Annotated in this window: 91 protein-coding genes and 4 pseudogenes (2 of these 95 cut by a window edge); 70 read left to right on the forward strand and 25 right to left on the reverse strand. The window is 63.9% G+C overall.

The features are described 5' to 3' along the window. Positions 1–66: 66 nt before the first annotated feature. The 6 genes from ACRHIG_RS03655 to ACRHIG_RS03680 all read right to left on the reverse strand — a co-directional run bounded on the left by ACRHIG_RS03655 (position 67) and on the right by ACRHIG_RS03680 (position 6,735). Positions 67–1,194, reverse strand: coding sequence for an acyl-CoA dehydrogenase family protein (locus ACRHIG_RS03655; protein ID WP_489629396.1), 1,128 nt, complete (start codon positions 1,192–1,194; stop codon positions 67–69). 40 nt (positions 1,195–1,234) lie between these two features. After that, positions 1,235–1,903, reverse strand: coding sequence for an SDR family oxidoreductase (locus tag ACRHIG_RS03660; RefSeq protein ID WP_070221733.1), 669 nt, complete (start codon positions 1,901–1,903; stop codon positions 1,235–1,237). A 73-nt stretch (positions 1,904–1,976) separates the two neighbouring features. Then, positions 1,977–3,173 (reverse strand): acetyl-CoA C-acyltransferase, encoded by a 1,197-nt coding sequence (locus ACRHIG_RS03665; protein WP_489629397.1) that lies wholly within the window; start codon positions 3,171–3,173, stop codon positions 1,977–1,979. Then, positions 3,170–4,969, reverse strand: a complete 1,800-nt coding sequence (gene aceK / locus ACRHIG_RS03670) for a bifunctional isocitrate dehydrogenase kinase/phosphatase (RefSeq protein WP_489629398.1) — start codon at positions 4,967–4,969, stop codon at positions 3,170–3,172. Before aceK ends, ACRHIG_RS03665 begins: the two co-directional genes overlap by 4 nt. Before the next feature lie 53 nt (positions 4,970–5,022). Further along, positions 5,023–6,207 carry an isovaleryl-CoA dehydrogenase gene (locus ACRHIG_RS03675; RefSeq protein ID WP_489629399.1) on the reverse strand — a complete coding sequence of 395 codons (1,185 nt, stop codon included), beginning with the start codon at positions 6,205–6,207 and terminating at the stop codon, positions 5,023–5,025. Between the two features lie 123 nt (positions 6,208–6,330). Continuing rightward, complete coding sequence (locus ACRHIG_RS03680) at positions 6,331–6,735, reverse strand: MerR family transcriptional regulator (protein ID WP_489630736.1); 405 nt, start codon at positions 6,733–6,735, stop codon at positions 6,331–6,333. A 712-nt stretch (positions 6,736–7,447) separates the two neighbouring features. Between ACRHIG_RS03680 and ACRHIG_RS03685 the strand changes: the two genes are divergently transcribed. After that, positions 7,448–7,855: a hypothetical protein gene (locus tag ACRHIG_RS03685; protein WP_034753756.1), complete on the forward strand. Its 408-nt coding sequence runs from the start codon at positions 7,448–7,450 to the stop codon at positions 7,853–7,855. A 61-nt stretch (positions 7,856–7,916) separates the two neighbouring features. Here the strand turns inward: ACRHIG_RS03685 and ACRHIG_RS03690 are convergent, their stop codons facing one another. The 6 genes and pseudogenes from ACRHIG_RS03690 to ACRHIG_RS03715 form a co-directional block, all read right to left on the reverse strand. Then, on the reverse strand, positions 7,917–8,252 hold the full coding sequence (locus ACRHIG_RS03690; protein WP_162995524.1) for a hypothetical protein: 336 nt from the start codon (positions 8,250–8,252) through the stop codon (positions 7,917–7,919). A gap of 150 nt (positions 8,253–8,402) precedes the next feature. Beyond that, on the reverse strand, positions 8,403–9,023 hold the full coding sequence (locus ACRHIG_RS03695) for a UbiX family flavin prenyltransferase (protein ID WP_475416722.1): 621 nt from the start codon (positions 9,021–9,023) through the stop codon (positions 8,403–8,405). Next, a complete protein-coding gene (gene grxD, locus ACRHIG_RS03700) occupies positions 9,016–9,327 on the reverse strand; it encodes a Grx4 family monothiol glutaredoxin (RefSeq protein ID WP_034753766.1) in 312 nt (103 codons plus the stop codon). The genes ACRHIG_RS03695 and grxD overlap by 8 nt, the downstream gene beginning before the upstream one ends. A 105-nt stretch (positions 9,328–9,432) precedes the next feature. Beyond that, a complete protein-coding gene (locus tag ACRHIG_RS03705; RefSeq protein ID WP_489629400.1) occupies positions 9,433–9,903 on the reverse strand; it encodes a GNAT family N-acetyltransferase in 471 nt (156 codons plus the stop codon). 4 nt (positions 9,904–9,907) lie between these two features. Beyond that, positions 9,908–12,255: pseudogene (locus ACRHIG_RS03710) on the reverse strand (Tex family protein). A 94-nt stretch (positions 12,256–12,349) separates the two neighbouring features. Next, on the reverse strand, positions 12,350–12,715 hold the full coding sequence (locus ACRHIG_RS03715; RefSeq protein WP_475416720.1) for a hypothetical protein: 366 nt from the start codon (positions 12,713–12,715) through the stop codon (positions 12,350–12,352). Positions 12,716–12,970: 255 nt separating this feature from the next. Here ACRHIG_RS03715 and ACRHIG_RS03720 point away from each other — a divergent pair, with 255 nt between their 5' ends. From ACRHIG_RS03720 to tatC, 41 genes and pseudogenes are all read left to right on the forward strand, one after another. Then, positions 12,971–13,633 (forward strand): secretin and TonB N-terminal domain-containing protein, encoded by a 663-nt coding sequence (locus ACRHIG_RS03720; RefSeq protein ID WP_489629401.1) that lies wholly within the window; start codon positions 12,971–12,973, stop codon positions 13,631–13,633. A gap of 2 nt (positions 13,634–13,635) precedes the next feature. Further along, a complete protein-coding gene (locus tag ACRHIG_RS03725) occupies positions 13,636–14,193 on the forward strand; it encodes an RNA polymerase sigma factor (RefSeq protein WP_070260704.1) in 558 nt (185 codons plus the stop codon). Next, on the forward strand, positions 14,186–15,133 hold the full coding sequence (locus tag ACRHIG_RS03730; RefSeq protein WP_489629402.1) for a FecR family protein: 948 nt from the start codon (positions 14,186–14,188) through the stop codon (positions 15,131–15,133). The genes ACRHIG_RS03725 and ACRHIG_RS03730 overlap by 8 nt, the downstream gene beginning before the upstream one ends. 195 nt (positions 15,134–15,328) lie before the next feature. Continuing rightward, entirely contained in the window at positions 15,329–28,975 is a 13,647-nt protein-coding gene (locus tag ACRHIG_RS03735) for a filamentous hemagglutinin family protein (protein ID WP_489629403.1), read from the forward strand. 141 nt (positions 28,976–29,116) lie between these two features. Beyond that, positions 29,117–30,754 carry a ShlB/FhaC/HecB family hemolysin secretion/activation protein gene (locus tag ACRHIG_RS03740; protein ID WP_489629404.1) on the forward strand — a complete coding sequence of 546 codons (1,638 nt, stop codon included), beginning with the start codon at positions 29,117–29,119 and terminating at the stop codon, positions 30,752–30,754. Between the two features lie 56 nt (positions 30,755–30,810). Further along, a complete protein-coding gene (locus ACRHIG_RS03745) occupies positions 30,811–32,580 on the forward strand; it encodes a DUF2341 domain-containing protein (RefSeq protein ID WP_489629405.1) in 1,770 nt (589 codons plus the stop codon). A gap of 81 nt (positions 32,581–32,661) precedes the next feature. Continuing rightward, positions 32,662–33,003: an ExbD/TolR family protein gene (locus ACRHIG_RS03750; RefSeq protein WP_489629406.1), complete on the forward strand. Its 342-nt coding sequence runs from the start codon at positions 32,662–32,664 to the stop codon at positions 33,001–33,003. 10 nt (positions 33,004–33,013) lie between these two features. After that, positions 33,014–33,727 (forward strand): energy transducer TonB family protein, encoded by a 714-nt coding sequence (locus tag ACRHIG_RS03755; RefSeq protein WP_489629407.1) that lies wholly within the window; start codon positions 33,014–33,016, stop codon positions 33,725–33,727. A gap of 36 nt (positions 33,728–33,763) precedes the next feature. Then, positions 33,764–35,494, forward strand: coding sequence for a putative porin (locus tag ACRHIG_RS03760; RefSeq protein WP_489629408.1), 1,731 nt, complete (start codon positions 33,764–33,766; stop codon positions 35,492–35,494). Positions 35,495–35,503: 9 nt separating this feature from the next. Further along, on the forward strand, positions 35,504–36,196 hold the full coding sequence (locus tag ACRHIG_RS03765; RefSeq protein ID WP_489629409.1) for a hypothetical protein: 693 nt from the start codon (positions 35,504–35,506) through the stop codon (positions 36,194–36,196). A gap of 28 nt (positions 36,197–36,224) precedes the next feature. After that, on the forward strand, positions 36,225–36,713 hold the full coding sequence (locus tag ACRHIG_RS03770) for a YbjN domain-containing protein (protein WP_489629410.1): 489 nt from the start codon (positions 36,225–36,227) through the stop codon (positions 36,711–36,713). A gap of 208 nt (positions 36,714–36,921) precedes the next feature. Beyond that, positions 36,922–40,025 (forward strand): annotated as a pseudogene (locus ACRHIG_RS03775) (DEAD/DEAH box helicase). 49 nt (positions 40,026–40,074) lie between these two features. After that, a complete protein-coding gene (locus tag ACRHIG_RS03780; RefSeq protein WP_489629411.1) occupies positions 40,075–41,250 on the forward strand; it encodes a PAS domain-containing sensor histidine kinase in 1,176 nt (391 codons plus the stop codon). 88 nt (positions 41,251–41,338) lie between these two features. Then, a complete protein-coding gene (locus ACRHIG_RS03785; protein WP_034753797.1) occupies positions 41,339–42,019 on the forward strand; it encodes a response regulator transcription factor in 681 nt (226 codons plus the stop codon). A 153-nt stretch (positions 42,020–42,172) separates the two neighbouring features. Next, positions 42,173–42,880 (forward strand): transposase, encoded by a 708-nt coding sequence (locus ACRHIG_RS03790; RefSeq protein WP_489629412.1) that lies wholly within the window; start codon positions 42,173–42,175, stop codon positions 42,878–42,880. 194 nt (positions 42,881–43,074) lie between these two features. Next, positions 43,075–47,775, forward strand: coding sequence for a glutamate synthase-related protein (locus tag ACRHIG_RS03795; RefSeq protein WP_475416707.1), 4,701 nt, complete (start codon positions 43,075–43,077; stop codon positions 47,773–47,775). An 80-nt stretch (positions 47,776–47,855) separates the two neighbouring features. Then, a complete protein-coding gene (locus tag ACRHIG_RS03800; RefSeq protein WP_475416706.1) occupies positions 47,856–49,319 on the forward strand; it encodes a glutamate synthase subunit beta in 1,464 nt (487 codons plus the stop codon). A 259-nt stretch (positions 49,320–49,578) separates the two neighbouring features. Continuing rightward, a complete protein-coding gene (locus tag ACRHIG_RS03805; RefSeq protein ID WP_152252789.1) occupies positions 49,579–50,388 on the forward strand; it encodes an ABC transporter ATP-binding protein in 810 nt (269 codons plus the stop codon). Continuing rightward, positions 50,385–51,167, forward strand: a complete 783-nt coding sequence (gene mlaE, locus ACRHIG_RS03810; RefSeq protein WP_034780952.1) for a lipid asymmetry maintenance ABC transporter permease subunit MlaE — start codon at positions 50,385–50,387, stop codon at positions 51,165–51,167. The genes ACRHIG_RS03805 and mlaE overlap by 4 nt, the downstream gene beginning before the upstream one ends. A 78-nt stretch (positions 51,168–51,245) precedes the next feature. Next, on the forward strand, positions 51,246–51,716 hold the full coding sequence (gene mlaD, locus ACRHIG_RS03815; RefSeq protein ID WP_070219660.1) for an outer membrane lipid asymmetry maintenance protein MlaD: 471 nt from the start codon (positions 51,246–51,248) through the stop codon (positions 51,714–51,716). After that, positions 51,713–52,594 carry an MlaA family lipoprotein gene (locus ACRHIG_RS03820; RefSeq protein ID WP_489629413.1) on the forward strand — a complete coding sequence of 294 codons (882 nt, stop codon included), beginning with the start codon at positions 51,713–51,715 and terminating at the stop codon, positions 52,592–52,594. The genes mlaD and ACRHIG_RS03820 overlap by 4 nt, the downstream gene beginning before the upstream one ends. Before the next feature lie 72 nt (positions 52,595–52,666). After that, positions 52,667–53,302: an MlaC/ttg2D family ABC transporter substrate-binding protein gene (locus tag ACRHIG_RS03825; RefSeq protein ID WP_475416704.1), complete on the forward strand. Its 636-nt coding sequence runs from the start codon at positions 52,667–52,669 to the stop codon at positions 53,300–53,302. 52 nt (positions 53,303–53,354) lie between these two features. Continuing rightward, positions 53,355–53,702 carry an STAS domain-containing protein gene (locus ACRHIG_RS03830; RefSeq protein ID WP_475416703.1) on the forward strand — a complete coding sequence of 116 codons (348 nt, stop codon included), beginning with the start codon at positions 53,355–53,357 and terminating at the stop codon, positions 53,700–53,702. A 211-nt stretch (positions 53,703–53,913) separates the two neighbouring features. Beyond that, positions 53,914–54,831, forward strand: coding sequence for an ABC transporter ATP-binding protein (locus tag ACRHIG_RS03835; RefSeq protein WP_475416702.1), 918 nt, complete (start codon positions 53,914–53,916; stop codon positions 54,829–54,831). Continuing rightward, the gene (locus tag ACRHIG_RS03840) at positions 54,828–55,589 is read left to right on the forward strand and encodes an ABC transporter permease (RefSeq protein ID WP_034753822.1); all 762 of its coding nucleotides are present in this window, start codon (positions 54,828–54,830) and stop codon (positions 55,587–55,589) included. The genes ACRHIG_RS03835 and ACRHIG_RS03840 overlap by 4 nt, the downstream gene beginning before the upstream one ends. A gap of 46 nt (positions 55,590–55,635) precedes the next feature. After that, entirely contained in the window at positions 55,636–55,872 is a 237-nt protein-coding gene (locus tag ACRHIG_RS03845) for a BolA family protein (RefSeq protein WP_034753824.1), read from the forward strand. A 4-nt stretch (positions 55,873–55,876) separates the two neighbouring features. Beyond that, positions 55,877–57,126: pseudogene (gene murA / locus ACRHIG_RS03850) on the forward strand (UDP-N-acetylglucosamine 1-carboxyvinyltransferase). A 146-nt stretch (positions 57,127–57,272) separates the two neighbouring features. Then, positions 57,273–57,941 (forward strand): ATP phosphoribosyltransferase, encoded by a 669-nt coding sequence (hisG, locus tag ACRHIG_RS03855; RefSeq protein ID WP_070219646.1) that lies wholly within the window; start codon positions 57,273–57,275, stop codon positions 57,939–57,941. A gap of 26 nt (positions 57,942–57,967) precedes the next feature. Beyond that, the gene (gene hisD / locus ACRHIG_RS03860) at positions 57,968–59,293 is read left to right on the forward strand and encodes a histidinol dehydrogenase (RefSeq protein ID WP_489629414.1); all 1,326 of its coding nucleotides are present in this window, start codon (positions 57,968–57,970) and stop codon (positions 59,291–59,293) included. Continuing rightward, positions 59,290–60,219, forward strand: a complete 930-nt coding sequence (locus tag ACRHIG_RS03865; protein WP_489629415.1) for a DNA-methyltransferase — start codon at positions 59,290–59,292, stop codon at positions 60,217–60,219. Before hisD ends, ACRHIG_RS03865 begins: the two co-directional genes overlap by 4 nt. A 33-nt stretch (positions 60,220–60,252) precedes the next feature. Next, on the forward strand, positions 60,253–61,347 hold the full coding sequence (gene hisC, locus ACRHIG_RS03870; RefSeq protein WP_489629416.1) for a histidinol-phosphate transaminase: 1,095 nt from the start codon (positions 60,253–60,255) through the stop codon (positions 61,345–61,347). A 19-nt stretch (positions 61,348–61,366) separates the two neighbouring features. Next, on the forward strand, positions 61,367–61,957 hold the full coding sequence (gene hisB, locus ACRHIG_RS03875) for an imidazoleglycerol-phosphate dehydratase HisB (protein WP_010402123.1): 591 nt from the start codon (positions 61,367–61,369) through the stop codon (positions 61,955–61,957). Between the two features lie 38 nt (positions 61,958–61,995). Beyond that, complete coding sequence (hisH, locus tag ACRHIG_RS03880) at positions 61,996–62,634, forward strand: imidazole glycerol phosphate synthase subunit HisH (protein WP_489629417.1); 639 nt, start codon at positions 61,996–61,998, stop codon at positions 62,632–62,634. A 54-nt stretch (positions 62,635–62,688) separates the two neighbouring features. Continuing rightward, entirely contained in the window at positions 62,689–63,462 is a 774-nt protein-coding gene (gene hisA, locus ACRHIG_RS03885) for a 1-(5-phosphoribosyl)-5-[(5-phosphoribosylamino)methylideneamino]imidazole-4-carboxamide isomerase (RefSeq protein ID WP_475416697.1), read from the forward strand. A 60-nt stretch (positions 63,463–63,522) separates the two neighbouring features. Continuing rightward, positions 63,523–64,284, forward strand: a complete 762-nt coding sequence (gene hisF, locus ACRHIG_RS03890) for an imidazole glycerol phosphate synthase subunit HisF (protein ID WP_034753845.1) — start codon at positions 63,523–63,525, stop codon at positions 64,282–64,284. 34 nt (positions 64,285–64,318) lie between these two features. Then, the gene (hisI, locus tag ACRHIG_RS03895) at positions 64,319–64,756 is read left to right on the forward strand and encodes a phosphoribosyl-AMP cyclohydrolase (protein ID WP_070219635.1); all 438 of its coding nucleotides are present in this window, start codon (positions 64,319–64,321) and stop codon (positions 64,754–64,756) included. Further along, positions 64,753–65,123, forward strand: a pseudogene (locus ACRHIG_RS03900) (phosphoribosyl-ATP diphosphatase). The gene hisI and the pseudogene ACRHIG_RS03900 overlap by 4 nt, the downstream one beginning before the upstream one ends. A gap of 15 nt (positions 65,124–65,138) precedes the next feature. Continuing rightward, positions 65,139–65,510 (forward strand): histidine triad nucleotide-binding protein, encoded by a 372-nt coding sequence (locus tag ACRHIG_RS03905; protein ID WP_475416696.1) that lies wholly within the window; start codon positions 65,139–65,141, stop codon positions 65,508–65,510. A 78-nt stretch (positions 65,511–65,588) separates the two neighbouring features. Beyond that, on the forward strand, positions 65,589–65,825 hold the full coding sequence (gene tatA / locus ACRHIG_RS03910; protein WP_046683197.1) for a Sec-independent protein translocase subunit TatA: 237 nt from the start codon (positions 65,589–65,591) through the stop codon (positions 65,823–65,825). A 48-nt stretch (positions 65,826–65,873) separates the two neighbouring features. After that, positions 65,874–66,407: a Sec-independent protein translocase protein TatB gene (tatB, locus tag ACRHIG_RS03915; protein ID WP_489629418.1), complete on the forward strand. Its 534-nt coding sequence runs from the start codon at positions 65,874–65,876 to the stop codon at positions 66,405–66,407. Then, positions 66,404–67,159, forward strand: a complete 756-nt coding sequence (gene tatC, locus ACRHIG_RS03920; RefSeq protein ID WP_035823092.1) for a twin-arginine translocase subunit TatC — start codon at positions 66,404–66,406, stop codon at positions 67,157–67,159. The genes tatB and tatC overlap by 4 nt, the downstream gene beginning before the upstream one ends. Positions 67,160–67,242: 83 nt before the next feature. Here tatC and ACRHIG_RS03925 read toward each other — a convergent pair whose 3' ends face one another. Together ACRHIG_RS03925 and ACRHIG_RS03930 are read right to left on the reverse strand one after the other, a co-directional pair. Beyond that, complete coding sequence (locus ACRHIG_RS03925) at positions 67,243–67,644, reverse strand: hypothetical protein (RefSeq protein WP_475416694.1); 402 nt, start codon at positions 67,642–67,644, stop codon at positions 67,243–67,245. Positions 67,645–67,816: 172 nt separating this feature from the next. After that, positions 67,817–69,469, reverse strand: coding sequence for a DUF885 domain-containing protein (locus ACRHIG_RS03930; protein ID WP_489629419.1), 1,653 nt, complete (start codon positions 69,467–69,469; stop codon positions 67,817–67,819). Positions 69,470–69,562: 93 nt separating this feature from the next. Between ACRHIG_RS03930 and ACRHIG_RS03935 the strand changes: the two genes are divergently transcribed. After that, positions 69,563–69,724: a hypothetical protein gene (locus ACRHIG_RS03935; RefSeq protein ID WP_489629420.1), complete on the forward strand. Its 162-nt coding sequence runs from the start codon at positions 69,563–69,565 to the stop codon at positions 69,722–69,724. 121 nt (positions 69,725–69,845) lie between these two features. On the opposite strand, the gene ACRHIG_RS03940 is transcribed toward ACRHIG_RS03935, so the two are convergent. The 3 genes from ACRHIG_RS03940 to ACRHIG_RS03950 form a co-directional block, all read right to left on the reverse strand. Then, complete coding sequence (locus ACRHIG_RS03940) at positions 69,846–70,334, reverse strand: hypothetical protein (RefSeq protein ID WP_489629421.1); 489 nt, start codon at positions 70,332–70,334, stop codon at positions 69,846–69,848. 69 nt (positions 70,335–70,403) lie between these two features. Continuing rightward, on the reverse strand, positions 70,404–74,585 hold the full coding sequence (locus tag ACRHIG_RS03945) for a DEAD/DEAH box helicase (protein ID WP_489629422.1): 4,182 nt from the start codon (positions 74,583–74,585) through the stop codon (positions 70,404–70,406). Next, complete coding sequence (locus ACRHIG_RS03950; RefSeq protein WP_489629423.1) at positions 74,582–76,525, reverse strand: dipeptidyl-peptidase 5; 1,944 nt, start codon at positions 76,523–76,525, stop codon at positions 74,582–74,584. The genes ACRHIG_RS03945 and ACRHIG_RS03950 overlap by 4 nt, the downstream gene beginning before the upstream one ends. Positions 76,526–76,724: 199 nt before the next feature. Between ACRHIG_RS03950 and hemE the strand changes: the two genes are divergently transcribed. Together hemE and ACRHIG_RS03960 are read left to right on the forward strand one after the other, a co-directional pair. After that, entirely contained in the window at positions 76,725–77,810 is a 1,086-nt protein-coding gene (hemE, locus tag ACRHIG_RS03955; RefSeq protein ID WP_489629424.1) for a uroporphyrinogen decarboxylase, read from the forward strand. Positions 77,811–78,651: 841 nt separating this feature from the next. Then, positions 78,652–80,709: a primosomal protein N' gene (locus tag ACRHIG_RS03960; protein ID WP_475416690.1), complete on the forward strand. Its 2,058-nt coding sequence runs from the start codon at positions 78,652–78,654 to the stop codon at positions 80,707–80,709. Here ACRHIG_RS03960 and ACRHIG_RS03965 read toward each other — a convergent pair. Continuing rightward, positions 80,706–81,596, reverse strand: a complete 891-nt coding sequence (locus tag ACRHIG_RS03965; protein ID WP_489629425.1) for an ArgP/LysG family DNA-binding transcriptional regulator — start codon at positions 81,594–81,596, stop codon at positions 80,706–80,708. The two genes, ACRHIG_RS03960 and ACRHIG_RS03965, sit on opposite strands and share 4 nt — an antisense overlap. Before the next feature lie 129 nt (positions 81,597–81,725). Between ACRHIG_RS03965 and ACRHIG_RS03970 the strand changes: the two genes are divergently transcribed. Both ACRHIG_RS03970 and ACRHIG_RS03975 read left to right on the forward strand, forming a co-directional pair. Next, positions 81,726–83,174, forward strand: coding sequence for a dihydrolipoyl dehydrogenase (locus tag ACRHIG_RS03970; protein ID WP_489629426.1), 1,449 nt, complete (start codon positions 81,726–81,728; stop codon positions 83,172–83,174). A gap of 165 nt (positions 83,175–83,339) precedes the next feature. Next, the gene (locus tag ACRHIG_RS03975) at positions 83,340–84,461 is read left to right on the forward strand and encodes an HD-GYP domain-containing protein (protein ID WP_489629427.1); all 1,122 of its coding nucleotides are present in this window, start codon (positions 83,340–83,342) and stop codon (positions 84,459–84,461) included. A gap of 9 nt (positions 84,462–84,470) precedes the next feature. On the opposite strand, the gene ACRHIG_RS03980 is transcribed toward ACRHIG_RS03975, so the two are convergent. After that, a complete protein-coding gene (locus tag ACRHIG_RS03980) occupies positions 84,471–84,956 on the reverse strand; it encodes an SRPBCC family protein (protein WP_475416686.1) in 486 nt (161 codons plus the stop codon). A 209-nt stretch (positions 84,957–85,165) separates the two neighbouring features. Here ACRHIG_RS03980 and ACRHIG_RS03985 point away from each other — a divergent pair, with 209 nt between their 5' ends. After that, a complete protein-coding gene (locus ACRHIG_RS03985; RefSeq protein ID WP_071326079.1) occupies positions 85,166–87,226 on the forward strand; it encodes a UvrD-helicase domain-containing protein in 2,061 nt (686 codons plus the stop codon). A gap of 11 nt (positions 87,227–87,237) precedes the next feature. Here ACRHIG_RS03985 and ACRHIG_RS03990 read toward each other — a convergent pair whose 3' ends face one another. Continuing rightward, a complete protein-coding gene (locus ACRHIG_RS03990) occupies positions 87,238–87,594 on the reverse strand; it encodes an addiction module antidote protein (protein ID WP_489629428.1) in 357 nt (118 codons plus the stop codon). After that, a complete protein-coding gene (locus ACRHIG_RS03995; protein ID WP_489629429.1) occupies positions 87,572–87,973 on the reverse strand; it encodes a type II toxin-antitoxin system RelE/ParE family toxin in 402 nt (133 codons plus the stop codon). Before ACRHIG_RS03995 ends, ACRHIG_RS03990 begins: the two co-directional genes overlap by 23 nt. A 160-nt stretch (positions 87,974–88,133) precedes the next feature. Here ACRHIG_RS03995 and ACRHIG_RS04000 point away from each other — a divergent pair, with 160 nt between their 5' ends. The 22 genes from ACRHIG_RS04000 to ahpF all read left to right on the forward strand — a co-directional run bounded on the left by ACRHIG_RS04000 (position 88,134) and on the right by ahpF (position 113,707). Then, a complete protein-coding gene (locus ACRHIG_RS04000) occupies positions 88,134–88,352 on the forward strand; it encodes a SlyX family protein (protein ID WP_070290273.1) in 219 nt (72 codons plus the stop codon). Between the two features lie 154 nt (positions 88,353–88,506). Next, complete coding sequence (locus ACRHIG_RS04005) at positions 88,507–90,663, forward strand: M3 family metallopeptidase (protein ID WP_489629430.1); 2,157 nt, start codon at positions 88,507–88,509, stop codon at positions 90,661–90,663. A 227-nt stretch (positions 90,664–90,890) separates the two neighbouring features. Continuing rightward, the gene (locus ACRHIG_RS04010; protein ID WP_475416682.1) at positions 90,891–93,041 is read left to right on the forward strand and encodes a M3 family metallopeptidase; all 2,151 of its coding nucleotides are present in this window, start codon (positions 90,891–90,893) and stop codon (positions 93,039–93,041) included. 109 nt (positions 93,042–93,150) lie between these two features. After that, positions 93,151–93,363 (forward strand): VF530 family protein, encoded by a 213-nt coding sequence (locus tag ACRHIG_RS04015; RefSeq protein WP_071326083.1) that lies wholly within the window; start codon positions 93,151–93,153, stop codon positions 93,361–93,363. A gap of 11 nt (positions 93,364–93,374) precedes the next feature. Beyond that, positions 93,375–93,653 (forward strand): DUF4404 family protein, encoded by a 279-nt coding sequence (locus tag ACRHIG_RS04020; RefSeq protein WP_034753883.1) that lies wholly within the window; start codon positions 93,375–93,377, stop codon positions 93,651–93,653. A gap of 248 nt (positions 93,654–93,901) precedes the next feature. Continuing rightward, entirely contained in the window at positions 93,902–96,163 is a 2,262-nt protein-coding gene (locus ACRHIG_RS04025; protein ID WP_489630737.1) for a YgiQ family radical SAM protein, read from the forward strand. A gap of 280 nt (positions 96,164–96,443) precedes the next feature. Next, complete coding sequence (locus ACRHIG_RS04030; RefSeq protein ID WP_489629431.1) at positions 96,444–97,472, forward strand: zinc ribbon domain-containing protein; 1,029 nt, start codon at positions 96,444–96,446, stop codon at positions 97,470–97,472. A gap of 49 nt (positions 97,473–97,521) precedes the next feature. After that, entirely contained in the window at positions 97,522–98,247 is a 726-nt protein-coding gene (locus tag ACRHIG_RS04035) for a hypothetical protein (RefSeq protein ID WP_489629432.1), read from the forward strand. A 65-nt stretch (positions 98,248–98,312) separates the two neighbouring features. After that, the gene (locus ACRHIG_RS04040) at positions 98,313–99,452 is read left to right on the forward strand and encodes a hypothetical protein (protein ID WP_489629433.1); all 1,140 of its coding nucleotides are present in this window, start codon (positions 98,313–98,315) and stop codon (positions 99,450–99,452) included. Continuing rightward, positions 99,436–100,419 carry a zinc-ribbon domain-containing protein gene (locus ACRHIG_RS04045; RefSeq protein WP_489629434.1) on the forward strand — a complete coding sequence of 328 codons (984 nt, stop codon included), beginning with the start codon at positions 99,436–99,438 and terminating at the stop codon, positions 100,417–100,419. The genes ACRHIG_RS04040 and ACRHIG_RS04045 overlap by 17 nt, the downstream gene beginning before the upstream one ends. Before the next feature lie 235 nt (positions 100,420–100,654). After that, entirely contained in the window at positions 100,655–101,536 is an 882-nt protein-coding gene (locus tag ACRHIG_RS04050; RefSeq protein ID WP_489629435.1) for an EamA family transporter, read from the forward strand. A gap of 208 nt (positions 101,537–101,744) precedes the next feature. Next, positions 101,745–102,704: a sugar ABC transporter substrate-binding protein gene (locus ACRHIG_RS04055; RefSeq protein ID WP_489629436.1), complete on the forward strand. Its 960-nt coding sequence runs from the start codon at positions 101,745–101,747 to the stop codon at positions 102,702–102,704. Between the two features lie 86 nt (positions 102,705–102,790). Next, on the forward strand, positions 102,791–104,344 hold the full coding sequence (locus ACRHIG_RS04060) for a sugar ABC transporter ATP-binding protein (protein WP_489629437.1): 1,554 nt from the start codon (positions 102,791–102,793) through the stop codon (positions 104,342–104,344). 17 nt (positions 104,345–104,361) lie between these two features. Further along, complete coding sequence (locus ACRHIG_RS04065) at positions 104,362–105,333, forward strand: ABC transporter permease (protein WP_070303783.1); 972 nt, start codon at positions 104,362–104,364, stop codon at positions 105,331–105,333. Positions 105,334–105,342: 9 nt separating this feature from the next. Then, the gene (locus tag ACRHIG_RS04070) at positions 105,343–106,401 is read left to right on the forward strand and encodes a LacI family DNA-binding transcriptional regulator (RefSeq protein ID WP_489629438.1); all 1,059 of its coding nucleotides are present in this window, start codon (positions 105,343–105,345) and stop codon (positions 106,399–106,401) included. Continuing rightward, positions 106,398–107,306 (forward strand): ribokinase, encoded by a 909-nt coding sequence (rbsK, locus tag ACRHIG_RS04075; protein WP_489629439.1) that lies wholly within the window; start codon positions 106,398–106,400, stop codon positions 107,304–107,306. Before ACRHIG_RS04070 ends, rbsK begins: the two co-directional genes overlap by 4 nt. Before the next feature lie 13 nt (positions 107,307–107,319). Continuing rightward, on the forward strand, positions 107,320–107,712 hold the full coding sequence (gene rbsD / locus ACRHIG_RS04080) for a D-ribose pyranase (RefSeq protein ID WP_099666108.1): 393 nt from the start codon (positions 107,320–107,322) through the stop codon (positions 107,710–107,712). A gap of 134 nt (positions 107,713–107,846) precedes the next feature. Then, positions 107,847–109,046: an ABC transporter substrate-binding protein gene (locus tag ACRHIG_RS04085; protein WP_489629440.1), complete on the forward strand. Its 1,200-nt coding sequence runs from the start codon at positions 107,847–107,849 to the stop codon at positions 109,044–109,046. Then, the gene (locus ACRHIG_RS04090; protein WP_489630738.1) at positions 109,031–110,689 is read left to right on the forward strand and encodes a putative bifunctional diguanylate cyclase/phosphodiesterase; all 1,659 of its coding nucleotides are present in this window, start codon (positions 109,031–109,033) and stop codon (positions 110,687–110,689) included. The genes ACRHIG_RS04085 and ACRHIG_RS04090 overlap by 16 nt, the downstream gene beginning before the upstream one ends. 167 nt (positions 110,690–110,856) lie before the next feature. Continuing rightward, complete coding sequence (locus ACRHIG_RS04095; RefSeq protein WP_489629441.1) at positions 110,857–111,255, forward strand: DUF3597 domain-containing protein; 399 nt, start codon at positions 110,857–110,859, stop codon at positions 111,253–111,255. A 194-nt stretch (positions 111,256–111,449) separates the two neighbouring features. Continuing rightward, on the forward strand, positions 111,450–112,013 hold the full coding sequence (ahpC, locus tag ACRHIG_RS04100) for an alkyl hydroperoxide reductase subunit C (RefSeq protein WP_070219447.1): 564 nt from the start codon (positions 111,450–111,452) through the stop codon (positions 112,011–112,013). Between the two features lie 98 nt (positions 112,014–112,111). Beyond that, positions 112,112–113,707 carry an alkyl hydroperoxide reductase subunit F gene (gene ahpF / locus ACRHIG_RS04105; protein ID WP_489629442.1) on the forward strand — a complete coding sequence of 532 codons (1,596 nt, stop codon included), beginning with the start codon at positions 112,112–112,114 and terminating at the stop codon, positions 113,705–113,707. A gap of 66 nt (positions 113,708–113,773) precedes the next feature. On the opposite strand, the gene ACRHIG_RS04110 is transcribed toward ahpF, so the two are convergent. Continuing rightward, positions 113,774–114,121 (reverse strand): CzcE family metal-binding protein, encoded by a 348-nt coding sequence (locus ACRHIG_RS04110; protein ID WP_475416668.1) that lies wholly within the window; start codon positions 114,119–114,121, stop codon positions 113,774–113,776. A 135-nt stretch (positions 114,122–114,256) separates the two neighbouring features. Further along, positions 114,257–114,883 carry an ABC transporter ATP-binding protein gene (locus ACRHIG_RS04115; protein WP_489629443.1) on the reverse strand — a complete coding sequence of 209 codons (627 nt, stop codon included), beginning with the start codon at positions 114,881–114,883 and terminating at the stop codon, positions 114,257–114,259. Beyond that, on the reverse strand, positions 114,874–115,343 hold the 3' portion of the coding sequence (locus tag ACRHIG_RS04120; protein ID WP_489629444.1) for a hypothetical protein. Its footprint extends 70 nt past the window's final position; 470 of the gene's 540 nt are visible here — the last part of the coding sequence; its start codon lies beyond the right edge, outside the window; it ends in the stop codon at positions 114,874–114,876. The genes ACRHIG_RS04115 and ACRHIG_RS04120 overlap by 10 nt, the downstream gene beginning before the upstream one ends. Further along, positions 115,340–115,343: the final stretch of a hypothetical protein gene (locus ACRHIG_RS04125; protein WP_489629445.1), read on the reverse strand. Its footprint extends 635 nt past the window's final position; only the last 4 of its 639 coding nucleotides appear in the window; its start codon lies off the right edge, out of view; it ends in the stop codon at positions 115,340–115,342. Before ACRHIG_RS04125 ends, ACRHIG_RS04120 begins: the two co-directional genes overlap by 74 nt.

The following is a 115,343-nucleotide window of genomic DNA, read 5'->3' on the forward strand; positions in this document are numbered from 1 at the left end:
CAATCCGATATCGGGCTTGCTCGCTACGGTTTCTAAAAGCGCCGAGACTGTTACTTCCAAATACTTTTACAAGGCCCTGGCGATCAGGATTTTCTGGATATCGCTGGTGCCCTCGTAAATCTGGCATACGCGCACGTCGCGGTAGATGCGTTCGACGGGGAAGTCGGACACATAACCGTAGCCGCCGTGCACCTGGATGGCGTCCGAACACACTTTTTCCGCCATTTCCGACGCAAACAGCTTGGCCATGGCCGCTTCTTTTAAACACGGCAAGCTCGCATCCTTCATGGCCGCCGCGTGGCGTATCAGCTGGCGCGCCGCTTCGATCTGCGTGGCCATGTCGGCCAGGCGGAATTGCACGGCCTGGTGTTCATAGATGGGCTTGCCGAAACTTTCCCGTTCGCGCGCGTAGCTCAGCGCTGCCTCATACGCGGCGCGCGCCATGCCCACGGCTTGCGAAGCGATGCCGATGCGTCCGCCTTCCAGGCCGGACAGGGCGATCTTGTAGCCTTGTCCCTCTTCGCCGATCAGATTTTCCGCCGGGATGCGGCAATTCTCGAACAGGATCTGCGCCGTGTCCGACGAATGCTGGCCCATCTTCTGTTCCAGTCCCGCCACGATGTAGCCTGGCGTGTTCGTCGGCACCCAGAAGGCGCTGATGCCGCGCTTGCCGGCCGCCTTGTCGGTGACGGCCATGACGATGGCCACGTCCGCATACTTGCCGCTGGTAATGAACTGCTTGGTGCCGTTGATCACGTACGCATTGCCGTCGCGGGTGGCCGTCGTGCGCAGGGCGGACGCGTCGCTGCCCGTGTGCGGTTCCGTCAGGCAAAATGCACCCAGCATGGCGCCTTGCGCCAGCGGACGCAACCATTGTTGCTTTTGCGCATCGTTGGCGTACATCATGGCGATGCTGCACACGGGGCAATTATTTACGGAAATGATGGTCGAGGTGCCGCCATCGCCGGCGGCGATTTCTTCCAGCACCAGGGCCAAGGACACGTAGTCGAGGCCGGCGCCACCGAGCGCTTCCGGCACGGCCACGCCAAAGGCGCCCAGCGCGGCCAGTTCCTGTAGTTCTTCTTTCGGGAAATGATGTTCCTTGTCCCAGCGGGCCGCATTGGGCGCCAGGCGCTCGCGCGAAAAACTGCGCAGCGCTTCCTGGATCATCGATTGTTCTTCATTGAGTATCATGGGACGTCGTCTCGTTTGTTTTTATGGTGGATTCAGTGAATTACCAGGCGATGGGCTTGCCGTCGTAGTTGCGGAACACGGCCTTGTCCGTGGCGGGCAGGCTGGCCAGCGTGGCGCGGATGCCGGCTGCGCTTTCCTCCGGGGAAATATCGGCGCCGGCGCCGCCCATGTCCGTGCGCACCCAGCCCGGGTGGAAGGCCACGCAGCTGACGCCTTGCGGGCCATGCACGAGGCTGGTATCGATCAGCACGGAATTCAAGGCCGCCTTGCTGGCGCGGTACAGCGAGCCGCTGGGGTTGCCCCGCTCGCTCAGGGAGCCCATGTGCGAAGACAGCACGGCCAGTTTGCCCTTGGCATTGGCCACCAGCGGCGCCAGGATCGGCAGCAGGCGCATGGCCGCCAGCACGTTCGTGTGCATGACGAGATCGAAATCGGCTTGCGCAGGGAAACCGTCATGGCGGGGGCCGTACACGCCCGCGTTGAGGATGGCCACGTCGAGCTTTTCATCGTCGAGCTTCCAGCCCAGGCCGGCACAGCCTTCCACGTCCGTCACGTCGAGCTGGTGCGCTTCCGCACCCAGTTGCTTGAGGGCCTCGCAGGCGTCCGGTGTGCGCGCCGTGGCGATCACTCGCCAGCCGTCGTGGCGGTACTGACGGACGATTTCGTGGCCGATGCCGCGCGAGGCGCCGATGATCAATGCGGTTGGCATATGTTTTCTCCCTGAAAATAAAATGAAAGGCGCGCACCGTGAACCGCGGTGCGCGCCCGTGCTCGGGAAGAGCTTATACCAGTTCGATCGCCATCGCCGTCGCTTCGCCGCCGCCGATGCACAGGGCCGCCACGCCGCGCTTGCCGCCGGTTTTCTTCAAGGCGCCCAGCAGGGTGACGATGATGCGCGCGCCCGAGGCGCCGATCGGGTGGCCCAGCGCGCAGGCGCCGCCGTGGATGTTGATCTTGCTGTGCGGAATGTCGAGGTCGTGCATGGCGGCCATCGGCACGGCGGCGAACGCTTCATTGATCTCGAACAAGTCGACATTGCTGCTGCTCCAGCCCGTCTTGGCGTAGAGTTTCTTCACGGCGCCGATGGGGGCCGTGGTGAACTCGTTCGGCGCTTGCGCATGCGTGGCGTGGCCGTGGATTTTCGCGATGACGGTGCAGCCCAGCTTTTTCGCCGTCGATTCGCGCATCAGCACCAGGGCTGCCGCGCCATCGTTGATCGACGAAGACGAGGCGGCCGTGATGGTGCCATCCTTCTTGAACGCTGCCTTCAGGGTCGGGATTTTTTCCAGGCGGGCTTTTTGCGGGCCCTCATCGATGCTGACGATGGTGTCGCCGCCGCGGCCGGAAACGGTGACGGGTACGATTTCCCATGCGAAACTGCCATCCTTGGTGGCCGCTTGCGCGCGCTTCACGGATTCGATGGCAAACGCATCCTGCGCTTCGCGCGTGAACTGGTACTGGCTGGCGCACTCTTCGGCGAACGTGCCCATCGAGCGGGCATTGCCCTTTTCGTCGCGGCTGTAGGCGTCTTCCAGGCCATCCATCATCATGTGGTCATAGATCATGCCGTGGCCGATGCGGTAGCCGCCGCGCGCCTTCGGTACCAGGTAGGGGGCGTTGGTCATCGATTCCATGCCGCCCGCCACCACCACGTCGGCGCTGCCGGCGAGCAAGGTGTCATGCGCGAACATGGTCGTCTGCATGGCCGAGCCGCACATTTTCGACAGGGTCACGGCGCCCGTGGAATCGGGCAAGCCTGCCTTGCGCAAGGCCTGGCGCGCGGGCGCCTGGCCCTGGCCAGCCATCAGGCAATTGCCGAAAAACACGTGCTCGACGGCGTCCGGTGCCACGCCGGCCCGTTCGACGGCGGCGCGGATGGCCACGGCGCCCAGGTCGCTGGCGGTGACGTTGGCAAAATCGCCCTGGAAGGCGCCCATGGGGGTGCGCGCGGCACCGACGATTACGACTGGATCATTCATGTTGGATCTCCGGTTAAGGGTGGGGAGGGTGACTGCATACAAAAACGCAGGTGCTGCGGATACGGGAAGACGTCCTCGATATGGCCGTCTTCGATGCGCTGCTTGCGCGCCTGCCAGTATTGCGCCGTCAGCAGGTCGGCATGGTGCTGCATGAAATATTTACGGATGCGGGGATTACCCAGCAGGAAGGTGCCGAATTGTTCGGGAAACACATCGTGCTTGCCGATGGGATACCACGGTTCGGCCGACATTTCCTCCTCCTCCGTGCGGGCTTGCGGGATGGCGCGAAACTGGCAATCGGTGATGTACTCGATTTCATCGTAATCGTAAAAAACGACACGCTGATGACGTGTCACGCCAAAGTTTTTATACAGCATGTCGCCAGGAAAAATATTCGCCGCCACCAGCTCCTTGATGGCGTTGCCGTATTCGACGATGGCGTGTTCCACCAGGTCGTCGCGGCCTTCCTTCTCGGCATTGCTCAGCCACATGTTCAGCGGGACCATGCGCCGCTCGATGTACAGGTGGCGGATGATGATCTGCCCGTGGTCTTCCTCGATCAGCGAGGGGGCGAACTGTTTCAGTTCGGCCAGCAGTTCCGCGGCAAAGCGGGCGCGGGGAAAGGCCACGTTGGAATACTCGAGCGTGTCGGCCATGCGGCCCACGCGGTCGTGGTGTTTCACCAGCAAATACTTTTGCTGGACTTGCGCGCGCGTGGTTTCCTTGGGAGGAGGAAAGAAATCCTTGATCACCTTGAAGACATACGGAAACGACGGCAGGGCAAACACCAGCATCACCAGGCCGCGAATGCCAGGCGCGCTTTCAAAATGATCCGACGAATGTTTTAAATGCTGCAGGTAGTCGCGGTAAAACAAGGTCTTGCCCTGTTTTTGCAAGCCCAGTATCGTATAAATTTCACTGCGCGGTTTGCGCGGGAGCAAACTTCGGAGAAATTGCACATAGGCGGACGGCACTTCCATATCCACCAGGAAGTAGGCGCGCGTAAATGAAAACAGCACGGCGATCTGCTGCTGCTCGAACAGCACCGTGTCGAGCACCAGCTTGCCGTGCCGGTTGTGCAGGATGGGCACGACGAACGGGTATTCGCGGTTGCCGTTGATGGCCTTGCCGACCAGGTAGGCGCCCTTGTTGCGGTAGAACAAACTGGTCAGGACCTGGAGCTGGTGGTTCGGTTCCAGCCGGTCGCTGCCGAACAGTTGCTGCAGGCGCGCTTCCACCTGGGCCACGTCACGCTCCAGGTTGGCAAATGCACAGTCCAGCTGGAAATTGCTCACCATGCGCGTCAGTGTGTCGCGCAAGCCGTCCTGGCCCGGGTAATACACGCGGTAGGTGGGTGCCGGGTCTTGTGTTTCGATGTACTCCGTGGAAACGACGGGGCGCACGAAAATATAGTCGTTATTGAAATACGTGCGGTGCAGGATGTTACAGCAGACGGAATTGAAGAAGGTTTCCGCCAGTTCCGGCTGCTTGTGTTCCGTCAGCATGCCGATGTAGTGCAGCTTGAGTTCGCGCCATACTTCGTCGCTCAACTCCGACTCTTCGTACTCATCTTCGAGCATCTGCACGCATTCCTGCACGCGCTTGTCATAGAAGTCGATGCGTTCGCGGGCCGCCGTCTGTGCCGCGCTCCAGGCGCCTTGCTCGAAATACCGCTTGGCGTGCTGGCTCGTTGCGCGGAACAGGCGGTAATGCTTGTCGAAGCCGTCGCGGATGGTGCGCGCGATATCGAATGCAATCTGGGAAGAGAGCAATTTGGGGAAGGCAATGTGCGTCATATCTGTGCTCGCATAAATGGCTCATCACCCAGTCGATAGCCGCGCGCGCCTGTTTACTTGGTTTCCGCAAACAGTTCGCGGCCTATCAGCATGCGGCGGATTTCGCTGGTCCCGGCGCCGATTTCGTACAGCTTGGCATCGCGCCACAGGCGGCCGGCCGGATACTCGTTGATGTAGCCGTTGCCGCCCAGGGCCTGGATCGCTTCGCCCGCCATCCAGGTCGCCTTTTCTGCACTATACAGAATGGCGCCGGCCGCATCCTTGCGCAGCTGGCGCACGGCTTCCGGCGTGGTGGCACGGTCGCAAGCCTGGCCCACGGCGTAGACATAGGCCTTGCACGCCATCATGGTCGAATACATATCGGCCAGCTTGCCCTGCATCAACTGGAATTCGCCGATGGGCTGGCCGAATTGCTTGCGGTCATGTACGTAGGGCACGACCAGGTCCATGCAGGCCTGCATGATGCCCAGCGGGCCGCCGGACAGCACGGTGCGCTCGAAATCGAGGCCCGACATCAGCACGTTGACGCCCTTGCCCAGGCCGCCGAGCACGTTTTCGGCCGGTACTTCGCAATCCTGGAACACCAGTTCACCCGTGTGCGAACCGCGCATGCCCAGCTTGTCGAGCTTTTGCGCGATGGAAAAGCCCTTGAAATTCTTTTCGATCAGGAACGCCGTCATGCCGCGCGGACCCGCTTCCAGGTCGTTCTTCGCGTACACCACCAGCACGTCCGCGTCGGGACCGTTGGTGATCCACATCTTGGTGCCGTTCAAGACCCAGCGGTCGCCCTTGAAGTCGGCGCGCAGCTTCATGCTGACGACGTCCGAGCCCGCGTTCGGTTCCGACATGGCCAGGGCGCCGATGTGTTCGCCCGTGATCAGTTTCGGCAGGTATTTCGCCTTTTGCTCGGCCGTGCCGTTGCGCTTGATCTGGTTGACGCACAGGTTAGAGTGGGCGCCGTAGGACAGGCCGATGGAGGCCGAGGCGCGCGAGATCTCTTCCATGGCGACGATGTGCGCCAGATAGCCCATGCCGGCGCCGCCGTATTCTTCGCTGACGGTGATGCCGAGCAAGCCCATGTCGCCCATCTTGCGCCACAGGTCCATGGGGAACTGGTCGGTGCGGTCGATCTCGGCCGCGCGCGGCGCGATTTCGGCGGCGGCAAATTGTTGGATCGCTTCGCGCAGGGAGGCGATGTCGTCGCCGTGGTCAAAGGTCAAGCCTGGAAGATGGAGCATGTCGTCCTCGTCGTTATAAGTGTGGCGGTCATGGGGGCCGGGTCAGTGAAGCTATGATACTCAGTTGTGACGTTTACGTAAACGTAAAGCGATGCGCGCGGCAGGTGTCCGCCGCTTGCCTTGCTAGGTTGTTTGCGCCTTATCAATATTCAAGTCGGCCAGCATGCGCGCGCACGCGTCTTCATGCGCGCTGATTTCCGCCAGCGCCATTTCGATATCGATGCGCTGCTGCTCCAGGGTCTGGCGGTGCTGCGCCAGCACGCCCAGGAAGCGGTCCATCTGCGCGCGCGTGTCCTTCGGCGACTCGTACATGTCGACCAGACTCTTGATCTCCGACAAGGCCAGGCCCAGGCGCTTGCCGCGCAGGGTCAGCTTCAGGCGGGTGCGGTCGCGCGGCGTGTAGACGCGGCTGCGGCCGCCTGCGCCTTCGCGTTTCGGACTGAGCAAGCCCTGGTCTTCATAGAAACGGATGGCGCGCGCCGTGATGTCGAATTCCCGCGCCAGTTCGGTAATGGTATAGGTCGTCAAGGGTGCGGGCGGTGTCGGTTGCATGGGTGGTCGGTCGTCAGATGGGATGCGGCGAGGCAGGTGGTGGCAAAGTGCCGTTTACGTCAACGTCAATACTATTGTAGCGTGCCCTGCCCGTGCTGCAACAAAGAAAAAGGCGGCGTGGGCAGGAGAGTTTGGCGAATAAGGCAACGATTACTGAAAATAAATTGATTCTTCTTGCGCAAACGCGCTTAAGATCGAGAGTTGGTGGCCAAGATGACACCAAAAAGAGCTTTCCTGGCATAACGGCGACATTCTTTTCGCTGCGATGGCAGTAAAATTTTTGGCGCAGATTCTTTCCAATAAGCACGATCAAAAAACAACGTTTTCACTATGAGCACGTTGTATAGGTTGTTTCTATATTGAAAACAAAATGGCCCTTCTGAAAACTTTGTCTACAAGAAATTGTATGACATGGGCATTGCGCGTATCGGTAGAGGAGGGCATTATCCGATACCGTACGTTGTAATGCCAAACCGAGGCTTTGAATCGTGCTGCAGTGCGAAAATCAAGGCTAGCCGCGAATTTGACCCGAAGCCACACAGAATCACAAGAGAAAATTCGGCCCACTTTTTCACCTGAAAAGCCCGGCCGGAGTGTTAATTGTTAATTGATACTCTTTTCAAATGTAACAATCTGTATGGTCATTCAAGAAACTGACTTTCATGTTACAACATGAAATAGTACACCTATGAATTCTTCTAACGAACGCGAAAGCTTCAGCCAGCGACTTCAGTTGGCTCTCAAAAACGCCCATTACTCTCCAGACAGCCCGACCAGACTGGCCCGGGAATTCAACATCCGTTTCGACGGACGCCCGATTACTGTGCATGCAGCTAGGAAATGGTTAGTAGGTGAAGCAATTCCCACGCAAGAAAAATTGCGCATGATTGCCCAATGGTTGGGCGTTCCCGCGGAATGGTTGCGTTTTGGCGGTCCGGAAAGCGCCACGCCGAATGGCGAAGCGGGCAGCGCTTTATCGCGTTTTGAGTCCGCCGATGTGAAATTAATTGCCGATTTGCAAAGATTAGATGAACATCATCGTCAAATCGCGCGAGAATTTATTCGCATGCTGGTGAGAGTCAACTACCAAAAGTAAGCATCCAGGCCCTCCCCGGCCGGCGCCGTCCGCCTTACGCTGGCGGCGCTCCCCTGTCCTTTTATTTGCGCAAGGTCATACTGGAGACATGATTTTGCCGCACAATAAGACCTCGCATGTTGCGCTGCAGCGGAATTATTTGACAATAATCCCGTACGCAGCGGCGCAGCGGCCAATACCAGCGCATAATCACATCAGAAGCAGCCAGTTCATCCACTACGGAGCCGAGCATTTGAGCCGTCTTATGAAAAGTAACTACAGCAATACCGCGCAGCTGAAGGACTTGATGACCGTGCCCCCCATGACTGCCGCGCAACATGCGGAAGTGATGCGCAAACGGATCGCCCACCGCAGGATGGTTGAAGAAGCCAGGGATTTGAAGCAGGCCAGTGCTCATCAGTTCGACAAGAGGTGAGGGATGCCTGACCAAAGCTGCTGCGCGTCGGCATAGGTAGTCTGCGATGCTCACCGTGCTGGAGTACGGTTGCGCTTCTCGACCACCTCTTCCTTCCGCTCGCTACGCTTTTGTCGGGCATCGTGACGCTAACTACAAGATAGGGGTGTCGCCAGACGTTGTGGATTTCAAGCCATTCCACCGCGGTGCCAGGGCGTGCTCGATGCCGAGCAGGTCGATGACCCTCGCCACCGTATGGTCGACCATCTCCGCGATGCTCTGCGGGTGGTGATAAAAGCTCGGTAAGGGCGGGAAGATGATGCCGCCCATTTCGGTCACGGCCGTCATATTGCGCAGGTGCGCCAGGTTGAACGGCGTTTCGCGCACCATCAGGATCAGGCGCCGGCGCTCCTTGAGCACCACATCGGCGGCCCGCGTGATCAGATTATCCGACAAGCCATGCGCCACGGCCGCCAAGGTCTTCATCGAACACGGTGCGACGACCATGCCATCCGATTGAAACGAGCCGCTGGCGATCGAGGCGCCGATGTCGCGCAGCTTGTGCACGACGTGCGCCTGCGCTTCGATGTCCTTGCGTCCCACGCCCGTTTCCTGGTGCAGGGTCAAAACAGCGGCATCCGACAAGACCAGATGCGTCTCGACGCCGGGGATGGCGCCGAGCAATTGCAGCAGCCGCAAGCCATACACGGCGCCCGTGGCGCCCGTGATGGCCACGACGATACGGCGCGGCCGCTGCGTTTGGCTATCAGGCATCCAGCAGGGACTTCAGTTCGCCCGATTCAAACATTTCATTCATGATATCGGAACCACCGATGAACTCGCCTTTCACATACAGCTGCGGAATGGTCGGCCAGTTCGAGTAATCCTTGATGCCCTGGCGAACTTCCGGGTCGTCCAGCACGTTGACGGTGGCGATGTTTTCCACGCCGCACGCTTTCAGGATCTGGATGGCGCGGCCGGAAAAGCCGCACTGCGGGAACTGGGCCGTGCCCTTCATGAACAGCACGACTGGCGTGTTCGTCACGGTTTCTTTGATCCAGGTTTGTACGTCGCTCATAGCTGCCTCTGATGGGTAAATAAATAGATGCCGTCATTTTATAAGAAAACGACGGCACGGGTATGCGCTCAAGTCATAAATCGGGCAAGTCAGCCACGTTGACGCTTATAGGGTCTTGCCCAGACAGGCCGATTGTGCCGCGCCCACGTATTTACCCCAGGCAAGGACCGGCACATAGCCGTGTTTGGCATAAAACGCCACCGCGTGGCCATTCGCCACGCGGGTGGACAAATGCAGGGCCTGGTAACCATGTGCACGCGCCTGCGCCTCCACGTGGGCCAGCAGGGCCGCACCCACGCCTGTGCTGTCGGGGCGCGCATACATGCGCTTGAGTTCGCCTATGGCACTGTCCGGCCCACCCAGCGGGCGCAGGGCGGCGCAACCGAGCAGTTCTCCGGCGCCGTCGCGGGCCAGGTAAAAGCCGCCGCGCGGCGTTGCCGCTTCGACATCGAAGGAAGAGCGGCCGCTGTCGCCATTGATGCGCAGCAGCGCGTCCGACAATGCATCGAGCAGCAATTGCGCATCCGGGCCGGCGGCGTCCACCGCCAGGATGACGAGGTCATGCCCGGCGGCCACGAGCTTAACCGCGCAGCTTGGCGAACGCGGCGGCCATGCTGCCGGCCGGCTCCGGTGCGTTGCGCGACTGCGACTGGTGCTGCGCCATGCTGCGGCGGTCGTTGCGGTCGCCACGCTGCTCGGGCTTGCTGCCCGCCTGCGGCGCGCTGTCCGTCAAACGCATGGTCAGCGCGATGCGCTTGCGCTTCTCGTCGACTTCCAGCACTTTCACGCGCACGACTTGTCCGGCCTTGACCACCGTGTGCGGGTCTTTCACAAACGTGTTCGACAGGGCCGAGATGTGCACCAGGCCATCCTGGTGCACGCCGATATCGACGAAGGCGCCAAAGGCGGCCACGTTGGTGACCACGCCTTCGAGAATCATGTCCGGGCGCAGGTCGCGGATTTCTTCCACGCCTTCCTTGAAGGTGGCGGTGGTAAATTCCGGACGCGGGTCGCGGCCCGGCTTTTCCAGTTCCTTCAGAATATCGCTAATGGTCGGCACGCCGAACGTTTCATCCGCGTACTTTGCCGGGCTGAGGGTTTTCAGCAAGGCCGTTTCGCCGATGACGGCCTTGATATCCTTCTTGATGTCGGCCAGGATCTTTTCCACCAGCGGGTACGATTCCGGGTGGACGGCCGAGGCGTCGAGCGGGTTCTCGCCGCCCATCACGCGCAGGAAGCCGGCCGCCTGCTCGTAGGTCTTGTCGCCCAGGCGCGGCACCGCCTTCAAGGCCGCGCGCGAGGTGAACGCGCCCTTCATGTCGCGGTAGGTGACGATGCTTTGCGCCACGCTGGCCGACAGGCCGGAGACGCGCGCCAGCAGGGAGCGGACGCCGTGTTGACGTCCACGCCCACGGCGTTCACGCAATCTTCCACCACGGCATCGAGCGAGCGGGCCAGCTGGCTTTGGCTCACGTCGTGCTGGTACTGGCCCACGCCGATCGATTTCGGGTCAATCTTGACCAGCTCGGCCAGCGGGTCTTGCAGGCGGCGCGCGATCGACACGGCGCCGCGCAGGGACACATCCATGTCCGGTAATTCCTTCGAGGCGAATTCGGACGCCGAATACACCGACGCGCCCGCTTCCGAGACGACGATCTTCGTCATCTTCGCTTCCGGGTGCTGCTTGATCAAATCCTGCGCCAGTTTATCGGTCTCGCGCGAGGCGGTGCCGTTGCCGATGGAAATCAGCGACACATTGTGCTTGGCGGCAAGACGGCCCAGGGTATGCAGCGAACCGTCCCAGTCGTTCTTCGGCTGGTGCGGGTAGATCACGGCCGTGTCGACGACTTTACCGGTGGCATCGACCACGGCCACCTTGACGCCCGTGCGCAGGCCGGGATCGAGGCCCATGGTGGCGCGCTGGCCGGCCGGCGCGGCCAGCAGCAGCGCTTTCAGATTGGTGGCGAAGACGTTGATCGCGTCGAGTTCCGAGCGTTCGCGCAGCGCGCCCATCAGTTCCGTTTCCAGGTGCATGAAGCTTTTCACGCGCCAGGTCCAGCGCGCCGTGTCCGCCAGCCACTTGTCGGCCGGGCGGCCTTGCTGCTTGATGCCGAAGCGGGCGGCGATGCGGCCCTCGCACGGGTTGTGCGGCGCATCCCATTTCGGTTTTTCCGCTTCCGTGTCCAGGCGCAGGGTGACGTCGAGGATGCCTTCGCGGCGGCCGCGCAGCAGGGCCAGCGCGCGGTGCGATGGCACGGTGGAAATGGTTTCCGAGTAGTCGAAATAATCGGCGAATTTCTCGCCTTCGTCCTGCTTGCCTTCCACCACTTTCGATTCGACGATGCCGTGTTCCTGCACGTATTCGCGCAAGGTTTGCAGCAGGGTCGCGTCTTCGGCGAAGCGCTCCATCAGGATCTGGCGCGCGCCGTCGAGGGCCGCCTTGGTGTCGGCCACGCCCGGGTTGTTGCCGTCGGCACTCGTAAACGCCTCGCGCAGGAACTTGCCCGCTTCCATTTCCGGCGTCAGTTCCGGGTTTTCCAGCAAGCCGTCGGCCAGCGGCATCAGGCCCGCTTCGATGGCGATCTGCGCCTTCGTGCGGCGCTTCTGTTTGTATGGCAGATACAGGTCTTCCAGGCGGGTCTTGTCTTCCGCGTGCATGACGGCGTCGAGCAGCTCGGGCGTCATCTTGTTCTGTTCCGTGATCGACGCCACGATGGCGGCGCGCCGCTCTTCCAGCTCGCGCAGGTAGCGCAGGCGCTCTTCGAGCAGGCGCAGCTGGATATCGTCGAGGCCGCCGGTCGCTTCCTTGCGGTAACGGGCGATGAAGGGCACGGTGGCGCCTTCGTCGAGCAGTTCGATGGCGGCGGCAACCTGCACCGGTTTGGCGGCAAGTTCAAGGGCAAGGCGTTGTTCGATAGTGGGCAGCATGGTTGTTTCCAGAGCGATCAAGCCTGGAATGATACGCAATCGGCGCGATTGCGCAATCTTGACAGCGCAAATGGACTGTGCGTTGACAAGCGGCCTAGCGAGCCGGCAGCAGCGGGCTGGCGGGCGTGGGAGCTGGCGGCCTTTGCGGCGTGACGGACTTGCCGAAGGCATTGCCCATGCGGTGTTCGAGGGCGGCGCGGTTGTACAGGCCCAGCTGGTTCGACGGACGCTGCATGATCGCTTCGGCGCCGGACAGGGCGGGCGGCGGCCCGTTCATGGTGTTGCTATTCGGCAATAATTTTTCATTCAAGCAAGACATCGATGGCGCGCGCCGGCCGTTCGCTTCCACCTCCACGCAGCCCTTTGGCGGCGCGGCGGCCTTCACGACGACGGTGTGCTCGTCCGCCTGTGCGGGCAGGGCGGCGCAGATCAACAGCAACAGCGATAACAGGCGTGCCATGGCGGCTCCCGGAGCGGTGAATAAGCGGCCAGCATAGCAAGGCCATGTGTCGCGGCGATGACACGCCAGCCCGCTAACTAGGTGACCGATGTCATGCAGTTGTCATTTTATGAAGCTACCATCTTGCCATTCTGCTTGAAACATTGCAGTCAAGACACTTCATAAGCAGGCTCTCGTTGATTTCCCTGGAAAATGACACGAACTCACCGCCGCACCGCAACAGGCAACGCCCTGGCCCTGTCCGCTTGTTTGCTGATGACATTGATGACATTCATGCGGCCGGCGGCGGGCGCGGGCGGCAATGATGCGGGCGCGCCCGCCACCGTGCGCTTCGACCTGCCCGCCCAGCCGCTCGACGCGGCCCTGGTGGCGTTCGGCGAAGTGACCGGGTATTCCGTGCTCGTCAGCAGCGAACTGGCGGCGGGCAGAGTGGCGGCGCCCGTGCGCGGTGACTACACGCCGGCCGAGGCGCTGCAGCGCCTGCTGGCCGGCACGCAGCTGGGCGCGCGCTTCAGCGGCAGCAATGCGTTTACCTTGCTGGCGCTGGCCGACGCCCCGGCAGCGCCGGCGCTCGTGCCGGCCCAGGCCGCCCCAGCCGCGCCGCCACTGCAGGGCTATGCGGCCATCCTGCAGCGTTCGCTCACGCGCGCCCTGTGCCGCTTGCATCCGGACGCCTTCGGCCGCTACCGCCTGGCCTTCCAGCTGTGGCTCGACGAGCGGGGCAAGGTGCGCGCCGTGCACGTGCTGGAAGCGAGCGGCGTGGCGCAGCGCGACCGCGCCGTGCTGCAGCGCCTGCGCAGCCTGCTGATGGATGGCGCACCGCCCGCGGGCTTGCCGCAGCCGCTGACGATCTTGCTGACGCCGCGGCCCGACCCGGATGCCGATTGCGCGCCCTACCTGCCGGCCGGAGCGACTTGAGCATGCCGGATTTGCTGAAAGCCACCTTGCGCAAGCTGTTCCTGGAACGTTACGGACAGTTTCGCCGCCACCTGCAGCGCCGCCTGGGCTCGGAAGACCTGGCCAATGACGCGCTGCATGAAACGTATTTGCGCGTGGAGCGGATGAACGCGCCCGAGGCGATCAGCTATCCGTCCGCGTATCTGATGCGCATCGCCATCAACATTGCGGAAGATCAACGCCGCGACAATGCGCGCCTGCTCAGCCTTCCCGATATCGACGATCTGTACGAGATGGCCGACGAGCTGGCCGACCCGGCCCGCACCTTCAGCGCGCGCGCCGAACTGGAAGAACTGGAACGGGCCTTGCAGGAGTTGCCGAAACGCCGGCGCGCCATCGTCATCGCCGCCCGCGTCGACCAGTTGCCGCACCGCGACATCGCCGAGCGCTTCGGCATTTCCGCCCGCACGGTGGAGAAGGAATTGCGCGCCGGCCTGGAACATTGCTGCGAGCGCATGGGACGCGATTTCATCCAGCGCTTCGGTCCCGGGGCGGGAAAAACGTCTAAACATCATGATTGAACAAGCGGAAGACGACATGGGTGTCATCCAGAAGGAAGCGCAGGCGTGGGTCGTGCGCCTGGCCTCGGGCCAGGTCAGCGAGCGCGATGCGCAAGTGTTTCGCCACTGGTGCGCGCGCAGCCGCAGGCATGCGACGGCGTTTGCCGAGGCGCGCGCCGTGTGGGGCGCCATGGCGCCGGCCGCGCGCGCCGTCAAGCGGGCACAGGCGCCGGTGAATACGGCGCGGCGCGCCTGGCTGGGCGGCGCCGTGGCGGCCTCGCTGGGCTTGCTGGCGCTGCGCCCGCCGACGGACCTGTGGCCGGCCGTCGCGGGTCTTGCCGCCGACTATGCCACGGGCACGGGCGAGCAGCGCGAAGTGGCGCTCGATGGCGGTGTGCTGGTGCAGATGAATACGCAGACGCGCCTCGACGCGGCGCCCCTGCAGGACGGCGCCGCGGCGCTGGTGCTGCTGGCGGGCGAGGCGGAATTCCAGGCCGGCTTGCGCGGCGCGGCGCGGGTGCGCGTGCAGGCGGGCGACGGCAGCGTGTCGGCCGGCAGCGCCCGCTTCAATATCCGCCTGTTCGGCCAGGAAGTGTGCGTGACGTGCCTGGCGGGCCGCCTGCGCGTGGCGCAGGCCGGCAACGATGCGGAGCTGGCGGCGGGCCAGCAGCTGCGCTACCGGCCCGAGCATTTCGGCATCGCCCGCGCGGTGGCAAAAAGCGACGTCAGCGCGTGGCGCCACCGGCTGCTGGTGTTCAAACAAAGCACCCTGGCCGAGGTGGTGGACGAGGTGAACCGCTACCGTCCCGGCAAGCTGATCCTCAATGGCGACGCCTTGAAACACACGCGCGTGCAAGCGAGCTTTTCGCTCGACCGTCTCGATGACGTGATCGCCCTGATCCAGGACGCGTATGGCGCGCGCGTGACGCGGCTGCCGGGCGGCATCGTGCTGTTCGGCTAGCGATGTTCGTGCGCGCCGCATCGCTTTGGCGCGCCGTCCCAATTATGACATTTTCATGACCTTTTGCAGTCCCGGACCTTGTTCCCTGTCAATGCTGCTGGAAGCCGCGAATCAGTGCCTGCCGCCCGCCCCGAGCGTGCCGCGCGCCGCCTCGCGATATCGGTCAGCAACGGAACATGAAAAGGGAATGTCGCCATGCAGCGAAGCAAGTCGGTCACGAAACACGCATCCTCCTCCGCCATGGCGGGCAGCCAGACGGGCCGCCCGGTGCGCTTGAAACCGCTGGCGCTGGCCATCGCCATGCTGCTGCAGGCGAGCGGCGCGCAGGCGCAGCAGCCGTTCAGCGGCGCCTGGTTCGCGGGCAAGGGCGCCAACCAGGGCGCGGCCACCGCCACGGGACGCTTGCCGAATGGCCAGCCGGCCACCTCGCTGAACAATCCCCTGCTGCAGCAGCAAAAGGCCGAAGGCAAGCTGCAGCAATCGCTGAATAACCTGTTGCTGGCCGCGCGCGGCATCGCCGCCGAGCAGGCGGTGCAGGCGGCCGCGCGCCAGGCGGCGCTGGCGGCGGGCGGCGCGCCCGATGGCCTGGTCAAGGGCGGCTTGCAGGTCGACACGAACAGCCTGACGGCCGGCTGGCTCAATGCCCAGGGCCCCGTGCAGACCCAGGCCGACGGCAAGACCGTCGTGAAGGTCGTGCAGACGGATGACAAGGCGATACTGAACTGGGAAAGTTTTAACGTCGGCAAGAACACCAGCTTGCAATTCGACCAGAAATCAAACTGGTCCGTATTGAACCGCGTCAATGATCCGCTGGCGCGCCCCAGCCAGATCCAGGGCCAGATCAAGGCCGACGGCACGGTGATGATCGTCAACCGCAACGGCATCGTGTTTACGGGCAGCAGCCAGGTCGATACGCGCAACCTGGCGGCGGCCGCCATGGGCATGAGCGACAGCCAGTTCAAGAGCGGCCTGTACGGCAAGGCGCAGGGCACGGGCGCCGTGCCGACCTTCGCGAATGACTTGCTGCTGGGCCAGAATACCTCCACGCATGGCAAGGCCGAGGCGGACGTCGTCGTCGCCGCCGGCGCGCGCATCGACACGCGCAAGCCGCAGACGGTGACGGAAGGCGGTGGCTACGTGCTGCTGGCCGGCCGCAGCGTCGACAACGCGGGTGCCATCACCACGCCGAATGGCCAGACCACCCTGGCCGCCGGCGACGCCATCGTCGTGCGCCCGGGCCAGGGCACGGACAAGAACCAGTATTCGAGCACGCGCGGCAATGAAGTCGAGATGCTGCGCGCGGCGGACAGCAAGGCGGGCAGCGTTGTCAACAACGGGCTGATCCAGGCGGCCGGCGGCGACATCACGCTGAGCGGCAACACCCTGCGCCAGGACGGCGTGCTGCTGTCGAGCACCAGCGTCAATGGCCGCGGCAGCATCCACCTGGCGGCGGCAGGCGAGAATGCCGGCGTCACCCTGGCGCGCGGCAGCGTCAGCGCCATTGTCATCGACGACAACGGCGCCACGGCGCTCGACGTGCAGCGCGATACCTTGCTGAAGGACACGGGCAAGGGCACGGACACGCCGCAGGACCGGCGCGACCAGTCGCTGGTGCGCGTCGTCTCCGCTGGCAATGTCGAGTTCGAAGGCGACTCGCTGACCCTGGCCACGGGCGGCCAGGTGCTGGTCGACGCGGCCCGCCGCAGCCACGTGGCGCGCGACGCTGCCATCGACGTCTCGGGCGCCGTCGGCGTGAAGGTCGACATGAGCAGCAACAATGTGCTGATCAATGTGCAAGGCAACGAACAGCGCGACGCACCGGGCAGCCGCGACGCGAAATACCTGAACAACAGCGACGTGTGGGTCGACCGCCGCGACCTGGTGCTGGTGCCGGCCGGCACGAATGGCTACGCCACGGACCGCTGGTACACGGCCGGCGGCTTGCTGGAAGTGAGCGGCTACCTGAACACCAGCGGCCACGGCATCGGCGAGTGGGCGGCCCAGGGCGGCACCGTCGGCTTTGGCGGCGGCGAAGTGGTGACGCAGGCCGGTTCGCGCATCAACATCGCCGGCGGTTCGCTCGACGTGCAGACGGGCATGGTCAAGCAGACGTGGCTGAAGGGCGCCGACGGCGCCATGTACAAGCTGAGCACGGCCCCTGGCGACAATCTGTACACGGGCTTGTACCGCGGCTATGAAAGCACGCATGCGCGCTGGGGCGCGAACACGACGGAAACCCATGCAAATGCCCTGATCGGCCCGCGCGAGCGCCTGGAAAACGGCTATACGGTGGGCCGCGACGCGGGCCGCCTGATCGTGTCCACGGGCGCGGCCGTGCTGGAAGGCGATATCGATACGTCCGTGTTCCAGGGCGAGCGCCAGCAGCGCAAGCGCGATGACGGCATGGACAGCTACAAGCAGGCGCAGACGTCGGCGGCGCGCGCCGGTCAATTGATCGTCGGCAAAATGACGCCCGTCTTCGATACCAGGACGGGCCAGCTGCGCGACAGCCCGCAAGCCGTGCTGGAAAAGGTGCAAATCGGCAAGGTGGCGGGCATCGCCGATGGCCAGCTGCTGGGCGAAGCCTTGCCGGCCGCGCGCAGCAAGATCTTGCAGCTCGATGCCGACTGGCTCAACGGGCTGGAGCTGGGCGCGCTGAATCTCTACGCCTACGACAAGCTCGACGTCAATGCCGACGTGCGCGTGGCCGATGGCGGCGACGTCGCCCTGCACGCCACCGACGTGGCCCTGAAGGCGAACGTGAGCGCGCGCGGCGGCAGCATCGCCGCCGGCGACATCGTTTCGCGCTATCTGGCGGGTGCGGGCGACGTATGGGCTGAAGGCAAGCTGGTGCCGGACAACCGTCCCACGGGAACGGCCGGCGTGCGCGTGGCGCCCGGCGTGCGTCTCGATGCGCGCGGCCTGTGGAGCAACCTGGAGCTCGACCCGGGCGCCGTCGCCGGTTTGCCGTATGTGAATGGCGGCAAGGTCACCCTGAAAAGCTCGGGCGGCATCGACCTGACGGGCGGCAGCGTCATCGACGTCTCGTCCGGCGCCGCCCTGATGAGCAATGGCAGCCTGCAGGGCGGGCGCGGCGGCGACATCACCCTGGCGGTCGACCTGCCGACGGAAAAAGCGCCGACGGGCGCCATGCTCAAGCTCGACGGCGAATTGCGCGGCCACGGCGTGAAGGGCGGCGGACGCCTGGTGATCGACAGCGGCGCAGCCGTCAGCATCGGCGGTAAGCTGCTCGAAGGCGACGTGCTGGCGGCGGGGACCGGCGCTGCGCCAGGCCTGCGCCTGGCCGATGAATTCCTGATCGCCCAGGGCGAGAAGATCCCCTTCGATTTTGCGCTCAGCACCAGCCTGATCAAGCCGGGCCAGGTCTTGAGCAAACCCGTGACGGTGGATGTGTCGGTGCAGAAACCGCTGGTGCTGGGTGCCGACCTGCTGTTGCCGCCAGGCGCGCACGTCGTCATCGACAACAAGACGTATGTCTGGGCTGGCTCCACCGTTCCAGCTGGCAGCGTGCTGACGGTCATCAATGGCTTGAATCCCGGTTTCGTGGTGTCGGCGGAGGTCTTTCCGAACGGCTTGCCGATCCAGCCGGTGACGACGCAGTATGCGGCGGGCAGCATCGCCGCCGACGACTTGCGCGCGCCGCGCGGCCTGCTGCTGCCGGCCGGCACGGTGCTGGGGCGCGACGCGACCGTCAAGCCGCTGCTGGCGCTGGACGCCAGCCTGTTCCAGAGCGGTTTTGCCGACTATGCCGTCACGGGCCGCGATGGCGTGGTGGTCGTCAAGAATGCGCAGATCGATGTCACCATGCCCGTGCTGCGTTTCAATCCCGCCACGGGCCGTACGGTGGCGGGCGGCACCGATCCTGGCGCCGCGCTGGAAGTGTGGACGCCGCAGCTGTACCAGGAAGATGCGCGCAAGGCCAGTCTGACGCAGCGCGCTGGCGCGAATTTGTCGCTGACGGCCGGCAGCTCCTACGTGAAGGGCGCCCTGGCGGTGCAGGAAGGCGCCGTCGTCAAGGTCGATCCGGGCCGCCAGATCAGCCTGACGGGCAATGACCAGATCACCATCGATGGCAAGCTCGAAGCCTGGGGTGGCAAGATCGCCGTCCTGCCGGGCACGTTTGGCACGGGTAATGAGGTGGATGTGCCGAACGGCAAGGGACAAGCCACCTCGATCTGGATCGGCGACAAGGCCGTGCTCGACGTGGCCGGCCGCGCCACGGTCGCTACCGACATGCGCGGCGGGCGCTATGGCCGTGCCGACCAGGGCGGCAGCATCGAAATCGGCGCCCGCTACAAGGCTGACGCCGCCAGCATCGACGCGGCCGATGCCTTTGTCGTCGTGCGTCCGGGCGCGCTGCTCGACGCCAGCGGCGCGCACGCCACGCTGGACTTGCCGAACCAGGGTACCGTCGACGTGGCCGGCAACGGCGGTTTGATCTCGCTCAGTTCGTATAACGGCATCTTCGCCGACGGCACCCTGCGCGCGGCGGCCGGCGGCGCCGGGGCGGCCGGCGGCACCCTGGCGCTGGCGCTGGACACGCCCAATTATGGCAAGGTCAACCGCTACAACTTGCAAGGCGACAACGTGGACAACGCGGTGCGCGTGCCGCGCGAAATGCAGCTGGCGCAGGTGCAGGGCGAGAGCGCCTTGCCCGACGACTTGCGCGCCGGCCAGCAGGATGCGGCGCTGCGCTACGGCAGCGCGCGCCTGGGCGCCGACCGCGTGCAGGCCGGCGGTTTCGACAACCTGGCCCTGCACGTGAACGGCATGCTCAGCTTTGACGGCGACGTCAGCCTGTCGCTGGGCCAGAGCCTGCGCCTGAGCGCCAGTTCGCTGGGCCTGGCGCAGCAGCCTTTGCCCGATGGCGAGGAAAAGGCGGGCAGCCTCGCCAGCCAGGTGCACCTGGCGGCGCCGTACGTGCGCCTGGGCACGGCCGTGCGTACGCAGAAGGACGATTACATCGTGCCCAATGCCGTGAAGGGCTCGAAGAACCTGGGCAAGGGACGCGGCATGCTGGGCGTGCCGCTGGTGGCCGAGGATTCCCTGCTGCGCATCGATGCGGGCATGCTCGATATCGCGGGCGAGGTCAACATGGGTACGCGCGGCACCATCGCGCAGAGCAGCGGCGCCGACCTGGTGGTCGAGCGCGACGCCTTCGAGCAGCTGACCCTCAACAGCCGCGGCGACATGCGCCTGTCGAACAGCGCCGCCCTGTATCAGCCCGGCAATGCCAGCCTGGTGGCCGCGCAGATCTACCCGGCCACGGGCGACAGCGGCATGGTCACGGTGGGGCAGCAGAGCGGCATCGACGAGTATGGCAATATCCGCGTCACGCTCGATCCCCTGCGCACGCTCAATATCGGGCGCAGCGGCGACGGCGCCATGCCGAACCAGCCGTTCTCCGTGTTCGGCACCCTGAGCCTGGTTGCGCCCACCATCAACCAGCATGGCGTGCTGCGCGCGCCGCTGGGCCAGATCAACCTGGGCGCCGAAGGCTTTGAAGCCAATACGGGCCGCGTCAACCTGTTGCCTGGCAGCTTGACGTCCGTCAGCGCGAAAGGCTTGACGATGCCCTACGGCGGCACCCTCGATGGCCTCAGCTACCTGTATGACGGCAACGATGTCGTGTTCAAGGGCGTGGGCAATGGCCCCGAGATCGCCTTGACGGGCGCCGCCGTCGACGTGCAACAAGGCGCCGTGCTCGACCTGTCGGGCGGCGGCACCTTGACGGGCGCGGCCTTCCTGGCCGGACGCGGCGGCTCGACCGATGCGCGCCTCAATCCGCTGGTGCAGATGAAGCCGAACGGCGGTTTCACCCTGCCCGGCCTGAACACCAACCCCGTGTACGCCATCCTTCCCGGCGTGCAGCCGGACGTGGCGCCTTTGACGGCCGAGCAAGGCGCGGGCAAGCCCGCCGTGGGACGTCAGATCACCATAGCCGCAGGCGTGCCCGGCCTGGCGGCCGGCACCTACACCCTGCTGCCATCGAATTTCGCCCTGCTGCCTGGTGCCTTCCGCGTGGAACTGAATGGCCTGGCCGGCGCCGTCGAGGCGGGCGGCACGGTGGCCATGCGCAATGGCTCGTATGCGACGGCGGCGCAGACGGGCGTGGCCGGCACGGCGATCCGCGACGTGGTGGCGCGCCAGGCCATCCTCACGCCGGCCGACGTGCTGCGCACCTATTCCCAATACAACGAGACGGGCTATGCCGCCTTCGCCGTGGCGCAGGCCACGCGCGACGGCGTGCCGCGCGCCACGCTGGAGCGCGATGCCAAGGGCGTGCGCGTGCAGCTGATCGCCCCGTCCGTGCACAGCGTCAAGGACAACCATACGCCGTTGATGATGGATGGCAGCGCCCTGTATGCGCCGGCCGAAGGCGGCTTCGGCGGCTCCCTGCTGCTGGGCACGGGCAACCATGCGTCGACCCGCTATGAAGTGCTGGCCGACGGCACGGCGCCGCTGGCCGATTTCAATGGCGTCTCCGTGCATGCCTCGCAGATCAATGCCTTCGGCGCCCAGCGCGTGGGCATCGGCGGCTTGCCGCGCGTGAACTACAGCGATTTTGGCACGGGCAGCAACCAGCGCGCCAATATTGCCGCCATCAAGGAATCGGCGGGCGGCATCGTGCTGCGCGACGGCGCCGTGCTGAAGGCGGCCGAAGTGTTTCTGGTGACGGCGAGAAAAGACGACGGCATCATCCTGGAGCAGGGCTCCGGCATCAATACGCTGGGCCGCGGCAAGGCCGCCTGGGATTCCCGCGACGGCTATGTGTATGAGCCCATGGGCAGCGTGCTGGCCGTCTCGAACGGCTGGCTGGACATGCTGCCGGCTGCGCCGCCGTCGTCCGAATCGTATGGCCCCGGCATCATCGATATCGGCGCGTGTGCGAAGGCGGGCGGCGCCTGCGGCGGCAGCACCGCGCTGTATTCCGAGGGCACCATCGCCGCCGTGACGGAGCGCGCATTTACCCTGCGCGACAACGTGCGCTACGGCACGCGCAACCTGGTGCTGGCGATGGGGTCGATCAATGTCGGCAGCGAGGCGTCGCTGGCGGACGCCAGCGCCCGCGGCGTCTTGCCGGACGGCCTGGCGCTGAACCAGGGCGTGCTCGACCGCCTGCTGCGCGGCGATACCAGCACCGGCGCACCGGCGCTGGAAAACCTGGGTTTGACGGCGCGCAATTCCTTCAACTTCTATGATTCGTCGCAGCTGTCGACCATCGATGCGGCCACGGGCAAGTCGTCGCTGTCGCGCCTGGTGCTCAACACGCCCGCCATCTACGGCTATGGCGGCCCGGACGCGCTGGCGCGCATCCACACGGACACCCTCGTGTGGCAGGGCGCGACGAACGCGCCCGGCGCGGTGGTCGCCGCTGGCCCCGGCACGGGCAGCGGCCGCCTGCAGGTCGACGCCAAGCGCATCGAGTTCGGCTTCACGCCGGACAGCCGTCCCGACACCATCCACAAGCTGGACCGCCTGGTGCTGGGCTTCGGCCAGGTGGCGCTGAATGCCAGCGAACAGCTGACGGCCAACAACAAGGGCAGCCTGTCCGTCTACCAGTCGCAAAGCGCGTGGGATACGGCCACCAATGGCTACCGCTACAGCGGCGGCGATTTGCTGATCAACACGCCGCTGTTGACGGGCGCGGCCGGTTCCGTCAACCGCATCACGGCGGGCGGCGACCTCAAGGTGAGCGCGCCGGCCGGTGCCGCCGCCGCCACGCCGACGAATGCGGCGCTGGCCGGCGCCCTGGGCGCCGAAGTGGCGCTCAGCGGCAACAGCGTCAGCGTGGATACGGCGGTGGTCTTGCCGAGCGGAAAATTGACCCTGTCGGCCGAGCGCGACGTATTGCTGGGCGACAAGGCCAAGCTGGACCTGGCGGGCCGCAAGATCGATTTCTATGACACCAGCAAGTACAGCTGGGGCGGCGACGTGATCCTCGACAGCCGCGAGGGCGACGTGCGCCAGGCGGCCGCTTCCGTGATCGATGTGTCGGCCGTGCACAACCGCGCCGGCAAGCTCAGCGCGACTGCCACCGGCGCCGGCGCCGGCAGCGTCGATTTGCGCGGCAGCCTGCTGGGCGGCGCCAGCGGCAGCTATGACGCGGGCGGCACTCAGGTAGCCTACGCGGCGGGCGGCGTGGACATCCGCGCTCAGCATGTCGGCGATTTCGCCGGCCTGAACCAGCGCCTGACCACGGGCAAGGTATTCGGCAGCCGCAGCTTCCAGCTCAAGCAGGGCAATCTGGCCATCGGTGACGAGCTCAAGGCGCGCGAAGTGAGCGTCTCCGTCGACGGCGGCAGCCTGACGGTGAACGGCCGCATCGACGCCAGCGGCGAACAGGTGGGCAGCATCCGCCTGGCCGGCCGCGACGGCGTCACCATCCAATCGGGCGCCGTGCTCGATGCGCACGGCACGCTGCTGCGCACGGACAGCTATGGCCAGGTGATCGAGGCGCCGAACCGCGCCGTGATCGAACTGGCATCGCCGGGCGGCCGCCTGACCCTGGAAAACGGCGCGCGTTTCGACCTGCGCAGCGGAGACAAGGGCGGCAACTACGGCAGCATCGACCTGAATGCGCGCCGCCTCGGCGGCGCCACGGGCGACGACATCGACGTCGACGCGGCCGGCGCGCTGAACATCGCCGGCGCGCGCACGATCAACGTCAATGCCTTCTGGCAATACAAGGATGCGCCGGCGGGCACGGGCAAGGATGCGGACGGCCGCAGCTACCAGGGCATCAACCAGGCTTACCTGGACGAAAAACACGGGGACAGCCAGGCCTTCATGGCCAATGCGCTGGCCAACGGCAATTTGATGAACACTAAATTGCGCGGCTTGCGCGGCGACGCCAACGCCTTCCACCTGCGTCCCGGCGTCGAGATCGTCAGCGCCACGCCGGGCGGCGACCTGCATATCGATGGCGACATCGACCTGTCCGGCCACCGCTACGACGGCGTCAATCCGCTGGCGCGCCTGAGCGGCGTGTACGGCTCGGGCGAGGCCGGTGCGCTGGTGCTGCGCGCCGGCGGCAAGCTCAGCGTCTTTGGCAGCATCACGGATGGTTTCGATACCAGCGTCCTGCCCGTCACGATCGATGACAAGGGCTGGCAGCTGGTGAAAGGCCGGCTGCCGTGGGGCGGCGAGGTCGTCGTGCCGCAGGCGGGCCTGGTGACCCTGGCCGAGGACACGTATTTCAAATCGGGCACGAGCGTCAATTTCGCCGTGCCGATGAAAGCCATGGAGTTGCGCAGCGGCACCTTGCTGGCGGCGCGCGCCACCTTGACGGCGGAGTTGAACTTGCCTGCAGGCAGCGTGCTGGGCGGCGCCGTGCGCAATGCCGACGGCAGTGTGCTGTACGCGGCCGGCACCGTCTTGCCCAAGGCGTTGACCTTATCGAGCGGCATGCAGCTCGACGCCGGCCTGCGCCTGCCCGGCGCGGCCAAGGTGGAGGCCATGGTGTGGCCGGCGAACGTGGCCCTGCCTTTCCCGGAAGGCCGGCCGTGGGACGTGGCCGATGGCACGAATGCCGTCAATGGCGTGGTGCTGGCCTCGGCGCTGGCGCTGGACAAGGGCAGCGTGCTGCCCGCCGGCACCGTGGTCAGGCTGCCGGGCGACGTCACTATGGTGTCGCTGCGCAGCGCGGATGGCAGCGGCAGCCAGGGCCGCAACCTGGCGCTGGCGCCCATGCTGGCCCAGGGTTCGCAAGCGTGGTCGCTGCGCCTGGTGGGCGGCGCCGATACGGCGGCGGCCGACACGCGCGCGCTGAAACCGCATGCGCAGGACGCCCATCTGATGCTGGCCGATGCGCATTACGGCATGGGCACTGTCCGCGAGTTGGTTCCAGGCACTGGCTTGCCCGCAAAGTATGAATGGGGCGAAGATGCCGGCCTGTTTGGCGAGATACCGGGCACGCCGATCGACCTGACTTTCTTTCCCGACGAAGAAGCGCTGCTTGGCTTCAATGAATATGGCGCAATCGTCGTCAAGATTCAGGATGGCACGGAGCCTGAATACGTGCACGTGACTGCGCCGGCGCGCCAGCCCCTGTTCAGCGTGCTGCGCACGGGCACGGGCGACCTCGATTTGCTCGCCGCGGGCGACTTCGACATGCGTTCGCTGTATGGCGTCTACACGGCGGGCACGCAGTCGGCCTCGCCGCTGGTCGATGGCAAGGATCTGTTCAACCTGCCGCGCGGCCTGAACGCCAAGGGCCAGCTGCTCGGTGCGCTGGGCACGGACTTTACGCCGTTTGTCGATGGCGGCAGCCGGAGCCTGTACCGCGCCTGGTATCCCGAGCATGGCGGCAATCTGCTGCTGCGCGCCCAGGGCGACGTCAAGGGCGATACGCTGGGCACCTCTACGCAACGCCGCGAGGATGCCATCGGCTGGCTGCGCGCGCAGCAGGACACCAGCGACATCGGCACCTGGCTGTGGCGCCAGGGCAGCGGCAGCACGGGAGGCGGCGTGCCGACGGCATGGTGGATCAATTTCGGCACCTATGTCGCGCGTCCCGAAGGCGTCGACCTGTTCTCGGGCTTGCCGGGGCTGTCGGGCTTCACGGGCATCGGCACCCTGGGCGGCGGCAATCTGCTGCTGCAGGCGGGCGGCGACGCCGGCATGCTGGCCTCGCGCGCCGATCCGGGCGGCGAGTTCGCGCCGCGCAGCCAGGGCCTGAACGTGGCCGTGGGCAGCACGGGCAGGGTGACGCCGGACGGCAAGCTGCTGCTGACGGGCGGCGGCGATCTCGATATCCGCATCGGCGGCGGGCTGAACCCCGTGGCCGAGGTGCGCAGCTTCGACAGCAATAGCGACCGTCCTAACCCGAATACGCGTTTCGAACGCCAGATCCCTGGCCTGAACAGCACGCTCACCAACCTGCGCGGCGCGCTGCGCCTGGAGGCGGGCGCCGTGGGCGGCATCGAATTGCGCTTCGACCGCGCCGATCCGACGGAATCGCGGCCGTACGAAACCTACACGGCGGGCACGGCGATCGCCAGCGGCGGGCCCATCCTGGTGCCGGGCGACAGCGGCGTGCGCATTGATGCGCGCGGCGACGTGGTGCTGGGCGGCGTGGCCGATGCGGGCCGCGTGAAGCAACTGGGCTATGGTTCGCCGTTCAGCTACCTGGGCGTGGAGCGCACGGGCGAAGGCTGGAGCTGGTTCTCGCTGTGGACGCCGGCCACGGCCATCGACCTGTTCAGCGCGGGCGGCAACCTGACGCCCACCTCGTCCTGGATCAATGCGATGGCCGGCGACAACCATGCGCCGACGGACGGGCGCTTCGTCATGCCGTCCGTGCTGCGCGCCGTGGCCGCCAGCGGCAGCTTGTACTACGGCAATGCCAGCCTGGGCAGGCTGGGTGATGGCGGCAAGGTGGACATGCCGCAAAACGGCGTGATCCTGGCACCCTCGCCGGTGGCGCCGCAATTTGTCAGGACGGGCGCGGGCCAGCTGGAAATGCTGGCCGCCGACTCCATCCATGCGGCTGGTTATCCGATCACGCCATCGGGCGCCGACCCGCGCATGCTGCCGAATCCGTTCAATCCGGGCTTCGTCGGCGCCCTGGACAAGGTCTGGTTCGGCCTGCTGCCGCTGCATAACGTCAGCGCCGATGCGCTGGCGCCCGGGGCATTGAAATGGTTTGGTACGACGTCGAATGGCGCCAGCGATGCCAATCAGCAAGTGTATCCGCTGTTCAGCATGACCCCGCCGACCGTCTCCGACTATGTGCCGGCTGGCCAGTTGCCCGCGCACTTCTATGCCAACAGCGGCGACATCGTCGGCCTGCGCACGGGCGGCATCGTGTACCGGGCGAAGCTGAAGGGCGAAACGGGCCCGCTGGGCCTCTGGTATGAAGGCAGCGGCGCCGTGGCCGTGCGTGCCGGGCGCGACATCGTCAATTCCGGCACGCCGCTGGGAACGGTCGAGTTCGTGCCGGAGGGCGCGGCGGGATGGACCGGCCAGCCCTTCGCCAACAGTCCCGAGCTGCCGGAAAAACCGGTCGTCTTCGGCGGCTCGTCGGCGCGCGGCAACCTGTTCGTGCACCGCCATGCCGACGACGTTTCCGTCGTCAGCGCCGGGCGCGATATCCGCTACAGCACCTTCTATGTGGCGGGGCCGGGCCAGCTCAATGTCAGCGCCGGGCGCGACCTGTACATGGCCGACAAGGCGGGATTGCGCAGCCTCGGCTCCATCGTCAATGTCGGCCAGGACAAGCGCGGCGATGGCGCCGGCATCAGCGTGGCCGCCGGCGTGGGCCGCAACGGTCCCGACTATGCGGCCTTCGCGGCGCGCTACCTGGACCCGGCCAAGCTGGCCGACCCAGGCAAGCCGCTGGCCGACCAGGCCGGCAGCGCCGTGTATGTCTATGGCGGCAAGCTGACCCTGGCCGACTGGCTGCGCGGCCAGTTCGCCTACAGCGGCGACGAGGCGGGCGCTGCCGCCTTCCTCGGCACGAAGCAGGCCGAACTGGAAAAGGCCGGCCAGCAAACGGGCGCCGTGCGGCGCGACCTGGCGCGCGAATACGCGCAGGTCAGCCAGCTGCACCTGGTGAACTGGCTGACGACGCGCTTTGGCGGCGACAGCGGCCTGGGCATCCGCTACGACCCGGCCACCGATGCGCGCAGCTTCTTTGCCGCCTTGCCGAAGGAACAGCAGCAGGTGTACCTGAGCAACGTCTATTTTGCCGAGCTGAAGGCGGCCGGACGCGAGTACAACGATGCGGACGGCGTGCGCCGCGGCAGCTATCTGCGCGGCCGCGAAGCCATCGCCACCCTCTTCCCGGCGCAGGACAAGGCGGGCAAGAAGATCGAGTACCAGGGCGACCTGACCATGTTCAGCAGCGCGCTGTACACCGTCAGCGGATACGGCGGCGTGTACACCAAGCGGCCCGTCGCGGGCGTGCGCTACCTGAGTCCGCAGGAATGGGCCGAGGCGGGCCGTCCCGACTACAACGTGCCTTACGTGACCGTCAACGATGCCGGCATCCACACGGATTTCGGCGGCGACATCGGCATCACCGTGCCGGGCGGCCGCGCGCTGATCGGCGTCGACGGCGGCTATGCGCCGGGCGCAGGTTCGGGCGTGCTGACGCAGGGACAGGGCGACATCCAGATGTATGCGAAAGACAGCATCCTGCTGGGCCAGAGCCGCATCTTTACTACGTTCGGCGGCAACATCCTGGCCTGGTCGGCCACGGGCGACATCAACGCGGGCCGCGGCACCAAGTCCACCGTCGTCTACACGCCGCAGCGCCGCGCCTACGACAGCATCGGCCTCGTCAGCCTGTCGCCGAGCACGCCGACGACGGGCGCCGGCATCGCCACCCTGAATCCGATCCCGGAGGTGCCGCCCGGCGACATCGACCTGATCGCCCCGCTGGGCACCATCGACGCGGGCGAGGCGGGCATCCGCGTCTCGGGCAACGTCAACCTGGCCGCCTTGCAGGTGGTGAATGCGGAAAACATCCAGGTGCAGGGCAAGGCGACGGGTATCCCGACCATCGCTTCGGTGAACGTGGGAGCACTCAGCAATGCCAGCGCGGCCGCCTCGCAAGCCGTGACGGCGGCGCAGGACGTGCTGCAGCGCGAACGGGCCGCCACGCGCCAGGCGCAGCCATCGTTGTTCACGGTGAAAGTATTGGGCTTCGGCAACGAGCAGGCGGACGAGGGCGGCGCCGGCAAGCACCAGGGCGGCGAGCCGCAGGCGTCCAGCTACCAGCCGGCCGGCGTGGTGCAGGTGCTGGGCGCGGGACCGTTGACGGCGCCGCAGCTGCAGGCGCTCACGCCGAACGAGCGGCGCGGACTGCAACCGTGAGTTTTATGAACATTTGATGACATTCGGCAGTCGCCGCGCGCGGCGGCTGTCTAGGCATCAGTAGATCAGTATTGGCAACAAAAAAACGCCGGCCCAGCGCCGCAACACAGGGCAACCGTTTGATTTTAAGGTGAATGGAAGATGCGTGAGATGACAAAACAGGGCAAGGGGGCAGCACCCGCGGCACCCGCGACCGCCTTGACGATGCTGTGCCTGGCCATGCTGGCGCTGCCCGGCATGGCCCGCGCCCAGGACGCCGTCGCGGCAGCCGCCCCCGTGGCCGCGCCCGAACGGCAGGTGACGATCGAGGAATACCTGGTGCGCGGCAATACCGTGCTCGACGCCCGCGCCATCGAAGCGGCGGTCACGCCCTTCCTGGGGCCGGGCCGCACCCTGAAGGACGTGGAGGGGGCGCGCGACGCCCTCGTTGCGGCATATCAAGCCCGGGGCTACCAGTCCGTCTACGTGGACTTGCCGGAGCAGCAGGTGGAGCAGGGCGTGGTGGTGCTGCAGGTGAGCGAAACCAAGGTGGGCCGCTTGCGCGTGGTCGGCGCGCAGTACAACTCGCCGCTCGACGTGCGCCAGCAAGTGCCGGCCCTGACGGAAGGCAAGGTGCCCGACTTTACGCAGGCGCAAGTGGAATTGACGGCCCTGAACCGTGGTCCCAAGCGTCAGGTGATGCCGCTGGTCAAGCAGGGCAGCCTGCCCGGCACCATGGACGTCGACCTGAAAGTGGACGACAGCAGCCCGTGGCGCGCCAGCGTGGGCTTGAACAACGATTACAGCGCCGATACGAAGAAATTGCGTACCAGCATGTCGGTCGGCCACGACAATCTGTGGCAGATGGGGCATAGCGCCACCATCAGCTTTTTCGGCACGCCGGGCGACCTGAACCAGACCAAGGTGTGGTCCGCATCGTACGTGGCGCCGATCGGCACGCAGGGCTGGAGCGTGGAAGCGACGGGCTACCAGTCGAACAGCAACGTGGCCAGCACGGGCGGCACCAGCGTGCTGGGCAAGGGCCATGCGCTGGGCATGAAGCTCAACTACACGGTGCCCAACAGCGGTATCTGGTGGCACAGTTTTTCTGCCGGCATCGATTTCAAGGACAACCAGGAAGCGCTCAAGCTCAATGGCACGGGCAGCAATATTCCGCTCAAGTACGTGCCTCTGAGCGTGTCGTATAACGGCTTCGTGCAGACGGACGCGGCGACCTACGGCCTGGGCTTGTCGCTGGTGGCCGGCACGCGCGCTTCGTTTGGTTACGGCAGCGACAGCGCCGCCTACGACAACAAGCGCTACAAGGCCTCGCCCAGCTTCCTCGTGCTGAAGGGCGACGCCAACGCCACCACCACCCTGGGCAGCGGCGCGCAGTTGCATGGGCGCATCTCGGGCCAGCTGGCCGATGCGGCGCTGGTGTCGGGCGAACAGATGGCCGCCGGCGGCGCCAATTCCGTGCGCGGCTACCTGTCGGCCGAAGCGACGGGCGACTACGGCGTGTCCGGCACCGTCGAATGGCGCACGCCCCAGCTGACGTATTTCAGCCGTCTGGAAAACTGGCGTTTATTCGCCTTTGCCGATGGCGCGCGCCTGCGCCTGCGCGATCCGATGATCGAGCAGAAAGACCTGTTCGGCCTGGCCTCCGTGGGCGTGGGCAGCAGCTTCCAGTTCCTGCGCTACCTGAATGGCCGCATCGATTTTTCGTATCCGTTGCGCGATGGCCCGCGCACGCACAAACACGTGCGCCGCATCAATTTCAACCTGTCGGCCAGCTACTGACGGGCCAGCTCAACAGCACTGCACTTTTTTAGACTTTTCTTCGGAGAATCACTGTCATGCAACGTTTTCTTTTTCTGCTCACGATCCTGGGCACGCTCGTTCCCGGCCTGGCGCATGCCTGGTGGCAGCCCGACTGGGCTTACCGCAAACCCGTCACCGTCGACGCGGGCCCGAAGGCGGGCGCCGTGGGCGGCGATCCCGGCCGCATCCCCGTGCTGCTGCGCTTGCATTCGGGTAACTTCAACTTCGAAGGCGTCAGCGACAACGGCGCCGACCTGCGCTTCGTGGCGGGCGACGATAAAACCGTGCTGAATCACCAGATCGAGCAATTCAACCCGCTGCTGGGCATCGCCCTGATCTGGGTCGACGTGCCGGCCCTGACGGCCGGTACGCCGCAGCAGCTGTGGATGTACTACGGCAATCCGAAGGCGCCCGCCTCCGGCAATGGCCAGCGTACGTTTGACCCCGACTACAGCCTGGTGTACCACTTCAGCGAGCCTGGCGTGCCTTCGCGCGACAGCACCGCCTACGGCAACCATGCCCAGACGGCCGTGCCGGCGCTCGACGGTTCCGTCATCGGCGCCGGCGCCCGCCTGGGCACGACGCCGTTGATGCTGCCCGCCTCGCCATCGCTGGCGCTGGCCGCCGGCGCGCCGTTCACCTTTTCCGCCTGGGTGCGTCCGGACAGCCTGGGCGCCCAGCAAGTGCTGTATGCGCGCCGCGACGGCGCCAATGAATTGCTGATCGGCGTGGACCAGGGCGTGCCTTTCGTGCAGGTCAACGGCCAGCGCAGCAAGCCTGGCCAGCCTATCCAGGCCGCGCAATGGTCGCACCTGGCCGTCAAGGCCGATAAAGCCAACGTGGCCCTGTATGTGGGCGGCCGTCCGGCCGTCTCGCTGGCCACCGCCCTGCCAGCCTTTACGACGGCCGCTTCGGTGGGCGCCGACGTCAACACCACGGCCGGCCTGGCCAACTTCACGGGCGCCATCGACGAGCTGCGCCTGTCGCGCACGGCCCGTCCCGACGCCCTGCTGCTGGCCGATGCCGTCTCGCAAGGTTCCGAATCGCGCCTGGCCGTGTTTGGCGCCGATGAACAGCAGGCCGGCAAAAGCCATTTCGGCTTCATCATCGCCGCCATGCCGCTCGACGCCTGGATCGTCGTCGGCGTGCTGGGCCTGATGATGGTCTTGTCGTGGATCATCATGATCGGCAAGGGCCGCAGCTATGGCGCCATCTCGCGCGCCAATGCCCAGTTCATGCAATCGTTCCACGAAGCGGCCGGCGCGCCGCTCGACCACCTGGCGCGCAACGGCAAGCTGAGCGCTTCCGTGAAGACGGATTCCTCGCTGTGGCGCCTGTATGACGTGGCCATCGACGAGATGCGCCGCCGCCACGACCGCGGCTACGACCTGAACGCCGTCTCGAACGCGACCATCGGCGCCATCCGCGCCGCCATGGATGGCGTGATGGTGCGCGAAAGCGAGCGCATGTCGAAACGCATGATCTGGCTGTCGACCACCATCGAAGGCGCGCCGTACGTCGGCCTGTTCGGCACCGTGATCGGCATCATGCTGGTGTTCGTCGTGGCCGCCATGGCGGGCGCGGTGGACATCAACTCGGTGGCGCCGGGCATGGCCGCCGCGCTGCTGTGTACGGCCGCCGGCCTGGGCGTGGCGATTCCCGCGCTGTTCGGCTACAACTGGCTGTCCTCGCGTTCGGACGCCATCGTCGCCGATATGGCCGTCTTCGTCGATGAATTCGCCACGCGCCTGGCGGAAGAGCAGGGCGACGGACGCCAGATGCGTCCCGTGCTGCAGCAGGCGTGAGGGGCGCATAACCATGGCCACCTCCGCCAAGTTTACCCCCGCAAGCGTAGCGGCGGCATCAACATCACGCCCTTCGTCGACGTGCTGCTGGTGGTGCTGGTGATTTTTATTCTGACCAGCAACGCCAGCATTCCCGGCATCAAGGTCGACCTGCCCAAGGCCAGTTCGGCCATGGCGCTGGAAAAGCCGAAGACCAAGGCCATCACCATCGACAACGCGGGCCAGGTCTTCCTCGACGCCTATCCCGTCACCCTGCCGGAACTGGAAGAGCGGCTGCGCACGGAAAAGGCGCTGACGCCCGACTTCCCCGTGATCGTGCGCGGCGACGCCGCCGTGCAATACGCGAAAGTGGTCGAAGTGCTGGACCTGTTGCGCCGCATCGACCTGAACCAGGTGGGCCTGGTGACCGGCAAGCCGGCATGAGGAGCGCAAGGTGAAGCGTGACGACATGATGAAGACGGCCGCCTCGGAACCGTCGGGCGCGGCGCAGTGGTGGCGCCGCTGGGGCGGCGTGGCCGGCGGCGCGCTGCTGGCCGCTGGTCTGGCCGCGCTGGTCTGGTATTTGCTGTCGGACACGGCGGCCACCAAGCGCGAAGTGGCGGCCCCGCCGATGCTAATGCTGCCCCCGCCACCGCCGCCGCCGGAACCGGAAAAACTGCCGGAACCGACGCCGGACAAGGTGGTGCCGGAAGTGTCCGAGCCGGAACCGACGCCGGCCGACAAGCCCATGGATGACGCGCCGGAAAGCCCGTCGCCGGACAAGGGCGACCCCGTCACCATCGACGGCGCGGCGCAGGCCGGCAGCGACGCCTTCGGCATCCAGGCCGGGCGCGGCGGCGGCATGACGGGCGGCGGCGGTGGCGGCGGCCTCGGCGCGGGATCGTATGGCCGCTATGTGGCCAATGCGCTGCAGCTGGCCTTCGCCCGCGATCCGCGCACGCGCCAGCTGGCATTCAGCGATATCCGCGTCGACCTGTGGCTCGATGCGGAAGGCAGGACGACGAAAGTGCAGCTGGTGCAAGGCACGGGCAATGCGCAGACGGATGAGCAGGTGCTGGCCATGGTGCGCGATTTCCGCGCCGATGAGCGGCCGCCGGCGTCCCTGCGTTTCCCGGCCCGCGTTTCCATTAAAGGCCGCCGGCCATAGCGCATGAATTTAATTCCTCATTTACCGAAAGAAGCGATGAATTCCTTATTTTCTACCCCACAGCGTGCGCGCCGCCTTCCGCTGGCGCTGGCCGCCCTGGCCTTGAGCATGGCGGCAGGCACCGTACAGGCGCAGGCACCGGCCGACAGTACCATGGTCAAGCTGATCCGTGGCCTGATCCAGAGCGGCGCCCTGAACAAGGATGCCGGCGAAGCCTTGCTGGCGCAGGCGCAGAGCGAAGCGCTGGCCGCCGCGCAAGCCCGTCCGGCCGCCGCGCCGGCCGCCCTGGCGCAGGTACAGCCGGGCGACGTGCGCGTGCCGTACATTTCGCAAACCGTGCGCGAACAGATCCGCGACGAGATCAAGGGACAAGTGCTGGCCGAGGCCAAGGCGGGCGGCTGGGCGGCGCCGAATGAAACGCCGGCCTGGACCAAGCGCATCCGCCTGGAAGGCGACGTGCGCGCGCGCTACGAATCGCGCTACTACGACATGGCCAACAGCAATATCGAGATCGACTGGCGCTCGCTCAACAGCGGCGGCTACGACGTCAATTCGAACACCAACCTGGCCCTGCCGGCGTTGCTCAACACGCGTGAAGACCGCAAGCACCTGCTGCGCGCCCGTGCCCGCCTGGGCATCCTGGCCGACATTTCCGACACCACGCAAGCGGGCATCCGCCTGGCCAGCGGCAACGACGACAGCCCGGTATCGACCACGCAAACCCTCGGCGGCGGCCTGGGCAAGAAAAACATCTGGCTGGACCAGGCCTGGCTGTCCTACCAGCCCGCTTCCTGGCTGAAACTGACGGCGGGCCGCTTCGACAATCCATTCGTGTCGGGTGACGAACTGTTTTCCAGCGAACTCAATTTCGACGGCATCGCCGCCAAGGTGCAGCAGCCGGTGGGCGCGGCCAAGGACGTCACCGTGTTCGGCACCCTGGGCCTGATTCCGCTCGAGTATTCGTCCGACAATGCGCCTAGCCGCAGCCAGGCAAAAATGTCGAGCGAAAACAAGTGGCTGCTCGGTGCGCAGGTGGGCGCCTCGTGGAAGATCAATGGCGACCATCAATTGCGCGGTGCGCTGGCCTACTACAACTTCCGCAACATCAGCGGAGAATATTCGCAGCCGTGCGCGCTGTATGCGGGCGCCGATGGCTGCAGCACGGACTGGTCGCGTCCATCGAGCATGCAGAAGGGCAATAGCTTGATGTTGCTGCGCAATATCGCCCTGAACCCGCTGGACCCGGCGAATACGCCGCAGCCGCAATTCGTGGGCCTGGCCTCGAAGTTCCGCCTGGCCAACCTGAATGCGCGCTGGGATAGCAAGGTGGCCGGCGGCACGGACTTGCGCATCGAAGGCGATTATGTGCGCAACATGGCCTACGACAAGAACGCAATGTGGGCGCGCGCCAAGGGCGGCATCATGAACAACTTCGGCGGCACGGGCGGCGTTTCGCAAGCCGATTTCAAGAGCGGCGGCAATGCCTACATGCTGCAGGCGACCCTGGGCAAGGCGAACCCGGCGGCGCGCGGCGACTGGAACGTGCTGCTTGGCTACAAGCGCATCGAACCGGACGCCCTGCCTGACGCCTACAACGATTCCACCTTCCACCTGGGCGGCACGAATGCGCGCGGCTATTACCTGGGCGGTGCGTATGCGCTCGACAAGAATACCTGGCTCAATGGCCGCTGGACGTCGAGCCGCGAAGTGTTCGGTTCGGCACTGTCGATCGACACCCTGCAAATCGAATTGAACGCGCGTTTTTAAGGAGCCATGATGTTGATATTCAACAAAACGCGCTTGCCGGTCTTGCTGCTGATGCTGCTGGCCGGCGGCGCCGCCCAGGCGCAGGGACAGAAGGGGCAGAGCATGGAAGAGCGTTTGCGGGCCGAGTTGCGCAATGTCACGGCGCAATTGCAGCAGACGCGCGGCGAACTGGAAGCGCTGAAAGCCAAGGGCGTGCCTGCCGCCAAGGCGGCGCCCGCCGCTGCGGCGCCTGCCAGCGATGGCTTGAAGAAGGAGCTGGCGCGCAGCCAGTCGCAGCTGGCGCAGGAACGCGCGCAGCGGGAGAAACTGGCAGCCGAGCAGCAGCGCAGCGCCGCCGCCGCGCAGGAGGCCAGCGCCAGTCTGACGCAGTACCGCCAGGCCGGCGAACAGCTGGCCGCCACGGGCAAGCAGCTGGCAGCGGAGCGTGCGCGCCTCGATGGCGAGGTGGCGGCGCAGCGCGGTGCCCTGGCGCGCTGCGAAAGCAAGAATGCCCAGCTGTATGCGGCCGGGCAGGACATCCTGCGAGCGTATGAAGGCCTCGATGTGCTGGACGTCATGAAAGCGCGCCAGCCGTTCGCCGCACAAAGCCGGGTAAAACTCGAGCAAATCGCCCAGCAGTACGGCGACCAGCTGTACCAGGGCCGCTTTGATGCGCGTCAAACAAGTGACACGCCGGCCGCTCCCGCGCCGGCACCCCAATAATTTTATTTTTGAAATGAATGGAATGACGATGGAACACATCAACACCTTGCTGACCACCCTGAATGCGGAACAAACGGCCGACGCCATCAAGGCGGCCGGCTGCGCCGTGACCAGCATCGAACACGACGGCGTCGTGCGCCTGCACAGCGCCAGCCATGGCATCGGCTTTCAGGTGCTGTGGGGTAACGAAGCAGCGCCCGGCCAGTACGCGGACCTGACCCTGAGTTGCCCGCTGCGCGTGCAGGGCGGCGACCTGCCGGCCGGCTTGCTGGCCGAATGGCACCGCAGCAAGCGTTTTGCCCGCGTGGCCCAGCATGGCGATTTCGTCGTGCTGGAGATGGATGTGCTGGTTGCCGGCGGCGTCAGCAAGGAGTACCTGGATATCAATCTGCAACTGTGGACGCAGATGATGGGCCAGTTCTTCTTGTTTTTGCGCAACTTTACGCCGGCCGATACGAGCACGGCACCGGTAGTCGAGGCCGCCAGCGTGGCAGAAGACGACACTGTGCCGGCCTGATAAGCCATCCGCTGGCGGCAAAAAAGGCCCATGACGGGCCTTTTTTGCCGCCAGCGGACCCCAAGTGTCGTATTAAATACTTATTTTTTAGGCATCGCGCATTAAAACTGCTCAAAGAGCGTGTGTGAATCAAGCCAGCAACGCCTGTATGGCGGATAATATTGCCTGTTGCCGATTTGGATACGACCTTTACACAAAAATGCGCCCCATGGATTTTACCCGCGACGAAACCAGTGAAACCCCAGTTGCCCCGGCCAGCGCGCCGGGAGCGCCTTTGCCGTATGCCGTCGCCACCTGGCTGCAGCGGGTGGAGGCTGCCGCCCATCCGAAGGCTGTGCTGACGATTGCCGAGCCCGATCCCAAACTCAACCAGCATCGCCTGATCTACGTGCTGGCGCCCACCAGCGGCGGCCGCCACGTGGCCCTGTGCCTGTACAAGGCGCGGCTGCGGCCGAACGGCGACGTGGCGGCGGCGTCTCCCATCAGCGAAATCTTTTCCCTGCTGTCGGCGCCGCCCACGTTCTTGACGCCGGCCGATGAAGACCTCGTGCGGTTCTTCGTGGCCATGCGCAGCGGACAGAATTCGCAGACGGGCAGCGCCACGGAGCCGAAGGGCAAGGTGGGCGCGGCCCTGCTGAAAATGCTGGCCGAGCAGGATAAGCTGCTGTGGGCCAATTCCTGGGCCGACGTGGGCAATGGTCTCGTGTACCCGTTGAAGGAAGGTCCCGTGCGCCCCGCGCGCCTGTTCTGGCGCGACGAGGGCAAGACCATGCGTCTGGGCTGGCAAGTGGACCCGCCGGAAGGCGCGAAGCACCATGGCGCCGACCAGATCGACTACATGCTGCCCACCGATCCGCCGTGGTACATCGATAACCTGTCGTGCGGCGTGCTGGAACTGAACCAGGGCGGCTCCGACATTTCCCTGGCCGACCTGCAGGCGCTGGTGGCGCAGGCGCCGCCGTTGAACGCGAACGACAAGGTGCGCGTGTCGCAACTGCTGCTGGCGCAAGGCTTGCAGCATCTGATGCCGCTGCCGCAGCCGTTGCCGCAGCGCTTGCGCAAGGACGTGCCGGCGCAGCCGGTGTTGCTGCTCGATAGCGCCATGCTGGCCGACGGCAGCCTGCAGCGCTGGAGCGACTTCGCCGTGCTGTCCTACGACTACGATGGCGAGCGCGTCTCGTTCGACCCGTCGCAGCGCGTGGTGCGGCAAGTGGGCGAGGTGACGGAAATTATCCAGAGAAATACGGTCGATGAAGCGCGGGCCCTGGCGACGTTGGCCGAGCTGCAATTCAAGAAGCCGGGTTCCGCCCCCTGAGCGGTTTGAAGGGCGCCTTGCTGCTGCCTTCCCAGGCGGAATGGCTGCGTTTTGCCGAGTCCGGCATCGACGCCTTGCTGGCGCAGGGCTGGATCGTGGAAAAGACGGCCAAGTACCGCTACGATGTGAGCGACGTGGGCGACTGGTACGCGGAAATCGACGACCAGGACCCGGACAGCGGCAACGCCTGGTTCGAACTGGAACTGGGCATCGTCGTCAACCACGAGCGCGTGCCGCTGCTGCCCGTGCTGGTGCAGCTGATCCGCAATGCGCCCAACGATTTCAATCCGAAAGTCATCGAAGCGCATGCGGACGACGACCAGATGCTGGCGACCTTGCCGGACGGCACGCGCGTGGCCCTGCCGTGGGGCCGCGTGCGCCCGATCTTGAACACCCTGGGCGAACTGTATTTCGGCGACAAGATCAGGCATGCCGTGCGCATGTCGACGCTGGACGCGGCGCGTCTGGAAGAGCTGGCGCGGGGCCTGGAGATGCAGTGGACGGGCGGCGAACAGCTGCGCGCCATGGGCCGCAAGCTGAGCCAGTTCGGTTCCGTGCAAAAAGTGGCGGCCCCGGCGGGCCTGCAGGCGACCTTGCGCGATTACCAGGCCGATGGCCTGGCGTGGATGCAATTCCTGCGCGACCATGACCTGGCGGGCATCCTCGCCGATGACATGGGCCTCGGCAAGACCGTGCAGACGCTGGCGCATATCCTGGTGGAAAAGGAAGCGGGCCGTCTCACGCATCCGGCCCTCGTCATCGCACCGACTAGCTTGATGGGCAACTGGCAGGACGAGGCGGCAAAATTTGCGCCCAGCCTGAAAGTATTGCTGCTGCAAGGCAAGGACCGCGCCCAGCAATTCGACCAGATCGACCAGTGCGACCTGGTGCTGACGACCTACGCCCTGCTGCCGCGCGACGAGGAAACCCTGCGCGAGCACGATTTCCACCTGGTCATCCTCGATGAATCGCATTACATCAAGAATACGCGCAGCAAGGCGGCGCAAAGCGCGGGACTGCTGCGCGCGCGCCACCGCCTGTGCTTGTCCGGCACGCCGCTGGAAAACCACCTGGGCGAATTGTGGTCGCAATTCCACTTCCTGCTGCCGGGCTTGCTGGGCGACGAGAAGACGTTTAACACGCAGTTCCGTCACCCGATCGAGCGCCAGGACGACCCGCTGCGCCGCATGCTGCTGAACCGCCGCATCAAACCGTTCCTGCTGCGCCGCACGAAGGACAATGTCGCCAAGGAACTGCCGCCGAAGACGGAAATGGTGCGCAAGGTGGAGTTGACGGGGCCGCAGCGCGACCTGTATGAAACCGTGCGTCTTGCGATGGATCAAAAAGTACGCGAAGAAATCGACAAGAAGGGCGTGGCGCGCAGCCAGATCGTCATCCTCGAAGCGCTGCTGAAACTGCGGCAAGTGTGCTGCGACCCCCGCCTCGTGAAATCCTTGCCGGCGAAGAAGCAGTCGGCCGGTTCGGCCAAACTGCTCGACCTGATGCAGATGGTGGAAGACTTGCTTGACGAAGGGCGCAAGATCCTCGTTTTCTCGCAATTTACCAGCATGCTGGAATTGATCGAGGAAGAGCTGGAATCGCGCGACATTCCGTACGCCTTGCTGACGGGCGAGACGAAGGACCGGGGCGCGCAAGTGGCGGCCTTCCAGCAGGGCGCCGTGCCGATCTTCCTGATCAGCCTGAAAGCGGGCGGCGTGGGCCTGAACCTGACGGCCGCCGACACGGTGATCCACTACGATCCGTGGTGGAATCCGGCGGCGGAAAACCAGGCCACGGATCGCGCCTGGCGCATCGGCCAGGACAAGCCCGTGTTCGTCTACAAATTGATTGCCAAGGGCACCCTGGAAGAAAAAATCCAGCTGCTGCAGCAAAAGAAATCGGAGCTGGCGCAATCGATCCTGGCCGAAGGCGAAGCGCAGAAGATGGCCCTCACGCAGGAAGACTTGCAGCAGATTTTCGCCCCGCTGGAAGATTAACGCTGGCACACGCTTATACTTGGCGCTTCTTTCCTGCCAGGTATAACGCATGCTGCCCATTTTCCTCCTGCTGCTTGCCGGCGCCGTCCTCATGGCGCTGCGTTTCGTCCAGTTGCGCCGCGCCCTGTTGCGCGCGCGGGCGGGCGAAGCGCAGTTCCGCCTGCTGGCCGAACATGGCCGCGACGCGGCCTTCCTGCTCGACGCCACGACCCTCGAATTACTCTACATCAGCCCTGCCGCGCAACGCCTGACCGGTTACGATCTGGCCGCCTTGCGCGCACACGCGGCGCGCCTGGCGGCGGACGTGCCGGCCCGGCTGCAGCGCTGGCGCGACGGCGATGCCAGCCGCTTGACCCTGCTGCGCGAAGTGGAGCTGGCGCATGCCGACGGCCATCCTCTGGCGCTGGAAGTGAGCTCGACCATCGTGCCCGCGGCCCCGGGGCGGGGCGTCACCGTGGTGGGCACGGTGCGCGACGTCAGCGCCGCCCACGCGCAGGAAGCCGAGCGGGAAAAGGAGCAGAAGCGTTTCGCCTCGATGCTGTCGCATGAATTCCGCACGCCGCTGGCCACCATCGACGGCGCCATCCAGCGCCTCGTCTCGACGTCGAGCGAGGCCGACGAGGCCACGCGCAAGCGCTACGTGAAAATCCAGACGGCCGTCGACCGTTTGCTGGGCATGATAGACGACTATTTATCGCCCGAACGCATGGCGGCCATCGGCCGCGAGCGGGCCGCCGACGGCATCGCGCCGCTGGCCTTGCTGCAGCAGGCGGCCGCCACCGTGCCCGCCAGCCACCGCGTGCAGCTGGAACTCGATGAAGACTTGCCGGCCAGGCTGCGCTGCGACGTGCCCGGCATGGCTCTGTGTCTGAAAATCCTGCTCGACAACGCCGTCAAGTTCAGCCCGCCGGGCAGCGCCATCACCGTGTCGGCCAGGCTGGTGCCCGAGGGCGGCGTGGCCCTGTGCGTGCGCGATGCGGGGCCCGGCTTGCGGGAAGAGGAACTGGCGCAGCTGTTCGAGAAAGGTTTCCGTGGAACCGATGCCACGCATGCGGGTGCGGGCCTGGGCCTGTACATGGCGCGCGCCGTGGTGGACGTGCATGGGGGAGTTTGCAGGGGCATAATCTGCCCGAAGGCGGGGCGCTTTTCCGGATTTGGCTGCCGCTTCCTGTCTAGACAAGGAAAAGCCTTGCTTCCGCTGAAGCCAACCGTGATAATTCCTTGACGTAAACCTATTGTGCCGTCCATCATGGTGTAGAAGTGAATGGCATGGTTTGCCCACGGTAGCTCACTAACGGAAGAATGGCGTAGCAATGACGAAAATACTGATCGTCGAAGACAATCTGGACTACGCCGAAGACATGGCGGAGTTTCTCGTTGAGCTCGAACACGAAGTGCATATCACCAGCTCCGCTGGCGGGATGTGGACGGCGTTGAGCCATGGTAATGTCGGCGTGGTCGTGCTGGACCTGGGCTTGCCCGATGAGGACGGCTTCAACGTCATCCCCCGCATGCGCCAGCTGTATCCGCAAATCGGCGTGCTGGTGCTGACGGGGCGTGTCGCTTTCGACAGCCGCATCCTCGGTTTGCGCCTCGGTGCCGACCACTATCTGACCAAGCCCATCAAATTCCCGGAACTGGCCGCCCACATCGAGGCGCTCGACCGCCGCGTGGGGCCGCAAGATCCCGTGCCCGAGCCAGGCAAGTGGACCTTGAAAGTAAGCGCTCGCCAACTTGAATTGATGGGTGCCGTCATCGCCCTGACGGAAAAGGAATTCAATTTCCTGCACCTGCTGACCATCAACACCCGCCCCGTGCCGCGCGACGTCATCGTGGCCGGCATGGGCGGCGAAGACCCCGATGCGGGCCGCCGCGTCGACATGCTCGTGTACCGCCTGCGCAAGAAGGCCAAGACGGGCCTGGGCCAGGACTTGCCGCTGCGCAGCGCGTATGGCGAGGGCTACAGTCTGTCGGCCAGTTTCAACTTGTCTTGATACCGTATGCCAGCCACCCACGGAGGGTGGCTGCATAAAAGGGACAGAGTCAATCGCTTTTTTCAAGATTTCAAATAAAACAGGGTCAGAGTCGCGTCCTGCGCTCGGAAGTGTGTAAAATCAAGGCCTTAGCCTTCATTTTTCGATTTTGCCATGGCCCGTTTGCCCCGCCTCATCATTCCAGCACTGCCCCATTACGTGATCCAGCGCGGCAGCAACCGCCAGCCCGTGTTCCAGGACGCGCTTGATTACGCGCAATTCCTGTCCTGGCTGAAAACGGGCGCGAAAATGTTCAAGGTGGCCGTCCACGCCTATGTTTTATTGCCTGATCAGCTACATTTATTGGCCACGCCCAGCGATGCGACGGGCCTGGGGCAGCTGATGCAGTGGCTGGGACGCTATTACGTGCCGTATTTCAACCAGAAATACGGTCGCGAAGGGGCGTTGTGGCAGGGACGCTACAAAACCTCCGTCATCGATCCCGACAATTTCTTCCTTACTTGCTGCCGTTACCTGGAATGCGTGCCCGTGCAAACGGGTCTGGCCGCCCAGGCATTGGACTATGGCTGGTCCAGCTATGCCCACCATGCTGGTGTGCGGCCCGATCCCGTCATCACCGACCACGCGCTGTACTGGGCGCTGGGCAACACGCCGTTCGACCGCGAGGCGGCGTATCTGCGCCTGTTCGAGCAAGGTCTGGGCAGCAGCCAGGTGAAAACCGTGGAACAGGCTGTATTGAAGGGCTGGCCGCTGGGTTCCGACGCTTTCAAGCAGGCGCTGGAGCAGAAAATGCAGCGGCAAGTGCTGCCCGCCAAGCGCGGTCGTCCCCGCAAAATCGTGGCCGAGTCGGACGCCAATTGAAAAGTATTCGCATTTAAAACAAAAAACGGTTTCTTTCTGACGTTTTATTGAAATCGCTTTGACTGTGTCCCTATTAAATTTTTCGGGCGACGGAATCAAATTCAATTCGACTCCGACCCTAATTATTCTGGTTGAGTTTTTTGTTGCGTTGCACTACTCTAGTTTTTCGATAGTCATATGCAGCGGAGAAGCCCATGAAAGCGCAAGGCCTGTACGACCCAGCCAATGAACACGATGCCTGCGGCGTCGGTTTCGTCGCCCATATCAAGGGCAACAAGACCCATTCGATCGTCGAACAGGGTTTGCTGATTCTGAAAAACCTCGATCACCGGGGCGCCGTGGGCGCCGATGCGCTGATGGGTGATGGCGCCGGCATCCTGATCCAGATTCCCGACCAGTACTACCGCGAAGAAATGGCCAAGCAGGGCGTGGAATTGCCGCCGCCTGGCGAATACGGCGTGGGCATGGTCTTCCTGCCGAAGGAACACGCGTCGCGCATCGCCTGCGAACAGGAAATCGAACGCGCCGTGCGCATCGAGGGCCAGGTCGTGCTGGGCTGGCGCAACGTGCCCATCGATACGGACATGCCGATGTCGCCCACCGTGCGCGCCAAGGAACCCGTCATCCGCCAGATCTTCATCGGCCGCGGCCCGGACATCATGGTCACGGACGCGCTCGAGCGCAAACTGTATGTGATCCGCAAATCGTCGGGCCACGCCATCCAGGCCTTGAAACTGCTGCACGGCAAGGAATTCTTCGTGCCGTCGATGTCGGCCCGTACCATCGTCTATAAAGGCTTGCTGCTGGCCGACCAGGTGGGCGTGTACTACAAGGACTTGCAGGATGCGCGCTGCATCTCGGCCCTGGCCCTGGTGCACCAGCGTTTCTCGACGAATACCTTCCCCGAATGGCCGCTGGCCCACCCCTATCGTTTGATCGCGCACAATGGCGAGATCAACACGGTGAAAGGTAACTTCAACTGGATGCGCGCGCGCGAAGGCGTGATGAAGTCGGCCGTGCTGGGCGACGATTTGCAGAAACTGTTTCCCCTGATCTATGAAGGCCAGTCCGACACGGCGTGCTTCGACAATGCGCTGGAATTGCTGTTGATGGCCGGCTACCCGATCGCCCAGGCGATGATGATGATGATTCCGGAAGCGTGGGAAAACCACACGACGATGGATGACAACCGCCGCGCCTTCTATGAATACCACGCGGCCATGATGGAACCGTGGGACGGCCCGGCCGCCATGGCGTTCACGGACGGCCGCCATATCGGCGGCACCCTGGACCGCAACGGCTTGCGTCCGGCGCGCTACATCGTCACGGACGACGACCTGGTGGTGATGGCGTCGGAATCGGGCGTGCTGCCGATCCCGGAATCGAAAATCATCCAGAAATGGCGCTTGCAGCCCGGTAAAATGTTCCTGATCGACCTGGAAGCGGGCCGCATCATCGACGACCAGGAACTGAAAAACACCTACGCCAACGCCAAGCCGTATAAAGCGTGGATCAACTCGGTGCGCATCAAGCTCGACGAGATCAAGCTGGCCGAAGGACAAGCCAAGCTGGACCGCGCCCAGGGCGAAAAAGCCCAGCCGTCGCTGCTGGACCGCCAGCAGGCGTTCGGCTATACGCAGGAAGACTTGAAATTCCTCATGGCGCCGATGGCGCTGGCCGGCGAAGAGGCGACGGGTTCGATGGGCAATGACTCGCCGCTGGCCGTCATGTCGAACAAGCTCAAGCCGCTGTATAACTACTTCAAGCAATTGTTCGCGCAAGTGACGAACCCGCCGATCGACCCGATCCGCGAAGCGATGGTGATGTCGCTGGTGTCCTTCATCGGCCCGAAACCGAACTTGCTCGATACCAACAACGTCAACCCGCCGATGCGCCTGGAAGTGGCGCAGCCCGTGCTGGGCTTTGACGACATGGCGCGCTTGCGCAACATCAGCGCGCACACGGGCGGCAAGTTCAAGTCGTACGAACTGGACATCTGCTACCCGCTGGCCTGGGGCAAGGAAGGCGTGGAAGCGTGCCTGGCCTCGCTGTGCGCGGAAGCCGTCGATGCCGTGAAATCCGGCCACAACATCCTGATCGTCTCGGACCGCGCCATCTGCGCCGACCAGGTGGCGATCCCCGCGCTGCTGGCCACGTCCACCGTGCACCAGCACCTGGTGAGCAAGGGCTTGCGCGCTTCCACCGGCCTCGTCGTGGAAACGGGCTCGGCCCGCGAAACGCACCACTTCGCCCTGCTGGCAGGCTATGGCGCGGAAGCCGTCCACCCGTACCTGGCCATGGAAACCCTGGCCGAGATGGCGCACGGTTTGCCCGGCGACTTGTCGGCGGACAAAGCCATCTACAATTACACCAAGGCGGTGGGCAAAGGCTTGATGAAAGTCATGTCGAAGATGGGCATTTCCACGTATATGTCGTACTGCGGCGCGCAAATCTTCGAAGCCATCGGCCTGAACAAGTCGCTGGTGGACAAATACTTCAAGGGCACGGCCTCGAACGTGGAAGGCATCGGCGTGTTTGAAGTGGCGGAAGAAGCGCTGCGCCTGCACGCGCTGGCCTTCGGCAACGATCCCGTGCTGGTCGATAAGCTCGACGCGGGCGGCGAGTATGCGTTCCGCGTGCGCGGCGAAGACCACATGTGGACGCCGGACGCGATTGCCAAGCTGCAGCACTCCACGCGCAGCAACAATTTCTCCAGCTATAAGGAGTACGCGCAAATCATCAACGACCAGAGCCGTCGCCACCTGACCCTGCGCGGCCTGTTCGAGTTCAAGCTCGACCCGACCAAGGCGATCCCGCTCGACGAAGTGGAACCGGCCAAGGAAATCGTCAAGCGTTTCGCCACGGGCGCCATGTCGCTCGGTTCCATCAGCACGGAAGCGCACGCAACGCTGGCGGTCGCCATGAACCGTATCGGCGGCAAGTCGAACACGGGCGAGGGCGGCGAAGATCCGAACCGCTACACGCAGGAATTGAAGGGCATCCCGATCCGCCAGGGCGATACCATGGCGTCCGTCGTGGGCGCCGAGCAGATCGTCGTCGACATTCCGCTGCAGGAAGGCGATTCCATGCGCTCGCGCATCAAGCAGGTGGCGTCGGGACGTTTCGGCGTCACGGCCGCCTACCTGAATTCGGCCGACCAGATCCAGATCAAGATGGCGCAGGGCGCGAAACCGGGCGAAGGCGGCCAGTTGCCGGGCCATAAGGTGTCCGAGTACATCGCCAGCCTGCGCTTTTCCGTGCCGGGCGTGGGCCTGATTTCGCCGCCGCCGCACCATGACATCTATTCGATCGAAGACCTGGCGCAGCTGATCCATGACTTGAAGAACGCCAATCCGCGCGCCTCGATTTCCGTGAAGCTGGTGTCGGAAGTGGGCATCGGCACGGTCGCCGCCGGCGTCACCAAGGCCAAGGCCGATCACGTGGTCGTCGCCGGCCACGACGGCGGCACGGGTGCCTCGCCATTGTCGTCCGTGAAACATGCGGGCACGCCGTGGGAGTTGGGTCTCGCAGAGACCCAACAAACGCTGGTCTTGAACGGCTTGCGCAGCCGTATCCGCGTGCAGGCCGACGGCCAGATGAAGACGGGCCGCGACGTGGTCATCGCCGCCCTGCTGGGCGCCGACGAGATCGGTTTCGCCACGGCGCCGCTGGTGGTCGAAGGCTGCATCATGATGCGCAAATGCCACCTGAACACGTGTCCCGTGGGCGTGGCCACGCAAGATCCGGTGCTGCGCGCCAAGTTCTCGGGCAAACCCGAGTATGTCGTCAATTACTTCTTCTTCGTGGCCGAGGAAGCCCGTCAATTGATGGCGCAGCTGGGCATCCGCACGTACGACGAACTGATCGGCCGGGTCGATTTGCTCGATAAATCCAAGGCGATTTCGCACTGGAAGGCGCAGGGCCTGGACTTCTCGGCCATCTTCCACAAGCCGGAAACGCCAGACGGCCAAGCCTGCCGCCACGTGGAATTCCAGGACCATGCGCTGGAGAAAGCACTCGACCACAAGCTGATCGCGCAAGCGCGCGCGGCGCTGGAAAAGGGCGAGCGCGTCTCCTTCATCTCGCCCGTGCGCAACCTGAACCGCACGGTGGGCACCATGCTGTCCGGCGAAGTGGCGAAGAAATATGGCCATGCCGGCTTGCCGGACGACACCATCCACATCCAGCTGCAAGGCACGGCGGGCCAGTCGGCCTGCGCCTTCCTGGCGCATGGCATCACGATCGACCTGGTGGGCGAGGGCAACGATTACGTGGGCAAGGGCTTGTCGGGCGGACGCATCATCGTGCGCCCGAATACCGAGTTCCGCGGCTGGGCCGTGGACAACATCATCATCGGCAACACGGTGCTGTACGGCGCCATCGCCGGCGAAGCCTTCTTCAACGGCGTGGCCGGCGAACGCTTCGCCGTGCGCAACTCGGGCGCCACCACGGTGGTCGAGGGCCTGGGCGACCATGGCTGCGAATACATGACGGGCGGCACGGTCGTGGTGCTGGGCAACACGGGACGCAACTTTGCGGCCGGCATGTCGGGCGGTATCGCCTATGTGTATGACCCGGCCGGCGACTTTGCCAGCAAATGCAACACGGCCATGGTCAGCCTGGACAAGGTCGTCTCGGCGGCGGAACAGCACGTCGACCGCGACGCCTGGCATACGCAGCACCGCGATGGCGTACCGGAAGCGGACGAGGTCATCCTCAAGCGCCTGATCGAGCGTCACTTCAAGCACACGGGCAGCACCCGCGCCCGCGTCCTGCTCGACGACTGGGCCGCGGCGCGCGGCAAGTTCGTGAAAGTCTTCCCGAACGAATACAAGCGCGCGCTGATCGAGATGGCAGCGGACGCCGCCATGGAAGTGCAAGCCGTCGCCGCCTGAGCCAGCCAAGCTCATTGCCAAATGAATTGACCAGGGAGCGGCCGGGCCGCTCCCCGCCAGCCAAATACAAAGGAAACATCGTGGGTAAAATTACCGGCTTCATGGAATTCAAGCGCCAGGACGAACACTATCTGGAGCCCGCCGCGCGCCTGAAGAACTACAAGGAATTCGTCTTGCACCTGTCGGACGCGCAAGCGACCGTGCAGGGCGCGCGCTGCATGGATTGCGGCATTCCCTTCTGCACTACGGGTTGCCCCGTGAATAACATCATTCCCGACTGGAATGACCTGGTGTACCGCGGCGCCTACCGCGAAGCGCTCGACATCTTGCATTCGACGAATAACTTCCCGGAATTTACGGGCCGCATCTGCCCGGCGCCGTGCGAATCGGCCTGCACCCTGGGCATCCATGAAGATCCGGTCGGCATCAAGTCCATCGAGCATAAAATCATCGACATGGGCTGGGAGCACGGCTGGGTCACGCCGCAGCCGGCGGGTTTTAGCACCGGCAAGAAAGTGGCCATCGTCGGCTCCGGTCCTGCCGGCCTGGCGGCGGCGCAGCAGCTGGCGCGCGCCGGCCATGCCGTCACCGTGTTTGAAAAGAGCGACCGGGTCGGTGGTTTGTTGCGTTATGGCATCCCCGACTTCAAGATGGAAAAGTCGCACATCGATCTGCGCGTAAAACAGATGGAAGCCGAAGGCGTGGTGTTCCGCACCAGCGTGCTGGTCGGCAAGGATTTCCCTGCCAATGTGAACAACTGGGCCAAGGAAACCATTTTCCCGGAAGACCTGGAAAAAGAATTCGACGCCGTCATCATGGCCGGCGGCGCCGAGCAGCCGCGCGACTTGCCCGTGCCGGGCCGCGACTTGAAAGGCGTGCACTTCGCCATGGATTTCCTGCCGCTGCAAAACAAGGTCAACGCGGGCGACAAGCTCAAGGACCAGATCAAGGCCACGGGCAAGCACGTGGTGGTGATCGGCGGCGGCGACACGGGTTCCGACTGCGTCGGCACCTCGAACCGCCATGGCGCCGCTTCCGTGGCCCAGTTCGAACTGATGCCGCAGCCGCCGGAACAGGAAAACAAGCCGCTGGTCTGGCCGTACTGGCCGACCAAACTGCGCACCTCGTCCTCGCACGAGGAAGGCTGCGAGCGCGACTGGGCCGTGGCCACCAAGCGTTTCGAAGGCAAGGGCGGCAAGGTGGAAAAGCTGATCGCCTGCCGCGTGGAATGGAAAGACGGCAAGATGAGCGAAGTGCCGAACTCGGAATTCGAGATGAAGGCGGACCTGGTCTTCCTGGCCATGGGCTTTGTTTCTCCTGTTCAACAGGTGCTGCAAGCGTTCGGCGTCGATACGGATGCGCGCGGCAACGTCAAGGCGACCACGGATGGCGCCGGCTGCTACCAGACCTCGGTGGCCAAGGTGTTTGCGGCCGGCGACATGCGCCGCGGCCAGTCGCTGGTGGTGTGGGCCATTCGCGAAGGGCGCCAGTGCGCACGCGCCGTCGATGAGTTCCTGATGGGGGCATCCCTGCTGCCGCGCTAATTAACGAGCAATTGTTCGTTTTTTGACAGGGCCACGGCGCGGATTGCGGCGTGGCCTTTCTTATTTTTACTTGTCAAGTCGACAGCTGTGAGCGCCATCGGATGGGGGCGCGATGCGCAGGTCAAATTTCCACTACAATATCTGACTTTCGATTCATTAGTGTTGTATTCTTCCCCTTCACGGGGCTGTCCCAAGGGGTGTCTCAGCAGAGGTTGGCGTTTCTGCACTACAATACGCCATTAAAATAGTGAGCTTCGTCGTGCCAAATCTTGTTGAGATCCGTGATTTACACTTTGCCTATGGAGAACGTTCGATTTTATCGGGCCTTCAAATGGATTTCCCACGTGGAAAAGTTGTGGCCGTCATGGGTGGCTCCGGCAGTGGCAAGACGACCGTACTGCGCCTGATCGGCGGGCAGTTGCGCCCCGGCTCCGGTTCCGTGAACGTGGACGGCCAGATCGTGCATACGCTGGGGACCGACGAGCTGTATCAGCTGCGCCGCAAGATGGGCATGCTGTTCCAGCACGGCGCGCTGTTTACGGACCTGACGGCGTTCGAGAACGTGGCGTTCCCCCTGCGCGAACACACGGACTTGAATGAAGAGCTGATCCGCACCCTGGTGCTGATGAAGCTGCACGCCGTGGGCTTGCGCAATGCGGCGCAATTGAAGCCGGCCGAGATTTCGGGCGGCATGGGCCGCCGCGTCGCGCTGGCGCGCGCCATCGCGCTCGACCCCGAACTGATCATGTACGACGAGCCGTTCGCCGGCCTGGATCCGATTTCCATGGGCGTGACGGCCAATTTGATCCGCAATCTGAACGATGCGCTGGGCTCCACGTCTATCCTGGTATCGCACGATGTGAAGGAGTGTTTCGCCATCGCTGATTATGTCTATTTTCTGTCATCAGGCAAGATCGTGGCGCACGGCACGCCGGCCGAGATGGCCGTGTCGACGCATCCGTACGTCAAGCAGTTCGTCAATGCCGAGGCCGATGGCCCCGTACCGTTCCACTATCCGGGCAAGTCGCTGGCCGACGACCTGGGCTTGCACGCGGGGGCGGGCCGATGATCGCGCGTTTCCTGGCGGCGATCGGAGCATGGTTGCGCAATTCGGTACAAGACCTCGGCTTTGCCGTGCGGTCGTTCTTTATCATCATCGCCTCGTCGGGCGGCCTGTGGCGCCGTCCGCGCCTGGTGATCGAGCAACTGTTTTTTATCGGTAACCGCTCGCTGGTGATTACCGCCGTCTCCGGCCTGTTTGTCGGCATGGTGCTGGGTTTGCAAGGCTATTACACCCTGACCACGTATGGCGCCGAGCAGTCGCTGGGCTTGCTGGTGGCGCTGTCGCTGACGCGCGAACTGGGCCCCGTCGTCACGGCGCTGCTGTTCGCGGGCCGCGCCGGCACCTCGCTGACGGCGGAAATCGGCCTGATGAAGGCGGGCGAGCAATTGTCGGCCATGGAAATGATGGCCGTGAACCCGATCCAGCGCGTGCTGGCGCCCCGTTTCTGGGCCGGCGTGATCGCCATGCCGATCCTGGGCGCCATCTTCACGGCCGTCGGCATCATCGGCAGCTACCTGGTCGGCGTGGTGCTGATCGGCGTCGATGAAGGCTCGTTCTGGTCGCAGATGCAAGGCGGCGTGGATGTCTGGAAAGAAGTGGGCAACGGCACCATCAAGAGCCTGGTGTTCGGCATCGCGGTGACCTTCATCGCGCTGTTCCAGGGTTACCAGGCGCAGCCGACGCCGGAAGACGTCTCCGGCGCGACCACGCGCACGGTGGTGATTTCGTCGTTGATGGTGTGGTGGCTCGATTTCATGATGACGGCGTTGATGTTTAGCAAGTAATTGCCGATCAGCGACAAACAGCGGGCCTGGGCAAGATGTTGCGCAGGCGGCAGCAAGTAAAATTATTTAGGATTGTTTATGCAACGTAAATCTTTGGATGTCTGGGTCGGCTTGTTCGTCTTGCTGGGTGTGGCGGCGTTGATGTTTCTGGCGCTCAAGGCCGGCAATATGAGCTCGCTGTCTTTCAGCAAGACGTATACCATTACGGCCAAGTTCGACAATATTGGCGGCCTCAAGCCGCAGGCGCCCGTCAAGGGCGCCGGCGTGGTGGTGGGGCGCGTGGCGGAGATCCGCTTTGACGACAAGACGTACCAGGCGCTGGTGAAACTCGACATCGAAGATGGCTACAAATTTCCGAAAGACAGCTCGGCCAAGATTTTGACGGCCGGTTTGCTGGGTGAGCAATATATCGGCCTGGAAGCAGGCGGCGATTTGGCGAACCTGGCAGAGGGCGACAAGATCGCCCGTACTCAATCGGCCACAGTGCTGGAAGACCTGATCAATCAGTTCATCTACAGCAAGGCAGCGGAAGGAAAGGACAGCAAATGAGCGAGTCGACCAAGCAATCCCAAGGCAGCCTGGCGCGTATCGGCCTGGCCCTGGCCATCGCCGCCGGCGTGAGCGCCTGCGCCACCGGCACCAATCCGCGCGACCCGCTGGAAGGGTATAACCGCGCGATGTTCAAGTTCAACGATACCGTTGACCAGGTGGCCCTGAAGCCCGTCGCCACGGCCTACAAGACGGTCACGCCGTCGTTCGTGCAAACGGGCGTGGGCAACTTCTTCGGCAACTTGTCCGATGTGTGGAGCGCCGTGAACAATTTGCTGCAAGGCAAGGGTGAAGCGGGCTTGCAAGACGTCGTGCGCGTCAGCATGAACTCGACCTTCGGCATCCTCGGCCTGATCGACATCGCCTCGCAGGCCGGCATTCCCAAGCATAACGAAGACTTTGGCCAGACCCTGGGCTGGTATGGCGTCCAGTCGGGACCGTACGTGATGCTGCCGCTGCTGGGGCCGTCGACCGTGCGCGACACGGCGGCCCTGCCGCTCGATATCACGGGTGACCCCTGGCGCTACAAGGATCCGGTCAATGTCCGCAATATCGGCACGGTGACGCGCGTGGTCGACAAGCGCGCCGCGCTGCTCGACGCGACGAACCTGATGGAAGCGGCCGCGCTGGACCGTTATGAATTCATCCGCGACGGTTTCCTGCAGGCGCGCGAAAGCAAGGTCTTCGATGGCGATACGGACCGCCGCGACCGCAAAGTGCCAAAAAACGACAGCAGCGAATACGAGCCGGAGTACGAGGCAAAACCGCAGCCTGCCAATGACGCGCCTGCGGCCACGGCCGCCGCCGCGGTGGCGCCGGCGGACCTCGTAACATCTGGTAGCAATACCGTTGCTTCCGAGGCCAGGCCCCAGGAGTAAACTCCGGTACAGAAACACCACGGCTGCGATCAACGCCAGCCGGTGCATAGCAACACCATGAAAGGTAGAACCATGAAATTGATGAAACAACTGCTGGCGATGGTCACCATCGCCTTTGCCACCGCCGCCCAGGCCGCTCCTGCCGTCGAAGCGCCGGATGTCCTGGTCAAGCGCATCAGCCAGGACGTGATCGACACGGCCAAGAACGACAAGGCCATCCAGGCAGGCGATATCAAGCGCGTCACCGAATTGGTGGAAAGCAAGATCTTGCCGTACGTGGATTTCCAGCGTATGACCTCGCTGGCAGCGGGCCGTCACTGGCGCGACGCCACGCCCGACCAGCAAAAGCAGCTGGCCGCGGAATTCCGCACGCTGCTGATCTACACGTACTCGGGCGCCCTGTCGCAGATCAAGAACGAAACCGTGGAATTCAAGCCGCTGCGCGCCGACCCTAGCGACACGGAAGTGGAAGTGCGTTCGCAGGTCAACGTGGCGCGCGGCGAACCCGTGCCCCTGAACTACCGCGTGGCGAAAACCCCGTCCGGCTGGAAGATCTATGACATCAACGTGCTGGGCGCGTGGCTGGTGGAAACCTACAAAAGCAGCTTTGCCAGCGAGATCAGCAAGGGCGGCATCGATGGTCTGATCAAGACCTTGCAGGCAAAAAACAAGGCCCTGGCCAGCCGTCCCGCTGCCAAAGCCAAATAATCGGCTATCATATAGCTCCTGACCCAGCTCCAGACCAGCGCAGCCCGACGCCATGCCCGATTCTCTCGACACCTTGCAGTCCCTGACTTCCCTGACCGTGCACAATGCCACTTCGGCATTGGAGCAGGGTCTGGACGCCATCCGCTCGGGTCAGACGAAGTTCGACCTGCGCAACGTCAAGGCCGTCGATTCGGCCGCCGTGTCCGTCATGCTGACGTGGCAGCGCGCCGCGCAGGAGGCGGGCGCCGTGCTGGAGCTGAAAAACCTGCCGAACAACCTGAAGAACCTCACCAAGCTGTATGGCGTCTGCTCGCTCGTCTCGAGCACCTTGACGGCCGACGACTGCGCCAGCGCCGGCGGCCACGCCGAACGCAGCCCGTCCGACCTGCATCATCATTGATCCTGTCCCACTCCCCGCATCAGCAGTAGCTTTCAAGCCGGCAGACCAGCAGCGCCGCCGGATTGATCTCCAAGTGTTCCACGAATTTTCCAACTATAATTGACTGTTGCGCCGTCCTCGCCTGAAGGTGGCGCCCTGCACCGGCCTGCCGGCCTGGATGTCTCCGGCAACTGGCGCATCACACCAGACGCATTACACTTGAAACAAGCACATGACCGCAATTCAAATAACGAATGTAGAAAAGAGCTATAAATCGCTCAAGGCGCTGGGCGGCGTGTCGCTGGCCATCGAAGAAGGCGAGTTCTTTGGCCTGCTCGGCCCGAATGGCGCCGGCAAGACCACCCTCATTTCCATCATCGCCGGCCTGATACGCCCCGACGCGGGCACCGTCAAGATCCACGGCCACGACGTGGTCACGGACTTCCGCAACGCGCGCCGCAACCTGGGGGTGGTGCCGCAGGAACTCGTGTTCGACCCGTTCTTCACCGTGCGCGAAACCCTGCGCCTGCAGTCCGGCTATTTCGGCCTGCCGAACAACGACAAGTGGATCGACGAGGTCATGGAAAACCTCGACCTGACCGGCAAGGCCGACACGAATATGCGCGCCCTGTCCGGCGGCATGAAGCGCCGCGTGCTCGTGGCGCAGGCGCTGGTGCACAAGCCGCCCGTCATCGTGCTCGATGAGCCGACGGCCGGCGTCGACGTGGAACTGCGCCAGACCCTGTGGAAGTTCATCTCGCGCCTGAACCGCGAAGGCGGCCACACGGTCGTGCTGACCACCCACTATCTGGAAGAGGCGCAAGCCATGTGCCAGCGCGTGGCCATGCTGAAGACCGGCAAGGTGGTGGCGCTCGACACCATGTCGGCCCTGATCCGCCGCATCGCCGGCTCGCAGCTGCAGGTGCACCTGAAACACGGCAGCCTGCCGGCCGACCTGCAGCACCTGGTGCTGCACCCGGAAGAACAGCAGGCGCCGAACAAGTTCAGCCTGCGCGTCAATGAATACAGCGAAGTCGAGAAGATCCTCGCCCGCCTGCGCGAAGCGGGCGTCGAAATCGATGAAATGCAATTGCAACAAGCCGACCTGGAAGATATCTTCTTGCAGATCATGGATAAAGGTACCGTATGATTTCGACAGGATTTCGCACCCTCGTCTACAAAGAGACGCTGCGCTTCTGGAAGGTGGCGACGCAAACCGTGGCCGCGCCCGTGCTCACGTCGATGCTGTATTTGCTGGTGTTCGGCCATGTGCTCGACGGCCGCGTCGAGCCGAGCCCCGGCGTCAGCTACACGGCCTTCCTGATTCCCGGCCTGGTGATGATGAGCGTGCTGCAAAACGCGTTTGCCAACTCCTCGTCCTCGCTGATCCAGTCGAAGATCACGGGCAACCTGGTGTTCGTGCTGCTCACGCCCCTGTCGCACTGGGAAATCTTTTCGGCGTATGTACTCGCTTCCGTCGCGCGCGGCCTGGCCGTGGGCTTTGGCGTGTTTGCCATCACCTGCTGGTTCGCCGACCTGTCGTTTGTCGCGCCGCTGTGGATCGTCGTCTTCGCCTTCCTCGGCGCCGCCATGCTGGGCACCATGGGCCTGATCGCCGGCATCTGGGCCGAGAAATTCGACCAGCTGGCCGCCTTCCAGAACTTTTTGATCATGCCGGCCACCTTTTTGTCGGGCGTGTTCTATTCGATCCACTCGCTGCCCGCCTTCTGGCAGACGGTATCGCACCTGAACCCCTTCTTCTACATGATCGACGGCTTCCGCTACGGCTTCTTCGGCGTGTCCGACGTCAGCCCATGGCTCAGTCTTTCCATCGTCGCCGGCTTCCTCGTGATCCTGGCGCTGGCATCGATCCGCCTGCTGAAAAGCGGCTATCGTTTGCGCCATTGATTGCGGCACATCACATCACTACATTATTCAATATCAAGGACTTATCGTGACCACCACTCCAGAACTGATCCACGGCTACCTGTCGGCCGGCCTCGAATGCACGCACCTCGAAGTGGAGGGCGATGGCCAGCACTTCCAGGCCGTGATCGTTTCGCCCGCGTTTGCCGGCAAGCGCCTGATCCAGCGCCACCAGATCGTCTACGCGGCCCTGGGCGACCGCATGCGCGAGGAAATCCACGCGCTGTCGATGAAAACCCTGACACCTGAAGAATTCCAAGGATAAGCACATGGACAAGCTCCTCATCAACGGCGGCAACCGCCTGAACGGCGACATCGCCATCTCCGGCGCGAAGAACGCCGCCCTGCCCATCCTGTGCGCGGGTCTCTTGACCGCGGGCGACCTGGACCTGACGAACGTGCCGCATCTGCACGACGTGGCCACCATGCTCAAATTGCTGGGCCAGACGGGCCTGAAAGTGCAGCAGGACGGCGACCGCGTGGTCCTCAACGGCAGCGCCATCACCACCCTGGAAGCGCCGTATGAACTGGTGAAAACCATGCGCGCCTCGATCCTCGTGCTGGGCCCCATGCTGGCACGCTTCGGCGAAGCCAAGGTCTCGCTGCCGGGCGGCTGCGCCATCGGTTCGCGCCCCGTCGACCAGCACATCAAGGGCCTGGAAGCGCTGGGCGCCGAGATCCGCATCGAAGCGGGCTACATCTACGCCAAGTGCGCCAAGCTGAAAGGCGCGCGCATCGTCACCGACATGATCACCGTCACCGGCACCGAAAACCTGCTGATGGCCGCGACCCTGGCCGAAGGCGAGACCATCTGGAAAACGCCGCCTGCGAACCGGAAGTGACCGACCTGGCGCACCTGCTGGTGGCCATGGGCGCGAAGATCGACGGCATCGGCACCAGCCGCCTGGTGATCCAGGGCGTGGACGCCTTGCACGGCGCCTCGCACGCGGTGATCGCCGACCGCATCGAAACGGGTACCTTCCTGTGCGCCGTGGCGGCCACCGGCGGCGACATCACCCTGCGCAACGTGCGCACGGACATCCTCGACGCGGCGCTCGACAAGCTGCGCGCCATGGGCCTGACGATGACCTTCGGCGCCGACTGGATCCGCGCCGAGATGTCGGCCCGTCCGAATCCCGTCAGCTTCCGCACCACGGAATATCCGGGCTTCCCGACCGACATGCAGGCGCAGTTCATGGCCGTCAACACGATCGCCAACGGCGCCAGCCGCGTCACCGAGACGATCTTCGAGAACCGCTTCATGCACGTGCAGGAAATGAACCGCCTGGGCGCCGACATCACCATCGAGGGCAACACGGCCATCATCGCCGGCGTCAAGCAGCTGCGCGGCGCGCCCGTGATGGCGACCGACCTGCGCGCCTCGGCGTCGCTGGTGATCGCCGCCCTGGCGGCCGACGGCGAAACGCTGATCGACCGCATCTATCACCTCGACCGCGGCTACGACCGCATGGAAGTGAAATTGTCGGCAGTTGGCGCCAACATCGTACGCATCAAGTAACGCCTGTCAAAACCTACTGCGCGTCGTGCTTTGCGGCCTGCGATGCTCACTGTACCTTCGTACAGTTGCGCTTCTCGACCACAAATCACTTTCGCTCGCTACGGTTTTGTCAGGTGTTGTAAATCATAAATGAGTAAGGAACGAGCATGAACGGATCGAACAACGGCGACAGCTCCCAGCTGATCCTGGCGCTCTCGAAGGGCCGCATTTTTGAGGACACCATGCCGCTGCTGGAAGCGGCCGGCATCAAGGTGCTGGAAAATCCGGAGACTTCGCGCAAGCTGATTTTGGCCACCAACGATCCGAACGTGCGCGTCATCATCGTGCGCGCCAGCGACGTGCCGACCTACGTGCAGTACGGCGCGGCCGATTTCGGCGTGGCGGGCAAGGATGTCTTGCTGGAACACGGCGGCGAAGGCCTGTACCAGCCGATCGACCTGAATATCGCCTCCTGCCGCATGTCGGTGGCGGTGCAGGCCGGTTTCGACTATGAAAAGGCCGTGCACCAGGGCGCGCGTTTGCGCGTGGCCACCAAGTTCGTGCACACGGCGCGCGAGCATTTCGCCGCCAAGGGCGTGCACGTCGACCTGATCAAGCTGTATGGCTCGATGGAGCTGGCACCGTTGGTCGGCCTGTCCGACGCCATCGTCGATCTGGTCAGCACGGGCAGCACCCTGCGCGCGAACAACCTCGTCGAGGTCGAGCACATCATGGAAATCTCGTCGCGCCTGGTGGTCAACCAGGCGGCATTAAAGCTCAAGCGCGAGCGCTTGCAGCCGATTATCGAGGCGTTTGAACGCGCCTCGCAAGCCTAGACACATTCAGTAGCAGAAAGCCGATTATGCCGATACAGATACGCAAGCTCGATTCAAGCCAGGAAGGTTTCCAACAATCGCTCGACACGCTGCTGGCGTTCGAGGCGGGCACCGATGCAGCGATTGAAACGTCGGTCGCAAAAATCCTGGCCGACGTGAAAACGCGCGGCGACGCCGCCGTCCTGGAGTACACCAACCGTTTCGACCGCATCCCGCATGGCGGCGCGGCGGAAATGGCGGCGTTTGATATTTCGCAATCCGAACTGCAGGCGGCCCTGAACGGCCTGCCGTCGGCGCAGCGCGAGGCGCTGCAGATCGCCGCCCAGCGCATCCGCGCCTTCCACGAACGCCAGCGCGAGGAATTGCGCGGTTTTACTTACACCGAGCCCGATGGCACGGTGCTGGGACAGAAGATCACGCCGCTGGACCGCGTCGGCATCTACGTCCCGGGCGGCAAGGCGGCGTATCCGTCGTCCGTGCTGATGAACGCCATTCCCGCGCACGTGGCGGGCGTGGGCGAGATCATCATGGTGGTGCCGACGCCCGATGGCGTGAAAAACCAGATGGTGCTGGCCGCCGCCGCGATCGCCGGCGTGACGCGCGTGATCACCATCGGCGGCGCGCAAGCCGTCGGCGCGCTGGCCTACGGCACGCAGACGATTGCCGCCGTGGATAAAATCGTCGGCCCCGGCAACGCCTATGTGGCGGCCGCCAAGCGCCGCGTGTTCGGCATCGTCGGCATCGACATGATCGCGGGACCTTCCGAAATCCTGGTGCTGTGCGACGGCACGACGGACCCGGACTGGGTGGCGATGGACCTGTTTTCGCAGGCCGAGCACGACGAACTGGCGCAGGCGATCCTGCTGTGCCCCGACGCGGCCTACATCGCGCAGGTGGAGGAGAGCATCGCCAAGCTGCTGCCGACGATGCCGCGCCAGGCCACCATCAGCACCTCGCTGGCCGACCGCGGCGCCCTGATCAAGGTGCGCAGCATGCAAGAGGCGTGCGAAATCGCCAACGCCATCGCGGCGGAGCACCTGGAAATCTCGGCGGACAACCCGCAGCAGTGGGCCGAGCAGATCCGCCACGCGGGCGCCATGTTCCTGGGCCGCTTCTCGTCCGAATCGCTGGGCGACTATTGCTGCGGTCCCAATCACGTGCTGCCGACGTCGCGCACGGCGCGCTTCTCGTCGCCGCTGGGCGTGTACGACTTCCAGAAACGCTCGTCCATCATTCACGTCAGCGAGGCGGGCGCGCAAACCCTGGGCCGCGTCGCCGCCACGCTGGCGTATGGCGAAGGCTTGCAGGCGCACGCGCGCAGCGCCGAACTGCGTCTGAAGCCGCAGCCATGACGACGATGGCGGATCAGCCGGACTGGGTCAACCGGGTCTATTGCGAAGACGCGCTGGCGGGGCTGGCGCGCATTCCCGATGGCTCGGTGGACCTGATCCTGACGGATCCGCCGTACAACCTGGGCAAGGATTACGGCAATGCGTCGGACCAGCAGTCGGTGGCCGATTACCTGCGCTGGACGGAAGAATGGATCGATGCGGCGCTGCCCAAGCTGAAAGCCAACGGCAGCCTGTACATCTTTCTGACCTGGCGCTATTCGCCGGAAATCTTCGTCATGCTGAAACAGCGCATGGCGATGATGAATGAAATCATCTGGGACCGCCGCGTGCCGTCCATGGGCGGCAGCGTGCGCAGCTTTTCATCGGTGCACGACACCATCGGCTTCTTCGTCAAGCGCAAGGATTACTACTTCGACCTTGACGCGGTGCGCATCGCCTACGACGCGGCCACCAAGAAAGCCCGTTCGCGCTCGATCTTCATCGGCGCGAAATGGCTGGAAGTGGGCTACAACCCGAAAGACCTGTGGAGCGTGTCGCGCCTGCACAAGGAACACCCGGAACGGGCCGACCACCCGACGCAAAAGCCGCTCGAAATCATCGAGCGCATGGTCAAGGCCTCGTGCCCGCCGGGCGGCGTGGTGCTCGACCTGTTCATGGGCAGCGGCACCACTGCCCTGGCGGCCAGGCGCTGCGGGCGCGATTTCGTCGGCTTTGAACTCAATCCCGACTACTGCGCCATCATCGAACAGCGCCTGGCGGCCCTCGCGCAGGAGCTGGCAGCACCGGCCGCGACCAAGCCAGCCAAGGCGGCGAAAAAGCCGGCGGCGGTCAGAAAAACGGCTGCCGTGAAAAAGCCGCCCGCCGTGAAAAAAGCGCCGGCCCGCAAGGCGCGCAGCGCCAGCGTGCCGGAAGACGTCGTCATTTAGTCTCCATTTCATTTCATCAGGAGTGTTTGCAGCATGTCTTTCCTCGATCAGTTAATCAGCAACACCGTGCGCGCCGATGTGCGGGCCGTCAAGGGCTACCAAGTCGCCGATGCCAGCGGCTACATCAAGCTCGATGCGATGGAAAACCCGTATCCGCTGCCGCAGCATCTGCGCGAGGAACTGGGCGCGCGCCTGGCCGGCGTGGCGCTGAACCGCTATCCGCCATCGTACGCCAGCCTGCAGGCGGCCATCTGCGCCAATCTGGGCGTGCCCGCCGGCTACGACGTCATGCTGGGCAACGGTTCCGATGAACTGATTTCCATCCTGGCCATGGCCTGCGCCCGCCAGGAGCCGGGCCAGCGCGCCGTGCTGCTGGCACCCGTGCCGGCCTTCGTCATGTATGCGCGCTCGGCGCAGTTTGCCGGCATGGATTTCGTCGGCGTGCCGCTGCAGGCCGATTTCAGCCTGGACATGCCGGCCATGCTGGCGGCCATCGAAGCGCACCGCCCGGCGCTGGTCTTCCTCGCCTATCCGAACAACCCGACGGGCAACCTGTTTGCCACTGCCGACATCGAACGCATCCTTGCCGCCCTCGGCGACACGGGCATCGCCGTCGTCGACGAAGCCTACGAGCCGTTCGCGCAGCGCAGCTTCATGGGCCGCCTGCCCGAATATGAAAACCTGGTGGTGATGCGCACCGTGTCGAAACTGGGCCTGGCCGGCATCCGCCTCGGCTACATGTCGGCCGCGCCGGCCCTGCTGGCGCAGTTCGAGAAAGTGCGTCCGCCGTACAATGTGAATGTGCTGACGCAGGCGGCGGCCGAATTCGCGCTCGAACACCTCGACGTGCTCAACGCGCAGGCGGATTTGCTCAACAGCGCGCGCGACGACCTGGCACGACGCCTGGCGGAGCTGCCCGGCGTGACGGTCTTTCCCTCGAAGGCAAATTTTCTTCTGATTCGTGTGGCGGATTCCGACGATGTTTGCGCAAAACTGCTTGCCCGCAGGGTTTTAATTAAAAATATGAGTAAAATGCATGCTGCGCTGGCCAATTGCCTGCGCATCAGCGTCAGCACCCCGGAAGAAAATTCCCTTTTTTACGATGCCTTCAAGGCATCCCTCGTTTAGCCTACCGCCAGAGCCTCCCATGAACCGCACCGCAGAAATCACGCGCAACACCAATGAGACGCAAGTTCGCGTCGCCCTCAACCTGGACGGCACGGGCCAGCAAAAGCTCAACACCGGCGTGCCCTTCCTCGACCATATGCTGGACCAGATCGCCCGCCACGGCCTGATCGACCTGGATATCGAAGCGACGGGCGACGTGCATATCGACAACCACCACACGGTGGAAGACGTGGGCATCACGCTGGGCATGGCCGTGGCCAAGGCCATCGGCGACAAGAAGGGCATCCGCCGCTATGGCCACGCGTACGTGCCGCTGGACGAGGCGCTGTCGCGCGTGGTGCTCGATTTCTCGGGCCGCCCGGGCATCGAGTACCACATCCCGTTTACGCGCGCCATGATCGCCGGCTTCGACGTCGACCTGACGCTGGAATTTTTCCGCGGCTTCGTCAACCATGCGGGCGTGACCTTGCATATCGACAACTTGCGCGGCACGAATGCCCACCATCAGTGCGAAACCGTGTTCAAGGCCTTTGGCCGCGCGCTGCGCATGGCTGCCGAGCTCGACGAGCGCGCGGCCGGCATCATTCCATCGACCAAGGGCAGCCTGTAAGCGCCGCGCTCGCTATATTGTAGATTCCGGGATCAAACATGAATAAAATTGTGGTGGTGGATTACGGCATGGGCAATCTGCGCTCGGTGGCGCAGGCGCTGCGTGCCGTGGCGCCGGAAGCCGACGTGCGCATTTCCGGCCTGGCGCAAGACATCGACAGCGCCGACCGCATCGTCTTGCCGGGCCAGGGCGCCATGCCTGACTGCATGCGCAGCCTGCGCGAATCGGGCGTATTGGAGGCGCTGCTGCGCGCCGCCGACAGCAAGCCCGTGCTGGGTGTGTGCATCGGCGAGCAAATGCTGTTCGACGGCAGCGAAGAGGGCGACGCGGCCGGCTTGGGCTTGCTGCCAGGCAAAGTCGTGCGTTTCCAGCTCGACGGCCAGGTGCAGGAAGACGGCTCGCGCTTCAAGGTGCCGCAAATGGGCTGGAACCAAGTGCGGCAAACGGCGTCCCATGTCATGTGGGATGGTATCGCCGACAACGCGTATTTTTACTTTGTGCACAGCTATTTTGCTCAACCTCAAGAGGCCGCGCACACGGTGGGCGAGACTATCTATGGCGCGCCGTTCGCCTGCGCCGTCGCCCGTGATAATATTTTCGCGACACAGTTTCACCCTGAAAAAAGCGCTGCCGCTGGCTTGCAGCTGTACAAGAACTTCGTTCACTGGCAACCTTGACGTTGGTTTTCCGGCTTTTTTCCGCCCCTCACTCACTTTTAAATCACACTGACCATGCTGCTCATTCCCGCCATCGACCTGAAAGACGGTCACTGCGTACGCCTGAAACAAGGCGATATGGAACTTGCCACCGTATTTTCCGAAGACCCGGCCGAAATGGCCCGCCATTGGCTGATGCAAGGCGCGCGCCGGCTGCATTTGGTCGACCTGAACGGCGCCTTTGCCGGCAAGCCGAAGAACGAGGGCGCCGTGAAAGCCATCCTGAAAGCCGTGCAGGATTTCGCCGCGGAAAACGACATCGAGGAAATCCCCGTGCAACTGGGCGGCGGCATCCGCGACCTCGACACCATCGAGCGCTACCTCGACGCCGGCATCACCTACATCATCATCGGCACGGCGGCCGTGAAAAGCCCCGGCTTCCTGCACGACGCCTGCGGCGCCTTCCCGGGCCACATCATCGTCGGCCTCGATGCCAAGGATGGCAAAGTGGCAACGGATGGCTGGAGCAAGATGTCGGGCCACGAAGTGATCGACCTGGCCAAGAAATTCGAAGCCTACGGCGTCGAATCGATCATCTACACGGACATCGGCCGCGACGGCATGATGGGCGGCATCAATATCGAGGCCACCGTCAAGCTGGCGCAAGCCGTCAAGATCCCCGTCATCGCTTCGGGCGGCCTGCACAACATCGGCGACGTGGAAGCGCTGTGCGCGGTCCAGGCCGAAGGCATCGAAGGCGTGATCTGCGGCCGTTCCATCTATGAAGGCACGATCGACCTGGCGCAGGCGCAGGAACGCGCCGACGAACTGACCGACGCCGCCGTTTAAGCCTGCCCGGCCGGGGCGCGCCTGCGCGTGTCCCGGCCTGGCGACAATCTGGAACCCATCATGCTTGCAAAACGTATCATCCCCTGCCTCGACGTGACCAATGGCCGCGTCGTCAAAGGCGTCAATTTCACGGAATTGCGCGACGCGGGCGACCCCGTGGAAATCGCCCGCCGTTATGACGAGCAGGGCGCCGACGAAATCACTTTCCTCGACATTACCGCCTCGAGCGACAACCGCGGTTTGATCTTCGACATCATCGAAGCGGTGGCGTCGCAAGTATTCATTCCGCTGACCGTGGGCGGCGGCGTGCGCGTGGTGGAAGACGTGCGCCGGCTGCTCAACGCGGGCGCCGACAAGGTCAGCATCAACACCTCGGCCGTGACGAATCCCCAGCTGGTGTACGAGGCCTCGCAAAAGCACGGCTCGCAATGCATCGTCGTCGCCATCGACGCCAAGCAGGTGTCGCCTGGCAAGTGGGAAGTGTTTACCCATGGCGGGCGCACGGCCACGGGCCTGGACGCGTTCGAGTGGGCGCGTAAAATGGAAAGCTTGGGCGCCGGAGAAATCTTGCTTACCAGCATGGATCGCGACGGCACCAAGGTGGGCTTCGACCTGGGCCTGACGCGCGGCGTGTCCGATGCCGTCAGCATTCCCGTGATCGCCTCGGGCGGCGTGGGCGGCTTGCAGGATCTGGTCGACGGCATCAAGGTGGGGCGCGCGGACGCCGTGCTGGCCGCCAGCATCTTCCACTATGGCCAGCACACGGTGCAGGAAGCCAAGCGTTTCATGGCGCAGCAGGGCATCCCCATGCGCCTGGCGTAAAGACAAGCGGACAATATCAGCGGGATAGAAGAACATGCAGAACGGAACCATCGTAGCAAGCAATGCCAAGTGGCTGAAAAAGGTCAAATGGGACGAGCACGGCCTGGTGCCCGTGATCGCGCAGGAAGCGGGCAGCAATGACGTGCTGATGTTCGCCTGGATGAACCGCGACGCGCTGGCGCGCACGGTGGAGCTGGGCGAAGCCGTGTACTGGAGCCGTTCGCGCAAGAAACTGTGGCACAAGGGCGAAGAGTCGGGCCACACGCAAAAGGTGCTGGAAATCCGCCTCGATTGCGATGAAGACGTGGTCTTGCTGAAAATCGAGCAAGCCGGCGGCATCGCCTGCCATACGGGCCGCCATTCGTGCTTCTTCCAGAAGTTCGAAGGCGACGAGAAAACGGGCGAATGGCAGATCACCGACCCCGTCCTGAAAGACCCTGAGACGATTTACGCGGAAAGCAAGAGCAAATGAGTGAAACCCTGAAGCGCCTGGCCGCCGTGATCGAATCGCGCAAGCTGGCCAACGGCGGCGACCCCGCCACCTCCTATGTCGCGCGCCTGTTCGCCAAGGGCGATGATGCCATTTTGAAAAAATTGGCGAAGAAGCGACGGAAACGGTGATGGCCGCCAAGGATGCGCGGCGCGACAACGACCCGTCGAAGGTCCTGTACGAGTGCGCCGACCTGTGGTTCCACTCGCTGGTGATGCTGGCGCAGTTCGACCTGACGCCGCAACAGGTGCTCGACGAGCTGGCGCGCCGCGAGGGCCTGTCCGGCCTCGAGGAAAAGGCGGCGCGCAAGGACGAGCTGCGCGACGCCGGCGAAACAGACAAACACTGACCTACTGGAGCGTGCGTGGATAACTGTATTTTCTGCAAGATTGCTGCAAAACAAATTCCCTCGAGCATCGTGTATGAGGACGACGACTTGCTGGCCTTCAAGGACATCAACCCGGCCGCCCCCGTGCATCTGCTGCTGATCCCGAAGCGCCACGTGGCGACCCTGTCCGATTGCGACGACAGCCATACGGAAACGCTGGGCAAGCTGCTGCGCCTGGCGCCGAAACTCGCTGCCGAGTTCGGCTGCGCAGTCACGTATGACGCCGATGGCACGCCTGCCGGCGGCTTCAAGACCATGATCAACAGCGGCCCGAACGGCGGGCAAGAGGTGTATCACTTGCACATGCACGTGTACGGCGGTCCCCGTCCCTGGCGCGGCCAGCACTGATTTCGCCGCGCGCCGGGTTCGCGTGTACTACCGGCATTGGTTGACGCTATTCGGGCACCGTCCCGCAAGGAGAATGTGATGGGTTCATTGAGTATTTGGCACTGGGTGATCGTTCTGGTTATCGTGATGCTGGTCTTCGGCACCAAGAAACTGGGCAATATCGGCGGTGATATCGGCAAGGCCGTCAAAGGCTTCAAGGATGGCGTCAAGGGCGACGATGACGCCCCGGCAGCCAATACCCCTCCTGCTGCGCCATCGCAAGTGGCCGACAAAAGCACCATCGACGTCGAAACGAAAGAGAAAAGCAAGTCCTGATAGCGTGGCGGGGCGCTTGCCTCGTCCGGTAACAGCCCTTGTCCGCTTATGATCGATCTCGGTCTCTCTAAAATCGCCATCATCGGCGTGGTTGCGTTGATAGTCATCGGCCCTGAAAAGTTGCCGAGAGTGGCGCGCATGGCCGGCACCCTGTATGGCCGCGCGCAACGCTACCTGAACCAGGTGAAATCCGAAGTCTCGCGCGAAATTGAAATGGAAGAGCTGAAAAACCTGCAGAAGGAAGTGCAGGATGCGGCCCATTCTGTCCAGCAAAGCGTGGAGAAATCCATGCATGGCGTGGAAAATTCGATTTCCGGCAACCTGGCCGAGGTGGAAAACGCCTGGCGCGGCGATTCCAGTTCGTATGAGGGGCAGCACGATGCCCATGAAGCCATGCTGCGCGCCACCAACGATGACCTGGCCCGCAAGGCGCGCGAATTCCGCCGCAAGAAACTGGTGCGCAATTCCGCCGTTCCTGGCTGGTACAAGCAGCGCCATGGCGGCAAGCAGCACGTGCAGTCGGCGGCTGCACGCGTGGCGCGCTTTCGTCCGCGCGCCAGTTCCTCCTCCTTTTACTCATGAGTAGCAAATCCCCGGTGGAAGAAACCTTTATCTCGCATCTGGTCGAGCTGCGCAACCGCCTCGTCAAGGCCTCGATCGGCATCGCCGTCGTCTGCGCCGTGCTGTTTTACTGGCCCGGCCCATCGCATATCTACGATTTTATCGCCGCGCCGATGATCGCCTCGCTGCCGGCCGGCTCGAAAATGATCGCCACCGGGGTCATCTCGCCGTTCCTCGTGCCGATGAAAGTGACGCTGGTGATCGCCTTCATCGTCGCCTTGCCCTGGGTGCTGTACCAGATGTGGGCGTTTATCGCCCCGGGCCTGTACACGCATGAAAAGCGTTTGATCGCGCCGCTGGTCATCTCGTCGTCGCTGCTGTTCATGGCCGGCGTGGCCTTCTGCTATTTCTTTGTGTTCGGCCGCGTGTTCCACTTCATCAGCGATTTTTCGCCGTCGTCGATCGCGGTAACGCCGGACATCGAAAACTACCTCGATTTCGTCATGTCGATGTGCCTGGCCTTCGGCGCCACGTTCGAGGTGCCCGTGGTGGTGGTGATCCTCGTGCGCATGGGGCTCGTTTCCATCGCGAAACTCAAGGAAGTGCGTCCCTACATCATCGTCGGCGCCTTCGTGATTGCCGCCATCGTCACGCCGCCGGACGTCGTCAGCCAGTTCTCGCTGGCCATCCCGATGTGCCTGTTGTTCGAGCTGGGCCTGCTGGTGGCGCCCATCTTCGTCAAGGCCACCCAGGCGCCGGAAGAAGCATCCTAGACGCGCTACCATACTCGCAGGCAAAAGCCGCTGACCTCCCCGGGAGCAGCGGCTTTTTCATTGGCGGGAAAGTTGGTGCGCGCTTACTGCAGCATCAGCTTGCTGAGGATGCCCAGGTTGAGCAGGATTAAGGTGCTCATCATCCAGTAGACGTGTTTCATGTCGGCGCCCTGGCGCAAGTCCAGGCGTTCCAGGCGGGCGTTGAATTTTTGCTCCAGGGCATCTATTTTGGTGTCGAGCCTGAGCTCCAGCGCATCGATCTTCACCTCCAGGGCGCTTACTTTGGTATCGACGTTTTGCGCCACCAGCTTGATTTCCCCCAGCAGATTGCGCTCCAGCGCCGCCAGCTCGCCATGCACGACGACGGCAGAGCCCAGTACCTCGCCCAGGGCCGTCGCATGGGCTTCCGCCTGCTGCGTGGGCACGCCCGCCGAGGCGAGGCGTTTGGCGTAATCGAGGGTGTCGAACTGGATGGGCATATGCATGGACGCTCCTGATTCTCACCCTAGCAGAAAAATCGGCAATTGCCAGTGAGGAGTGCGGTGGCGCCTGCCTTCCCGTCAGCTTAATAGACGGGGATGCCGGTGGTTTGCGGCGGCGCAAACGCATGCAAAAAGGGCGCCGCGGCGCCCTTTGCAAGCTGAGGAGGCGTGCGAGTTAATTCATCAATTCCTTGATGACTTTCACGGGCGCGCTGCCGTAGCTGAGGAATTGCTCGTGGAAATCCTTCAGCACGAACTTGTTGCCCAGCGCTTGCTTGCGCTGTTCGCGCAAGTCCATGATTTCGCTGTAGCCGCTGAAATAGCTGGTCAGCTGAACCGAGCTCAACTGCACGCGGCGCCATTTCTCCGTGGCTTCGCGCTTGGTCTGGAAGGCCTGGCGCGTCAGCAGGTCGAGCGCCTGCGCTTCCGTCATGCCCAGCACGTGCACGCTGTAGTCGAGGATCGTGTTGGTGACGCTGCGCAAATTCCATTTCGAATACATCAGCCACATTTCCGGCGCATTGTTGCCATAGCCCGATTCGAGCATCATGCGCTCGCCATACACGGCCCAGCCTTCGATCATGGCGCCATTGCCGAAGATCGATTTGACCAGCGACGGCGACTTGTTGGCGTACACGAGCTGCGTGTAGTGGCCGGGGATGGCTTCGTGGATGTTCAGGATCTGCAAGATCCAGTGGTTGTATTCGCGCAAGCTGCTTTCCGCCTGTTCCGGCGTTTCGCCGTCGAGCGGCGTCACGTTGTAATAGGTGCGGTCCTGCGGGCGGTAGGGGCCGGGCGCCTCGATGCTGGCGCCGGCCACGCCGCGCTGGTAGGCGGGCGTTTCACGCACGACGAGGGGCTTTTTCGGGTCCATCGTCAGCAGGTTGTGGCTGGTCACCCATTCCTGCAATTCCGGGATCTGGCGGCGGATTTCCGGCACGAAGTCGGCGGGGGCCACGTGGTTGCTGGACAGCTTATCGATCACCATGCCAATCTTCGCCGTGCGGTCCGCCGGCTTGGCCGTGCTGCCCATGGTTTTCACCCACAGCTCGTCGGACAAGGTGTCCATGTGCTCGAGCAGCTTTTCGCGCGCGGCCAGGGCTTTCTGGTACATCTGCTCGGCGCTGACGCTGGCCTGGATATCGTAGGCGAATTTCTGTTCATATAAATCCTTGCCGATGCGGAAGGAGCGCGCATTGCCGTTCTGCGCCAGCGCGGCATCCTGTTCCGTCAGCCAGGCCGCATAGCCTTGCACGGCCGTGCGGGCCGCGGCGATGCGGGCGTTGTACAGCTGTTTTTCCGCCGGCGTCAGGATGGAGCCCTGTGCCGTCTTGTTCAGGTCGTCAAGCACACTGAGCACGCCGGCGCTCTGGGCGATGGCCAGCTGCGTGTGTTCGCGCGTGGGATTGACGATGCTGGCGCGCGCGGCCGCATAGTATTGCGGCACGCTGGCGATGCGCTTGAGCAAGGTGCGCAGGCGCTGCGGCTGGGACGCGTATTCCGTGTTGAGGATGAAATCGATGGAGCCAGCCACGTTGTACTGGGCGGGATTCCATTCGAATTCGCGGAAGGTGGTCAGATACCAGCGGTCCGATTGCAATTTATTCGTCAGCAAGGCCAGGTCGGTGCGTTGCTTGTCCGACATCTTGCCGGCATTCAGCTTGCCGAACTTGCCCAGCCATTCTTCGATGAAGGCCAATTGCTTCTGGCGGCTGGCCGCGTCGGGAATGCTCAGGTTGGCGGCACCATCGTACTTGCCGACCGAAATCGCGCTTTCCGGATCCAGGCGCCACAGGGCCGTGAGGAACTGGCCGCTGAGGTTATTCATGGAGCGGTCGCTGCTGTTCTCGCTGGCGACGGCCGCGACCGTGGCTGCCGTGGCCGCCGTGACGACGGCCGCTTTCTTGCCGACGGTTTTTTCTTGCTGCTGCTGGTGCCGGCCTTGCCGCTTTTCTGCGGCTTCTTGGCGGCGCTGGCCGGTGTCAGGGTAAAAGCCATCATCAATGCGGCGAGCGCAACTTTATTTTTGATCAGCATAGTTTATCTCTTGAATATTTTGCCGTTTGTTCTCATCAGGAAATAATAAACTGATAATATAAGTAACAAACAACTATTGAAAGGTTGGCCTTGCTTGCCTGGGCGGCCCAAAGATTAGCATTAATTGCCGCCGCTGCGCAGTTTTTTGCGCCGGGAGCGGCGTCGCGCTAGACGACGATGGCGCTGCTGCGCAGCATGTCCTGGTGGCGCGCATTGATGGCCGCCACGGCATCCTTGCCGCGCGCCATGCCGGTGGCGTGGATTTCCGTTTCCTGCGTGTAGCGCTGGCCGACGCGCACCGTGTAGGACTGGAACAGCCAGCTCCAGAAGTTGGTTTCATAGACGGCTTCATCCATGTCGCGCCATTTGACGCCCGTGAGTTTCTTTTTCCACGGCAAGATGCCGGACGCCAGCCACACGCCCGCTTCGTCGTAGTACAGCTGATAGCTGCGGATGGTCAGCAGGCGGTAGCCGACGATCAGCGCCGAGCTGATCAGCACCACGAAGGCAGCGCGCGCGTTGTACTTGAAGGCCAGCGGCAGGGCGGCAAAGAACAGCAGCACGGCGATGATGAAGGTGCTGACATAGGCGGTCCAGGATTTGCCGCACAAAAAGGTGGCGCGCTGGCCGGCGCTGGTGGCGATATAGTCGGTCATGGCGTGGCATCAAAACAGGGAAAAACGATCATCGCATGGAACGCGGCTTGCCCGTGCATTTTTTCAAGCTCATCGCTTCAAGCCCTCCTGCAGCATGCCCAGCATGTCATTGGCCGACATGCGCGCGGCCGCGTCGCTGCCTTCCAGCAGACTGTCGGCCAGGTCGCGCTTGTGCTGGTGCAATTCGACGATGCCTTCCTCGATCGTGTGTTTCGCCACCAGCCGGTAAATGGTAACGGGGCGCAATTGCCCCATGCGGTGGGCGCGGTCCGAGGCCTGGTCTTCCACGGCCGGGTTCCACCACGGGTCCATGTGGATCACGTAATCGGCCGCCGTCAGGTTGATGCCCATGCCGCCCGCCTTCAGGCTGATCAGGAAGACGTCGCCTTCGCCCGCCTGGAAGGCATCCACGCGGCGCTTGCGCTCCTGCATGGGCGTGCTGCCGTCGAGATACTGATAACTGACGCCATGCTGCTCCAGGTGCTTGCGGATGAGTGTTAAATGGTCGACGAACTGGCTGAAGACGAGCACCTTGTGGCGGTTTTCCAGCAAGCCCGACAGCAGTTCGGCGAAGGCGGCCAGCTTGCTGCTGGCCAGGCCCAGTTCCGGCGCCACCAGTTGCGGATTGCAGCAGGCGCGGCGCAGTTTCATGATCTCGGCCAGGATCTGGATGGCCTTTTTCGACGCCGGTCCTTCCACCATGGCCAGCTTTTCCAGCGCTTCGCGGCGCAGGGATTCGTACAGCGCCGTTTCCTGCGGCGACAGTTCCACTTCCAGCACGATTTCCGTGCGCGAAGGCAGTTCCGACAGCACTTGCGTCTTCGTGCGGCGCAGGATGAACGGCGCGATCAGGCGGCGCAGCCGCAGGCGCGCGCCGGCCGCCGCCCGCTTGTCCTGATCCTTTTCGATCGGTCCCGCAAAGCGCAGGTTGAACTGGTCCAGGGTGCCCAGCAAACCCGGATTAATAAAACGGAACAGATTCCACAGTTCGCCCAGATGGTTTTCCAGCGGCGTGCCGCTGGCCACCATGCGGAAATCGCCTTGCAAGGCCATCACGGCTTGCGAACGCTTGGTGGCGCCATTCTTGATCGCCTGCGCTTCGTCGAGCACGATCGTATGCCAGCGCACGCCGGCAAACATGTTGGCTTCCTGCTGCAGCAAGCCATAGCTGGCCACCACCAGGTCGAACGGTTGCAGGGTGTCGAGCATGTCGGCGCGGTCGCCGCTGCCGAACAGCTTCACCTTCAAGGTGGGGGCGAAGCGCTGCGCCTCGCTGATCCAGTTCATGCACACGGACGTGGGCGCGACGACGAGGGTGGGGCCGTTCGGCGCGCGCGCCAGGATCAGGGCCAGCGCCTGCAAGGTCTTGCCGAGTCCCATGTCGTCGGCCAGGCAGGCGCCCACGCCCCAGTGCGCCAGACGCGCCAGCCACTCGTAGCCGGCCAGCTGGTAGTCGCGCAGGTCGGCCTGCAGGGTGCTGGGCAGCTGCGGCGTAAAGTCGTCGAGGGCGCGCAGGCGCAGCAGGTGTTCGCGCCACAGTTTGTCGGCCTTGACGCCGCCCGCATCGTTGGCCAGCTCTTCCAGCGCGAAGGCGGCCAGCGGGTGGATGTGCACGCCATCGGCATGCGCTTCGCCATACGCGGCCAGTTCCGACAGGCGCCGGTGCAATTCATCGCTGAGCGCGAGGAACTGGTTGTCGCCCAGGGCCACGAAGCGGCTTTTATTGTTCTGCATCAAATCGAGCAGGGCGCGCAAATCCATCACCTTGTCTTCATCGATCTGCACTTCGCCGCTGGCGGCAAACCAGTCTTTTTCACTTTTGATATTCAGGCGCATCTGGCCGCTGTCGATGCGCTTCGACACGCGCATGGTTTCGCCTTCGGGCCACGCCAAGACCATGCCGGCGGGGTCGAGCGCCTGCAGCTCGACCAGCAATTGCAGGCCCAGCGCTGGCTGGCCCAGCAGCCACTCGCCATGCTCTTCTTCCGCCTCTTCCAGCACCAGGCAACGTCCGATCAGCTGGCGCTGCGCTTCGCGTTCCGCATTCAGGTCGCGCCGCGCTTGCACGGCCCGGCCCGCCACATCGGCAAACACGCTTTCGGCGCCGCTGCCCGGTGCGTAATAGGCGCCGTTGTCGAGCAGCGGGCGCACGAGAATCTGCATTTTCAAACCCTGCTGGTAGGGCAGCAGGTGTACGTGCAGGCGGTGGTCGGCCGTGATGACTTCCGCATCGCCCGCGCCGCCGCCGATGTCCGATTGCACGGTGACCATGGACGAGATGGCGCCGATCGCCTGCATCACCTGTTTTTCCGCATGCAGGGGCACGGACAGGCCCAGGCCCACGATGGCGCCGATGCGCCGGTGTTCGTCGAGGATGTGCACCACGCGCAGGCGCGTCGGCGTCTCGCGCTGCACGACGACATTGCCGCCGTTGTCGGGCAAGGGCGGCTGCATGCCCAGCCACAGCTGTCCCTCGTGCGATTTGATCAGGAGCTCGGGCGCGCCGGCGATCAGTTCCACGCGCGTGTCGGGGTGGTCAAGCCAGAAGACGAGCGGGTGGCCCACCAGCAAGATGGCGGCCTTGTCGAGCTCGATTTCATAGCGCGGTGCCGATGAATAGTATTGCTTGAACGGTGCGATGCTGCCCGCCGCGCGCGCGTCCTGCGGCGTGAGGAAATCGATGTCGCCCGCCTCTTCCGCCAGGCGTTTGAGGCCCATGGCGCGGCCCTTGCTCCAGCCGCCCCGCGCGTCGCGTTTCTGCTCGCGCACTTCCACGGCCGTCAAGCCGAAGCGCGGGTCGAACGCCACCAGCCACACGAGGCGCGAGACGCTGCCGATGGCTTCGGCGGGCGCGTTCTGCTGCAGGTTGATCAGGGCGCTCAGCTGGCGCTGCCACGCTTCCTGGCGCTCGAACCACGGCGCCATGTCCGTCAGACCGTGCTGCGCGCGCTTGGCCGTCGCATAGCGCTCCTGCTGCGGCTCGCCCAGCAGGCCCAGCAAGCCGGCCGCTTGCGCCGCGATCAGGTCGTAGCCTGCCGCGTCCGCTTGCTGCACCAGCGATCGCAGCTGTTCCTTGCGCTCGCTCAATTGCGGTAGCGCCAGCCAGTAGTACAGCAAGGCCTGGAACAGCTGCGCCTGCAGTGCCGTTTCCCAGCTGCGCGTAGGGATACTGTCCGCCTGCTGCACGCCGGCGCGCACCAGGCGCAAGGTGTTCAGTTGCTGGTAGACGATGCTGTCGTGGTTCGGTTGCGCATGCAGGGCGATATCGAGGTAGGTTTCCGCGCTTTTCAGCAGCTTGGCATCGTTGCCGCGCAGCAGGGCCAACACGTACAGGTGGCCGCCGATGCCCGTAAAACACAGCTTGCGCTTGCCCGTTTCCTTGCGCAGCCCTTTCAAGGCCGTTTCGAAGCCCGCCACGGCGTGGGCGTGTTCGCCGCGCAACAGGGCGATGCTGCTGTCGATAAACAGCGCCTGCGGCCCCTGCTGGCCCGCCAGGTAGCGCGCGGCCGCGTCGAGTTCGCCGCACAGCAGGGCGTCCTCGGCCAGGGCCAGCGGCAGGGCGGCGCCGATGTGGTCGCCGGCGGCCGCCTGGCGCGCATGGTGGGCGCGCGCGTACGCGCGGATGGCGTGCGCCGTGGCCGGTTCGCGCGGGGCGTTGCCCAGCAGCACGGCGAGGATGTCGTCCTGCAATTGCGGCATGACGAAAGACAACATTTCCGGCTCGAACGGCCGGCCGAAGATCTCGATCAGCGGATGCAGCTGCTGCGCTTCATAGCAGGCCATGCAGGCGGCCAGGATGGCGGCCACCTGGCGCACCTCGTCGTTGCGCAAGAGGGCGATGCGCAGGCGCGCCACGCCTTGGCGGTAGCTGCGCAGCTCCACATAGCCATCCCAGTTGCGGCGCACGGGGTTGATCAGCTCGATGGCCTGGCACAGGTCGCGAAATACCAGGTGCTCGATGGCGGCGCGCATGGCGGGCCAGCGCAATTTCGCCTCGCAGGCATAGCCCCGTCCCACCACTTCGGACGCCAGCGCGTGGCGCGTCAAATGCTGCAGCATGCCCGTGACAGTAAGCAGGGCGAACGGCGTGCCGTCCGGCTCGACGACATTGGCGCGCTGCAAGTGTTCATACACGGCATGCTTGCCCACCGGTTCGCCCGCGATGGCCAGCAAGGCCAGGATCATCTGTTCATGCTGCTCCAGGGCGGCGAATTCATCCAGCAAGCGCTGGTCTGCATGCGGGTCGGTCATGCGGGCAAGTTGGCGATGTGCACGGGCGGCTCGCCGGCCGCCACGGGCAGGCCGAACACGCGCTGGTAGAAATACAGTTCCGCTTCCAGCGTGCGCACGATGTTTTCCGCCTTGCGGAAGCCGTGGCCCTCGCCTTCCAGCGGCACGTAGGCGACGGGCACGCCGCGCGCCTGGAGGGCGTCGACCATCAGCTGCGACTGCTGCGGCGGCACCACCTTGTCATCGAGGCCCTGGAAGAAGATCATCGGGCGCGACAGTTTATCCGTATGGTGGATGGGCGAGCGCTCGCGGTACAGCGCCTCGGCCTGCGGCTGCGAGGCGATCAGGTAATCGGTGTAGCGCGATTCGAACTTGTGCGAATCGTCGTCCAGGCCCTTCAGGTCGGATACGCCATAGTAACTTGCACCGGCCTTGAAGACGTCGTGGAAGGTCAGCGCGCACAGGGTCGTCAGGCCGCCCGCGCTGCCGCCGCGCACGATCAGGCGTTCGGGGTCGGCCAGGCCGTTGGCCGCCAGGTAACGGGCGCCGGCGATGCAGTCTTCCACATCGACGATGCCCCATTGCCCGCGCAGCGCGTCGCGATATTCGCGGCCGAAGCCGCTGCTGCCGCCGTAGTTGACGTCGAGCACACCGATGCCGCGGCTGGTCCAGTACTGCGTCGCCAGTTTCAAGGTATTGCTGGCCATGCTGGTGGGGCCGCCATGGCTGATGACGATGACGGGTGGCAAGGTTCCCGCCGGCGCCTGCACGTCGTCATTTTTCGGCGGATAAAAGAAGGCGTAGGCCGTGCGGCCATTGCTGCTAGGGAAACTCAAGCTGCGCGGCACGGACAGGTAAGCCAGCGCGGGCAAGGCCGTGATCGACTGCGTCAGCACTTCCAGCTCATGGTTAGCCAAATCGATGCGCGCCAGTTCCAGCGCGATGGTGGGGCTGCCGCCCAGCAGCGCGACGAAGCCGGGGCCCACGCGCAGTTCGCGGATTTCCTGGTACGGGTGCGGGATCGGCTCCAGCTTGGCCGCCGCCACGTTCAGCTGCGCCAGGTAGCTGACGCCGGCCTGGATATACGTGCAGACGATCTCGTCGTCGGACAGGAAACCGTACATGCTGCCGCCGAAGGTCCAGTGCGGCGTGGCAAATTCCGCTTCCATCGGGCACAGCGCCTCGATGTCGGCGCCGTGCAGGCGGTACAAATTCCACCAGCCGCTGCTGTCGGAAACGAAATGCAGCAAGCCGTTCGGCGACCATTCCGGCTGGCAGATCGACTCGCGCGCGCCGCCGGCGATCAGGCGCGGCGAGCCCAGCGTGCCGTCCGCGTGCACGTCGGCCAGCCACAGTTCCGTGCCTTGCCACGGCAGGCGCGGATGGTCCCAGCTGATCCAGGCCAGCTGGCTGCCGTCCGGCGACAAACGCGGCGCCGCATAGAAATCGTGGCCGCGCGCCAGCACCGTTTCGCGGCCGTCGAAGCCGACGGCGGTCAGGCAGTTTTCCGGATGCGCGTGGCCTGCGTCCGGATGCTGTTCGCGCACGGCGATCAGGCGGGCACGGGCCGCATCGACGACGAAGTCCGCGTGGCGCGTATTGCCGCCCGTGGTGAACGCTTCGGGCGCGCCGTCGCCGCTCACGCGGTACAGGCAATTGTCGGCGAAATGCGAGAAATACACGGTGTCGCCGGCAACGGCATATGCGCCGCCGCCGTATTCATGCACGCGGGTGCGCACATTGAACGGTGCCGGCGTCAGTTCATCGACCCGCGCGCCGCGCTGGCGCAGCAGGGTGTTGCGGCCCGCCTCGCTGGCGCGCCCGGCCAGCCAGAACACGTCGGCGCCATCCGCCCCGCCCAGGGCCAGCTGCGTCAGCGGCGAGGCGCCGGCGGCGACGGTGGCCGCGCTGATCGGCGATGGCCAGATGCCATAAGGGGTGATGGATGCGGTCGAGGTCATGCGGGCTCCGTGTCGTGGTGGAAAGAGGGGGCCTCCAGGCGGCGTCAGGCAGCGCGGCGGCGTGCATCATCATAATGGAAGGTCAGGCACAACGAAAGTCATCGCTGTGCGTGGCAAATGCTGCAAAGCGGCACCGGAATCAATGAAATGGCGGCGATTGGATGCGATAATACCGCTTCTCCAAGCTCGATTGCCTGCCATGCCACAATTTGCTCCGCTCCAGAATGACACCTTCCTGCGCGCCCTGCTGCGCCAGCCGACCGAGCACACCCCTGTCTGGCTGATGCGCCAGGCGGGCCGCTACCTGCCCGAATACCGCGCCACGCGCGAGCGGGCCGGCTCCTTCCTGGGCCTGGCAAAGAATCCCGATTACGCCATGGAAGTGACCCTGCAGCCCCTGGAGCGCTTCCCGCTCGACGCGGCGATTTTGTTTTCCGACATCCTGACGGTGCCGGACGCGATGGGCCTGGGCCTGTATTTCGCCGATGGCGAAGGGCCGAAGTTCGAGCGCCCGCTGCGCACGGAACAGGACGTCAAGGCGCTGCAGGTGCCGGACCTGGCGTCGCTCGACTACGTCTTCAAGGCCGTCACGCAGATCCGCACGGAACTCAATGGCCGCGTGCCGCTGATCGGTTTTTCCGGCAGCCCGTGGACCCTGGCCTGCTACATGGTGGAAGGCGGCGGCTCGAAAGAGTTCCATACCATCAAGAAGATGCTGTACAACCGCCCGGATCTGATGCACCACATCCTGGCGATCAACGCCACCTCCGTGGCGCAATACCTGAATGCGCAGATCGATGCCGGCGCGCAAGCCGTGATGATTTTCGATTCCTGGGGCGGTGCGCTGGCCGACGGCGCCTACCAGGAATTCTCGCTGGCCTACATGCAGCAGGTGGTGGCGCAGCTGAAACGCGACAAGGATGGCGTGAAGATTCCCGCCATCGTGTTTACCAAGGGCGGCGGCCAGTGGATCGAGCAGATCGCCGACATCGGCGCCGATGCAGTGGGCCTGGACTGGACCGTCAACCTGACGCGCGCGCGCCAGCTGGTGGGGCATAAAGTGGGTTTGCAGGGCAATCTCGATCCCGCCATCCTGTTCGCCAGCCCCGAGCAGATCCGCGCCGAAGTGGCAAAAGTGCTCAACGCCTTCGGCGCGCCGTCGGCAGGCACGGGCCACGTGTTCAACCTGGGCCATGGCATTTCCCAGTTCACGCCGCCGGAATCCGTGGCAGCGATGGTGGAAGCCGTGCACAGCATGAGCCGCGCCATGCGCAGCGGCCAGTAAGTATTCGTTTTCCCCTGGCGCAGGGGCAGAAAAGGCAGGCTTTCCGGTGGAAGCCTGCCTTTTTCTTTGCTGCGCCTTAGCAAGAAATACCGACTTATGCACAATTTTTTTACTGCGGAAATAACAGGCAGTGTCAAAGTCATGCCCGGGGATGCTTTGCAAGTGCTTGATTATTAAGAGATAAAAAATGCCTTGTTGGGCGGACTTTGTTGCTATTGATAAGGTTATTCTTTCGTCCGCCAGCCTTATTCCTTCATTGTCCACAAAGTTATCAACAGATTCTGTGGATAAAATTGAAAAGTATTTTGTTAACCGATACTTAGCGACGATGTTCAGGTTTCACCTGAAGTGCATGTTGCAGTGCATGATAATTGAACAATGTTTCGCCGTCCGTCAGGTAAAACCGAACGCTTGCCCGGCAATTGTCAATTTTGCCGCATGCGGCCCGTGTTTTTCCGCATAGGGCGCATCAAAACGGTGCGGATTGCTGTATAAAAAAATCATAAATGGTTCAGTTATGCACAGCGGCGGAAATGTCCCACGGATTTGGCGCTTCCCGGGCATCAATTTTTAAGCCATTGATTTTAAATGGTTAATTTTTCTTGCGTGCCGCTCTTGACGGCGATCGAAATTTTCTATCCACATTTTTCTGAAAGTTAATTTTGCTTTGTCCACAAAGTTATCCACAGAATTTTCTTCTGGCACGATGACACGCCGTGCTGTCTGCCGTTAGGCGTTTGACGGACGAAACAAGTATCATGGCCCGCTGGCTTGATGCCGGACATCCCGCCGCGCCGCCGCCCCTGCGGCGCGCTTTTTTATTGAGATAGGCCATACCCCCATGCCGCAGTGCCTTTTGACGTCGTGCATCCTGAAAATCGCGCTCGACACGCCCCTGAACGCCCTGTTCGACTACCGCTGGAACGGGGCGGCGGATGCCGGCGTGGACGCTGCCGTGCCGCTGCCGCAAGTGGGGCAGCTGGCGCTGGTGCCGTTCGGCCGGCGCGAAGTGATGGGGCTGATCGTCGGCGTGTCCGACAGCACCGACGTGCCCGCCGCGAAGATGAAGGACGTGCTGGCCGTGCGCAGCCAGCTGGCGCCCCTGTCGGAGCAATGGCTGGCGCTGGCCGCCTTTGCCGCCGATTACTACCAGCGCCCGCTCGGTGAGGTGGCCCTGCCGGGCTTGCCGAAGAACCTGCGCGTGCTCACCACCGTGGCGCTCGACCGCGCCATCAAGAAGCTGGGCAAGCTGGCCGACGCGCACGACGGCACGCCGCTGAACATGCCGGCCTTGAATGCCGCTCAGCAAGAAGCGGCCGACGCCATCGGCGGCGCCCAGGGTTTTAAACCGACCCTGCTGTACGGCGTGACGGGCAGCGGCAAGACGGAAGTGTATCTGCAAGCCTGTGCCCAGGTGCTGGCGCGCGAGGACGATGCGCAAATCCTGATCCTGGTCCCGGAAATCAACCTCACGCCCCAGCTGGAAGGCAATATCCGCGCGCGCTTTCCCGGCGTCATGCTGGCCACCCTGCACAGCAGCCTGTCCGAAGGCGAGCGCATGCTGCACTGGCTGGCCGCGCACCAGGGCCAGGCGCGCATCATCCTCGGCACGCGGCTGGCCATCCTGGCGTCCTTGCCGAAACTCAAACTGATCGTCATCGACGAGGAGCACGATCCTTCCTACAAGCAGCAGGAAGGCTTGCGCTATTCGGCGCGCGATCTGGCCGTGTGGCGCGCCTGGCAATTGCAGATCCCCATCGTGCTCGGTTCGGCCACGCCCTCGCTGGAAAGCTGGCACCATGCGCAGACGGGGCGCTACCGCAAGCTGGAATTGCGCGAGCGGGCCGTCAAGAATGCAGTCTTGCCGCGCGTTAAGATCCTGGACATGGAGCGCGACAAGCCGAAGGATGGCTTGACGTCACACTTGGTCGCCGCCTTGAAACTGCGCATGGAGCGCGGCGAGCAGTCGCTGCTGTTCCTGAACCGGCGCGGCTATTCTCCCGTGATCTGCTGCGAATCGTGCGGCTGGATCAGCAATTGCACGCGCTGCACCTCGTTCATGGTGCTGCACAAGCCCGAACACCGCTTGCGTTGCCACCATTGCAGCCTGGAATTGCGCATCCCCCGCCATTGCCCCACCTGCGGCAACGTCGACTTGCAGCCGCTGGGACGCGGCACGCAGAGGGTGGAAGAGGGTTTGCAGCAACTGTTTCCAGAGGCGCGCATCTTGCGCATCGATGCCGATTCCACGCGCAAGAAGGGCAGCGCGCAGGAAGCGTTCGACACCGTGCACCGGGGCGAAGTGGATATCCTGATCGGCACGCAGATGGTGGCCAAGGGCCACGATTTCAAAAAGCTGACCCTGGTCGGCATCCTGAATCCGGACACGGCCCTGTTTTCCCAGGATTACCGGGCCAGCGAACGGCTGTTCGCCCAGCTGATGCAGGTGGCGGGCCGGGCCGGGCGGGCCGCGCAGACGGAAGGGGGCAGCGTCAGTGAAGTGCTGATCCAGACGCGCTATGCGCGCCATCCGCTGTACGACGCCGTCGTCAACCACGATTACGACCACTTCGCCACCACTCTGCTGGAAGAGCGGGCCCAGGCGGCGTTGCCGCCGTATCTGTTCCAGGCCCTGCTGCGCGCCGAGGCGCCCGAGCTGGCGACCGCTATCGAATTCCTGCAGGCGGCCAAGGAATGCATGGAACACCCGCAGGTGACGATCAATGACCCGATTCCCATGAGCATGACGCGCGTCTACAACGTGGACCGCGCCCAGCTGCTGCTGGAATCGCCCTCGCGGCCGGCCTTGCAGGCGTTTTTGAAGGAATGGTTAGCGGAACTGCGCGCCATGAAGACGCGCGTCAAGTGGTCGCTGGAAGTGGATCCGCTGGATATTTAAGCCAGGTAGTCGCGCCCGGCTTTGACGATCTGTTCCGACAGCAGCTTGGTAAACGGCGTGTCCAGGGTCCAGGCGTGCCAGCTCAGGGGCACGTCCAGGGTGCGGCCCGGCATCAGGTCGACCAGGCGCTCCGTTGCCAGCGCTGGCGCGGCCAGGCGCTGCGGCATCAGGCCGTAGGCCAGGCTGTCCTGCACGCAGGCGCGGCGCGCCGCTTCCACGGGCAAGGTGTGGTGCGGAAACGGTTCGCGCAGGCTCAATTGTTCCGCCAGGAAACGCGCCAGCAAGCCGTGCTGGCCCACGACGGCCGGCGCCAGCTGTACCGCCTCGGCAATAAAACCGTCGCCGAACCAGTGGCCCGCAAACACGGGCGTGGCCACGCAGACATAGCGCAAGGTGCCCAGCGGCGTGACGCTGGTGGCGGCGGCCGCATCGATCGCTGTGCCGGACTCGGCCGCCACGCAGCCGAACACGGAGCCGTCGCGCACCATCTGCAAGGCGCTGTCGCTGTCGGCCAGGCGCACGTCGAGCTGGCAGCGGGGCGGCGCCAGCAGGGCGGACAAGGTGTCGGGAAACCATGTGGCCAGGCTGTCGGCATCGATGGCGATGGCGATTTCCGGCATGCTGACGCTGTTGCCCAGGTCGATGTCGAGCGACGCTTCCATCAGCTTGACGTTGCGGTGATGCACGATCAATCGCTGGCCCAGGCCCGTCGGCACGGCCGGCTGGCCACGGATGATCAGCAGGCGCCCGCTGGCGTCTTCCAGCGCCTTGATGCGCTGCGAGACGGCCGACTGGGTGATGCCCAGCGCCAGGGCGGCCTTGTCGAAACTGCCATGGCTGGCGACGGCGTCCAGCACGGCCAGCGCGCGATAATCGAGTGATCCCATTAGCTCAGCTTATAAATTTTGAAAATGATTAGTTATACTAATGCATATATTGCTGCAAAGTAAAACCTTATTTTCAGCAAACGGGTAGTATCGAACGCTGTGAGCAATCTGAATGGGAGTCAGCGCAGCATGAAGACGATACGAGTGGATGTGGCCGTGATCGGCGGCGGTACGGCCGGCATGACGGCGCACAGGGCGGCGCGCATGCAGGGCAAGCGCGTGCTGATGATCGAAAGCGGACCGTACGGCACGACCTGCGCGCGCGTGGGCTGCATGCCCAGCAAGCTCCTGATCGCGGCGGCCGAGGCGGCCCATGCGGTGGTCGCCGCGCCCGCGTTTGGCGTGCATCCCGGGCCCGTGCGCATCGACGGCCGGCAAGTGATGTCCAGGGTGCGCAGCGAGCGCGACCGCTTTGTCGGCTTCGTGCTCGACGGCGTCAACGCCATCCCCGACGAAGAAAAATTGCGCGGCCATGCGCGTTTTATTTCCCCCGGTAAATTGCAGGTCGACGAACACACGATTGTCGAAGCTGCCAGCGTGGTGATCGCCACAGGGTCCACGCCCATCGTGCCGCCCGAGTGGCAGGCGGCGGGCGAGCGCGTCATCAGCAGCGACGCCGTGTTCGAGTGGACGGATTTGCCGCAATCGGTCGCCGTGGTCGGCAGCGGCGTGATCGGCCTGGAACTGGGCCAGGCGCTGGCGCGGCTGGGCGTGCGCGTGACCTTGTTTGCGCGTGGCAATAAGGTCGCGCAGCTGACGGACCCGCTGGTGCTGCGGGAGGCCGATGCCGTGCTGGCGCGCGAACTCGATATCCGTTTCATGACCCAGGTCGCGCACATGGCAAAAACGCCGGATGGCGGCGGCATCGCGCTCACCAGCCGCGACGGCGCGGGCGTGGAAAAAACCGAGCAGTTCGAGTATGTGCTGGCCGCCATCGGCCGCCGCCCGAATGTGGACAAGATCGGCCTGGAGACGGCGCAAATCGAGCTCGACCGCCATGGCATCCCCCTGCACGACCCGCACACCATGCAGTGCGGCAAGAGCGCCATCTTCATCGCGGGCGATGCCGACAACGCCTTGCCGCTGCTGCCCGAAGCGGCCGACGAGGGCCGCATCGCGGGCGAGAACGCGGCCCGTTATCCCGAGGTGAAGCCCGGCTTGCGCCGCACGCCGCTGGCGATCGCCTTCACGGAGCCGCAGATCGCTACCGTGGGCGCCACCTACCAGCAACTGTGCGTGAGCCACGCGGGCCGCTTTGCCGTCGGCGCCGTGTCGTTCGGCAACCAGGGCCGCAGCCGCGTGATGCTGCAAAACCAGGGTTTGCTGCGCGTGTATGCGGAATTCGGCAGCAAGCGCTTTCTTGGTGCCGAGTTGATCGGCCCGCGGGCGGAACACCTGGGCCACTTGCTGGCGTGGGCATGCCAGGCCCGGCTGACGGTGCCCGCCATGCTCGACATGCCGTTCTACCACCCCGTCATCGAGGAAGGCGTGCGCACGGCCTTGCGCGAGCTGGCGCTGCACCTGGAAAAAGACCCGGAACATGCGCCCGGCTGCGCCGACTGCACGCCAGGACCTTGAATGCAACTTTATGCTTTATATAATTTTGTAGACAAGCGCACATGATTGCGCGATCATCGCTGCCACATTGAAATATTGATTAAAAGCAAAAAACATTTCAATTGGCACATGCCGCTGATGCCACGATGGTAAAAACAAGCGGGTGCAGGCGATGATGGAGACGATGTGAAAATTCGGCGCATTTACGCGGGAGAACTCGCCCTGGGCGTGGCCCTGCCCTGGGACGTGCATGGCGAGACGGGCGGCTTGCTGGCCAGGCTGGGCCATGTCATCAGCAGCGAAAACCAGATCGCATTGCTGCTGGCGCGCGGCGTCATTGCCGATACCAGCGCCGACGTGCCGCGCACGGCCACGGAAGCGCCGTCGGCCCTGCGCATGCTGAACCTCGTCACGGCAGGGCTGGCCCTCGTCTTGCCGGCCGTCGCCGCCGGGCAGGCGGGCAGCCACTTGTCCTTGGCGCCGCTGGCGCAACTGGTGGAAGAGGCCGTTGTGCTGGACGCCGACGTGGCGCTGGCCTGCATCCTGCACAACCAGGGCGCGGGCGACTTTGCCGTGCGCCACAGCGTCGACACGGCCGTCATCGCGGCCCTGCTGGCGCGCGCCCTGAAACTCGATGATGATGTTGTGCGCAGCGTGGTGCTGGCCGCGCTGAGCATGAATGTGGGCATGCTGGAGCGCCATGCGGATTTCCAGCACAAGGCGGGCCCGCTGGACGCGCAGGAGCGCGCCTATTTGCGCGCCCATCCGCAAGCCGGCGTCGACCTGCTGCGCGCGGCGGGCGTGACGGACGCCGTCTGGCTGCAAGCCGTGCTGCAGCACCATGAAAATATCGATGGCAGCGGCTATCCGCTGGGCACGCAAGGCGAGGCGATCGGCATCGGCGCCCGGCTGATCATGCTGGCAGACCGCTATTGCGCGCGCGTCTCGAAGCGCAGCTACCGCCAGCCCCTGCTGCCGAACGTGGCCTTGCGTGAAATGTTGATGGCCGACAAGGCCACGCTGGATGCGCCGCTGGCATCCCTGCTGGTGCGCGAGCTGGGCATCTACCCCGTCGGCACCTTCGTCAAGCTGTTGAATGGCGAAATCGGCGTCGTCACGCGCAAGGGCTTGAATGCCACCACGCCCCACGTGCAGTCGCTGATCGGCCCCCGCGGCGCGCGCCTGGACGTGCCGCTGCGGCGCGACACGCGCGTGGACTTGCACGCCATCCGCGAAGTGCTCAGCGCGGAGCAGGCGGGCTTGCAGTTTCGCCCCGACCAGCTATGGGGCCGCAGCGCACGGATTTAGCGCGGGAGCTTAATTCAGCAGACCCGCATCCAGCCGTCCCTCGAGCGCCAGCTCGCGCATGATGCGCACCGTGTCGATGTCGGATTCCTTGTAGGCGGAGCGGCGGAAGTCGTCGTACAGGGCGTTGGCCGCATCGGTGGCCGCGTCGTGGCCGTCGTCGTACTGGAAGCGTACCCACAGGCTCGCTTCGTCGGGCATCTCGATGGTCATGACCAATGAAGAGGCGCTGATATCCTGTTGCGCCGGCACTTCGTAGCGCACCTGCAGTTGCGGCACCAGCACCACCTTGTCGTTGATGACCAGCTCGCCGTAGCGCAGGCTGCGCGCAAAACCGGCATCGCTGCGCTCGCTGATCCGGCATTCATCGAGGTGCGGCACGAACAGTTTCGGCGACTCGGCGCGCAAGACGAGGCCGCGCCAGACCTGTTCCAGGCTCAGGGTGTCGATCAGCGGGTTCAAGGGATCGTTGATTTCAATCAGGTGTTCAAATTTCATGGGACTGCCATTCGGTAAGTGGGCGCGCGCGGGCGATATAGGCGGAATGGTACTCCAGGCGTGGCCGCGCCGCACGCATTGCATCGGCCGAGATGGCGGCATATGGCGATATATCAATGCCATTGCCTGTTTTTCGGGCATGCTCCGTCGTGCAAATGGCGGGCGCGACGCTGTTACAATGGGCTGCTGTTCCCTGCGGAAATACCCTGATGTCCAAAGCACCACAGTTCGGTCTGAATGCGCCCCAAAGCGAAGCGGTTACCTACCTCGACGGCCCTTGCCTGGTGCTGGCGGGCGCCGGTTCGGGCAAGACGCGCGTGATCACGCAAAAGATCGCCCATCTGATCGAAGACCGGGGCTACGACCCGCGCACCATCGCCGCGCTGACCTTCACCAACAAGGCGGCGCTGGAAATGCAGGAACGCATCGCCAAGCTCTTGAAGCAGCCACGCCAGGCCAAGCAGTTGACGGTGTCGACCTTTCACTCGCTGGGGGTGAAAATCCTGCGCCAGGAAGCCAATGGCGTGGGCTTGAAGGACCGCTTTTCCATCATGGATAGCGACGATTGTTTTTCCCTCGTGCAAGACCTCGCCATTACCACCGATAAACAGGTGATCCGCGGCATCCAGAACGCCATGTCCTTGTGGAAAAATGGCCTGATCGATCCGGACATGGCCCTGGCGCAAGCCAAGGACGAAGATGAAGCGAACGCGGCGCGCATCTACCGCAGCTATGTGGCAACGCTCTCCGCCTACCAGGCCGTCGATTTCGACGACCTGATCCGTTTACCGGTGGAACTGTTCCGCAACAACGGCCCCGTGCGCGACAAGTGGCAGCGCCGTTTGCGCTATCTGCTGGTCGATGAATACCAGGATACGAATACCTGTCAGTACGAACTGGTCAAACTGATGGTGACGGGCATCGGCAAGAAACCGATGTTTACGGCCGTGGGCGACGATGACCAGGCGATCTATGCGTGGCGCGGCGCCACCGTGGAAAACCTGAAAACGCTGGAAACGGATTTCCCCGATTTGCGCGTGATCAAACTCGAGCAGAATTACCGCTCCACCATGCGCGTGCTCAATGCGGCCAATGCCGTCATCGGCAACAATCCCAAGCTGTTTGAAAAGTCGCTGTGGTCCGAGCACGGCCTGGGCGAGCCGATCAAGGTGCTGGGCATGCAGACAGACGAGCAGGAGGCGGAGCAGGTCGCCATCATGATCTCGGCCGACCATTTCGAGCGAAAAAATAAATTTTCCGATTACGCGATTTTGTACCGGGGCAACCACCAGGCGCGCATCATCGAGCAATGTCTGCGCAAGGAACGCATTCCGTACACGATTTCGGGCGGCCAGAGTTTCTTCGACAAGGCCGAAATCAAGGACATCATCAGCTATCTGCGTTTGCTGGCCAACGAGGACGACGACCCGGCCTTCATTCGCGCCGTGACGACGCCGCGCCGTGGCGTGGGGCAGTCGACCCTGGAGGTGCTGGGCGCGTTCTCGGGACAGTGGCAGTGCTCGCTGTTCCAGGCCGTCTTTAAAGGCGGTATTGAGGCGAAGCTGACGGACCGCCAGCTGGGGCCGCTGCGCGACTTTTGCAACTTCATCAACGACCTGGAATCGCGCGCCAGCCGCCCCGGCGCGGCCGGCAGCGGCGACAACGCGGCCGAAGTGCTGGACGACATGATGAAGGAAATCCACTACGAATCGTATCTGTACGATGCCTTCGAGGAACGGCAGGCGCAAAGCAAGTGGCAGAACGTGCTGGAATTCGTCAACTGGCTCAAAGAGCGGGGCCGGGGCGGCAAGGACCGCGACGGCGAAGAAAAGAACGTGCTGGAACTGACGCAGATGGTGGCCCTGATGACCATGCTGGAAGGCAAGGACGAAGAGCAGGACGCCGTGCGCATGTCGACCCTGCACGCGTCGAAAGGGCTCGAGTTTCCGCACGTGTTTCTGGTGGGCGTGGAAGAGGGGATCTTGCCGCACAAGGGCGACGCGGACGCGCCGGCCGAAACCATCGCCGCGCGCATCCAGGAAGAGCGGCGGCTGATGTACGTGGGCATTACGCGCGCCCAGCGCACCTTGCACATTACCTGGTGCAAGAAGCGCAAGCGGGCCGGCGAGCAAGTGCATTGCGACCCGTCGCGCTTCATCAAGGAAATGCAGCTCGACGTGGGCGACGCCGTGCCGACGGAGGCGGAAGTGATTTCACCCAAGGAACGTCTGGCGCGCATGAAGGCGCTGCTGGCCGCGCCGAAAGTTTAATTAAGGATTGTTCAAGCTTCCACGGCGCCGTCGGGCGTGGCTTTCGGCACGATGGCCAGCTGCATGCCCAGCGCATCGAGCATCTTCAAAATGGTTTCAAAGCGCGGCTTGCTGCCTTCGCGCAAGGCTTTATACGCGCCTTCGCGCGTGATGTCGGCCCGGGCCGCCACCTTGCCCATGCCATAGGCGCGCACCACATCGTTCATGGCCGACTGGAACAGTTCCGCGTTACCGGTGGCGACGATTTCGCTCATGTAGGCGGCCACGGCAGCCTTGCTGGTCAGGTGTTGCGTTGGATCAAATTTGCTCAGGCCTAATGCTGCCAGGTCGTCGAGGTCGAAGGTGTCATGGTCGATAGGTTGATTCATTTTTTCGTGCTCCTGTGGATGCCGCCGCCGCTTTCCGCATGGCCGCCTGCCGGGCTTTCAGCTCCCTGAGGATCGCTTGCGCCTGTTTGATGTCGCGTTGCTGGTTCGATTTGTTGCCATCGAGTAGCAGCAAGATCAGGGTGCCCCGATTCGTTTTATGAAAATACACGCGCCAGCCCGGCCCCGTCTGTAAAAAACGCAGTTCGCACACGCCTTCGCCCACTGGCCGCCAGTCGCCCTTCTTACCGTGCTGTAAGTGCTTGATGCGGGCATCGATGGCGGCCGCCGCCACATCGTGCAGGGAATCTTCCCAGCGCCGGTATTCGGCCGTCTTGCGCGTATCGATCAGTACTGGTTCGGGTGGCGCTGGTGTGTTCATTGTAATCGTTTGTTCTCATTCGTCAAGCGGTTTGATTCAGCCATACGGAGAGAATAGGCAGAAATCGGCACCGCCTCGGGAAGAATGCCGCTTGTTTGTCCTGGCTCACGCCGCTGCGGCGGTAGAATGCCCCTTTCAGTCAGGAATCACCGAGAGCACCATGGACAATGCAGAACAGATGGAAACACGTTTCGTCGATATCGAGATCAAGCTGGCGCAGCAGGAAGACCTGGTCGAGTCGCTGAACCAGATGGTGTACCAGCAGGGCAAGCGCATCGACCAGCTGGAAGCGATGCTGCACAAGCTGGGCGAGCATGTGCGCGACGGGGCGCAGCAGGCAAATGGCGGGCTGGTCAACGAGCGTCCGCCGCATTACTAAACAAACATTTTCATGTACGGCGCATGAAAACCTTTGCTGTACGGGCGTATCGCTACCATCGGTAGTTGCTGGTGACGCAAGTGTTTCAGGCTGTTATTATTTCAAGCTGGCCCGCGACACAATCGCGGCTCTCTTGCGTTCCTTGAAAGAAGACATGACCCGTCCTACAATGCTCGTCATCGCCGCCAGCCTGATGCTGGCGCCAGCCGCCGCCGCTTTTGCCGCCACCGCCGCTACTACCGTGCCCGCCGCTACCGCAGCCTTGCCCGCCTCGAACCCGTTTGCGCAGGCGAGCAGCCTGCCATTCCAGTATCCGCCGTTCGACAAGGTACAGGACGCCGACTACGCGCCCGCCTTTACGGCAGGCATGGCCGCCAACCTGGCGGAAATCAACGCGATTGCCAATAACCCGAAAGCGGCCACCTTCGACAACACCATCGTCGCCATGGAACGCTCGGGCCAGCTGCTGGGCCGCGTGCGCACCGTGTTTTCCGTGATGTCCGGATCGAATACGAATGAGACGATCCAGGGCCTGGAACGCGAGCTGGCGCCGAAGATGGCGGCCCACAGCGACGCGATCATGCTCAACGACAAACTCTTCAAGCGTATCGACACCCTGTACGCCAAGCGCGACAAGCTGGGCCTCGATGCGGAATCGAAACGCCTGCTGGAACGCTATCACACCGATTTTGTACGCGCCGGTGCCAAGCTGTCGGCGCTTGATAAGGAAAAGCTGCGCGCCTACAACGGCCAGCTGGCTGCCCTGTCGACCAAGTTCGCGCAAAACGTGCTGAAGGAATTGAACGCGTCGGCCGTCGTCGTCGATACGCGCGAAGAACTGGACGGCCTGTCGCCTGCCGCCATCGAAGTGGCCGCCGGCCTGGCCAAGAAGCGCGGCCTCGATGGCAAATACCTGATCGCCCTCGTCAACACGACGGGCCAGGCGCCGCTGTCGCTGCTGACCAACCGCGCGGTGCGCGAACGCATCATGGCGGCATCGCAAGCGCGCGGCAGCCGTGGCGGCGAGTTCGACAATACCGAGGAAGTGCTGGCACTGGCAAAGCTGCGCGCCGAACGTGCCGCGCTGATGGGCTACCCGAACTACGCTGCGTATTCGCTGGAAGACCAGACGGCGCATGACACCACCGCCGTGAACGCCCTGCTGGGCGAGCTGGCGAAGCCGGCCGTCGTCAATGCGCGCCGTGAAGCGGACGATATCCAGAAGGTCATCGATGCGGGCAAAGGCGGCTTCAAGGTGGGCGCCGCCGACTGGGCGTTCTATAGCGACAAGGTGCGCGCGGAACGCTACAACTTTGATGAAAATCAGTTGAAACCGTACTTTGAAATGCACAGCGTGCTGACCAAGGGCGTGTTCTTTGCCGCTGGTAAATTGTACGGCTTGACCTTCAAGCAGCGCACGGACTTGCCCGTCTACACGGCGGACATGCTGGTGTACGACGTCTTCAATGAAGATGGCACCCAGCTGGCCATCTTTACGCTCGATCCTTACGCGCGCAGCAACAAGCGCGGCGGCGCCTGGGCGAATGCCTATGTGGGCCAGTCGAGCTTGCTGAACCGCAAGCCGGTGATCGCGAATAATCTCAACATTCCGAAACCGGAAGCGGGCCAGCCGACCCTGATGACGTTTGACGAAGTCAACACCATGTTCCACGAATTCGGCCATGCGCTGCACGGCATGTTCTCGAACGTGAAATATCCGCGTTTCGCCGGCACCAGCGTGCCGCGCGACTTCGTCGAATACCCGTCGCAAGTCAATGAAATGTGGGCGCTGTGGCCGGAAGTGCTGCAAAACTACGCCAAGCACTATCAGACGGGCGCGGCCATTCCAGCCGAACTGCTGGCCAAGGTAACGGCGGCCGACAATTTCAACCAGGGCTACAAGACCACGGAATACCTGGCGTCGGCCCTGCTGGACCAGCGCTGGCACCAGCTGACCCCGGCACAGATCCCCACCGACGTGCTGGCGTTCGAGAAAGCTGCCTTGACGGACGCGGGCGTCGATTTCGCCCCGGCGCCGCCGCGCTACCGCACCACGTATTTCTCGCACGCGTTCGCGGGCGGCTATTCGGCCGGCTACTACGCGTATCTGTGGTCGGAAAAGCTCGATGCCGACACGGTCGAGTGGTTCAAGGAAAACGGTGGCCTGACGCGCAAGAACGGCGACTGGTTCCGCAATAAACTGCTGTCGCGCGGCGGCAGCGCCGATGCGCTCGACATCTACCGCAACTTCCGCGGCCGCGATGCGAAGATCGAGCCGCTGCTGGAACGCCGTGGCTTGAACGGCAAGTAATTCCTCCCCAGCACAGGCCTCGCCGGTGCTGAACATCAATGGCCGCCCGGCAATGGGCGGCCATTTTTATTTGGAGATTTTGATTGTAAACCGTGGTAAACCACGCATTTGGCGTGCTGCACCACAGGATCACCCATGTTGGATGACGCTTGTGTGACAGGCTGCTATGATCTGCCACTGGCCCGCGACGCGATCGCGGTTCTTCCCCGCGCTTCCTGAAAGATGTCATGATCCGTCCACAACTGCTCGTCATCGCCGCCAGCGTCATGCTGGCCCACGCCGCTCCTTCCGCCCTGGCCGCCACTGCGAAATCCGCACCGGCCGCCGCCGTCAGCGCCCAGAACCCCTTGCTCAAAGCCAGTCCGCTGCCATTCCAGATGCCGCAGTTCGGCCTGATCAAGGATGGTCACTACGCGCCGGCGTTTGCCGAAGGCATGAAACGCCAGCTGGCCGAAGTCAACGCGATTGCCAGCAACCGCCAGCCGGCCACGTTTGAAAACACCATCGTGGCCCTCGAGCGCACGGGACAGCTGCTGCACCGCGTGCAAAGCATCTTCAGCAATATGACCTCGACCAACACGAACAGCGTGCTGGAAGCGGTGGAAGTGGACGTGTCGCCGAAACTGGCCGCGCATGGCGACGCCATCACGCTCAATCCAAAACTGTTTACCCGTATCGACACCCTGTACGCCAAGCGCGACAAGCTGGGGCTCGATGCCGAATCCCTGCGCCTGCTCGAGCGCTATCACACGGATTTCGTGCGCGCCGGCGCCAAGCTGTCCGATGCGGACAAGGAAAAACTGAAAGCCTACAACGCCGAGCAGGCAGGCCTGGAAACGGCCTTCGCGCAAAACGTGCTGAAGGAAACGAATGCCAAGAGCATCGTCGTCGACACGCGTGCCGAGCTGGCGGGCATGACGGACAGCGATATCGACACGGCCGCCGCGGCCGCCAAGGAACGGGGTTTGACGGGCAAGTTCGTCATCGCCCTGGTCAATACCAGCGGCCAGCCGCCGCTGGCCGTATTGACGGACCGCAAGACACGCCAGCGCCTGATGGATGCCTCGCTGAACCGGGGCAGCCAGGGCGGCGAGTTCGACAACCGCGCCATTGTGCTGAAGCTGGCGAAACTGCGCGCCGAACGGGCGACCTTGCTCGGTTACGCCAACTACGCCGCGTACTCGCTGGAAGACCAGACGGCCAAGACCACGACGGCCGTCAACACCCTGCTGTCGGAACTGGCGAAACCGGCCGTCGCCAACGCGCGCCGCGAAGCGGCCGACCTGCAGCAAGTGGTCGATGCGGAAAAGGGCGGTTTCCAGGTGGCAGCGGCCGACTGGGCCATCTACACGGACAAGCTGCGCAAGCAGCGTTTCAATTTCGATGAAAACGAGCTGAAACCGTACCTGGAACTGAACAGCGTGCTGAACAACGGCGTGTTCTTTGCCGCGAACAAGTTGTATGGCATCAGCTTCAAGCAACGCACTGATTTACCGGTGTACAACCCGGACGTGCGCGTCTACGACGTGCTGGATGCCAACGGCAAGCCGCTGGCCCTGTTCATCGCCGATTTCTATGCGCGCGGCAACAAGCATGGCGGCGCGTGGATGAATGAATACGTATCGCAATCCGCGCTGATGGGCACGCATCCCGTCGTTGCCAACCAATTGAATATTCCGAAGCCGCCCGCCGGCCAGCCGACCTTGCTGACGTTCGATGAAGTGACGACCATGTTCCACGAATTCGGCCATGCGCTGCACGGCATGTTTTCGAACGTGAAATACCCGCGCTTTGCCGGCACCAGCGTGCCGAGCGACTTCGTCGAATACCCGTCGCAAGTCAATGAAATGTGGGCCGTCTGGCCGGAAGTGCTGCAAAACTACGCCAAGCACTACCAGAGCGGCGCGGCCATGCCGCAGGCATTGCTCGACAAGGTCACGGCGGCGAAGAAATTCAACCAGGGTTTCATGACGACGGAATACCTGTCGGCGGCCTTGCTGGACCAGCGCTGGCACCAGCTGGCGCCGAGCCAGATCCCGACGGATGTGCTGGCCTTTGAAGCGGCATCGCTGAAAGATGCTGGTGTCGATTACGCGCCCGTGCCGCCGCGCTACCGCACCACGTATTTCTCGCACAGCTTCTCGGGCGGCTACTCGGCGGCGTATTACGCCTACCTGTGGTCGGAAAAGCTGGACGCGGAATCGGTCAACTGGTTCAAGGAAAACGGCGGCCTGACGCGCAAGAATGGCGACTGGTTCCGCAGCAAATTGCTGTCGCGCGGCGGCAGCGTCGATGCGCTGCAACTGTTCCGCGACTTCCGCGGCCGCGACGCCACCGTGGAACCATTGCTGGAACGCAGGGGCTTGAACGCGAAGTAAGCCGTTCTCATCAGAAGCTTGCGTTGCGTTGACATGGCGCACGCAAGCTTTCCGTGCCGGCGGCGTAGAATTGAGTAAGATGTAAACAAGAAGGCAGTCGAAAGAGTATATGAGTCAGCAAGATTTGAATGGCATTACCCTGGAAGGTATCGTGACGCGCCTGCACGCCCACTACGGCTGGGACGGCTTGGCCAAGCACATCGATATCAATTGCTTCATCAGCGATCCCAGCATCAAGTCGAGCCTGAAGTTTTTGCGCAAGACCCCGTGGGCCAGGAGCAAGGTGGAACAGCTGTACCTGGACACGCAATTTACTGACTGACAGGAAAAAACATGGATAGCAAACTCAAGGAATCGCTGCAACAACTGCATTCGACACTGGAAACCAGCGGCCCCGTCGATGAAGAACTGCATGGTTTGCTGCAAAAACTCGATGTCGACATCAAGTTGCTGATGGAAAAGCGCGCCGCGCAGGAGCAGGAAGAAGAGTCGACCACCTATGGGCTGGCCGAGCGCAGCCAGGAATTGTCGGCCAAGTTCGCCGTCAAGCATCCGAAACTGGAGCCGGCCTTACGCGAATTGGGTGAAATTTTAGCCAACATGGGTATCTGATCGGGGTCAGTCGCTACGCGATCGCAATGCGTCCCACTGGGCCGCATTGCCCCGACGGGGCCGCCCCGTTTCTCCCAAGTAATTGAAAAATAAACGTTTTTTGTACTGAAATCCAACAGTAAAAAGCAGGCCGTCAGGTTGGAAATGGCCAATTCCGGTACAATCCGTACCCTATGAGCTCCCCTACCAATTTATTTGCGACCGTTCCCAAGCGGTCTGCCCGCGCTGCCGTGGCGCCTTTCCTGCCGATGTCGCGTGCCGAGATGGACGCGCTGGGCTGGGACCAGTGCGACGTCATCCTCGTCACGGGCGATGCCTACATCGACCATCCGAGCTTCGGCATGGCCCTGGTCGGCCGCCTGCTCGAAGCGCAGGGTTACCGCGTCGGCATCATCAGCCAGCCGGACTGGCTGTCGGCCGACGCCTTCCGCATCCTCGGCAAGCCGCGCCTGTACTACGGCATTACCGCCGGCAACATGGATTCCATGGTCAACCAGTACACGGCCGACCGCAAGATCCGCTCCGACGACGCCTACACGGCGAATGCCGAACCGAACAAGCGCCCGGACCGCGCCGTCACCGTGTACGCCCAGCGCGCGCGCGAAGCGTATTCCGACGTGCCCATCGTCATCGGCAGCATCGAGGCGTCCTTGCGCCGCATCGCCCATTACGATTACTGGTCGGACAAGGTCCGCCGTTCCGTCTTGCCCGATTCCAAGGCTGATTTGTTGATTTTCGGTAATGCCGAGCGGGCGCTGGTCGACCTGACCCACCGTCTGGCCGCCGGCGAATCGATCAAGGATATCCGCGACCTGCGCGGCACGGCCTTCATGGTGCCGGCCGGCTGGCTGCCCGGCGACGACTGGGGCGTGCACAATTCCACCCGCGTCGACGTGCCCGGCAAGATCGACCCGCACTACAGCCCCTACGAGATGGTGCAGGAAGACAAGACCGCCTGCGCCACGGAAAATGCGTCGAAATCGGCCGAAGTCATCAAGCCGATCCGCATCATGAGCCGCGAAGAGCGCCTGGCCATGGCCAAGGAAAAGCACGACAAGACCGTCGTGCGCCTGCCCGCCTACGACGTCGTCAAGGATGACCCCGTGATGTATGCGCACGCCTCGCGCGTGTTCCACCTGGAATCGAATCCCGGCAATGCGCGCGCCATGGTGCAGGCGCACGGCGAGCGCGACGTGTGGCTCAATCCGCCGCCGCTGCCGCTGGCCATGGACGAGATGGATGGCGTGTACGACATGAATTACGCGCGCGCCCCGCACCCGAGCTATGGCAAGGCGCACATTCCCGCCTGGGAAATGATCCGCTTTTCCGTCAACATCATGCGCGGCTGCTTCGGCGGCTGCACCTTCTGTTCGATCACGGAGCACGAAGGCCGCATCATCCAGAGCCGTTCGGAGCCATCGATCCTGCGCGAAATCGAACATATCCGCGATAAAACCAAAGGCTTTACGGGCACTATTTCCGATATGGGTGGCCCGACGGCGAATATGTACCGCCTCGCCTGCAAGGAAAAAGAGATTGAAGTGTCGTGCCGCCGCCTGTCGTGCGTGTACCCGTCCATCTGCGTCAACCTGGGCACGGACCACAGCAAGCTCATTTCCCTGTACCGCAAGGCGCGCGCCATTCCCGGCATCAAGAAAGTGCTGATCAGCTCGGGCTTGCGCTACGACCTGGCCGTGCGTTCGCCCGAGTACGTCAAGGAACTGGTGACGCACCACGTGGGCGGCCTGCTGAAGATCGCGCCCGAGCACACGGAAGAGGGGACGTTATCGAAGATGATGAAGCCCGGCATCGGCGCCTACGACGAATTCAAGGAAATGTTCGACCGTTTCTCCTTGGAAGCAGGCAAGAAGCAATACCTGATCCCGTATTTCATCGCCGCCCATCCGGGCACGACGGACACGGACATGCTGAACCTGGCCCTGTGGCTGAAGAAAAACAATTTCAAGCTGGACCAGGTGCAGACCTTCATGCCCACGCCGATGGCGATGGCCACGACCATGTATCACACGCGCAAGAATCCCCTGCGCAAGGTGACAGCCGACTCGGAAGTGGTGGAAACGGCCCGCAGCGGCAAGATCCGCCGCACCCATAAAGCCTTCCTGCGCTACCAGGACCCGGCCAACTGGCCGATCCTGCGTGAAGCGCTGGTCAACATGGGCCGTGGCGACTTGATCGGCAATGGCGACAAGCATTTGATACCGGCCTGGACCTCGTCCGAGTCGGGCGGCCTGGCCGCTGGCGAACGCAGCCGTCAGACGCATGGCGCCGGCACGCCGGACAAGTTCAAGGTCACGCCAGGCAAGAACCGCATCGCTCTGGGCGGCACGGCAGCGGCGCCGAAGGCGACCGCCGTCGAATCGAAGGTGCGTCCATCGATACTCTCGACCATCAAGACGAAGGCCAAGCCGGCCGCCGCGCCGATGGGCCGTGGCGGCAAGCCGCCGGCCAAGGGCGGCCATGCCGCACCGGCACGGGGCGGACGCAAATAAACGGTCTTCGGCCTTCGGGCTTCGACTGAAAACCCGGCAACGCGTACTGCGTTGCCGGGTTTTTTGTTATGGGTGCACCAGGATGGGGCATGGCACGCCATGGCGGCGGGATTTTTACCAATATTTAAAAATTGAATAGAGCAAAAGGCAATTTTCCCTTGTGGCAACTTGGTGTTTGAAAATATACTCGTTGGATATTTAGCCGTACGGCAACAAAGCTGCCTTTCTGGCAATCGCCAGCGTACGTGACTCCCAGCGTTGATATGAAAAGAGATGCCAATTGAAATGCCTTTCCTGCCAGGCCGAGAATAAGCCGGGCGCTAAATTCTGTTCTTCCTGCGGCACCACGTTTGCCGTTGTTCCCGCCGCCGCCCCGGTACCGGGCAAATCCTGTGGCCAGTGCGGCCATGAATGCAAGCCCGATGCCAAGTTCTGCCCCAAGTGCGCGTTCAGCTTTGCCGTGGCCCCAGTGGCGTCGCCGGCACCTGTTGCGGCACCTGTTTCGGCGCCGATTCCTGAGCCAGTGAATGCGGTCGTTCCTGAGCCGGCGCCAGTGGCAGAGGTGGTCGCGCAAGCTGTCGCTGAACCCGTGCCCGTTGCCATCCCGCAGCCAGTCGCGCCGCCGCCGCCCGTGCTGGAAAAGCGCCGTGCCGATCCCGCACCCGCACCCGCACCGGCACCGGCACCTGCTCCCGTGGCAGAACCAGCTCCCGCGCCCGATGTGCCGGTGGACAGCCCACCGGCTGGCGGCCGCATGCAACTGATCGCCGCAGCCGTCGCAGCGGTGGTATTGCTGGGTGGTGCGGGCGCTTACTATTTCTTGTCAGGCAAGCCGGCTGCAGTAGCGCCGGAACCCGTTGTTCCAGCGCTGGCGGACCCTGCGCCTGCCGCCGAGCAGCCGCTGGCCATCAGCGACCCGGCGCTCGACGGCGCGACGGCGGCCGAGCCTGCCGTTGCGCCTGCTGCGCCCGCCCCGGCGCCTGTCGCCGCGCCCGCCCCCGAGCCGGTGCCCGCACCCGCCCCGGCCCCGGCTGTGGAAAAACCGGCTCCCGTCGCGGAAAAACCGGCCAAGCCCGTCAAGGTGACACCGCCACCGGCGCCTGTCAAACAGACTAGCGGCCTGGAAAGCGTGATCACGGACAGCCTGTCGGAAGCGAGCCACTGCATGAGCCAGCGCAAGTACGACTGTGCCATCGCCAACGCGAATGCCGTGTTGCGCATGGACACGGGCAACCGCCATGCGCTCGACATCAAGCGCAAGGCGAAAGAGGCGCAGGACAAGGCGCTGTCGCAAATCCAGATCGAGTAAGCCGCGCGGCTTGCCTTCCCTTCCTATTTTGATACTCCTGGAGAATAACGTGAAAAACTTGAAACAAATTGCCAAGCCCATGGTGGCGCTGCTGGTCGTGTCCTCGATGCTGGCCGGTTGCGCCGCGCCGGGCGGCCCTGGCGCCACGGGCAGCACCACCACCGCAGGCACGGAAGCGGCCAGCGGCGAGTGCAACACGGCCATGCTGGCCGGCATCGGCGCCGTCGTGGGCGGCTTGCTGGGCGGCGGCAACAATACCGTGCGCGGCGCGGCGCTGGGCGCCAGCCTGGGCGCGCTCGCCTGCGTGGCCTTGAATTATCAAAGCCAGCAAGTCAAGACGTCGCAGCAGGTGCAAGCCGACTACAAGGTGGCCAACAAGGGCAAGCTGCCCGAGCAGTCGACCCTGGTGAAGTACGAGACGGGCTTTACGCCATCCTCCGTGCGTCCGGGCCAGAAGGCGCAGACCAATTCGTATATCGAAGTGGCGGCCGGCACGCGCGATCCGAACCCGCTGGTGGAAGAGGAATTGAGCCTGTACAAGCCAAATGGCGAGCTGATCAAGACCGTGCGCAAGGTGGTCAGCAGCAACAACGGCAGCGGTGCCTACAAGGGCGGCTTCTCGATTCCCATGCCTGAAGGCGTGCCGCAGGGCATTTACCCGGTGCGCACGGCCCTGTACCTGAATAGCAAGCGCGTCGGCGGCCAGGACGTCAAGCTGCAGATCGTCCAGCGCCAGGCGCCCGTGAGTGAGCTGCAACTGGCTCTCGCCTACTAACACCTTGGTAGCACGGGGCGGCCAGGCAGGCCGTCCCCTCCCGATTCATTTCCACTAGGCTTTACATGACCATTTCCACAGAAGCACATAACCCTCTTCCCTTTTCCTCCGCCGTGGGCTCGCTGATCGAAGCGACCGACGCCATCAGGAATTTCCGCGCGATTGCCCTGCTGGCCCTGACCTTCATCGGCGCCGTGCTCGTCGGTGGCGTGCTGACGATGCTCGCCGGCAGCATGGGCAGTGTCTTGCTGGGCTTCCTGGGCGGCCTGATGGCCTTCCTCGTGATGTTTTACGGTTCCAACGCCGTGGGCATCCTGCTGATGCGCGATGCGCAGGGCCAGCCGGGCATGAGCCTGGTGGATGCCGTGCTCGTCTCGCTGTACACGAGCCACCGCCTGATCGCGGTCGTGTTCCTGGAATTTCTGATCGTGCTGGCGGCCATGATCGCCATCGCCATCATCTTGTTCCTCTGCAAGATTCCCGTGCTCGGTCCCGTGCTGTACACGGTCGTCTTCCCGCTGTCGGCCATCGTGCTGGGCGTGCTGGTGTTTGCCCTGTTCTACGTGATGCTGCCGCTGGCCGGCCCCGCCGCCTGGTCGGGTGCCACCGTGTTCCAGATCATTGCCCGCCTGAACCAGATCGTGCGCACCAAGCTGGTGTCGGTGATCCTGCTGGAAGTGCTGCTGTTCCTGATCACCGCGTTCGTGGCACTGCTGATCTTTGGCGTAGTGGGCACGGGCGTGTCGCTGACGACGGGCATGTCGGCCGGCATCCTGGGCCTGGGCGGCCAGATGAACATGTATTCCCTGGCTTCGGGTTTCAGTGGCGGTTCCGGCTACATCATCGCAGCCGGCCTCGGCGGCGGTTTGCTGATGGCGGCCGCGGCCGTGGTGCCGGGTTTGATCTTCAGCAAGGGCGTGTGCATCATTTACCTGAACGCCACGCGCAACGTCGATTTCAGCGCCTCGGAAGCGAGCCTGAACGACGGCCTGGCCACGGTCAAGAAAAAGCCGAGGAAGCGCGCGAACGCGCGCGTGCCCTGGCCGAACAGGCCGCGGCCCCAGCCGCTCCGGCAGCGCCAGCGGCTGCGCCCGCTGACGGCCTGCACTGCCCCAGCTGCAAGGCGCCGGTCGCGTCCGATGACGTGTTCTGCGGCGAGTGCGCGCATAAACTCAAGTAAGGCAGACCATGGCGCAATTCTGTAGACAGTGCGGCACCGCCCACGCGCCCGACGCGCGCTTTTGCGACGAGTGCGGCAAGGTCGTCAACGCCGCCCCGGCCGCGACGCCGGCGCTGTCCGGCGTGAAGCGGCGACACGTCGTCATCGCCGGCGGCGTGCTGGCGCTGGTCATCGTGGCCGGCGGCGCCCTGGCGTGGCTGCTGGCGCCGGAAGCGGCGTCGGCCAGCAGTTTTGGCCGCGCCATCGACGCCCATCTGGCGGCCGACGAGGCGGCGCGCGACAAGCTGCTGTGCCTCACCGACTTGCCGTACCAGAAGGAAGAAATCCGCGTGGCGTCGTACGACAGTTCCACTCGGCAATGGCTCGATGCGCTGGTGCGTAGCGGCTTGTACAACGCTCCCGTCGAGCAGAGCAGCGGCGTCTGGATTGTGCAAACGCAATTTGTCTACGCGCTGGCCGCGCCCGGCAAGGCGGCCTTGCGCGGGAATAAGCTGTGCGTGGCCAAGGGCCTGAAAGTGGCCAAGGTCAGCGGCTACGAGCAGGTGCGCGAGATGGGCGGGCAGCAGGTGGCGATGGCCACGGCCACCCTGGCGCTGACCGATGAAGCGGCGTGGCTCGCCAAATCGGCCGACCGGGCAATGATCCTGCAACACTTGCCGCATGGCGACCTGGAAGTGCAACTGCCGCTGGCCCTGGTCGACAAGCAATGGCAAGTCACCGACCGCGCGCAACTGCACCAGGCCGCCATGGCCATGCGCCAGGCGTCCGGCGCGCAAGGAGCTGACATGCTGGACAAGCTGAAAAGCCTGTTCCGCTTTGGCGGCCATCCGCTGGTGGGCAAATGGAAGGGACCGATGGGCTCGGTCCTGGAATTCACGCGCGACAGCGTGATCGATAACGGCAAGGAAACCAAGGTGACGTTTACCACCGAGGGCGATGCCGTGACGGTCATGTCGGAAGAGGGGGCGACGTCGCCATGCAGATCACGCTGAGCGAGAACACCAACACGGCCACGCTGATGCTCGGCGGCATGCCGATCGCGGTGCTGCAGCGCGTGCGCGATTAAGCGTCGGGCAGGCGGTGCAGCCTGCCGCCTTGCCTCATTCCCGAAGCCCGGCCCTGCCGGGCTTTTGATGCCCGCAGGCAGGGGCGCACACGTCAGTTTGTCTTGACATCAAGATAGTTCGCGCCCACACTGGCTTTTTATCTTAACGTCGAGATAGTTTCATGGCCTCTTCCTTTGCCCGCCCCGCCTGGGGCGATATTCTGCTCACGGCGCTGGCGCCCCTGATCTGGGGTTCCACGTACATCGTCACGTCCGAACTGCTGCCGCCCGACCGTCCCTACACGGCGGCCCTGATCCGCGTGCTGCCGGCCGGCCTGCTGTTGCTGTTGACCATGCGGCGCCTGCCCGCGCGGCGCGACTGGGTCCGCGTGTTGATCCTGTCCGCGCTGAATATCGGCGTGTTCCAGGCGCTGCTGTTCGTGGCCGCCTACCGCTTGCCGGGCGGCTTGGCGGCCGTGGTGGGGGCCATCCAGCCGCTGCTGGTGATTGGGCTCGCCTGGGGCGTGGAAGGGCGCCGGCCGGCCCGCCTGACCTTGCTTGCCAGCGTGCTGGGCGTGGCCGGCATGGGTGTTTTGTTGTTGTCGCCGCGCACGGTGTGGGAACCCGTCGGCATCGCCGCCGCGCTGGGCGGCACGGCGTGCATGGCGGCCGGCACCTACCTGACGCGGCGCTGGAAGCCGGACTTGCCCGTGCTGGCGCTGACGGGCTGGCAATTGCTGCTCGGCGGCCTGATGCTGGCGCCCGTCGCCTGGCTGGCCGACGCCCCGCTGCCGGCCTTGTCGCTGCAACAAGTGCTGGCCTACGCCTACCTGTGCCTGGCCGGCGCCCTGCTGGCCTACGCCTTGTGGTTCCGCGGCATCGCCAGGCTGTCGCCCGTGGCCGTCTCCTCGCTGGGACTGCTCAGTCCCCTGATGGCCGTCGTGCTGGGCTGGGCCTTGCTGGGGCAAGCCATGACGGGATGGTCGATGCTGGGCTTGCTGCTGGTGCTGGCCAGCGTGTTGGCGGTGCAGTGGGCCAGCGCCCGTCCCGCAACAAACGCCTGACTTCCGCGTATTTCCCCTCGGCAGGCTGACCGCGTCGGCCTGCCCCTTTCCCTCTGGGCGCTCCCTTTTTGCTGCACCGCACATACAGTTTTGCTTGCACTGATATGGGGCATTGAGGCACTATTCGCTTCGCGCAAACGTTTGCGCGCAACGAATTTCCACAAAAGCATGCAGTACACGTGCTTGACCAACCACTCTGGAGACGCTCATGACATCCCGTATTCGCCTGAAAATGATTGCCGCCGCTGTCCTGGTATGTGCCTTGCCCGCCGTGCCGGCGATGGCGCAGACGCCAGCCAAACCGAAGGTGGCATTGGTGATGAAGTCGCTCGCCAATGAATTTTTCCTGACCATGGAAAATGGCGCCAAGGCGCATCAGAAGGCCAATGCCGCCAAGTACGACCTGCTGTCGAACGGCATCAAGGATGAAACGGATACGTCGAGCCAGATCAAGCTGGTCGAGCAAATGATCGTCTCGCGCGTCAACGCGCTGGTGATCGCCCCGGCCGACTCGAAGGCGCTGGTGCCGGTGCTGAAAAAAGCCATCGACGCGGGCATCATCGTCGTCAATATCGACAACAAGCTCGACGATGGCGCCCTGAAAGAGAAGGGCATCACTGTGCCGTTCGTCGGTCCGGACAACCGCAAGGGCGCCAAGGTCGTCGGCGACTTCCTGGCCAAGCAGATCAAGAAGGGCGACCCGGTCGGCATCATCGAAGGCGTCTCGACCACCTACAACGCGCAGCAGCGCACCCTGGGCTTCCAGGACGCGATGAACGCGGCCGGCGCCAAGGTCGTCAGCGTGCAGTCGGGCCAGTGGGAAATCGCCCCTGCCAACACGGTGGCGGCCGCCATGCTGAACGCCAACCCGAATATCAAGGCTTTGCTGTGCGGTAACGACAACATGGCCATCGGCGCCGTGTCCGCCATCAAGGCGGCCGGCAAGACGGGCAAGGTCCTCGTCGTCGGCTACGACAACATCAACGCCATCAAGCCGATGCTGGCTGACGGCCGCGTGCTGGCTACCGCCGACCAGTTCGGTTCGCAGCAAGCCGTGTTCGGCATCGACACCGTGCTCAAAGCCCTGGCGCAGAAGAAGAAACAGGCCGATCTCGGTGGCGTCATCGAAACCAAGGTCGAACTGGTCGCCAAGGGCGCCAAGTCCTGATCGTCTGATCCCGCCGGGGCCAGCGTCCGCGTCTCTGCCTGAGGCTGCGGCGCCGGCCCCGCCGTCTTTTTCCGCGGAGTTTTATCATGCCCACCGACATCCCCCCGGCGCCCTCAGCCGCCATCCCTCTATTGACCCTGGATAACATCGGCAAGTCCTATGTCGGCCCCGTGCTGGGCGGCGTGGGCTTGCGCTTCGCCCCTGGCCAGGTGCTGGCGCTGACGGGAGAGAACGGTGCCGGCAAGAGCACGCTGTCGAAGATCATCTGCGGCCTGGAGCAAGCCACCACGGGCACGATGTTGCTCGACGGCAAGCCCTACCAGCCCGCCTCGCGCGGCGCCGCCGAGGCGCTGGGCATCCGCATGGTGATGCAGGAACTCAATCTGATTCCCACCCTGTCGATCGCGGAAAACCTGTACCTGAAGAATTTGCCGCAGCGCTTCGGCTTCATCGACCGCGCCCGTCTCGAACGCGACGCGCGCGAACAGATGGAGAAAGTGGGCCTGGGCGCCCTCGACCCGTGGACCTTGGTCGGCGAGCTGGGCATCGGCCACCAGCAGATGATCGAGATCGCGCGCAACCTGATCGGCGCCTGCCGCCTGCTGGTGTTAGATGAGCCGACGGCTATGCTGACGCACCGCGAAGTGGAATTGCTGTTCCTGCAAATCGAGCGCCTGAAGGCCGACGGCGTGTGCATCATCTATATTTCCCACCGCCTGGAAGAACTCAAGCGCGTGGCCGACCGCATCGCCGTGCTGCGCGACGGCCAGCTCGTGTGCGACGACGATATCGCCGGCCACTCCGCCGCCGACCTGGTCAGCCTGATGGTGGGCCGCTCGGCCGACGACGCGGTCGACCTGAGCGGCCGCACCTTAGGCGCGCCGCTGCTGCGCGTGCGGGGATTGGCGCGCGGCAAGGTCGTCAACCCGACGTCGTTCGACTTGCGCGCCGGCGAAATCCTCGGCATCGCCGGCCTCATCGGCTCTGGCCGCACGGAATTGCTGCGTTTGATCTTCGGTGCCGACCGCGCGGACGCCGGCGACGTGTTCCTCGGCGACAGCGAAGTCCCTGCCGCCTTGCACTCGCCGCAGGCGGCCGTGCAAGCCGGCATCGCCATGATCACGGAAGACCGCAAGGGACAAGGTCTGTTGCTGCGCCAGTCGATCGCCGTCAACACGACCCTGGCCTCGCTCGATACCGTCAGCGGCGCTGGCTGGCTCAACGATGCGGCCGAAGCGACGGTGGCCGACGACTATATTCAGCGCCTGGGCATCCGCTCGCGCAACAGCGCGCAAACGGTGGCCGAGCTGTCCGGCGGCAACCAGCAAAAGGTGGTGATCGCCCGCTGGCTGTACCGCGACTGCCCCGTGATGCTGTTCGACGAACCCACGCGCGGCATCGATATCGGCGCCAAGTTTGATATCTATCAGGTGCTGGCCGAACAGGCGCGCCAGGGCAAGGGCCTCGTCATCGTGTCGAGCGACTTGCGCGAGCTGATGCTGATCTGCGACCGCATCGCCGTCATGAGCGCGGGCAGCATCGTCGACACCTTCGAGCGCGGTGCCTGGAGCCAGGACGCGCTGCTGTCGGCCGCCTTCTCCGGCTATTTGACCCCCAACTCCACTCCAGCTGCGGCCTGATCGCCGGAAAGATTCCCATGACCACCAACTCCTCTCCTTCGTATCTGCAGCGCAGCCTGGCCGACCTGAAAAACTATGCGGGCCTGATCGGTGCTTTGCTTGCCATGTGCGTGCTGTTCTCGTTTGCCAGCGAAAACTTCTTTACCCTGGCGACCTTGAGTACCCTGTCGAACAACATCCCGACCCTGGTCGTGATGGCCGTCGGCATGACGTTCGTGCTGATCATCGGCGGCATCGACCTGTCCGTCGGTTCCGTGATGGCGCTGGCCGCCTCCGTGCTGTCCTTGGCCGTCGTGCACTGGGGCTGGCCCGTGTGGAGCGCCGCCCTGCTGGGCATGTTCGTCGCCGCCCTGTGCGGCGCGACGACGGGCCTCATTTCCGTCGGCTGGCGCATCCCCTCCTTCATTGTGTCCTTGGGCGTGCTGGAAATGGCGCGCGGCATGGCGTATCAAGTGACCAATTCGCGCACGGAATACATCGGCAGCGCCGTCGACGGCATCAGCTCGCCCATTGCGTTCGGCCTGTCGCCCGCCTTCATCGCCTCGATCGCCATCGTCGTCATCGGCCACCTGGTGCTCACGCGCACGGTGCTGGGACGCCACTGGATCGGTATCGGCACGAATGAAGAAGCCGTGCGTTTGTCCGGCATCAATACAAAACCGTCGAAAGTGCTGGTGTTTGCCCTGATGGGCTTTCTTGCCGGCGTGGGCGCGCTGTTCCAGGTGTCGCGCCTGGAAGCGGCCGACCCGAACGGCGGCGTGGGCATGGAATTGCAAGTGATCGCCGCCGTCGTGATCGGCGGCACGAGCCTGATGGGCGGGCGCGGTTCCGTCATCAGCACGTTTATCGGCGTGTTGATCATTTCCGTGCTGGAAGCGGGCTTGGCGCAAGTGGGCGTGTCGGAACCCGTGAAACGCATCGTCACGGGCCTGGTGATCGTCGCGGCCGTCGTGCTCGACACCTACCGCCGCCGCGGCGAGCGTTCATAATACCGGCCCATGGCAACCATCAAGCAAGTGGCGCAGGCGGCGGGGGTCTCGTTTACCACCGTCTCGCACGTCCTCAACAATACCCGCCCCGTCAGCGACGAGGCGCGCCGCGCCGTGCTGGCGGCGGCGGAACAATTGCATTACGTGCCCAGCGCGCTGGCGCGTTCCCTGCGCAGCCGCAGCACGGGCACCATCGGTCTGATCATTCCGAACAATACGAACCCGTATTTCTCGGAAGTGGCGCGCGGCATCGAGGACAGCTGCTACGCGGCCGGCTACAGCGTGATCCTGTGCAATTCCGATGACGACCCCGTCAAGCAGCGCGATTACCTGAACGTGCTGCTGACCAAGCGTTGCGACGGCCTGATTCTGTCCGCGCTGGCCGACAGCGATGGCGAACTGCTGCGCAAGATGAAGGTGCCGGCCGTGCTGCTCGACCGCGCGCCCAGCGACCTGGCCATCGATGCGGTGGCCGTCGACAATCGCGCCGGGGGATCCTTGGCCGCGCGCCATTTGCTGGGGCTGGGGCGCCGGCGCCTTGCCTGCATCGCCGGTCCCCGCGAGGTGAGCATTTCCAACGAGCGCATTGCCGGCGCGCGCGGCGCCATGGCGGACGCGGGCGTGGTCCTGGCCGATGCCCTGTGCGTACATGGCGATTTTACGAGCGCGGGCGGCTATGCGGCCGCGCTGGACTTGCTGGCGCTGCCCCAGGGCCAGCGACCCGACGCCTTGTTCTGCTGCAATGACTTGATGGCTTTTGGCGCCCTGCGCGCCGCCGCCGAGCGCGGCATTGCCGTGCCCGGCGAACTGGCCGTCGTCGGCTTCGACGATATCGACCTGGCCAGCTTCGTGCATCCGGCCTTGACCAGCGTGGCGCAGAACACGCGCGAGCTGGGCCGCATCACGGCCGCGTGCCTGCTGGCGCGCATCGCCGACCCCGCCTTGCCGCGCCAGCAGCGCAGCATCGCACCCGAGCTGCACGTGCGCGGCTCCAGCGTGGCCGCCACCGTACCTTCTGCAGTACCTACTTCTTCTCCTGCAACTGAACTGATGGGAATGACATCATGATCGTGGTTATCGGCAGCATCAATATGGACCTGGTCTTGCGCGTGCCGCGCATGCCCCTGCCCGGCGAAACCCTGACGGGCGGCGCGTTTAGAACTATTCCTGGCGGCAAGGGCGCCAACCAGGCCGTGGCCTGCGCGCGCCTGAGCGGCAAGGTGGCGGGCGCCCAGCAAGTGGCCATGATCGGCTGCGTGGGCGACGACGCCTTCGGCGCCACCCTGCGCGCGGCCCTCGTGGGCGACGGCATCATCGACAGCCATATCAGCACCTTGCCGGGCGTGGCGTCCGGCATCGCCTCGATCCTCGTCGACGACAACGGCCAGAACAGCATCGTGATCGCCGGCGGCGCCAACGATCTGCTCAGCCCCGCGCACATCGACGCGGCGAAAGAGCTGATCGAGCAGGCGGACATCGTCGTGCTGCAGCTGGAAACGCCGATGGCCACCGTCGTGCACGCCATCAAACTGGCCCGTTCGCTGGGCAAGACCGTGGTGCTGAACCCGGCCCCGGCGGCCAGCTTGCCGGACGGCGTGCTGGAACTGGTCGACTACCTGATTCCGAATGAAATCGAAGCGGCCATGCTGGCCGGCGTCAGCCCGGATGGCGCCGATGCCCAGGCGCTGGCGGCGGCGCTGCAAAAGCTGGGCAGCGACAACGTCATCATCACGCTCGGCTCCAAGGGCGTGCATGCGTCCCTGTATGGCGGCGATTTCACGTTTCCGGCCGAAGCGGTGCAGGCGGTCGACACGACGGCCGCCGGCGACACCTTCATCGGCGGCTTTGTCGCGGGCCTGGCGTCCGGCATGGACGAGGCGGAATCCATCCAGCAAGGCCAGCGCGCGGCCGCCTGGAGCGTCACCAAGCCCGGCGCGCAAACCTCGATCCCCCACTTGCACGAGCTGTTCTAACGACACCCCGCCCATGAAAAAATCACCGCTGCTGAATATTGCACTGTCGCAACTGATCGCGTCGCTGGGCCATGGCGACATGCTCGTCATCGGCGATGCGGGCTTGCCGTCGCAGCCTGGCGTGCCCCTGATCGACCTGGCCCTGACGCGCGGCATTCCCGGCTTCATCGATACCGTCAACACGGTATTGACTGAAATGCAGGTGGAATACCATTTGCTCGCCAGCGAACTGCCGCAGCATAATCCGGCCATGGCGGCGCAGGTGGCGGCCTTGTCCCTGCCCGATGCGCGCCAGGTGACGCACGAGGAGTTCAAGCAATTGAGCAAGGGCGCGCGCGCCATCGTGCGCACGGGCGAGTGCAGTCCGTATGCCAACATCATTTTGGTCGCCGGCGTCGTGTTCTAGCGCAAACAATGGCGACATTGTTTGCCAAAAACATCAACGCTATTGTTCTCACTGAAATAATTATCCAATGGCAAAAGGGGCGGCTACAATAGCCTTACCCCTGCCAGCTCGGCAGCTTCCTGTGGTGTTCCGCCATGCCGATGAAAGCCCCCGACGCTTTCCGCCTAGTCTTGCCGCTCGCCGGCAGGCTGGCGCGCGGCTGGCGCGGCCTTTTCTTCCTGCTGCTGTGTCTGGCCACACAAGCCCGGGCGCTGGAACCCGTCTCCCTGCAGCTCAATTTCACGCACCAGTTCCAGTTCGCCGGCTATTACGCGGCCATCGAGCAAGGTTATTACCGCGAGGCGGGCCTCGACGTGACGCTGCTCGAAGGCAGCGGCGCGCCGCGCGCCGAGGCGGCCGTGCTGGCGGGCCAGGCCGAATATGGCGTGGGCAACAGCACCTTGCTGCTCAGCCGCCTGGCCGGTAAACCCGTGGTGGTGCTGGCCGTCGTGTTTCAGCATTCGCCCAGCGTGCTGCTGATGCGCCAGCATGGCGGCGCGCCCGACGTGCGCCGGCTGGCGGGCGCCCCCGTGATGATAGGCGCGCCCGCCGACGCGGCATCCGCGTCCGATGAAGTGTCGCTGTTCCTGAAGAAAATGGGCGTCGCGCCGCAGCAGATGCGCCACTTGCCGCCCAGCTACCGGGTCGAGGATTTGATCGAGGGCAAGGTCGATGCGATCGCCGCGTATTCCACCAACGAACCGGACTACCTGGACCGGGCGGGCTTTCCCTATTACCAGTTTACGCCGCGCACGGCCGGCATCGATTTCTACGGCGACAACCTGTTTACCAGCGAGCACGAACTGCGCCGCCATCCCGAGCGCGTGAAAGCGTTCCGCGCGGCCAGCCTGCGCGGCTGGCAATACGCGATGGCGCACCGCGAGGAAATGGCGCAACTGATCCATGTCAAGTACGGCCAGCGCCATGACCGCGCCCATCTGCTGTACGAGGCGCAGCAGATGGAATTGCTGCTGCAGCCCACGCTGGTGGAACCGGGCTACATGAATCCCCAGCGCTGGCAGCATATCGCCGATACGTATGCCGCCATGGGCGTGCTGCCGCGCGATGCCACGGACAGCCGCGCCTACCAGGGCTTTTGTACCGCCCCGTGCCAGGCGCGGACCTCGGCTGGCTGTACCTGTCGCTGGGCGTGGCGGGCAGCCTGCTGGCCGTGTCGGCCGCCTTTCACTTCAGCAATCTGGCACGCGAGCGCCGCCGCACGGAAGACACCATCCGCCAAGGCGAGTTGCGCTTTCGCACCATGTTCGAGCAGGCGCCCATGGGCATCGCTCTGATCGATACCGTGAGCGGACAGTTTCTGGATATCAATCCGCGCTATCTGGCCATCGCCGGGCGCAGCCTGGAGCACATGAAGCAGACGAGCTGGATGGAGATCAGCCATCCCGACGACGTGGCGGGCGAGCAGGCCCACGTGGCGCAGCTGCTGGCGCGGCGCATGCAGGGCTTTCGCCACGCCAAGCGCATCGTGCGCCCCGATGGCGGCGTGGTGTGGGTCGACGCCTCGGTGACGGCCATCGCCACGGCACGCCATGACGGCCCACACCACTTGTGCATGCTGGAAGACGTGACGGACAAGCGCCAAACGGAAGCGCTGATCTGGCAGCAAGCCAACTTCGATACTCTGACGCAATTGCCGAACCGCCGCATGTTCCACGAGCGCCTGCGCCAGGCGCTGGCCCAGGGCCGCCGCGACGCGAGCCGCGTGGCCATCCTGTTCATCGACCTCGACCATTTCAAGGAAGTCAACGACACCCTCGGCCACCACCAGGGCGATATCCTGCTGATCGAGGCGGCGCGGCGCATCCGCGTGGGCGTGCGCGAGACGGACACGGTGGCGCGCCTGGGCGGCGACGAGTTCACGGTGATCCTGTCCGACCTCGATGATTTGCAGCAAGTCGACCGCATCGCGCGGCAAATCCTCGACGGCTTGCTGGCGCCGTTCTTGCTGGGGCAGGAGCAGGCCTTCGTGTCGGCCTCGATCGGCATCACCCTGTATCCGGACGACGCGGGCACCATCGAGGAATTGCTCAAGCATGCGGACCAGGCCATGTATGTCTCGAAAGGCGCGGGACGCAACCGCTACAGTTATTTCACGCCCGCCATGCAGGTGGCGGCCGTCAACCGCATGCGCATGGGGGCGGACTTGCGCACGGCCCTGCGGGAACAGCAGATGCAGCTGCATTACCAGCCCATCGTCGAGCTGCATAGCGGCCAACTTGCCAAGGCAGAAGCCTTGCTGCGCTGGCACCATCCGCAGCGGGGCATCGTGTGCCCGCCCGATTTTCTGGCGCTGGCCGAAAGCAGCGGCTTGATCGTGGAGATCGGCGACTGGGTGCTGCGCACGGCGGCCGCGCAGCTGCTGCATTGGCGCGCGCAGGGCCAGGTCATCGGCTTGCCGGGGCTGCAGCTGTGCCTGAACCAGTCGTCGCTGGAATTGCAGCGCGAAGTCGAGGCGCCCGGCACCTGGCTGCGCCAACTGCTGGCGCTCGATGTGCCGCCTTCGGCCATCGTGCTCGACATGCGCGAAGATGTACTCTTACCTAACGGCAATAGCATGGCGCCACGCCTGCAGCACTTGCGCGAGGCGGGCTTGCAGATCGCCCTCGACGACTTCGGCAGCGGCCATGCCTCGCTGACGCAATTGCAGCAGTGCGGCATCGATTACCTGAAGCTCGACGGCGTGCTGGTGCGCAAGCTGGGGCCCGGGGCCAGCGAACTGGCGCTGTGCGAAGCCATCGTCACCATGGCCCACAAGCTGGGTTTGCAAGTCATCGCCGAAGGGGTGGAGACCGAAGAGCAGCGCGCGCGGCTGCTGGAGATCGGCTGCGATTTTGCGCAAGGTGAGCTGTTTGCGCCGCCGCTGGCCATCGAAGCGTTCGACGCGCTGCTGCACGCCAGGCGGCCCTTGCACCCTTGAAACAGGCGCGCCGCGCTACCAGATGTTACGCAAGCCTGCGGGACGGGGCCCCCGGCCTGAACGGGCTTATACTCGACGGGCTGGCGCCTGCGTCCGGCTTTGCTGTCATGGGTCCCGGACCCTACGCAGGCAAACCTTCTTCCATTCACTCAACTCGAGGTGACCTCATGGGCATTTTCAGCAATATCTACAACAAGATCTTCCACCATTCGTCCGACGCCGCACCGGCTGCCACGCCAGCCGCCGCCACGACGGCGCCGGCAGCGGCACCTGCGGCTCCGGCTGCCGCACCGGCGGCTGCCGTTCCCGTGGTGGACGTGGAAGTGGTGCTGGTCGACCTGGCCAGCAAGAACGCGGAAAAACTCAATTGGCGCACGTCCATCGTCGACCTGATGAAACTGCTTCAACTCGACAGCAGCCTGGCCGCGCGCAAGGAACTGGCGCAAGAGCTGCACTTCACGGGCGACACCAACGATTCGGCCAGCATGAACATCTGGCTGCACCGCCAGGTGATGATCAAGCTGGCGGAAAACGGCGGCAAGGTACCGGAAGAGCTAAAGAACTAAGAAGGAAACACCTGGCGGCGGCAGGGGTATCCACTGTCACCGCTATCCAATCCCGTGGGAACTGCCTATCATGGAGTTCCCATGGCGTCATGATAGCTAAAACCAATTGAAACTATTGTGACAATCAATTTTGAATATGGGTTAAAACCCCTTACACTAGAGTCTTACTGATTCACCACACGAGAGGAAATGACATGTCGCTGATCAATACCCAAGTTAAACCATTCAAGGCAACCGCATACCACAATGGCAAATTCGTCGACCTGACGGAAGCGTCGCTGAAAGGCAAGTGGTCGGTATTCGTCTTCTACCCGGCCGACTTCACCTTCGTTTGCCCAACCGAACTGGAAGATCTGGCCGATCACCACGCCGAGTTCCAGAAGCTGGGCGTCGATGTCTACGGCATCTCGACCGATACCCACTTCGCGCACAAAGCCTGGCACGACACCTCGGACGCCATCAAGAAAGTGCAATACGCACTGATCGGCGACCCGACCGGCGCCCTGTCGCGCAACTTCGAAGTCATGATCGAAGAAGAAGGCCTGGCACTGCGCGGCACCTTCGTCATCAATCCGGACGGCTTCATCAAAGTGCTGGAAGTGCATGACAACGGCATCGGCCGTGACGCATCGGAACTGTTGCGCAAAGTGAAAGCCGCCCAGTACGTGGCGAACCACCCAGGCGAAGTGTGCCCGGCAAAATGGACGGAAGGCGCCGCAACGCTGACCCCATCGCTGGACCTGGTCGGCAAGATCTAAGTCTCGATGCACGACGTAGCAAACAAGTAGTTACCGCGATGCCGGACCGGGCGTCCGGCCCGGCATTCGCCTAAATATTTGTAAAGGAAGAAAAAATCATGTTAGATGCAACCCTCAAAACCCAACTGAAATCCTACCTGGAAAAAGTGGTGTATCCGCTTGAGCTGGTCGCTTCTCTCGATGACAGCGCAAAAGCCCGCGAGATGAAGGAATTGCTCCAGGAAATAGTCCTGTTGAGCGACAAGATCACGCTGGTCGAGCGCCTTGACGCTGGCGTACGCACCCCGTCGTTCAGCATCAACCGTACCGGCTCCGACATCGGCGTGCGTTTCGCCGGTGTGCCGCTGGGCCACGAATTCACCTCGCTGGTGCTGGCGCTGCTGCAAGTGGGCGGCCACACCATCAAGTTCGACGACGCCGTGATCGAGCAGATCCGCAACCTCGACGGCGATTACGAGTTTGAAACGTTTATTTCGCTTTCCTGCCATAACTGCCCGGAAGTGGTGCAGGCCTTGAATGCCATGGCCGTGATCAACCCGCGCATCAAGGTCACCACCATCGATGGCGGCGTGTTCCCGCAAGAAGTGGAAGCGCGCCAGATCATGGCCGTGCCGATGATGTTCCTCAACGGCCAGCACTTTGGCCAGGGACGCACGAATGTCGAGGAAATCCTCGCCAAGCTCGACACCAATGCCGGCGCCCGCCAGGCGGAAGCTTTGAGCAAGAAAGACGTGTTTGATGTGCTGATCGTCGGCGGCGGCCCAGCCGGCGCGGCAGCGGCCATCTATGCGGCCCGCAAGGGCATCAACACGGGCGTGCTGGCCGAGCGTTTCGGCGGCCAGGTGCTCGATACCCTGGCCATCGAGAACTTTATTTCCGTCAAGGAAACCGATGGTCCGAAGTTCGCCGTGGCGCTGGAACAGCACGTCAAGGAATACGACGTCGACATCATGAACACGCAGCGCGCCGCGAAATTGACGCCAGGCAAGCTGATCGAGATTGAAACGGCGAATGGTGCCGTGCTCAAAGCCAAGACCGTCATCCTGGCCACCGGTGCCCGCTGGCGCGAAATCAACGTGCCGGGCGAGAAGGAATACCGCAACCACGGTGTCGCCTACTGCCCGCACTGCGATGGTCCCTTGTTCAAGGGCAAGCGCGTGGCCGTGATCGGCGGCGGCAACTCGGGTGTGGAAGCGGCGATCGACCTGGCCGGCCTCGTGAAACACGTGACCCTGATCGAGTTCGGCGCGGAACTGCGCGCCGATGCGGTGCTGCAGCGCAAGCTGCACAGCCTGCCCAACGTGACCGTGATCACCTCGGCGCAAACCACCGAGATCCACGGCGATGGCAAGATCGTCAATGGCCTCAGTTACACGGACCGGGTCAGCGGCGAGTCGAAGAAGGTCGAGCTGGAAGGCGTCTTCGTGCAAATCGGCCTGGTGCCGAACACGGAGTGGCTCAAGGGCACGGTCGCGCTGTCGCGCCACGGCGAAATCGAAGTGGACGCCCGCGGCCAGACCTCGATCCCCGGTGTGTTCGCGGCCGGCGACGTCACCACGGTGCCGTACAAGCAGATCATCATCGCCACCGGCGAAGGCGCCAAGGCAGCCTTGTCCGCCTTTGACCACCTGATCCGCTCGGATGACGAGGAAGTGGTCGAAGAGTCCGCGGCGAAAGAAGCATTGACGGCGTAAATCTTCACGCATAAAAAACCGGAACGGCCGCGAGGCCCTTCCGGTTTTTTTATGCGTAAAAGAAACTTAACTGCCCGCGTACAGGGGATTGGCGGCCACGTACACCGCGATGCCGTCGACGGCCATGTCCTTCGGTGCGATCTCGGCCAGGGCGAAGACGGTCTTGTTGTTAAAAGTTTGCACGTGCCATGTAAAACGCTGGCCGGCGCGCGCGATGGTGACGGTTTCGCCGCGCGTGACGTTGATGTGGCGCGTATCGGGCTGCAGCTCGATGCTGCGCTGGGCGGCGGCGTGCGGGGCGCTGCTGCCATAGTCGGCGGCCGTGCCCGTGGGGCCGGCGGCGATCGCCGAGGTGGCAACGGTGGTGAGGGCGGCGCACAGGATGGCCAGGGCGCTGCGGTGGGTGTTCAACATATCAATCTCCAAGAATTAGCCTGGCGCGCCGAATAAGCGCGCCATGTTGTCGTTGTGGCTGCACCGGGATCGCCGGTTTTTGCAACACGGCATCGTAAGCGGTTCTTGGCCGATCTGCAAAGCTGTATTTCCTGTCTATATTTCCACGGTGGCCGCCAGCGGCACGTCCGGCGCCATGTGGCTGGTCAGCACGATGCACTGGCGCGCCAGGCGCGATGGCTCGGCCAGGCGCGCGCGCAAGTAAGCCATGGCGGCCGCGTCGAGGCCATTGAACGGCTCATCGATCAGCAGCAGGCGCACGGGCAAGGCCAGGGCCAAGGCCAGCTGCAGTTTTTTATGCTGGCCCAGCGAGAGGGCGTTGATGCTTTGCTGCAAGGTTGGCAGCAGGGCAAACGCGCTCAGCTCATCGTTCAGCAGGGCCTGGTCGCTGCCCGGGTACAGGGCCAGGTGCAGGTCGAGAAACTCGTACACCTGCAGCCAGGGCAGGGCGGGTGCATCGCCGCCGCAATAGAAGGCCTGGGCGCGGTAGGCCAGCGGCATGAAGCCGCTGTCGATATCGTTCAGGCGGATGGCGCCGCGCGCGGGCAGCAGGGCGCCGCCCGCCAGCTTCAGCAGGGTTGTCTTGCCGGCGCCGTTGGCGCCGCGCAGCCAGGTGACGCCGGGGCCGAATTGCTGGTTGAATCCCTGGAACACGCTGTGCGTGGGGAAGTGAAAATCGAGGTGCTCGATGTGCAGAGTGGGACGACAGGCATTCAATTCCATAATTCGCTTCCGATGGCGCTCAAGGCAAGGATGGACAGGACGACGAGGGCGACACGCCCGCGTGCCGTCAGGCGGGGCAGGCCGACGATGGCCAGCAGGGCGACGCTGGCGGTGATGGCATACACCCTGGTCGCGCGCTGCTGCAAGGCGGCGGGATCGGTGGCGTACAGCAAGACGCCGGCGGCCAGCAGCACGGCAAACGCTGGCAGCAGGCTGGCCGCGCAAGCCCGGCGCGTCAGGGCCGTGCTGGCCAGGGGCCAGGCGTTCAGCACGGGGCGCAGCACGGCGATCTGCTCGCGCACGGCCTTGTCGCCGCGGTCCGTCACAATGACCAGGCTGGCGCTGGCCAGTAAACCGAGCAGCGGCGCGGGCACGAGGGGCGCGCGCAGCAGCCAGGCCAGCATGCTGGCGCCGGCCGTAGCCAGCAGCACGCTTTGCTGCAGGCCAATCACATTTTCAT

The sequence above is a fragment of the Janthinobacterium sp. C22 genome (assembly GCF_057919405.1).

Excerpts from the sequence above, each read along its gene's own strand:
- ACRHIG_RS03725 (WP_070260704.1), top strand. The coding sequence starts at position 13,636 with ATGCCGGATTTGCTGAAAGCCACCTTGCGCAAGCTGTTCCTGGAACGT.
- ACRHIG_RS03970 (WP_489629426.1), top strand. The coding sequence starts at position 81,726 with ATGAAGACGATACGAGTGGATGTGGCCGTGATCGGCGGCGGTACGGCC.
- ACRHIG_RS03715 (WP_475416720.1), bottom strand. The coding sequence starts at position 12,715 with ATGGCACGCCTGTTATCGCTGTTGCTGTTGATCTGCGCCGCCCTGCCC.
- hisB (WP_010402123.1), top strand. The coding sequence starts at position 61,367 with ATGAACCGCACCGCAGAAATCACGCGCAACACCAATGAGACGCAAGTT.
- ACRHIG_RS03825 (WP_475416704.1), top strand. The coding sequence starts at position 52,667 with ATGAAATTGATGAAACAACTGCTGGCGATGGTCACCATCGCCTTTGCC.
- ACRHIG_RS03765 (WP_489629409.1), top strand. The coding sequence starts at position 35,504 with ATGTTGATATTCAACAAAACGCGCTTGCCGGTCTTGCTGCTGATGCTG.
- ACRHIG_RS03835 (WP_475416702.1), top strand. The coding sequence starts at position 53,914 with ATGACCGCAATTCAAATAACGAATGTAGAAAAGAGCTATAAATCGCTC.
- ACRHIG_RS04000 (WP_070290273.1), top strand. The coding sequence starts at position 88,134 with ATGGACAATGCAGAACAGATGGAAACACGTTTCGTCGATATCGAGATC.
- ACRHIG_RS03830 (WP_475416703.1), top strand. The coding sequence starts at position 53,355 with ATGCCCGATTCTCTCGACACCTTGCAGTCCCTGACTTCCCTGACCGTG.
- ahpC (WP_070219447.1), top strand. The coding sequence starts at position 111,450 with ATGTCGCTGATCAATACCCAAGTTAAACCATTCAAGGCAACCGCATAC.
- hisI (WP_070219635.1), top strand. The coding sequence starts at position 64,319 with ATGCAGAACGGAACCATCGTAGCAAGCAATGCCAAGTGGCTGAAAAAG.
- ACRHIG_RS03930 (WP_489629419.1), bottom strand. The coding sequence starts at position 69,469 with ATGAATAACCTCAGCGGCCAGTTCCTCACGGCCCTGTGGCGCCTGGAT.
- ACRHIG_RS03675 (WP_489629399.1), bottom strand. The coding sequence starts at position 6,207 with ATGCTCCATCTTCCAGGCTTGACCTTTGACCACGGCGACGACATCGCC.
- ACRHIG_RS03840 (WP_034753822.1), top strand. The coding sequence starts at position 54,828 with ATGATTTCGACAGGATTTCGCACCCTCGTCTACAAAGAGACGCTGCGC.
- ACRHIG_RS04065 (WP_070303783.1), top strand. The coding sequence starts at position 104,362 with ATGACCACCAACTCCTCTCCTTCGTATCTGCAGCGCAGCCTGGCCGAC.
- ACRHIG_RS04090 (WP_489630738.1), top strand. The coding sequence starts at position 109,031 with ATGGGCATCGCTCTGATCGATACCGTGAGCGGACAGTTTCTGGATATC.
- ACRHIG_RS03730 (WP_489629402.1), top strand. The coding sequence starts at position 14,186 with ATGATTGAACAAGCGGAAGACGACATGGGTGTCATCCAGAAGGAAGCG.
- ACRHIG_RS03780 (WP_489629411.1), top strand. The coding sequence starts at position 40,075 with ATGCTGCCCATTTTCCTCCTGCTGCTTGCCGGCGCCGTCCTCATGGCG.
- ACRHIG_RS04095 (WP_489629441.1), top strand. The coding sequence starts at position 110,857 with ATGGGCATTTTCAGCAATATCTACAACAAGATCTTCCACCATTCGTCC.
- ACRHIG_RS03980 (WP_475416686.1), bottom strand. The coding sequence starts at position 84,956 with ATGAAATTTGAACACCTGATTGAAATCAACGATCCCTTGAACCCGCTG.
- ACRHIG_RS03795 (WP_475416707.1), top strand. The coding sequence starts at position 43,075 with ATGAAAGCGCAAGGCCTGTACGACCCAGCCAATGAACACGATGCCTGC.
- ACRHIG_RS04070 (WP_489629438.1), top strand. The coding sequence starts at position 105,343 with ATGGCAACCATCAAGCAAGTGGCGCAGGCGGCGGGGGTCTCGTTTACC.
- ACRHIG_RS04010 (WP_475416682.1), top strand. The coding sequence starts at position 90,891 with ATGATCCGTCCACAACTGCTCGTCATCGCCGCCAGCGTCATGCTGGCC.
- aceK (WP_489629398.1), bottom strand. The coding sequence starts at position 4,969 with ATGACGCACATTGCCTTCCCCAAATTGCTCTCTTCCCAGATTGCATTC.
- ACRHIG_RS03740 (WP_489629404.1), top strand. The coding sequence starts at position 29,117 with ATGCGTGAGATGACAAAACAGGGCAAGGGGGCAGCACCCGCGGCACCC.
- tatB (WP_489629418.1), top strand. The coding sequence starts at position 65,874 with ATGATCGATCTCGGTCTCTCTAAAATCGCCATCATCGGCGTGGTTGCG.
- ACRHIG_RS03995 (WP_489629429.1), bottom strand. The coding sequence starts at position 87,973 with ATGAACACACCAGCGCCACCCGAACCAGTACTGATCGATACGCGCAAG.
- ACRHIG_RS03790 (WP_489629412.1), top strand. The coding sequence starts at position 42,173 with ATGGCCCGTTTGCCCCGCCTCATCATTCCAGCACTGCCCCATTACGTG.
- ACRHIG_RS04115 (WP_489629443.1), bottom strand. The coding sequence starts at position 114,883 with ATGGAATTGAATGCCTGTCGTCCCACTCTGCACATCGAGCACCTCGAT.
- tatA (WP_046683197.1), top strand. The coding sequence starts at position 65,589 with ATGGGTTCATTGAGTATTTGGCACTGGGTGATCGTTCTGGTTATCGTG.
- ACRHIG_RS03865 (WP_489629415.1), top strand. The coding sequence starts at position 59,290 with ATGACGACGATGGCGGATCAGCCGGACTGGGTCAACCGGGTCTATTGC.
- ACRHIG_RS03785 (WP_034753797.1), top strand. The coding sequence starts at position 41,339 with ATGACGAAAATACTGATCGTCGAAGACAATCTGGACTACGCCGAAGAC.
- ACRHIG_RS03990 (WP_489629428.1), bottom strand. The coding sequence starts at position 87,594 with ATGAATCAACCTATCGACCATGACACCTTCGACCTCGACGACCTGGCA.
- hisD (WP_489629414.1), top strand. The coding sequence starts at position 57,968 with ATGCCGATACAGATACGCAAGCTCGATTCAAGCCAGGAAGGTTTCCAA.
- hemE (WP_489629424.1), top strand. The coding sequence starts at position 76,725 with ATGCCACAATTTGCTCCGCTCCAGAATGACACCTTCCTGCGCGCCCTG.
- ACRHIG_RS04015 (WP_071326083.1), top strand. The coding sequence starts at position 93,151 with ATGAGTCAGCAAGATTTGAATGGCATTACCCTGGAAGGTATCGTGACG.
- ACRHIG_RS04060 (WP_489629437.1), top strand. The coding sequence starts at position 102,791 with ATGCCCACCGACATCCCCCCGGCGCCCTCAGCCGCCATCCCTCTATTG.
- ACRHIG_RS03655 (WP_489629396.1), bottom strand. The coding sequence starts at position 1,194 with ATGATACTCAATGAAGAACAATCGATGATCCAGGAAGCGCTGCGCAGT.
- ACRHIG_RS03735 (WP_489629403.1), top strand. The coding sequence starts at position 15,329 with ATGCAGCGAAGCAAGTCGGTCACGAAACACGCATCCTCCTCCGCCATG.
- ACRHIG_RS03940 (WP_489629421.1), bottom strand. The coding sequence starts at position 70,334 with ATGACCGACTATATCGCCACCAGCGCCGGCCAGCGCGCCACCTTTTTG.
- ACRHIG_RS03925 (WP_475416694.1), bottom strand. The coding sequence starts at position 67,644 with ATGCATATGCCCATCCAGTTCGACACCCTCGATTACGCCAAACGCCTC.
- ACRHIG_RS03745 (WP_489629405.1), top strand. The coding sequence starts at position 30,811 with ATGCAACGTTTTCTTTTTCTGCTCACGATCCTGGGCACGCTCGTTCCC.
- ACRHIG_RS03960 (WP_475416690.1), top strand. The coding sequence starts at position 78,652 with ATGCCGCAGTGCCTTTTGACGTCGTGCATCCTGAAAATCGCGCTCGAC.
- ahpF (WP_489629442.1), top strand. The coding sequence starts at position 112,112 with ATGTTAGATGCAACCCTCAAAACCCAACTGAAATCCTACCTGGAAAAA.
- ACRHIG_RS03695 (WP_475416722.1), bottom strand. The coding sequence starts at position 9,023 with ATGCCTGATAGCCAAACGCAGCGGCCGCGCCGTATCGTCGTGGCCATC.
- ACRHIG_RS03965 (WP_489629425.1), bottom strand. The coding sequence starts at position 81,596 with ATGGGATCACTCGATTATCGCGCGCTGGCCGTGCTGGACGCCGTCGCC.
- ACRHIG_RS03720 (WP_489629401.1), top strand. The coding sequence starts at position 12,971 with ATGACATTGATGACATTCATGCGGCCGGCGGCGGGCGCGGGCGGCAAT.
- tatC (WP_035823092.1), top strand. The coding sequence starts at position 66,404 with ATGAGTAGCAAATCCCCGGTGGAAGAAACCTTTATCTCGCATCTGGTC.
- hisC (WP_489629416.1), top strand. The coding sequence starts at position 60,253 with ATGTCTTTCCTCGATCAGTTAATCAGCAACACCGTGCGCGCCGATGTG.
- ACRHIG_RS04110 (WP_475416668.1), bottom strand. The coding sequence starts at position 114,121 with ATGTTGAACACCCACCGCAGCGCCCTGGCCATCCTGTGCGCCGCCCTC.
- ACRHIG_RS04055 (WP_489629436.1), top strand. The coding sequence starts at position 101,745 with ATGACATCCCGTATTCGCCTGAAAATGATTGCCGCCGCTGTCCTGGTA.
- rbsK (WP_489629439.1), top strand. The coding sequence starts at position 106,398 with ATGATCGTGGTTATCGGCAGCATCAATATGGACCTGGTCTTGCGCGTG.
- ACRHIG_RS04005 (WP_489629430.1), top strand. The coding sequence starts at position 88,507 with ATGACCCGTCCTACAATGCTCGTCATCGCCGCCAGCCTGATGCTGGCG.
- grxD (WP_034753766.1), bottom strand. The coding sequence starts at position 9,327 with ATGAGCGACGTACAAACCTGGATCAAAGAAACCGTGACGAACACGCCA.
- ACRHIG_RS03660 (WP_070221733.1), bottom strand. The coding sequence starts at position 1,903 with ATGCCAACCGCATTGATCATCGGCGCCTCGCGCGGCATCGGCCACGAA.
- ACRHIG_RS03690 (WP_162995524.1), bottom strand. The coding sequence starts at position 8,252 with ATGAGCACTGGCCTGCTTCAAATCCCTGGCTTCTTCAACCATCCTGCG.
- ACRHIG_RS03945 (WP_489629422.1), bottom strand. The coding sequence starts at position 74,585 with ATGACCGACCCGCATGCAGACCAGCGCTTGCTGGATGAATTCGCCGCC.
- ACRHIG_RS04040 (WP_489629433.1), top strand. The coding sequence starts at position 98,313 with ATGACCATTTCCACAGAAGCACATAACCCTCTTCCCTTTTCCTCCGCC.
- ACRHIG_RS04020 (WP_034753883.1), top strand. The coding sequence starts at position 93,375 with ATGGATAGCAAACTCAAGGAATCGCTGCAACAACTGCATTCGACACTG.
- ACRHIG_RS04085 (WP_489629440.1), top strand. The coding sequence starts at position 107,847 with ATGCCGATGAAAGCCCCCGACGCTTTCCGCCTAGTCTTGCCGCTCGCC.
- hisF (WP_034753845.1), top strand. The coding sequence starts at position 63,523 with ATGCTTGCAAAACGTATCATCCCCTGCCTCGACGTGACCAATGGCCGC.
- ACRHIG_RS03665 (WP_489629397.1), bottom strand. The coding sequence starts at position 3,173 with ATGAATGATCCAGTCGTAATCGTCGGTGCCGCGCGCACCCCCATGGGC.
- hisA (WP_475416697.1), top strand. The coding sequence starts at position 62,689 with ATGCTGCTCATTCCCGCCATCGACCTGAAAGACGGTCACTGCGTACGC.
- ACRHIG_RS03820 (WP_489629413.1), top strand. The coding sequence starts at position 51,713 with ATGAGCGAGTCGACCAAGCAATCCCAAGGCAGCCTGGCGCGTATCGGC.
- ACRHIG_RS04050 (WP_489629435.1), top strand. The coding sequence starts at position 100,655 with ATGGCCTCTTCCTTTGCCCGCCCCGCCTGGGGCGATATTCTGCTCACG.
- ACRHIG_RS03760 (WP_489629408.1), top strand. The coding sequence starts at position 33,764 with ATGAATTCCTTATTTTCTACCCCACAGCGTGCGCGCCGCCTTCCGCTG.
- ACRHIG_RS03685 (WP_034753756.1), top strand. The coding sequence starts at position 7,448 with ATGAATTCTTCTAACGAACGCGAAAGCTTCAGCCAGCGACTTCAGTTG.
- hisH (WP_489629417.1), top strand. The coding sequence starts at position 61,996 with ATGAATAAAATTGTGGTGGTGGATTACGGCATGGGCAATCTGCGCTCG.
- ACRHIG_RS03985 (WP_071326079.1), top strand. The coding sequence starts at position 85,166 with ATGTCCAAAGCACCACAGTTCGGTCTGAATGCGCCCCAAAGCGAAGCG.
- mlaE (WP_034780952.1), top strand. The coding sequence starts at position 50,385 with ATGATCGCGCGTTTCCTGGCGGCGATCGGAGCATGGTTGCGCAATTCG.
- hisG (WP_070219646.1), top strand. The coding sequence starts at position 57,273 with ATGAACGGATCGAACAACGGCGACAGCTCCCAGCTGATCCTGGCGCTC.
- ACRHIG_RS03950 (WP_489629423.1), bottom strand. The coding sequence starts at position 76,525 with ATGACCTCGACCGCATCCATCACCCCTTATGGCATCTGGCCATCGCCG.
- mlaD (WP_070219660.1), top strand. The coding sequence starts at position 51,246 with ATGCAACGTAAATCTTTGGATGTCTGGGTCGGCTTGTTCGTCTTGCTG.
- ACRHIG_RS04045 (WP_489629434.1), top strand. The coding sequence starts at position 99,436 with ATGGCGCAATTCTGTAGACAGTGCGGCACCGCCCACGCGCCCGACGCG.
- rbsD (WP_099666108.1), top strand. The coding sequence starts at position 107,320 with ATGAAAAAATCACCGCTGCTGAATATTGCACTGTCGCAACTGATCGCG.
- ACRHIG_RS04025 (WP_489630737.1), top strand. The coding sequence starts at position 93,902 with ATGTCGCGTGCCGAGATGGACGCGCTGGGCTGGGACCAGTGCGACGTC.
- ACRHIG_RS03770 (WP_489629410.1), top strand. The coding sequence starts at position 36,225 with ATGGAACACATCAACACCTTGCTGACCACCCTGAATGCGGAACAAACG.